This is a genomic window from Clavibacter michiganensis subsp. tessellarius (assembly GCF_021922985.1).
GTDB lineage: Bacteria > Actinomycetota > Actinomycetes > Actinomycetales > Microbacteriaceae > Clavibacter > Clavibacter tessellarius.
Genome location: NZ_CP040788.1, coordinates 3,090,584 through 3,203,759 on the forward strand (window position 1 = coordinate 3,090,584; position 113,176 = coordinate 3,203,759).

The 113,176-nt window shown below is 74.2% G+C and carries 102 protein-coding genes and 1 pseudogene (2 of these 103 cut by a window edge); 50 read left to right on the forward strand and 53 right to left on the reverse strand.

Annotation, left to right across the window (positions count from 1 at the left end):
- From FGG90_RS14770 to FGG90_RS14780, 3 genes are all read right to left on the reverse strand, one after another.
- Window positions 1-931, reverse strand: partial view of a sugar transferase gene (locus FGG90_RS14770; RefSeq protein WP_094126306.1) — the 5' portion only. It extends 545 nt beyond the left edge of the window; only the first 931 of its 1,476 coding nucleotides appear in the window; the start codon lies at window positions 929-931; its stop codon lies off the left edge, out of view.
- Window positions 932-1,019: 88 nt separating this feature from the next.
- The gene (locus tag FGG90_RS14775; RefSeq protein ID WP_094126305.1) at window positions 1,020-1,739 is read right to left on the reverse strand and encodes an arsenate reductase/protein-tyrosine-phosphatase family protein; all 720 of its coding nucleotides are present in this window, start codon (window positions 1,737-1,739) and stop codon (window positions 1,020-1,022) included.
- 9 nt (window positions 1,740-1,748) lie between these two features.
- On the reverse strand, window positions 1,749-3,119 hold the full coding sequence (locus FGG90_RS14780) for a tyrosine-protein kinase domain-containing protein (protein WP_237583455.1): 1,371 nt from the start codon (window positions 3,117-3,119) through the stop codon (window positions 1,749-1,751).
- 367 nt (window positions 3,120-3,486) lie between these two features.
- Between FGG90_RS14780 and FGG90_RS14785 the strand changes: the two genes are divergently transcribed.
- Window positions 3,487-5,649: an acyltransferase family protein gene (locus FGG90_RS14785; protein ID WP_237583456.1), complete on the forward strand. Its 2,163-nt coding sequence runs from the start codon at window positions 3,487-3,489 to the stop codon at window positions 5,647-5,649.
- Between the two features lie 304 nt (window positions 5,650-5,953).
- Here the strand turns inward: FGG90_RS14785 and FGG90_RS14790 are convergent, their stop codons facing one another.
- From FGG90_RS14790 to FGG90_RS14825, 8 genes and pseudogenes are all read right to left on the reverse strand, one after another.
- Window positions 5,954-6,988 carry an acyltransferase family protein gene (locus FGG90_RS14790; RefSeq protein ID WP_094126302.1) on the reverse strand — a complete coding sequence of 345 codons (1,035 nt, stop codon included), beginning with the start codon at window positions 6,986-6,988 and terminating at the stop codon, window positions 5,954-5,956.
- 91 nt (window positions 6,989-7,079) lie between these two features.
- On the reverse strand, window positions 7,080-7,778 hold the full coding sequence (locus tag FGG90_RS14795; protein WP_237583457.1) for an SGNH/GDSL hydrolase family protein: 699 nt from the start codon (window positions 7,776-7,778) through the stop codon (window positions 7,080-7,082).
- 250 nt (window positions 7,779-8,028) lie between these two features.
- Window positions 8,029-9,081: an endonuclease/exonuclease/phosphatase family protein gene (locus FGG90_RS14800; protein ID WP_094126300.1), complete on the reverse strand. Its 1,053-nt coding sequence runs from the start codon at window positions 9,079-9,081 to the stop codon at window positions 8,029-8,031.
- 250 nt (window positions 9,082-9,331) lie between these two features.
- Window positions 9,332-10,129 carry a dienelactone hydrolase family protein gene (locus FGG90_RS14805; protein ID WP_237583458.1) on the reverse strand — a complete coding sequence of 266 codons (798 nt, stop codon included), beginning with the start codon at window positions 10,127-10,129 and terminating at the stop codon, window positions 9,332-9,334.
- Window positions 10,130-10,131: 2 nt separating this feature from the next.
- The gene (gene purL / locus FGG90_RS14810) at window positions 10,132-12,492 is read right to left on the reverse strand and encodes a phosphoribosylformylglycinamidine synthase subunit PurL (RefSeq protein WP_094126298.1); all 2,361 of its coding nucleotides are present in this window, start codon (window positions 12,490-12,492) and stop codon (window positions 10,132-10,134) included.
- Window positions 12,489-13,184, reverse strand: coding sequence for a phosphoribosylformylglycinamidine synthase subunit PurQ (gene purQ, locus FGG90_RS14815; protein WP_094126297.1), 696 nt, complete (start codon window positions 13,182-13,184; stop codon window positions 12,489-12,491). The genes purL and purQ overlap by 4 nt, the downstream gene beginning before the upstream one ends.
- Before the next feature lie 152 nt (window positions 13,185-13,336).
- Window positions 13,337-13,576: pseudogene (purS, locus tag FGG90_RS16185) on the reverse strand (phosphoribosylformylglycinamidine synthase subunit PurS); the annotation flags it as partial.
- 125 nt (window positions 13,577-13,701) lie between these two features.
- Entirely contained in the window at window positions 13,702-14,385 is a 684-nt protein-coding gene (locus FGG90_RS14825) for a DUF2848 domain-containing protein (RefSeq protein WP_094126295.1), read from the reverse strand.
- A gap of 172 nt (window positions 14,386-14,557) precedes the next feature.
- Between FGG90_RS14825 and FGG90_RS14830 the strand changes: the two genes are divergently transcribed.
- Complete coding sequence (locus FGG90_RS14830) at window positions 14,558-15,961, forward strand: MFS transporter (RefSeq protein WP_094126294.1); 1,404 nt, start codon at window positions 14,558-14,560, stop codon at window positions 15,959-15,961.
- Between the two features lie 87 nt (window positions 15,962-16,048).
- Here FGG90_RS14830 and FGG90_RS14835 read toward each other — a convergent pair whose 3' ends face one another.
- Entirely contained in the window at window positions 16,049-16,723 is a 675-nt protein-coding gene (locus FGG90_RS14835) for a GntR family transcriptional regulator (protein ID WP_094126293.1), read from the reverse strand.
- Between the two features lie 27 nt (window positions 16,724-16,750).
- On the opposite strand from FGG90_RS14835, the gene FGG90_RS14840 reads away from it, so the two are divergent.
- Window positions 16,751-17,590 carry a carbon-nitrogen hydrolase family protein gene (locus FGG90_RS14840; protein WP_094126292.1) on the forward strand — a complete coding sequence of 280 codons (840 nt, stop codon included), beginning with the start codon at window positions 16,751-16,753 and terminating at the stop codon, window positions 17,588-17,590.
- Window positions 17,591-17,662: 72 nt separating this feature from the next.
- On the opposite strand, the gene FGG90_RS14845 is transcribed toward FGG90_RS14840, so the two are convergent.
- From FGG90_RS14845 to FGG90_RS14875, 7 genes are all read right to left on the reverse strand, one after another.
- Entirely contained in the window at window positions 17,663-18,859 is a 1,197-nt protein-coding gene (locus FGG90_RS14845) for an MFS transporter (protein ID WP_094126291.1), read from the reverse strand.
- Window positions 18,856-20,115 carry a class I tRNA ligase family protein gene (locus tag FGG90_RS14850; protein ID WP_094126290.1) on the reverse strand — a complete coding sequence of 420 codons (1,260 nt, stop codon included), beginning with the start codon at window positions 20,113-20,115 and terminating at the stop codon, window positions 18,856-18,858. Before FGG90_RS14850 ends, FGG90_RS14845 begins: the two co-directional genes overlap by 4 nt.
- Window positions 20,115-21,377, reverse strand: a complete 1,263-nt coding sequence (locus FGG90_RS14855) for a B12-binding domain-containing radical SAM protein (protein WP_094126289.1) — start codon at window positions 21,375-21,377, stop codon at window positions 20,115-20,117. The genes FGG90_RS14850 and FGG90_RS14855 overlap by 1 nt, the downstream gene beginning before the upstream one ends.
- 13 nt (window positions 21,378-21,390) lie before the next feature.
- Window positions 21,391-22,401: a Gfo/Idh/MocA family protein gene (locus FGG90_RS14860; protein ID WP_094126288.1), complete on the reverse strand. Its 1,011-nt coding sequence runs from the start codon at window positions 22,399-22,401 to the stop codon at window positions 21,391-21,393.
- Window positions 22,398-23,438, reverse strand: coding sequence for a Gfo/Idh/MocA family oxidoreductase (locus tag FGG90_RS14865; protein ID WP_237583459.1), 1,041 nt, complete (start codon window positions 23,436-23,438; stop codon window positions 22,398-22,400). The genes FGG90_RS14860 and FGG90_RS14865 overlap by 4 nt, the downstream gene beginning before the upstream one ends.
- Entirely contained in the window at window positions 23,435-24,979 is a 1,545-nt protein-coding gene (locus FGG90_RS14870) for a Rossmann-fold NAD(P)-binding domain-containing protein (RefSeq protein WP_094131187.1), read from the reverse strand. The genes FGG90_RS14865 and FGG90_RS14870 overlap by 4 nt, the downstream gene beginning before the upstream one ends.
- Before the next feature lie 136 nt (window positions 24,980-25,115).
- Window positions 25,116-26,105, reverse strand: coding sequence for an aldo/keto reductase (locus tag FGG90_RS14875; RefSeq protein WP_094126287.1), 990 nt, complete (start codon window positions 26,103-26,105; stop codon window positions 25,116-25,118).
- 124 nt (window positions 26,106-26,229) lie between these two features.
- Here FGG90_RS14875 and FGG90_RS14880 point away from each other — a divergent pair, with 124 nt between their 5' ends.
- From FGG90_RS14880 to FGG90_RS16215, 3 genes are all read left to right on the forward strand, one after another.
- Window positions 26,230-26,715, forward strand: coding sequence for a Fur family transcriptional regulator (locus tag FGG90_RS14880; RefSeq protein WP_094126286.1), 486 nt, complete (start codon window positions 26,230-26,232; stop codon window positions 26,713-26,715).
- 78 nt (window positions 26,716-26,793) lie between these two features.
- Entirely contained in the window at window positions 26,794-28,323 is a 1,530-nt protein-coding gene (locus FGG90_RS14885) for a catalase (RefSeq protein WP_094126285.1), read from the forward strand.
- Window positions 28,324-28,588: 265 nt separating this feature from the next.
- Window positions 28,589-28,864: a DUF3892 domain-containing protein gene (locus FGG90_RS16215; protein WP_094126284.1), complete on the forward strand. Its 276-nt coding sequence runs from the start codon at window positions 28,589-28,591 to the stop codon at window positions 28,862-28,864.
- Between the two features lie 40 nt (window positions 28,865-28,904).
- Here FGG90_RS16215 and FGG90_RS14890 read toward each other — a convergent pair whose 3' ends face one another.
- On the reverse strand, window positions 28,905-29,417 hold the full coding sequence (locus FGG90_RS14890; RefSeq protein WP_378143316.1) for a GNAT family N-acetyltransferase: 513 nt from the start codon (window positions 29,415-29,417) through the stop codon (window positions 28,905-28,907).
- A 4-nt stretch (window positions 29,418-29,421) separates the two neighbouring features.
- The gene (locus FGG90_RS14895) at window positions 29,422-29,997 is read right to left on the reverse strand and encodes a GNAT family protein (protein WP_094126283.1); all 576 of its coding nucleotides are present in this window, start codon (window positions 29,995-29,997) and stop codon (window positions 29,422-29,424) included.
- A gap of 87 nt (window positions 29,998-30,084) precedes the next feature.
- On the opposite strand from FGG90_RS14895, the gene FGG90_RS14900 reads away from it, so the two are divergent.
- From FGG90_RS14900 to FGG90_RS14910, 3 genes are read left to right on the forward strand one after another with little or no spacing between them, the layout of a single operon-like run.
- A complete protein-coding gene (locus FGG90_RS14900; RefSeq protein ID WP_094126282.1) occupies window positions 30,085-31,257 on the forward strand; it encodes an AI-2E family transporter in 1,173 nt (390 codons plus the stop codon).
- Window positions 31,254-32,054, forward strand: a complete 801-nt coding sequence (locus FGG90_RS14905) for a DUF1206 domain-containing protein (RefSeq protein WP_094126281.1) — start codon at window positions 31,254-31,256, stop codon at window positions 32,052-32,054. The genes FGG90_RS14900 and FGG90_RS14905 overlap by 4 nt, the downstream gene beginning before the upstream one ends.
- 2 nt (window positions 32,055-32,056) lie before the next feature.
- A complete protein-coding gene (locus tag FGG90_RS14910; RefSeq protein WP_345702411.1) occupies window positions 32,057-32,791 on the forward strand; it encodes a PhzF family phenazine biosynthesis protein in 735 nt (244 codons plus the stop codon).
- A 46-nt stretch (window positions 32,792-32,837) separates the two neighbouring features.
- Here the strand turns inward: FGG90_RS14910 and FGG90_RS14915 are convergent, their stop codons facing one another.
- On the reverse strand, window positions 32,838-34,169 hold the full coding sequence (locus FGG90_RS14915) for a hemolysin family protein (protein ID WP_094126279.1): 1,332 nt from the start codon (window positions 34,167-34,169) through the stop codon (window positions 32,838-32,840).
- A complete protein-coding gene (locus FGG90_RS14920; RefSeq protein ID WP_165771347.1) occupies window positions 34,166-34,309 on the reverse strand; it encodes a hypothetical protein in 144 nt (47 codons plus the stop codon). The genes FGG90_RS14915 and FGG90_RS14920 overlap by 4 nt, the downstream gene beginning before the upstream one ends.
- A gap of 67 nt (window positions 34,310-34,376) precedes the next feature.
- Between FGG90_RS14920 and FGG90_RS14925 the strand changes: the two genes are divergently transcribed.
- A complete protein-coding gene (locus tag FGG90_RS14925) occupies window positions 34,377-34,820 on the forward strand; it encodes a hypothetical protein (RefSeq protein WP_094126278.1) in 444 nt (147 codons plus the stop codon).
- 12 nt (window positions 34,821-34,832) lie between these two features.
- On the opposite strand, the gene FGG90_RS14930 is transcribed toward FGG90_RS14925, so the two are convergent.
- Together FGG90_RS14930 and FGG90_RS14935 are read right to left on the reverse strand one after the other, a co-directional pair.
- Window positions 34,833-35,429, reverse strand: a complete 597-nt coding sequence (locus FGG90_RS14930) for a uridine kinase family protein (protein WP_237583460.1) — start codon at window positions 35,427-35,429, stop codon at window positions 34,833-34,835.
- Window positions 35,430-35,545: 116 nt separating this feature from the next.
- Window positions 35,546-36,775 carry an FAD-dependent monooxygenase gene (locus tag FGG90_RS14935; RefSeq protein ID WP_094126277.1) on the reverse strand — a complete coding sequence of 410 codons (1,230 nt, stop codon included), beginning with the start codon at window positions 36,773-36,775 and terminating at the stop codon, window positions 35,546-35,548.
- A 110-nt stretch (window positions 36,776-36,885) separates the two neighbouring features.
- Here FGG90_RS14935 and FGG90_RS14940 point away from each other — a divergent pair, with 110 nt between their 5' ends.
- The gene (locus FGG90_RS14940; RefSeq protein ID WP_094126276.1) at window positions 36,886-37,380 is read left to right on the forward strand and encodes a MarR family winged helix-turn-helix transcriptional regulator; all 495 of its coding nucleotides are present in this window, start codon (window positions 36,886-36,888) and stop codon (window positions 37,378-37,380) included.
- Between the two features lie 15 nt (window positions 37,381-37,395).
- On the opposite strand, the gene FGG90_RS14945 is transcribed toward FGG90_RS14940, so the two are convergent.
- Window positions 37,396-38,211 carry a glycosyltransferase family 2 protein gene (locus FGG90_RS14945; RefSeq protein ID WP_094126275.1) on the reverse strand — a complete coding sequence of 272 codons (816 nt, stop codon included), beginning with the start codon at window positions 38,209-38,211 and terminating at the stop codon, window positions 37,396-37,398.
- Window positions 38,208-40,871, reverse strand: coding sequence for a PIG-L family deacetylase (locus FGG90_RS14950; RefSeq protein WP_237583461.1), 2,664 nt, complete (start codon window positions 40,869-40,871; stop codon window positions 38,208-38,210). Before FGG90_RS14950 ends, FGG90_RS14945 begins: the two co-directional genes overlap by 4 nt.
- 213 nt (window positions 40,872-41,084) lie before the next feature.
- Between FGG90_RS14950 and FGG90_RS14955 the strand changes: the two genes are divergently transcribed.
- Window positions 41,085-41,309, forward strand: a complete 225-nt coding sequence (locus FGG90_RS14955) for a hypothetical protein (protein WP_094126274.1) — start codon at window positions 41,085-41,087, stop codon at window positions 41,307-41,309.
- 77 nt (window positions 41,310-41,386) lie between these two features.
- Here the strand turns inward: FGG90_RS14955 and FGG90_RS14960 are convergent, their stop codons facing one another.
- Window positions 41,387-42,322, reverse strand: coding sequence for a phosphoribosylaminoimidazolesuccinocarboxamide synthase (locus FGG90_RS14960; RefSeq protein WP_094126273.1), 936 nt, complete (start codon window positions 42,320-42,322; stop codon window positions 41,387-41,389).
- Entirely contained in the window at window positions 42,319-43,569 is a 1,251-nt protein-coding gene (gene purD, locus FGG90_RS14965; RefSeq protein ID WP_094126272.1) for a phosphoribosylamine--glycine ligase, read from the reverse strand. Before purD ends, FGG90_RS14960 begins: the two co-directional genes overlap by 4 nt.
- Window positions 43,570-43,991: 422 nt before the next feature.
- On the opposite strand from purD, the gene FGG90_RS14970 reads away from it, so the two are divergent.
- Together FGG90_RS14970 and FGG90_RS14975 are read left to right on the forward strand one after the other, a co-directional pair.
- Window positions 43,992-44,372, forward strand: a complete 381-nt coding sequence (locus tag FGG90_RS14970; RefSeq protein ID WP_063070181.1) for a sterol carrier family protein — start codon at window positions 43,992-43,994, stop codon at window positions 44,370-44,372.
- A gap of 90 nt (window positions 44,373-44,462) precedes the next feature.
- Window positions 44,463-44,771 (forward strand): hypothetical protein, encoded by a 309-nt coding sequence (locus FGG90_RS14975; RefSeq protein ID WP_094126271.1) that lies wholly within the window; start codon window positions 44,463-44,465, stop codon window positions 44,769-44,771.
- Between the two features lie 66 nt (window positions 44,772-44,837).
- On the opposite strand, the gene purF is transcribed toward FGG90_RS14975, so the two are convergent.
- Complete coding sequence (gene purF / locus FGG90_RS14980) at window positions 44,838-46,298, reverse strand: amidophosphoribosyltransferase (protein ID WP_086518666.1); 1,461 nt, start codon at window positions 46,296-46,298, stop codon at window positions 44,838-44,840.
- Window positions 46,299-46,388: 90 nt separating this feature from the next.
- Between purF and purM the strand changes: the two genes are divergently transcribed.
- Window positions 46,389-47,498 carry a phosphoribosylformylglycinamidine cyclo-ligase gene (gene purM, locus FGG90_RS14985; RefSeq protein ID WP_094126270.1) on the forward strand — a complete coding sequence of 370 codons (1,110 nt, stop codon included), beginning with the start codon at window positions 46,389-46,391 and terminating at the stop codon, window positions 47,496-47,498.
- 206 nt (window positions 47,499-47,704) lie between these two features.
- On the opposite strand, the gene FGG90_RS14990 is transcribed toward purM, so the two are convergent.
- A complete protein-coding gene (locus tag FGG90_RS14990; protein ID WP_012037444.1) occupies window positions 47,705-47,914 on the reverse strand; it encodes a DUF3073 domain-containing protein in 210 nt (69 codons plus the stop codon).
- Window positions 47,915-48,120: 206 nt separating this feature from the next.
- Between FGG90_RS14990 and FGG90_RS14995 the strand changes: the two genes are divergently transcribed.
- Window positions 48,121-49,251 carry an FAD-dependent oxidoreductase gene (locus FGG90_RS14995; protein WP_094126269.1) on the forward strand — a complete coding sequence of 377 codons (1,131 nt, stop codon included), beginning with the start codon at window positions 48,121-48,123 and terminating at the stop codon, window positions 49,249-49,251.
- 343 nt (window positions 49,252-49,594) lie between these two features.
- Here FGG90_RS14995 and FGG90_RS15000 read toward each other — a convergent pair whose 3' ends face one another.
- The 5 genes from FGG90_RS15000 to yczE form a co-directional block, all read right to left on the reverse strand.
- The gene (locus FGG90_RS15000) at window positions 49,595-50,146 is read right to left on the reverse strand and encodes a DUF3618 domain-containing protein (protein WP_094126268.1); all 552 of its coding nucleotides are present in this window, start codon (window positions 50,144-50,146) and stop codon (window positions 49,595-49,597) included.
- Window positions 50,143-50,562: a phage holin family protein gene (locus tag FGG90_RS15005; RefSeq protein ID WP_094126267.1), complete on the reverse strand. Its 420-nt coding sequence runs from the start codon at window positions 50,560-50,562 to the stop codon at window positions 50,143-50,145. Before FGG90_RS15005 ends, FGG90_RS15000 begins: the two co-directional genes overlap by 4 nt.
- A complete protein-coding gene (locus tag FGG90_RS15010; RefSeq protein WP_094126266.1) occupies window positions 50,559-51,470 on the reverse strand; it encodes a hypothetical protein in 912 nt (303 codons plus the stop codon). Before FGG90_RS15010 ends, FGG90_RS15005 begins: the two co-directional genes overlap by 4 nt.
- A gap of 158 nt (window positions 51,471-51,628) precedes the next feature.
- Window positions 51,629-53,689, reverse strand: coding sequence for an APC family permease (locus FGG90_RS15015; protein ID WP_094126265.1), 2,061 nt, complete (start codon window positions 53,687-53,689; stop codon window positions 51,629-51,631).
- Between the two features lie 88 nt (window positions 53,690-53,777).
- Window positions 53,778-54,443, reverse strand: coding sequence for a membrane protein YczE (yczE, locus tag FGG90_RS15020; protein ID WP_094126264.1), 666 nt, complete (start codon window positions 54,441-54,443; stop codon window positions 53,778-53,780).
- 62 nt (window positions 54,444-54,505) lie between these two features.
- On the opposite strand from yczE, the gene yczR reads away from it, so the two are divergent.
- The 4 genes from yczR to FGG90_RS15040 all read left to right on the forward strand — a co-directional run bounded on the left by yczR (window position 54,506) and on the right by FGG90_RS15040 (window position 60,562).
- On the forward strand, window positions 54,506-55,954 hold the full coding sequence (gene yczR / locus FGG90_RS15025) for a MocR-like transcription factor YczR (protein WP_094126263.1): 1,449 nt from the start codon (window positions 54,506-54,508) through the stop codon (window positions 55,952-55,954).
- 194 nt (window positions 55,955-56,148) lie between these two features.
- Window positions 56,149-57,141 (forward strand): trypsin-like serine peptidase, encoded by a 993-nt coding sequence (locus tag FGG90_RS15030; protein ID WP_094126262.1) that lies wholly within the window; start codon window positions 56,149-56,151, stop codon window positions 57,139-57,141.
- A 112-nt stretch (window positions 57,142-57,253) separates the two neighbouring features.
- Window positions 57,254-59,335, forward strand: a complete 2,082-nt coding sequence (gene glgX / locus FGG90_RS15035) for a glycogen debranching protein GlgX (protein ID WP_094126261.1) — start codon at window positions 57,254-57,256, stop codon at window positions 59,333-59,335.
- A gap of 165 nt (window positions 59,336-59,500) precedes the next feature.
- Window positions 59,501-60,562, forward strand: a complete 1,062-nt coding sequence (locus FGG90_RS15040; protein WP_094126260.1) for an FUSC family protein — start codon at window positions 59,501-59,503, stop codon at window positions 60,560-60,562.
- On the opposite strand, the gene FGG90_RS15045 is transcribed toward FGG90_RS15040, so the two are convergent.
- Genes FGG90_RS15045 through FGG90_RS15055 form a run of 3 tightly spaced genes read right to left on the reverse strand, consistent with a single transcriptional unit; the run spans window position 60,535 to window position 61,655 of the window.
- Entirely contained in the window at window positions 60,535-60,828 is a 294-nt protein-coding gene (locus tag FGG90_RS15045) for a hypothetical protein (protein ID WP_094126259.1), read from the reverse strand. The genes FGG90_RS15040 and FGG90_RS15045 overlap by 28 nt on opposite strands.
- Window positions 60,829-60,840: 12 nt before the next feature.
- The gene (locus FGG90_RS15050) at window positions 60,841-61,239 is read right to left on the reverse strand and encodes a hypothetical protein (RefSeq protein ID WP_094126258.1); all 399 of its coding nucleotides are present in this window, start codon (window positions 61,237-61,239) and stop codon (window positions 60,841-60,843) included.
- Window positions 61,240-61,256: 17 nt separating this feature from the next.
- Entirely contained in the window at window positions 61,257-61,655 is a 399-nt protein-coding gene (locus FGG90_RS15055) for a DUF2256 and DUF3253 domain-containing protein (RefSeq protein WP_094131182.1), read from the reverse strand.
- A 190-nt stretch (window positions 61,656-61,845) separates the two neighbouring features.
- Here FGG90_RS15055 and FGG90_RS15060 point away from each other — a divergent pair, with 190 nt between their 5' ends.
- The 3 genes from FGG90_RS15060 (at window position 61,846) to FGG90_RS15070 (ending at window position 68,292) form a co-directional block, all read left to right on the forward strand.
- On the forward strand, window positions 61,846-65,109 hold the full coding sequence (locus FGG90_RS15060; RefSeq protein ID WP_237583585.1) for an efflux RND transporter permease subunit: 3,264 nt from the start codon (window positions 61,846-61,848) through the stop codon (window positions 65,107-65,109).
- Window positions 65,110-65,440: 331 nt separating this feature from the next.
- Window positions 65,441-67,666, forward strand: a complete 2,226-nt coding sequence (locus tag FGG90_RS15065) for a DEAD/DEAH box helicase (protein ID WP_094126257.1) — start codon at window positions 65,441-65,443, stop codon at window positions 67,664-67,666.
- Window positions 67,667-67,761: 95 nt separating this feature from the next.
- Entirely contained in the window at window positions 67,762-68,292 is a 531-nt protein-coding gene (locus FGG90_RS15070) for a GNAT family N-acetyltransferase (protein ID WP_165771346.1), read from the forward strand.
- A gap of 14 nt (window positions 68,293-68,306) precedes the next feature.
- On the opposite strand, the gene FGG90_RS15075 is transcribed toward FGG90_RS15070, so the two are convergent.
- On the reverse strand, window positions 68,307-69,029 hold the full coding sequence (locus FGG90_RS15075) for an SDR family oxidoreductase (protein ID WP_094126256.1): 723 nt from the start codon (window positions 69,027-69,029) through the stop codon (window positions 68,307-68,309).
- Between the two features lie 90 nt (window positions 69,030-69,119).
- Here FGG90_RS15075 and FGG90_RS15080 point away from each other — a divergent pair, with 90 nt between their 5' ends.
- The 9 genes from FGG90_RS15080 to FGG90_RS15120 all read left to right on the forward strand — a co-directional run bounded on the left by FGG90_RS15080 (window position 69,120) and on the right by FGG90_RS15120 (window position 78,770).
- Window positions 69,120-69,734: a TetR/AcrR family transcriptional regulator gene (locus FGG90_RS15080; protein WP_094126255.1), complete on the forward strand. Its 615-nt coding sequence runs from the start codon at window positions 69,120-69,122 to the stop codon at window positions 69,732-69,734.
- A 24-nt stretch (window positions 69,735-69,758) separates the two neighbouring features.
- Window positions 69,759-70,250: a GNAT family N-acetyltransferase gene (locus tag FGG90_RS15085; RefSeq protein WP_094126254.1), complete on the forward strand. Its 492-nt coding sequence runs from the start codon at window positions 69,759-69,761 to the stop codon at window positions 70,248-70,250.
- A 112-nt stretch (window positions 70,251-70,362) separates the two neighbouring features.
- Window positions 70,363-71,340 carry a 5-dehydro-2-deoxygluconokinase gene (iolC, locus tag FGG90_RS15090; protein WP_094126253.1) on the forward strand — a complete coding sequence of 326 codons (978 nt, stop codon included), beginning with the start codon at window positions 70,363-70,365 and terminating at the stop codon, window positions 71,338-71,340.
- Window positions 71,337-72,278: a Cgl0159 family (beta/alpha)8-fold protein gene (locus tag FGG90_RS15095; protein WP_094126252.1), complete on the forward strand. Its 942-nt coding sequence runs from the start codon at window positions 71,337-71,339 to the stop codon at window positions 72,276-72,278. Before iolC ends, FGG90_RS15095 begins: the two co-directional genes overlap by 4 nt.
- Before the next feature lie 51 nt (window positions 72,279-72,329).
- On the forward strand, window positions 72,330-73,835 hold the full coding sequence (locus FGG90_RS15100; RefSeq protein WP_094126251.1) for a CoA-acylating methylmalonate-semialdehyde dehydrogenase: 1,506 nt from the start codon (window positions 72,330-72,332) through the stop codon (window positions 73,833-73,835).
- 47 nt (window positions 73,836-73,882) lie between these two features.
- Window positions 73,883-74,821, forward strand: a complete 939-nt coding sequence (gene iolB / locus FGG90_RS15105) for a 5-deoxy-glucuronate isomerase (RefSeq protein ID WP_094131178.1) — start codon at window positions 73,883-73,885, stop codon at window positions 74,819-74,821.
- Window positions 74,818-76,734, forward strand: coding sequence for a 3D-(3,5/4)-trihydroxycyclohexane-1,2-dione acylhydrolase (decyclizing) (gene iolD, locus FGG90_RS15110; protein ID WP_094126250.1), 1,917 nt, complete (start codon window positions 74,818-74,820; stop codon window positions 76,732-76,734). Before iolB ends, iolD begins: the two co-directional genes overlap by 4 nt.
- Window positions 76,735-76,833: 99 nt before the next feature.
- Window positions 76,834-77,808: a sugar phosphate isomerase/epimerase family protein gene (locus FGG90_RS15115; RefSeq protein ID WP_094126249.1), complete on the forward strand. Its 975-nt coding sequence runs from the start codon at window positions 76,834-76,836 to the stop codon at window positions 77,806-77,808.
- On the forward strand, window positions 77,805-78,770 hold the full coding sequence (locus FGG90_RS15120; protein ID WP_094126248.1) for a 3-hydroxyacyl-CoA dehydrogenase family protein: 966 nt from the start codon (window positions 77,805-77,807) through the stop codon (window positions 78,768-78,770). Before FGG90_RS15115 ends, FGG90_RS15120 begins: the two co-directional genes overlap by 4 nt.
- A 60-nt stretch (window positions 78,771-78,830) precedes the next feature.
- On the opposite strand, the gene FGG90_RS15125 is transcribed toward FGG90_RS15120, so the two are convergent.
- The 11 genes from FGG90_RS15125 to FGG90_RS15175 all read right to left on the reverse strand — a co-directional run bounded on the left by FGG90_RS15125 (window position 78,831) and on the right by FGG90_RS15175 (window position 88,466).
- Window positions 78,831-79,553, reverse strand: a complete 723-nt coding sequence (locus FGG90_RS15125) for a GntR family transcriptional regulator (RefSeq protein WP_237583462.1) — start codon at window positions 79,551-79,553, stop codon at window positions 78,831-78,833.
- A gap of 15 nt (window positions 79,554-79,568) precedes the next feature.
- Window positions 79,569-80,327, reverse strand: a complete 759-nt coding sequence (locus FGG90_RS15130) for a triose-phosphate isomerase family protein (RefSeq protein ID WP_210433079.1) — start codon at window positions 80,325-80,327, stop codon at window positions 79,569-79,571.
- A gap of 55 nt (window positions 80,328-80,382) precedes the next feature.
- Window positions 80,383-80,844, reverse strand: a complete 462-nt coding sequence (locus tag FGG90_RS15135) for a ribose-5-phosphate isomerase (RefSeq protein ID WP_094126246.1) — start codon at window positions 80,842-80,844, stop codon at window positions 80,383-80,385.
- A gap of 74 nt (window positions 80,845-80,918) precedes the next feature.
- Window positions 80,919-82,655, reverse strand: coding sequence for a dihydroxyacetone kinase family protein (locus tag FGG90_RS15140; RefSeq protein WP_094126245.1), 1,737 nt, complete (start codon window positions 82,653-82,655; stop codon window positions 80,919-80,921).
- A gap of 78 nt (window positions 82,656-82,733) precedes the next feature.
- Window positions 82,734-83,429: a GAF and ANTAR domain-containing protein gene (locus FGG90_RS15145; protein ID WP_133065118.1), complete on the reverse strand. Its 696-nt coding sequence runs from the start codon at window positions 83,427-83,429 to the stop codon at window positions 82,734-82,736.
- Between the two features lie 48 nt (window positions 83,430-83,477).
- Window positions 83,478-83,753 (reverse strand): hypothetical protein, encoded by a 276-nt coding sequence (locus tag FGG90_RS15150; RefSeq protein WP_210433007.1) that lies wholly within the window; start codon window positions 83,751-83,753, stop codon window positions 83,478-83,480.
- 44 nt (window positions 83,754-83,797) lie between these two features.
- The gene (locus tag FGG90_RS15155; protein WP_094126243.1) at window positions 83,798-84,121 is read right to left on the reverse strand and encodes a DUF7882 family protein; all 324 of its coding nucleotides are present in this window, start codon (window positions 84,119-84,121) and stop codon (window positions 83,798-83,800) included.
- 502 nt (window positions 84,122-84,623) lie between these two features.
- Complete coding sequence (locus tag FGG90_RS15160) at window positions 84,624-85,385, reverse strand: GntR family transcriptional regulator (RefSeq protein WP_094126242.1); 762 nt, start codon at window positions 85,383-85,385, stop codon at window positions 84,624-84,626.
- 52 nt (window positions 85,386-85,437) lie between these two features.
- The gene (locus FGG90_RS15165) at window positions 85,438-86,355 is read right to left on the reverse strand and encodes an ATP-binding cassette domain-containing protein (RefSeq protein WP_094126241.1); all 918 of its coding nucleotides are present in this window, start codon (window positions 86,353-86,355) and stop codon (window positions 85,438-85,440) included.
- Window positions 86,352-87,395, reverse strand: a complete 1,044-nt coding sequence (locus FGG90_RS15170; RefSeq protein WP_094126240.1) for an ABC transporter permease — start codon at window positions 87,393-87,395, stop codon at window positions 86,352-86,354. The genes FGG90_RS15165 and FGG90_RS15170 overlap by 4 nt, the downstream gene beginning before the upstream one ends.
- A 93-nt stretch (window positions 87,396-87,488) precedes the next feature.
- The gene (locus FGG90_RS15175) at window positions 87,489-88,466 is read right to left on the reverse strand and encodes a sugar ABC transporter substrate-binding protein (RefSeq protein ID WP_094126239.1); all 978 of its coding nucleotides are present in this window, start codon (window positions 88,464-88,466) and stop codon (window positions 87,489-87,491) included.
- 270 nt (window positions 88,467-88,736) lie between these two features.
- Between FGG90_RS15175 and FGG90_RS15180 the strand changes: the two genes are divergently transcribed.
- The gene (locus FGG90_RS15180) at window positions 88,737-89,873 is read left to right on the forward strand and encodes a Gfo/Idh/MocA family protein (protein ID WP_237583586.1); all 1,137 of its coding nucleotides are present in this window, start codon (window positions 88,737-88,739) and stop codon (window positions 89,871-89,873) included.
- Window positions 89,874-89,940: 67 nt separating this feature from the next.
- On the opposite strand, the gene iolG is transcribed toward FGG90_RS15180, so the two are convergent.
- Window positions 89,941-90,948, reverse strand: a complete 1,008-nt coding sequence (iolG, locus tag FGG90_RS15185) for an inositol 2-dehydrogenase (RefSeq protein WP_094126237.1) — start codon at window positions 90,946-90,948, stop codon at window positions 89,941-89,943.
- 65 nt (window positions 90,949-91,013) lie between these two features.
- Window positions 91,014-91,904 (reverse strand): sugar phosphate isomerase/epimerase family protein, encoded by an 891-nt coding sequence (locus tag FGG90_RS15190; RefSeq protein ID WP_237583463.1) that lies wholly within the window; start codon window positions 91,902-91,904, stop codon window positions 91,014-91,016.
- Window positions 91,905-92,226: 322 nt separating this feature from the next.
- Between FGG90_RS15190 and FGG90_RS15195 the strand changes: the two genes are divergently transcribed.
- The 17 genes from FGG90_RS15195 to FGG90_RS15275 all read left to right on the forward strand — a co-directional run.
- Window positions 92,227-94,404 carry an ExeM/NucH family extracellular endonuclease gene (locus FGG90_RS15195; RefSeq protein WP_237583464.1) on the forward strand — a complete coding sequence of 726 codons (2,178 nt, stop codon included), beginning with the start codon at window positions 92,227-92,229 and terminating at the stop codon, window positions 94,402-94,404.
- 93 nt (window positions 94,405-94,497) lie between these two features.
- The gene (trxA, locus tag FGG90_RS15200; RefSeq protein ID WP_012037481.1) at window positions 94,498-94,899 is read left to right on the forward strand and encodes a thioredoxin; all 402 of its coding nucleotides are present in this window, start codon (window positions 94,498-94,500) and stop codon (window positions 94,897-94,899) included.
- A 110-nt stretch (window positions 94,900-95,009) separates the two neighbouring features.
- The gene (recQ, locus tag FGG90_RS15205; protein ID WP_094126235.1) at window positions 95,010-96,896 is read left to right on the forward strand and encodes a DNA helicase RecQ; all 1,887 of its coding nucleotides are present in this window, start codon (window positions 95,010-95,012) and stop codon (window positions 96,894-96,896) included.
- A gap of 446 nt (window positions 96,897-97,342) precedes the next feature.
- Window positions 97,343-99,418, forward strand: coding sequence for a glycoside hydrolase family 127 protein (locus FGG90_RS15210; RefSeq protein WP_094126234.1), 2,076 nt, complete (start codon window positions 97,343-97,345; stop codon window positions 99,416-99,418).
- A gap of 133 nt (window positions 99,419-99,551) precedes the next feature.
- Window positions 99,552-101,231 (forward strand): ABC transporter substrate-binding protein, encoded by a 1,680-nt coding sequence (locus FGG90_RS15215; RefSeq protein WP_094126233.1) that lies wholly within the window; start codon window positions 99,552-99,554, stop codon window positions 101,229-101,231.
- Between the two features lie 3 nt (window positions 101,232-101,234).
- Window positions 101,235-102,197 carry an ABC transporter permease gene (locus FGG90_RS15220; protein WP_094126232.1) on the forward strand — a complete coding sequence of 321 codons (963 nt, stop codon included), beginning with the start codon at window positions 101,235-101,237 and terminating at the stop codon, window positions 102,195-102,197.
- Entirely contained in the window at window positions 102,194-103,186 is a 993-nt protein-coding gene (locus FGG90_RS15225) for an ABC transporter permease (RefSeq protein ID WP_094126231.1), read from the forward strand. Before FGG90_RS15220 ends, FGG90_RS15225 begins: the two co-directional genes overlap by 4 nt.
- Window positions 103,183-104,049 carry an ABC transporter ATP-binding protein gene (locus FGG90_RS15230; RefSeq protein WP_094126230.1) on the forward strand — a complete coding sequence of 289 codons (867 nt, stop codon included), beginning with the start codon at window positions 103,183-103,185 and terminating at the stop codon, window positions 104,047-104,049. Before FGG90_RS15225 ends, FGG90_RS15230 begins: the two co-directional genes overlap by 4 nt.
- Window positions 104,046-104,945, forward strand: a complete 900-nt coding sequence (locus FGG90_RS15235) for an ATP-binding cassette domain-containing protein (RefSeq protein ID WP_094126229.1) — start codon at window positions 104,046-104,048, stop codon at window positions 104,943-104,945. The genes FGG90_RS15230 and FGG90_RS15235 overlap by 4 nt, the downstream gene beginning before the upstream one ends.
- Window positions 104,942-106,249: an alpha/beta fold hydrolase gene (locus FGG90_RS15240; protein WP_094126228.1), complete on the forward strand. Its 1,308-nt coding sequence runs from the start codon at window positions 104,942-104,944 to the stop codon at window positions 106,247-106,249. The genes FGG90_RS15235 and FGG90_RS15240 overlap by 4 nt, the downstream gene beginning before the upstream one ends.
- Entirely contained in the window at window positions 106,246-107,691 is a 1,446-nt protein-coding gene (locus FGG90_RS15245; protein WP_094126227.1) for an aminopeptidase P family protein, read from the forward strand. The genes FGG90_RS15240 and FGG90_RS15245 overlap by 4 nt, the downstream gene beginning before the upstream one ends.
- Before the next feature lie 19 nt (window positions 107,692-107,710).
- Window positions 107,711-108,520, forward strand: a complete 810-nt coding sequence (locus FGG90_RS15250) for a GntR family transcriptional regulator (protein ID WP_237583465.1) — start codon at window positions 107,711-107,713, stop codon at window positions 108,518-108,520.
- Window positions 108,521-108,636: 116 nt separating this feature from the next.
- On the forward strand, window positions 108,637-109,893 hold the full coding sequence (locus tag FGG90_RS15255) for an NAD(P)/FAD-dependent oxidoreductase (protein ID WP_094126226.1): 1,257 nt from the start codon (window positions 108,637-108,639) through the stop codon (window positions 109,891-109,893).
- Window positions 109,890-110,306 (forward strand): (2Fe-2S)-binding protein, encoded by a 417-nt coding sequence (locus FGG90_RS15260; RefSeq protein WP_237583466.1) that lies wholly within the window; start codon window positions 109,890-109,892, stop codon window positions 110,304-110,306. The genes FGG90_RS15255 and FGG90_RS15260 overlap by 4 nt, the downstream gene beginning before the upstream one ends.
- Window positions 110,303-111,970: an NAD(P)/FAD-dependent oxidoreductase gene (locus tag FGG90_RS15265; RefSeq protein ID WP_094126225.1), complete on the forward strand. Its 1,668-nt coding sequence runs from the start codon at window positions 110,303-110,305 to the stop codon at window positions 111,968-111,970. Before FGG90_RS15260 ends, FGG90_RS15265 begins: the two co-directional genes overlap by 4 nt.
- The gene (locus FGG90_RS15270) at window positions 111,967-112,884 is read left to right on the forward strand and encodes a dihydrodipicolinate synthase family protein (protein ID WP_094126224.1); all 918 of its coding nucleotides are present in this window, start codon (window positions 111,967-111,969) and stop codon (window positions 112,882-112,884) included. Before FGG90_RS15265 ends, FGG90_RS15270 begins: the two co-directional genes overlap by 4 nt.
- Window positions 112,885-112,906: 22 nt before the next feature.
- Window positions 112,907-113,176: the beginning of a proline racemase family protein gene (locus FGG90_RS15275; protein WP_094126223.1), read on the forward strand. The gene runs 732 nt beyond the window's last position; the window shows 270 of its 1,002 coding nt (coding positions 1-270); it begins with the start codon at window positions 112,907-112,909; its stop codon lies beyond the right edge, outside the window.

Here is a 113,176-nt window from a genome sequence, read left to right on the forward strand (position 1 = left end):
CGATGAGCGTGATGCCGGAGACGACGATGTCGAACAGCCGCTTCGACAGCAGCTTCCGGCCCTCGAAGCGCGGCGTCTCCACGTGGATCAGCGGCAGGCCGGCCACCGGGCGGGTGTGGATGCGCGGGCCGCCGATGTCGGTGAGGCCGGGCGCCATGACGAGGTGGTGGCGGCCGGGCTCGAGCGACCAGCTGAGCTCGCGGATCCGCTCGGGCGGCAGCTCGTCGCTCGAGGTGAGCACGAGCGTGTCGGCGCCGAGCCGGTCGAGGGTCGCGAGCGCGTCGTCGGCGTCGCCGAGCACGGGCACGTCGAGTCCCGGGAGCCGCGACGGCCGCGCGTCGCCCGTGAGGCAGGCGCCCACCACGCGGTACCCGGCGGAGGGCGCGCGGGCGAGCGTGGTCGCGGTGTGCGTGGCGCTCTCCAGCGAGCCGACCAGGAGGATCAGCGAGGAGAACTCCCCGCGGCGGCGCTGCGCCGACAGCCACACGCGCCAGAGCGCGCGGGACAGCAGCAGGAGCACGAGGCCGAGCGGCAGGCCGGTGACGATGTAGCCGCGCGCCAGGTCGATCTTCACGAGGAAGGCGACGATGGCGATGATCCCGAAGAGCCGCAGCGTCGCGTCCGCGACCTGCTTGTACTCCTGCGTGCCCGTGCCGACGATGCGGTAGTCGCGCGTGCTGTAGACGGTGAGCACGAAGAGCCAGGCGGCGATCAGCACGACGGAGACCATCGTGTAGGTCACGGCGACGCCCTGCGCGTTGGCGCCGAGGTCGACCGTGCCCGCCGTCGTGCCGAACCACAGGAACTGCACGCCGAAGGTCGTCAGGACGATGACGATCGCGTCGCTCAGCGCGAGGCGCCGGGCGTAGACGACGCGCCAGCGCGAGCCCTCCTGGGCCTCGTCCGTGCGTCGTGTCTGGTGCGTGTCCACAGTTCCCCCGGGTGAGGCGGCTCCCGACAGGGGGCCGATGGCGGCTGGAGGGAGCGGCGGGCGCTCCCGTGGGCGATGGGCGGTCGGGTCAGCCCCGGAGGCGCGGCGCGGCGGTGCGGGTGACGGCGCGCACCGACTCGAGGATCGACTCGATGGCCCCGCCGGCCTGCTCGCCCGAGGCGTCGTAGGTGGCCTGGGAACGGCGGTACGGGTCGACCACGTCGTAGTCGTCCTCGTGCGCGGGCGGCAGGGTCACGCCCCGCTGCGCCGCGACGAGCGGGATGAGGTCCCGCAGCTGCGCCGGCACGTCCCCGTCGCAGGCGATGTGCTTCTCGTCGCCCGAGACCTCCACGAGGTGCTCGAACAGCGCCGCGAACTCGCGGATCGTGAACGTGAAGCGGTTGGCGCGGGGCACCGCGCGCACGACGGCGCTCCGGTGCTCGCGCGCCATCGTCAGCACGAGGTCGACGCCCTGGATGATGCCGGGCGTGAGGAACCGCGCCTGGTGCTCGCTCGGGTCGCCGCCGTAGCGGACGGAGAGCTCGGCCGCCTGCTCGGGCATCCGCTGGCCCTCGGCCGCGATGGTGCCGGCGCTGGAGAAGCGGACGACCGAGTCGGCCTCGGCGGCGTGGCCGCCGAAGATGGCCCGGACGCGCGCCCGGAGCACCTGCTCGGCGAGCGCGGATCGGCAGATGTTGCCCGAGCAGACGAACAGGACGCGGAACGAGCCGTCGTCGACGCCCTCGGAGGATGCGTCGCCGAGGGCCGCGCGTGCGGCCCTGCGGCTCGTGGGGGGGAGTTCCGACATGGAGGGGAGCTACGCCTTGATCTTCTCGATGGGCGCCTTGGTCTTCGTGCCGTCCTCGTCCTCCGTGTACCCGTACCCGTAGCCGTAGTGGCCGTAGCCGTACGCGTCCGGGCCCTTGGTGGGGAGCATGGTGATGACGAGGCCGAGCACGTCCGCGCCCACGTTCGTGAGGTTGGCGATGGCGCTCTTCAGCTGGGTGCGGTGCGTGCGGCCCGCGGCGACGACGACGATGGCGCCGCCGGCGTTCTTGGACAGGATCGCGGCGTCCGTGACGGGCAGGAGCGGCGGGGCATCGATGAGCACCACGTCGTAGCGCGCCTCGAGGTCCTGCAGCAGGCGGGCCATGCCCTGCGAGCCGAGGAGCTCGGAGGGGTTCGGCGGGATCTGGCCGGCGGGGAGGATCGAGAGCATGCCCGAGCCCCAGGGCTGGATGACGTCCTCGATCTCGGCGCGGCCGATGAGGATGTCGGTGAGGCCCACGGCGCCCTCGAGGCCCATGTAGGAGGCCAGGCGCGGGCGGCGGAGGTCGGCGTCGATGAGGACGACCTTGATGCCGGAGTCGGCCAGGGCCAGCGCGAGGTTCGAGCTGGTGGTCGACTTGCCCTCGCCCTGGATGGAGGAGGTGATGACGAAGCTGCGCGAGCGGCCGCCGAACTCCAGGAACTGGAGGTTCGTGCGGAGGCTGCGGAAGGACTCGGCGCGGGGGCTCCGCGGGTCGTCCTGCACGATGAGCGGGCGCTCGGTGGCCTTCGGGTCGTACGCGATGCCGCCGAGGATGGGCTTGGTCGTGACGAGCTCGACGTCGCGCTCCCCGCGGATGCGGTTGTCGAGCGTCTCGCGGAGGAGGCTGACGCCCACGCCGATGAGGAGGCCGATGATCGCGCCGACGATGATGTTGACGGGCAGGTTCGGCGACGACGGCGACTCGGGGATCTCCGCCTGCTCGAGCTGCGTGATCTGCACCTGCGGGGTGCCCTCGATCGTCTCGGGCACGAGCTGGCCGACGACGGTGGTGAGGCTCGCGCCGATGGCGTCGGCCAGCGTGGCCGCGTCCTGGCGGGACTCGTTCTTCACCGTGATGTCGATGATCGTCGTGTCGAGCGGGGCCGCGGCGCGGACCGTCTCGGCCAGCTCGCGCGACGTCATGTCGAGGTCGAACTGGTCGATGACCGGCTGGAGCACGGCGCGGGTCGTGACGACGTCGGCGTAGCTCTTCACCGCCTGGGTGATGAAGTTGTTGCCCTGCTGGAGGTCCTGCACGCTGCCCGAGCTGCTCTGGGCGACGTACATCTTCGTCGAGGCCTCGTACTCGGGGGTCTGGAGGAGGGAGAAGGCCGCGGCTGCGCCGACGCCCACCAGGAGCGTCAGGATGATCAGCACCGCGCCCCTCCGCAGCATCCGAATGAAGTCACGGAGCGCCATGATGTAGAACCCTTCCCCAAAAACTGCCAGGCGCGGAGTGTCCGCATACGTGGGATATCCACAGCCTCGGCTGTCTATCATCACACAGCTCACGAGGGCCGCAGGCAGCTCGGAACGCCCCCGTCCGGGGCATGGTAGGCCTCTTGACGCCCTGTTATGGTCGCAGCTACAGCAGTGCTGCACGGCGGTACACGAGTGAGTAGGGACCTGGGCCATGAGCTCGCAGACATTTCGCCGGGGTACGCCCGCGCTCCCAGACCCGTCGGAGCTCCGCTCCGCTCCGAGTGACAAGAACCCGCCACCTGAGGGGGATTCGCCCGCCACGGTGAACCGCGGATTCCGCCCGGACGTCGAGGGCCTGCGCGCCCTCGCGGTCGTCGCCGTCATCGTCGACCACCTCTTCGACTGGCCCTCCGGCGGCTTCGTCGGCGTCGACGTCTTCTTCGTCATCAGCGGATTCCTCATCACCGGGCTCCTGCTGAAGGAGTACGAGCGCACCAAGAGCATCTCGTTCCTCGACTTCTACAAGCGCCGCGTCCGCCGCATCATGCCGGCCGCGCTCCTCGTGCTCGTGGTGACGACCGCCGCGTCGTTCCTCGTCTTCAACGTGATCCGCGCGCAGGCCAGCCTCTGGGACGCCGTCTGGTCCGCCCTCTTCGTCTCCAACTGGCACTTCGCGAGCGCCGGCACCGACTACTTCGCGTCCGACGGCCCCATCTCGCCGTTCCGCCACTACTGGTCGCTCTCGGTCGAGGAGCAGTTCTACCTCGTGTGGCCGGTGCTGATCTTCCTGGTGATCGCGTTCGCCCGGCGCCGCACGCCCAAGAACCGCGTCAAGCGCGCCCGCCTCTTCACACGGACGATCGGCATCACCGTCGGCGTCCTCATCGTCGCCTCGCTGGCATGGGGCTTCTACGAGACCTCGGCCCGCCCGACGGTCGCGTACTTCTCCACCTTCTCCCGTGCGTGGGAGCTCGGCATCGGCGCGCTGCTCGCGATCTTCGCGGCCCGCATCGCGACCATGCCGGCCTCCATCCGCCCGGTGCTCGGCTACGTCGGCCTCGCCGGCATCGTCGTCTCGTTCTTCGTCATCGCGGGCGACCTCGCCTTCCCGGTGCCGTCCGGCCTGCTGCCGGTCGTCGCGACGGCCCTCGTCATCGCCTCGGGCATCGGCGGGGTGTCGAAGGCCATGGCGCCCATCACGAACCCGGTCACCACCTACATCGGCCGGCTGTCGTTCTCGCTGTACCTCTGGCACTTCCCGGCGATCATCCTGCTCGACTCCGTGATCCGCGACCGCACCGTCTACTACGCGGCCGCGATCGGCGCGACGCTCGTGCTCGCCGTCGCCTCCTTCCACCTCGTCGAGGACCCGATCCGCCGCTCCAGCTGGCTCGACCCGAAGAAGGCCGGACGCCGCTCCTCGGCCGTGCAGCTGAAGATGACCGTCGCGGCCCTGTCCGTCGTCGCGGTCGCCGTGGTCGGCGTCGTGGCGGTCGCGGTCGTCCGCGACGAGCCCGCCGGCCAGAGCCAGCTCGGCAGCGGAACGCCCAGCACGGGCGGCACCGCCGCCCCCGTCGAGGCCACCGGCACCGCGCTCGCGACCCGCGCCGAGCAGATCACGGCGGCCCTCGCGGCCGACGAGTGGCCGGCGCTGGATCCCGCCGTCGAGTCGTTCGGCAACTTCGGCCGCGACGTCATCGCGCCCGAGTGGGCGAAGGACGGCTGCCTGGGCGGCGACCTCGCGAAGGACAAGGACGCGATCAAGAACGCCGAGCACTGCGTCTACGGCAACGCCGCGGCGGGTCCCGACAAGACGGCCGTCATCTTCGGCGACTCGCTCGCCGTCAGCTACGCGCCCATGCTCCGCACCACGCTCGGCGACGAGTGGAAGGTGCGCGTGCTCACGATGGCCCGCTGCCCTGCCTCCACCGTCACGAGCACCGACACCGACGGATCCGAGTACACCGAGTGCGGCGACTTCCGCACCTGGGCGCTCGGCGAGATGAACGCCACGAAGCCGGCGCTCGTCCTCATGAGCGAGTCGGTCGACAACTCCTACCTGTCGAGCAAGGCCACGGGCGGCGCCGCCGACCGGGAGTGGCAGGCCGGCGCGCTCACCACCATGAACGCGCTGAAGACGGCCGCGACGAACGTCATCGTCCTGTCCCGCCCGCCGGCAGCCACGGCCCTCGTCGAGTGCAAGACGCCGACGAGCTCGCCGAACGACTGCCGCTCCGAGGTCTCGCCGTCCTTCGTCAGCCACGCCCGCACCATGGCGGCGGCGGCCGAGGAGGTCGGGGCGCCCGTGCAGTTCATCAACACGCAGGGCTGGTTCTGCAGCCAGGGCAGCTGCCCGGCGTTCGTGGACGGGATCCCCGTGCGCGGCGACACGTCGCACCTCACGGCCCGCCAGTCGCAGGCGCTCGCGCCGATCATGTCGGACGTGCTCTCGCAGCTCGCCGCCCCGGCCCCCGCGGCCGGCTGACCGGCACCCGCCCCACCGCACGCCACGACGGGCGCTCCTCCTCCGGGAGGGGCGCCCGTCGTCGTGCGCGCGGGCGCTCGTCGGTGATCGGCCGCCGGGACCCCCGCCAGGCCCCCCGGCGGCCCGGGCGAGCCGCGGTCGTCGCCTGCTCCGGCGGGCGGGCGGGAGCGCACGACCGCCGGCGGGCACGCGCTCATGCGGGCTGGCGAGCGGAGCCGCGACCGCGGCGGCGTCCGCGCCCGCGGGTGCGCCCCGGTCGGCCGGCGGAGGCCCACGCCGACCCGTCAGGCAGGCCGGCCGGGGATCAGTGCCGCGGCCCCTTCGCGGCCGAGCGCCTCGTCAAGCGCCGGGCGACGCCGATGAAGGGCACCTCCACGAAGCGGTGCACGAGCCAGGAGGCCACGAGCGTGAGCGCGATGGCGGCGACGACGCGGACGATGCCCTCGGGGACGTCGACCGCGCGCATCACCCGGTAGGCGAGCGGGTGCAGGAGGTACGCGGCGTAGGAGATCGCGCCGAGCCAGATCAGCACGCGCGAGTGCGCCGCCTGCCGCGAGGCGTAGAACGCGAAGAACAGGCCGAGGCCGAGGAGGAACGAGACGGCGTAGTCGAAGGGCGGCCACGTGGCGTCCTGCCCGCCATTGAGGTACGTGAAGAGGGGCACGCCCACGACGCCGGCGACGAGGAGGCCCTTCCAGGCGGTGGACCCGTCGCGGTCGCGCAGGTGGATCGCGTGTCCGAGCGAGGCCGTGTACAGCAGCAGCGGCAGCGTCCACGGCAGCTCGCGCTCGAGCACCCGACCGGCGACCGCGGCCGCGACGAAGCCCGCGAGCCAGACGTAGCCCATCACGACGCTGCGGTCGAGGCGGCCGACGAGCTTCGCGACGAGGCTCTGCCCGTAGAAGATCAGCTCGATGCCGAGGGTCCAGGCCGTCGGCACGATCGTCATGATGCCCACGGCGCCCTGCACCATGAGCACGTTCGCCATGATGGTGAGGGGCCCGCCGAGCTCGCCCTCGCCCGTGGTCGCGACCCACAGCATCATCAGCCCGAGCACGAGCCAGTAGAGCGGGAAGAGCCGGTAGACGCGGCGCACGAGGAACGTGCGGGTGTCCTGGCGCTGGAGGCTGAGCGGGATCACGTAGCCGCTGACGAGGAAGAACGCGACGACGCCCACGCGCCCGGCGTCCACCCACTCGCGGCTGAACGTCTCGAACGCCGGGTACTCCGCGGCGATGAGGTGCTGCAGCACCACGATGAACGACGCGACGCCGCGGACCGCCTCGAGGAACTCGATCTTGCGACCGGTCTCGCTCTTCACTGTCACGGTGCTGGTCACGCGGGCTCTCCTCTGGTGCGGGCACGACGCGTCGGACGCACCGGTTCGACCCTAACGGCCGCCCCGGCGGCGGGCGGGCCCGGGGATGCCCCTACTTCTGGGCGGCGGGGTCGTCGAGGACCTCGACGCGCACGAACCGGCGCACCTCCGCGCCCATCAGCTTGTAGCCCGTCATGTTCGTGTGGATCCCGTCGCGGAAGAACTCGCTCCGCCACTTCATGTCCTTGTTCGTGAGGTTCTTCCACGGGTTGAAGAAGTGGTACCCCTGCGCGTCGGCGAACTGCTCCAGGTGCGCGTTGACCTCGGGCGGCGTCTCGGGCGAGGCGTTCTGCGGCGGGATGCCGAGGATCACGGTCTCCTTCGGCGCGAGCTTCTCGACCGTCTGGATGATGTCGGCGTCGAGCTGCGTGTCCGGCACCCCGGCGATGCGGTTGTTCGTGCCGATCATGATGAGCGCCACGTCGACGTCCTCGACGGTCGGCGTGTTCGCGGCCATGACCGTGCTCGTGGCGCCGTCGGTGCCCCAGCCGCCCGCGTACGTCAGCGGGTCGCCCACGACGTAGTCGACGTAGGCCATGCCCTGGTCGATGCCCTGCGGCAGCGTGCCGACGAAGCCGTTGGTGTTCGAGTCGCCCATGACGACGATGCGGGTCATGTCCTCGGGCGCCGTCGTGGCGGACGCGTCGGGGGCGGGCGCCCCGTCGGTGCCGGTGGGCGCGGGCTGCGGGCCGCTGGTGCACCCGGCGAGCAGGAGGACGGCGGCGAGGGCGCCGACTGCGCCCCGGGCCATGCGACGTGCGGGCATAGGTGTTCATCCGATCGTGGAGGGGTCCGCGGCAGCGGCGAGCCGGTGACCCCGTCAGCCGCTGCGATCACGGGGCCGCTCGGAAACCATTGTGGCATGGGGTTTCCGGAGCCCCGGCGGCGCGGCGGCGAGCGGCGGAGCGGCGACGCGCGAGGGCGGCGCGGCGTGCGGCGGAGCGGGGACGCGCGAGGGCCCCGCCGCGTGCGTCACGCGGCGGGGCCCGGGGGCGTGCGGGTCAGGCGGTCTGCGCGAGCCGGACCAGCGCCTGCACGGCGGCGTGGTCGGAGGGGGAGCGACCCTCGTACGTGTACGGGTTGATGGCCGAGTCGACCACCTCGACGCCGCGACCCGCGAGGATCCAGTCGATGCGCTCGCCCTCGGGCACGGGAGCGCCGTACGCCGTGAAGGTGCCGATGCCGGGCGTCGCGTGGTGCGCCGCGGTGGTCCACGTGTCGGCGAGGCCGGCGTCGCGCGTGAGGATGTCGTACGCCGCGGACTCCTCGGCCGGCGCGTTGAAGTCGCCCGTGACGACGACCGGGGCGCCCGAGGCGACCTCCTGCAGCCGCTCGGTGATGAGGTCGGCGCTCTTCACGCGGGCGAGCTCCGACTCGTGGTCGAGGTGCGTGTTGAGGTGCACGAACTCGGCGCCGCTGCGGCGGTCGCGGAAGCGCGCCCACGTCGCGATGCGGGTGGTGCTGCAGCCCCACGAGCGCGAGCCGATGAGCTCGGGCAGGTCGGACAGCCAGAACTGGTCCCACGCGACGACGTCGAGGCGGCGCTCGTCGTAGAAGATCGCGCTGTACTCGCCGCCGGATCCGCCGTCGCGGCCGTAGCCCAGCATGCGGTGGTGGGGGAGCGCCCGGGCGATGGCGGGCAGCTGGGCCGAGAGGGCCTCCTGCACGCCGAGGACGGTGGGCTGCTCGAGCTGGAGGAAGCGGGCGAGCACGGGCTCGCGGTCGGCCCAGTGGTCGGGATCGCCGGGCTCGGTGGAGGGGCGGGCCAGGCGGATGTTGCAGGTCATGACGTGCACGAGGTCGCCCTCGGCCGAGCCGATGGTCGCCTGCTGGGGCGGGGCGGGAGCGACGGGAGCCGCTGCCGCCGGGCGAGACGGAGGGGGGTCGGCCTCCGCGGTGCCGTCCGGGCCGTCCGTGGTGGTGGTCGTCTCGTCCGCGCGCGGCCGCTCGAGGAGCGCCGTGCCGGAACCGCGGGTGGGGCGTCCGATGCCCGGATCCGATGATCCGGCGCCGTCGAACAGGTCGCGTCGGCTGGATCCGCCGCTGGCCATCATGGAGATCTCCTCGGGTCGCACGTGTCTCGCATGATCAGCCTGCGCGTGCGCGCCCCTGCGGGGCACCAACGGCACATGGCGGATGCGTGAACTGCACGGACAGGTCTACGCGAGGGGTGCGGGGATGGCAACCCGGATGCGGCGTGTCGGTCCGGCGCGGAGGGTTCCGCCAGGCGGCGCATGGTCCGCTGGCAGACGCGCGCGCCGCCGGCGGGTGCCGGCGGCGCGCGGATCGACGCGGGGAGGCGGGTCAGCCCAGGTGCTCCGCGAGGAAGTCCGTGAGCGCGCGCCACGAGCGGCGCTCGGCGCGATCCTGGTACTGCGCGCCGTGCTCGGGCGAGTCGACGCCGGGCACGGAGAACGCGTGCATCGCGCCGCTGTAGCTGACGACCTGCCAGTCGATCGCGGGACGCGTGCGCATCTCGTCCTGGAACGCGGCGACCTTCTCGTCGGGGACCAGCGGGTCGTCCGCGCCGGTGAGGACGAGGATCGCGGCCTTCACGTCGGCGACGTCGGCCGGGTCGTGCACCACGAGGCTGCCGTGCAGGGAGATGGCGGCCTTGATCTCGGCGCCCGCGCGGGCGACCTCGAGCGAGGCGCTGCCGCCGAAGCAGTAGCCCATGACGGCGATGCGCGACGGGTCGACGTCGGGCTCGGCGGCGAGCCGGTCGATGCCGGCCTGCACGCGGGCGCGCATGAGCGGCAGGTCGGCGTAGTAGGACCCGGCGACCTGGCCGGCCTCCTCGGGGCCGGGGCGCACGTCGCGGCCGTAGACGTCGGCCGCGAAGGCGACGTAGCCGAGGCGCGCGAGCATCTGGATCCTGGCGGCCACGTGCCCGCCGACGCCGAACCAGTCGTGGATCACGAGCACGGCCGGGCGGCGGCCGCCCTGCGACGCGTCGCGGGCGAGCAGGCCCTCGAGCTCGGTGCCCGCGTGCTCGTACAGCACCGGGCCCATCTGGATGTCGGCGCCCGCGGGCAGCGGCACGCGCTCGGTGAGCTCGGCGAGGGACGGCGACCAGACGGGGGTCGATGCGGGATCGGTCATGCTCATGCCTCCACGGCGGTGCCGAAGCGGGCGGGGAGCGTGGCGCGGTGGATCCCGCGCAGCTCCTCGACCGACAGGGTGAACAGGCCCTGCAGCTCGAGGCCGGGCGCCTGCGCGTCCGTCACCCCGATGCGGAGCACGGGGTAGCCGCGCCCCTCGCAGAGACCCTGGAACTTGACGTCGTCCTCGCGGGGGACCGTGACGAGCATCCGGCCGGTGGACTCCGAGAAGAGGGCGGTCGCCGCATCGACGCCGTCGCGCTGGACGATGCCGTCGAGCCAGACGCGGGCGCCGACGCCGAAGCGCATGACGGACTCCGCGAGCGCCTGGCCGAGGCCGCCGTCCGAGAGGTCGTGCGCGCTCGCGACGAGCGACTGCGTGGCGCCGGCGGCGATGAGGGAGGCGAGCTCCCTCTCGGCGCGGAGGTCGACCACGGGCGGGACGCCGCCGAGGTGGTCGTGCACGGTGCCGGCCCAGGCGGATCCATCGAGCTCCTCGCGCGTGACGCCGAGGAGGTAGATGTTGTCGCCCTCGTCCTGCCAGCCGGACGGGATGCGGCGCGCGACGTCGTCGATCACGCCGAGCACGCCCACGACGGGCGTGGGGTGGATGGCCTGCGTGCCCGTCTGGTTGTAGAGGGAGACGTTGCCGCCCGTGACGGGGATCTCGAGCTCCAGGCAGCCGTCGGCGAGGCCCTCGACCGTGCGGCTGAACTGCCACATGACCTCGGGGTCCTCGGGGCTGCCGAAGTTGAGGCAGTCGCTCACGGCGACGGGCGTGGCGCCGGACGCGGCGACGTTGCGGTACGCCTCCGCGAGGGCGAGCTGCGCGCCCTGGTACGGGTCGAGCTGGCAGAAGCGGCCGTTCGCGTCGGTCGCGACCGAGAAGCCGAGGCCGCTCTCCTCGTCGACGCGGACCATGCCGGCGTCGTCGGGGAACGACAGGGCCGTGTTGCCCATGACGTAGCGGTCGTACTGGTCGGTGATCCACGACGCGTCGGCCAGGTTCGGGCTGCCGAGGAGCTGCAGGAACTGGTCGCGGATGTCGTCGGGCGCGGTGGGGCGCGCGAGGCGCGACGCGGAGTCGGCCTGGAGGGCGTCGATCCACGTGGGGTAGGAGACGGGGCGGTCGTAGACGGGGCCGTCGACCGCGACCGTGCGCGGCTCGACGTCGACGATGCGCTCGCCGTGGTGGTCGATGACGAGGCGGCCGGTGTCGGTGACCTCGCCGAGCACGCTCGTCTCGACGTCCCACTTGCGGACCACGGCGAGGAAGCCCTCGAGCTTCTCCGGCTTGACCACCGCCATCATGCGCTCCTGGCTCTCCGACATGAGGATCTCCTCGGCCGTGAGCGACGGGTCGCGCAGCAGCACCTCCTCGAGCCGGATGTGCATGCCGCCGTCGCCGTTGGACGCGAGCTCGCTCGTGGCGCAGGAGATGCCGGCGGCGCCCAGGTCCTGGATGCCCTCGACGAGGTCCTCCCGGAAGAGCTCGAGGCAGCACTCGATGAGCACCTTCTCGGCGAACGGGTCGCCCACCTGCACCGCGGGGCGCTTGGTGGGGCCGCCGTCGGCGAAGGTGTCGCTCGCGAGGATGGAGGCGCCGCCGATGCCGTCGCCGCCCGTGCGGGCGCCGAACAGCACGACCTTGTTGCCGACGCCGCGCGCGTTGGCGAGGTGGAGGTCCTCGTGGCGGAGCACGCCGACCGCGAGCGCGTTGACGAGCGGGTTGCCCTGGTACACGCGGTCGAAGTAGGTCTCGCCGCCGATGTTCGGCAGCCCCAGGCAGTTGCCGTAGAAGCTGATGCCGGAGACCACGCCGTGCACGACGCGCGCGGTGTCGGGGTCGTCGATGTCGCCGAAGCGCAGCGCGTCCATGACGGCGACGGGGCGGGCGCCCATCGAGATGATGTCGCGGACGATGCCGCCGACGCCCGTGGCCGCGCCCTGGAACGGCTCGATGTAGGAGGGGTGGTTGTGGCTCTCGATCTTGAAGGTGACGGCCCAGCCCTCGCCCACGTCGACGACGCCGGCGTTCTCGCCCATGCCGACCATGAGGTCCTTCTTCATGGACTCGGACACCTTCTGCCCGAACTGGCGCAGGTACTTCTTCGAGGACTTGTAGGAGCAGTGCTCGCTCCACATGACCGAGTACATGGCGAGCTCGCCGCTCGTGGGTCGGCGGCCGAGGATCTCCCTGATCTTCAGGTACTCGCCCTCGGTGAGCCCGAGCGCCGCGTAGGGCTGCTCCTTCTCGGGGGTGCGCTCGGCCATCTCGACGGTGTCGGCGACGTGGCGGCGGATGCTGCGTCCCTCTCCCGCGGGGTCGGTGGGGACGGAGGCGGGATCGGGGTGGACGCTCACTGCGCGAGGACTCCTTCGAGGACGGACGTGAAGAGACGGAGGCCGTCGACACCGGAGCGCATGGCGGCCGGGGTGTCCGGTCCGAAGCCCTCCTCGACGGCGTGCTCGGGGTGGGGCATGAGGCCGACGACGTTGCCGCGGGCGTTGGTGATCCCGGCGATGTCGCGCAGGGATCCGTTCGGGTTGCCGCCCAGGTAGCGGAAGGCCACGCGGCCCTCGCCCTCGAGGCGGTCGAGGGTGTCGGCGTCGGCGATGAAGCCGCCCTCGCCGTTCTTGAGCGGGATGGTGATCTCCTCGCCCGCGGTGAAGGCGTTCGTCCACGCGGTGCCGGTGGCCTCGACGCGGAGGCGCTGGTCGCGGCAGACGAAGTTGCCGGCCTCGTTGCGGATCAGCCCGCCGGGCAGCAGGTGCGCCTCGGTGAGCATCTGGAAGCCGTTGCAGATGCCGAGCACGGGCACGCCGCGCTCGGCGGCGTCCACCACCTCGCGCATGATCGGCGCGAAGGCCGCGATGGCGCCGGCGCGCATGTAGTCGCCGTAGCTGAAGCCGCCGGGGAGCACGACCGCGTCGACGCCCTGGAGGTCGTGGTCGCCGTGCCACAGCGCTACTGGCGTGGCGCCCGCGAGGCGGACGGCGCGCTGGGCGTCGCGGTCGTCGAGGGATCCCGGGAAGGTGATGACCCCGACGCGCATCAGCGCTGCTCCGCCGCGGCCGAGCCGTGGGGGAGCGGGTGCGCGGCGACGTCGGTTTCGGCCGTGCCGCCGTCGGCGACCGTGTGGTCGTCGGTGACGTTGCCGGTGGCCATGTCGGCCTCGGCCGAGATGCCGAACCCGTCGAGCCCGGCGACGTGGACGCTGATGACGTCCTCGATGACGGAGTTGGAGAGCATGTCGGCGGCGAGCGACTGGACGTCGGCGAGCAGCGCGTCGTCCACCTCGCCCTCGACGGTGAGCTCGAAGCGCTTGCCGATGCGGACGCCGGTGAAGCGGTCCTTGCCGAGGCGGGCGAGGGCGCCGGCCACGGCCTTCCCCTGGGGGTCGAGCAGCTCGGCCTTGGGCATCACTTCGACGACGATCGTGGGCACGATGGGACTCCGGATTCCTGGAGGCGGGTGGATGCGCTCAGCGTACCGGACCGCCGCGGCCCGCCGGGCGGCTCCCCGGGCGGGCAGCGGTGGGCGGCGGGCCGACGGCGATGTCGCGGCCGGGATCAGCCGATCGCCTCGGGCAGCAGCTCCACCCGGTAGGCGGCGTCGATGGTCTCGCCCGTGGCGGGGTCCTCGAGCTGCACGCGCCAGCGCGAGGCGAACTGGTCGACGCCCGGGACCATCGCGACCGTGCCCGAGATCAGCACCGTGCCGGGGACGCGCAGGCCGCGCCGCTCGAGCACCTCGAGCCAGTGGTCGGGCGTGAGGAGCGCGCCGAGCGTGGAGTCCTGGATGAGCTCCTCGGCGCCCTCCTCGCCGACCCAGCCGCGCAGGCGGATCGCGTCGAGGCGGTCGCGCACGTCGGCGAGGCGCCAGGCCTTGCGTCCCAGCACGTCCGGGCCCGCGTTCTTGCTCCACGCGACGCCGTGCACCTCGAGGGCGCGGTCGGTGTGGTCGCAGGCGACCGTGAGCAGCACGTCGTCGTCGGTGATCACGAGCGCCCACTCGGCCTCGCCGGAGGTGCGGCCGTGCTGCGCGGGCACCGCGTCCGCCTGCGACGCGAGGTAGGGCGCGACCGGGTAGAGCGCAGGCGTCACCTCGGGGCCGGGCACGCCGAGCTCGGCGAGCTCCGCGATGTGCGCCTGGACCTCGGCCTGGTCGCGGCCCGCGTAGCCGGCGTTGAGGAGCGACACGACCTCGACGCTCGTGGTGGATCCGTCGGGCAGCTGGAAGCGCAGGGTGGTCATCGGTCCTCCGGTGGTGTTTCGAGCGTGTGAAGAAATGCGGATCCGGTCGCCCTGGCCATGGTCACCGGCATCCGGTATGCCTACTGTATACAGCACACCGACCGGACGCCCGGCGGGTCCGACAGCCGGATCCGCGGCGACTCCCCACCCGGTCCCGCACCCGAGGAGACCCATGGCCGACGACCCCACCGCCGCTGCGGCGACCACCGCATCCGCAGCCGGCGCGCCCGCGAACGGCGCGCCCCACGACACCCCGAGGCCGTCGCGCCGCGAGCTCGTGAAGGCCTTCACCGCGAGCCTCACCGGCACGTCGCTCGAGTGGTACGACTTCGCCGTCTACTCGGCGGCCAGCGCCGTCGTGTTCCCCGTCGTGTTCTTCCCCGCGTCCGACCCCTACACGGCGACGATCCTCGCGTTCTCGACCTACGCGGTCGGCTACGTGTCGCGCCCCGTCGGCGGGTTCGTGTTCGGGCGGCTCGGCGACAAGATCGGACGGAAGCCCGTCCTCGTGCTCACGCTGCTGCTCATCGGCATCGCGACGTTCCTCATCGGCGTGCTGCCGGGCTACGCGACCATCGGGCTCGCGGCGCCGATCATCCTCGTGCTCCTCCGCTTCGCGCAGGGCGTGGGCGTCGGCGGCGAGTGGGGCGGCGCGGTGCTGCTCTCGAGCGAGTTCGGCGATCCGCGGAAGAGGGGCTTCTGGTCCTCGGCCGCGCAGGTCGGCCCGCCCGCCGGCAACCTGCTCGCCAACGGCGCGCTCGCGCTGCTCACCGTGCTGCTCACCGAGGACGACTTCCTCGACTGGGGCTGGCGCGTGGCCTTCCTCCTCTCCGCGCTGCTCGTGGCGTTCGGCCTCTGGATCCGCCTGAAGCTCGAGGACACCCCCGTGTTCAAGGCGCTGCAGGAGCGCGGCGACCGGCCGAGCGCGCCCATCTCGGAGATCTTCCGCACGCAGGCCCGTCCGCTCGTGGCCGCGATCCTCAGCCGCGTCGGCCCCGACGTGCTCTACGCGCTCTTCACCGTCTTCACCCTCACCTACGGCGTGAACTCGCTCGGCTTCGAGCGCAGCCAGGTGCTCGTGGCGGTGCTCGTCGGATCCGCGGTGCAGCTGTTCACCATCCCGTTCGCGGGCGCCGTGAGCGACCGGATCAACCGCCGGGCGCTGTACGCGGCCGCCGCGGTGGGCGCGGCCGTCTGGGCGTACGTGTTCTTCGCGATCACCGACGGCTCGTCGACCTTCGTGCTCGGCGTGGGCATGGTGCTCGGCCTGTTCTTCCACTCCTTTATGTACGGGCCGCAGGCGGCGTACATCATCGAGCAGTTCTCGCCCCGGCTCCGCTACACGGGCGCCTCGCTCGCGTACACGATCGCCGGCGTGATCGGCGGGGCCATCGCGCCGCTGATGTTCACGATCATCTACGAGGAGACCGGCAGCTGGGTCGGCATCGCGCTGTACCTCACCGCCGCGGTCGTGCTCACGCTCGTGGGCCTCGCGATGGGCCGCGACTCCGACGTGGCCGAGGACGAGGAGTACGTGCGCACGGGCGCCGAGGGCGTCGCGGCGCCGCGGGTCTGACGCACGCCCTGTTCGGCCGACGCCCGGATCCCCGCCGCGGGGTCCGGGCGTCGGCGCGTGCGGGGCGGTCGCGCGTGCGGGACCGCGTCAGGCGCGCAGCAGCACGTCGAGCGTGACGGCGAGGTGCCGGTCGATCGCCCCGCGCGCGGCCTCGGCGTCGCCCGCGGCCAGCGCGTCGACGATGCCGGCGTGCTCCTCGCAGACCCGGTCCTGCCGGTCGGTCGCGCGGTAGAGCGCCTCGACGCCCACGAGGATCTGCCGGGCGCGGAGCTTCGCGTAGGTGCGGCTCATCAGCTCGCTGCCCGCCGCGTCGACGAGGAGCTGGTGGAAGCGGCGGTCGTGCTCGATGAACTCCCGGCCGCTCTCGCGCGGCGGGCTCGCCACCATCGCGCGCTGCTGCTCGAGCACCTCGCGCATCGCGTCGAGCGGCGTGCGGTCGTGCTCCACGGCGCTCGTGGCGGCATGCCGCTCGAGCACCCCGCGCAGCTCCATCAGCTCGGCGATCTGGCGTCCGGTGATGACGGGGATGCGGGCGCCGCGCTTCGGGATCATCTCCACCAGGTCGTCGGCGGCGAGCAGCAGCAGGGCCTCGCGGACGGGCGTGCGGGAGACGCCGATGCGCTCGGCCAGCTCCTGCTCGTTGAGGAACGCGCCCTGCTGGTCCGGGTCGGTGAGGACGTGCGCGTGGAGGAACTCGTAGGCCCGCTCGCGGCCGGAGAGGGCGCTCGCCGGTGACCCTGGATCGCCCGCCCGTTCTCGCATACGCTATGTATACATCACAGGAGGACCATGAGAATCGCGCTCGCCCAGATCATCAGCTCCCCGGATCCCGCGGACAACCTCGCACGGATCGAGCGCTTCGCGGAGGACGCCGCTCGGCAGGGCGCCGAGCTCGTGGTGTTCCCGGAGGCGGCGCAGCGCGCGTTCGGCAACCCGCTGCCGGAGGTCGCGGAGCCGCTCGACGGGCCGTGGGCCTCCGGCGTGCGGGCGGTCGCCGACCGGCTCGGGGTCGTGATCGTCGCGGGCATGTTCACGCCCGGCGCCGACGGCCGCGTACGCAACACCCTGCTGGTCGCGCGGCCCTCGGGTGCGGAGGCGGCGGGCGCCGGCTCCTACGACAAGATCCACCTGTTCGACGCGTTCGGCTTCCGCGAGTCCGACGCCGTGGACCCGGGCGACGAGGTCGCCGTGATCGAGGTCGGCGGCACGCGCGCCTCCCTCGCCACCTGCTACGACGTGCGCTTCCCGGCCCTCTTCCTCGCGGGCGCCGACCGGGGCGCGGCCGTCAGCGTCGTGTGCGCGAGCTGGGGCGCCGGCCCCGGCAAGGCCGACCAGTGGGACCTCCTGCTGCGGGCCCGCGCGCTCGACTCCACGACCTTCGTCGTCGCGGTCGGCCAGGGCGACCCCGCGACGCTGCCGGCCGGATCCCGCGGCCACGACCCCGCGAGCGGCGCGCCCACGGGCATCGGCCGGAGCGCGGTGGTCTCCCCGCTCGGCGAGGTGCTGCACCGGCTCGGCGGCGAGGAGGAGCTGCTCGTCGTGGACGTCGACCCGTCGGCCGTCGAGACCGCGCGCGGCACGCTGCCCGTGCTCGCGAACCGGCGCCGGGGGCTCGAGCAGCAGGGCTGAGCCCCACGGCGGAACGGATCCCGGAGCCGCGACCGCTCCGCCTCCCGCTCCGCCTCCCGCTCCGCCTCCCGCTCAGCCCGGCGCGGGACCGGCCGGCGCTCCGCGTCCGCGCACGCGAGATTCCCGTGACTCCCGTGACTCCCGTGACGCCCGCAGCGCCGCCGCGGCGGGCAGGCCGACGGCGCCCAGCGCGCCGACGAGCGCGAGGACGCCCCAGCTGCCGGCCGTGCCGACCGCGGCGACCGCGGCCCCGGACACCGCGGGCGTGATCGCCGCCGTGAGGCCCCAGGACGAGCCCACCATCCCGAGCGCCGCCACGTGGTCGGCGGCGGGCACGCGGGCGAGGATGGTCGGCACCATGCCCGCCGTCACGAGCAGCTCGCACGCCGTCCAGCCGACGCCGAACGCGAGCCAGCTGTCGGTCGCGGCCGTCGCGACCGCGGTGAGCGCGCCCGCGGTGAAGCCGGCCACGAGGTAGGCCGGCGCCCGCTCGTCGCGCACCACGCGGAGCACGAGCGGCTGCAGGCCGATGAGCAGCACGACGTTGGTCAGCGCGGCGTACACGTACGACCCCGGCGTGGCGGTCGTCAGCGCGAACTGGATCCCGAGCCCCTGCATCAGCGCCGTCCCGGCGAGGGCGACGAGGAGCGGCGAGCCCAGGCGACGGACCGCGGACGCCGACCGGACGCCCGCCGCGTCGGTGCTCGGCTCGGGGCCCCCCGCCGCACCCGGGGCGGGCCGCGGCACCAGGAGCGCGGCGACGAGGAGCAGCGTGCCCTCGACGAGCATCAGGGGCGCGTAGCCGATCCCGGCCGCCGTGACGAGGCCGGCCACGCCCGTCGCGACGACGCCGCCGACGTTCGCCGTCCACGAGATCGCGGACTGCGTGCGCGCCTGCCGATCCCCCTCCACCTGCACCGTGATGAGCGTGCCGATGAGCGAGCGCGCCAGTCCCGCCGCCCCGCCGACGACGAGCATGACCGCCGCCAGCAGGAGAGCGGATCCCCCCACCGCGGCGGGCAGGACGAGGAGCGCGGCCCCGTCGAGCGCCAGCGTGCCGATCAGCAGGGGACGCAGCGCGCGGCGCGGCGCGAGGAGCCCGGCCGCGGCGGGGAGCACGACGGATCCGACGCCGGCCGCCGTGAGGATCAGCGCGACCTCGCTCGTCGTGTGGAGCTCGCGGAACCACACGACCGCGACGATCGACGTGAAGCCCGCCGCCCGCACGAGGACGAGGAGCGCGAGGAGACGGCGCGGCAGCCGCGTCACGGGCGGGCCCCCGCGCCGACGACCCAGGCGACGAGGGAGTCGAGCCGCGCGCGGTCGGTCCCCGTCGCGACGGCGTCGAGCCCGCCGCGGTCCGGCGCGGCCAGCAGCGACCGGGTGAGCCCGCCGAGGTCGAGGGCCGCGAGCTGCGCCGCCGTCCGCCGCCCGGCCGCGGGGTCCCCGTGCGGACCGGGCGTCGCGGACGCGTCCGTCCCCGCGCCCGCAGCCCCGGACCCGGACCCGGCGAGCGCGGCGACGCGCGGCGCCTCCCGCGACCCGAGCGCCGCGAGGTCGCGGAGCAGCAGCGACGCGTCGCGACGGGCCAGCGCGAGGCGCAGGATCCCCCAGCGCACCGCGGTCGGCCCGTGCCGCTCGACGAGCGCCGAGGCGGTGATCCCCGCGGCCGCCGCCTCCCGCGGCGACCGCCCCTCCACCCGCAGGTGGTGGTGCACGTGCAGCACGTCGGCGGTCGGCGCGTCGAGCGCCTGGCACAGGAGCGGCACGAGGGTGAGGTGCAGGTTGAGCAGGCCCTTGCCGAGCACCTGGATCCGCGTCGCCGACTCCGCCCACCCCGCGTCGGGCCGCGGCGCCAGGTAGCTCGCCGCCGCCACGAACCCCGAGTGGATCACCTGGCCGGGGTCGCCCGGCACGGGCACGCCGTGCCCGCCCGTGCGGGACGCCGGCCGCGAGACGCTCAGCGTCGCGGGCGGCGCCGCGCTCGCGCGCCCGAGGGCCGCGGCCGGCCCCCGGAGGGCGACGCGCTCGCGGAACGCGGCGATCCCGTCGGCGAACGGCGCGACGCGGAGGAACCAGTTCGGCTCGCCGTCGCCCGGGGAGGCCGGGCTCCCGCACCCCTCGCAGGCGGAGGTCGCGGTGGTGTCCGGCAGCGCCCCGCACCGGGAGCACCGCGGTCGCGCGTGCACCCCGCGCTCGAGCGCGCCCTGCGCCGCGAGCGCATCCCACGCGGTGCGCGCGTGGTCGGCGACCGCGGGCTGCGCCGTGGATCCGACGACGACGTCCCCGCCGGCCACGGACCGCGCGAGGGCCGCCAGGTGCGCGAGCGGCGGAGGGGGTCCGGCCGCGAGCGCGGGGATGCTGTGCTCGTCGCGCGTGGCGACGACCGCCGGTGCCCGGCCGCCGACGCCCGCGCCGAGGATCGCCCCCAGCGCCCCGGCCACGACGAGGTCCGTGGCCCAGCCCGCGTGGTCGTAGGAGTGCGCGGACGCGGGCGGGACGGTGATGACGGCGCCCGGCCCCATCAGTACAGCGCGTTGCCGATGTAGTTGGGCAGCGCCTGCAGCCGGCGCTCGAGGTCGTCGAGGTCGGCCGGGTACTCCTTTCTATAGCGCTGCGTGATGCGGTCGACGCCGTGCCAGTCCCGCGGCGGGCCGTCGGGCGAGTAGCGGTCGGCGACCTCGGAGTAGAGGGGCGTGCCCGGCCGGAGGAACAGCTGGTTGAGGCCGAAGTAGCCGGGGATGGTCGCCGCCCAGTCGACGATCTCGCCCGACCGGCACGTCGGGTCGTCGGGCAGCCCGAGCAGCACGAAGGCGAACGGCGTGATCCCGGCGTCCGCCAGCTTCTCGACGGCGAGCTGGATCTTCTCCGCCGGGATCCGCTTGCCCACGCCCGTCTCGCTCACCGCCGGCGACTCGGCGCCGAGCCACATGCCGCGGCACCCGGCCTCCGCCCACGCCTCGACGTCGGTGCGGAGCACCACCTCCGTGCGGGTCTGGCCGGTCCAGCTCACCCCGCGGCCGGTCAGCCGCTCGCAGAGCTCGGTGTAGAAGGTCTTGTGCAGGCCGAAGACGTAGTCGAGGAAGAACACGTCCGAGACGCCGCGCGCGGTCTGCTGCTCGATGGAGGCGAGCGTGGTCTCGACCGGCTCGGCGCGCATCCGCGTCCCGAAGGGCAGGTGGCAGAACGTGCACCCGTAGGTGCAGCCGCGCACCCCGAGGGCGATGCCGCACGTGCTGCGGTGCAGGGATCCGTCGGTGAAGGTCTCGGCCGTGTAGAGGGAGGGGTCGATGAGCTCGTAGTCGGGCACGGGCATCTCCTCGGGCCCGAGCGGCGGGAAGACGCCGGAGAAGGGGAGCACGCGCGACAGCGGGGTGCCGCCGGCCTCGAGCAGGCGGACGGCGCCGATCGCGGCGGCGTCGGACTCCCCGCGGGCGACGAAGTCCACCCCCAGGTCGTCGAGGGTGGCCTGCGGCAGCTGCGTGCCGTGCGGGCCGACGGCGATCACGTCGGCCGCGGGCCAGCGTTCGCGGAGGCCGGCGACGCAGGCCCGGACGGGCGACAGGTCGAGCGGGTAGCACTGGGCGCGGTCGGCGATGGCGGTGACGACCACGACGTGGTCCGGGTCGGTCCCGGCGGGCGGCTCGGCGGCGACGCGCTGGTCCCAGATGACCACGTCGTGCCCGGACCGCCCCAGCACGGTGGCGGCGATCAGGGCGTCGAGGGGGTGCTGGAGGAAGTCGCGGGAGAACTCGTCCTCGACGATGGCGAAGGCGGTGGACGGCATGGTGGATCCCTTCCTAGAGAGGTGCGTTCGTGTCATGGAGGTGCTGCTGGAGGCGGTCGATCAGGTCGACGGTGCGGAGGGAGGCGGCGTCGAGGCGCGGGGGCGACGCCGCCCGGGGGTCGGCGAGGAACGCGCGGAGCTGCACCACGTGCGGGGCGAGCCAGTCCGACGGCGCGGTCGTCGCGGATCGCTCGCGGGCGTACAGGCCCGCGTCGGGGACCTCGTCGGGCGGCGGCGCGAGGTCGAGCACGGTCGTCTCCGACTCCAGCACGACCGAGCCGGCCGTGCCGTCGAACGCCAGCCGGGGCGCGCGCCCCGGGAAGGCCTCCGTCGTGTACCGCACCGTGGTGAGGCAGCCCGACGCGTGCTCGAGCGCCGCGGTGAACGCGCCCTGCCGCGCGCCGGGCCCGCGGCGGGGCGCCCGGGAGGCCGTGACGGAGATCCGGTCGACGGGTCCCAGGCACCAGACCGCGAGGTCCAGCTGGTGGTACGCGAGGTTCCACAGCTCGTGGCTCCTGCGGGCGGCCGACGCCCGGAAGTAGGCGTCGGACCGCCAGAGGGGGAGCTCGACGAGGGCCGTGCGGATCCGGCCGAGGTCGCCGGCGCGGATCCTCTCCCGGACGCGCCGCACCTCGTCGACCCGGCGCAGCTGGCTGACCACCTGGAGGGTGCGACCGGCGGACGCCGCGTGCCGGTCGAGCGCCCGCGCGCCCGCGGCCGTGAGCGCGGCCGGCTTCTCGACGAGCACGTGCATGCCCCGGTCGAGGGCGCGGTGGGCGAGCTCCTCGTGGCTGTCGGGCGGGGTCGCGATGAGGACGGCCTCGAGCGAGGCGTCGTCGAGCACGGCGTCGGGGGACGCCGCCTCGTCACGCGGGTCGAGGGGCCGCCAGCCCGGCGGGAGGCGGCGCGCGCCGATCCGCAGCCGGCCCACGAGGGGCGCGAGCGCGGGATCCGTGCGGAGGAGCCGATGGTACGTCGCGCCCATCGCCCCGAGGCCGACGAGCCCGACGTCCCGGGCCGTCACGCGCGGGACCCGGCGTCGCCGCCTACGACCGGCACGGCGCGCGAGCCGAGCAGCAGGCGCGTGTGCTCGATCATGTCGAGGTCGACGTCGATGCGCCGCGGGCGCCGTGTGACCAGGCGCAGCAGCGCGTCCCGCATCGACACCCGCAAGGGGTCGTCCGGGATCGTCCGCACGCGCCGGCCGTCGGGCGTCTCGTGCACGAGCAGCGCGGTCCGCGCGCGCGGGAAGGTCCGCTCGTCCGCGTACGAGGGCGCGAGCCACAGCGTGATCCGCTCCCGCCCGTCCGACAATCGGACCACCCGGTGGTTGGCCGGGTCGCACGCGGGGTCGTCGTCGGGCTCGAGCGGGACCGAGGGGGATGCCCCCGCGATGCGGCTGTGGAGCACGAGGTCCCGTCCGTCGGCGCACACGGCGGCGAACCGCGCCTCGACGAGGGACCCGCCCTCGTCGACGAGCTCGAGGCGCCGGGCGTCCGGATCGGTCGGCACGAGGTCGTCCCCGGTCGCGCCCAGCGCCCGGGCGATGGCGTAGAGGTGCGGCCACTCGTAGCCGAGCACACCGGCGATCCGGTCGGTGAAGCGCCCGCGGGCCTCGTCGGGCCGCCGGTCCTTGACGAAGCTCACGGTGAGCGCGTGCCGTGGCCGGATCCGCGCCTCGTGCCCGAGGGCCCGGATCGCGATGCTGTCCTGGTACTGCGACGCCACCTCGAGCACGACCCCGGGGTGCTCCGCGATCAGCGCCCGCAGCGCGTCCAGCTGCTCGGGCGAGCAGACGGGCTTCTCCACGAGCACGGCCGCGTCCGGGCACCGCGCGACGATCTCCCGCAGCCGGTCGAGGTGCGTCGCGGTCGGCGTCGCGATGATCCAGACGGCCGGGTCCGCGGGGGCTCCCGCGAGGTCGGGGGAGGTCGGCCAGGGCACGGCGCGCGGGTCGAGGTGCGGATCCACGATCGTGACCTCGTGCCCCATGCGGGCGAGGAGGGAGGCGCGCAGCAGGCCGATCCGCCCGCCGCCCACCACGGTGACGCGCACGCTCACGCGCCCCGACGGAAGTGGTGCTCGTAGTACCTCTCGTAGACGCCGGAGGTGCGCACCCACCCGTCGACGTCCGCGAGCGGCACGGGCGCGCCGGGCCGGGCCTCGACGCGCTCCATGAGGCGGCCGAGGACGATCCACGTCGCCGCGCGGTACATGTCGTACCCGCCGTTCGGGATCCCCTCGAACCGGTGCAGGTTGAACGACCGCCCGTCGCCGAGCACGACGGGCCCGTCGTCCGGCCCGTCCGCGAGCGCCGACAGGTCGGCGGTCGCGAACGCGGTCACGTAGGACGTCCGCGGCAGCGCCCGGAGCGTCGCCGCGTCGGCGATGGGCTCGCCCGTGCTCGAGACGAGCAGCGTGGGCGCCATGGCGACGGCCTCGCCGATCGACGGGGTCGTCTCGAAGCCGTCCTCGGCCGCGGCGATGAGCTGGAGGTGGTCGGTGTCGACCACGACCACGCGGCAGCCGAGGGCCCGGAGCCCACGGGCGATGCGCGCGCCGAGCGAGCCGAAGCCGACGCTCACGACGCGCATCCCGATGAGCTTCTCGCCGCGGAGGGCCTCGCGCAGCCGGCGGATGCAGGAGTCGGCGATCTCGTTGTAGCCGATGCGCTGCTTCACCTCGGACCGCGCCATGTTCGCGACCGGCAGGTCGCGCGCGAGCGGGCTGCGGGCGAGGCGCTTGAGCCCGCTCACGGTCAGCTCGACCGCGGCGTCCGGGCGCTGCTGGAGCACGGACCGCCCGTCGGCGCCGGTGAGGCCGAGCAGCCCGCCGTCGTCGATCATCGCGACCCGCTGGCCGCATCCGTGCGCGTCGGCGACGAACCGGTCGACGGCGCGGGCGGACTCCTCCGCGCGCGCGGCCTCGGCGCCCGACGCCGTGCGGTCGACGGCGGCGTTGTCGAGCTTCCGCACGTCCACGCCGTGGGCGCGCAGGGTCGCGGCGATGCGCGCCCGGTTGAGCGTGCGGTCGCCCTTGTCGAGCACCATCACCTCCTCCGGCGCGATGCCTGCGGCGAGCAGCGCGCGCACGAAGCCGAGCGAGTTCTCCACGAGGTGGTCGCGGAAGACGATCCGCCAGCCGCCCGGCGCGATGGGGTGGGTGCGCGCGGCCCAGTCGAGGATCGGCATGGCGGCGGAGAGCGTGGCCTGCTCCTCCTCGGACAGGCGCCGGTCGTGCCGCTCGACGGCGTCGCGGAGGAGCTCCGCGACCTCCGGGTCGTCGGCCCGGACGATCCCGTGGAACGCCCGGCTCCGCGGGTTCGCCGGGAGGAGGGAGCGCGGGGCGACGCCGCCGAGGTGGATCCCGACGTGGGCGCGACCGCCCGTCGGATCGGTCCACGATCGCTCGCGGAGGTCGGCGTCGGCGTCGCCGTCGCCGTCGTCCGGCGCGGCCGGACGGTCGGGGTCGGGGAGCAGGCCCAGCTGACGTGCCGTCGCGTCGAGCGCGGCCATCAGGGGGCGGGGATCGGCGACGCCGGCGATGCTGCGATCGCGGGCCGTCGCGGGAGCGGTTCCTGCGGGTGACGTGGTCGAGAGCATGTTCACGTCACGTGAGGTTAGGTACGCGTCCGGCCCGGCGGAACCGGCCCGACGAGATTTGCGCGAACTCTTCGTGGGCCCTATGATCCGCGGGCCCGGCTGCCGAGGCGACCGGGCCCGCGCTCATGCGAGCGGATCAGCGCCCGACGGGACCCATGTCCGCGTAGCGGTCGCCGACCGGGGTGGGCAGCGACGAGAGGTGCGCGAGCTGGTCGGCGGAGAGCGTCACGGCGTCGGCCGCCACGTTCTCGTCGAGGCGGCTGACGCGCTTCGTGCCGGGGATCACGGCGATGTCGTCGCCCTGCGCCAGGATCCACGCGAGCGCCACCTGCGCGGGCGTCGCGTCGAGCTCGCCCGCCACGTCCTTCACGGCGTCGACGATGCGCATGTTCTGCGCGAAGGCCTCCTCCGCGAAGCGCGGGGACGAGGAGCGGTAGTCGGCCTCGGAGAGGTCGGCGACGCTCGTGATCGCGCCGGTGAGGAAGCCGCGGCCGAGCGGCGAGTACGCGACGAGCCCGATGCCGAGCTCGCGCAGCACCTCGAGCACGCCGGCCTCGGGGTCGCGGGTCCAGATGGAGTACTCGCTCTGCAGCACCGAGATCGGGTGCACGGCGTGCGCCCGGCGGATGGTGTCGGGCCCGGCCTCGGAGAGCCCCAGGTGCAGGACCTTGCCCTCGTCGACGAGCTCCTTCATCGCGCCGACGGTCTCCTCGATCGGCACGGCCGGGTCGACGCGGTGCTGGTACAGGACGTCGATGCGGTCGGTCCCGAGGCGCTGCAGCGAGGCCTCGACGGCGATGCGGATGCCCGCGGGCGAGCTGTCCATTCCGCGCTCGTAGTCCTCCGCGTCCTTGCCCGGGGCGTGCTTCAGCAGGCCGAACTTGGTGGCGATGACGACGTCGTCGCGGCGGCCCGCGAGCGCGGATCCGACCAGGCGCTCGTTGGTGAACGGCCCGTACGCCTCGGCCGTGTCGAAGAGGGTGACGCCCTGGTCGACCGCGCGATGCAGGGTGCGGATCGACTCCGCCTCGTCCTGGCCGGCGCCGTCGTAGAAGGCGCTCATGCCCATGCAGCCGAGGCCGATGCGGCCGACGTCGAGGCCCGTGCCGGTGTGGATGTGCTTCATGCGGTGCTCCGTTCTCCTGCGGCCGGATGGGCCGCCTCTCGAGCCTAGGCACGTCCCGCGACCGCGACGCGCCGCCGGTCCGCTTTTTTTGAACCATTCAAGGGAAGTGTGCTTGACTGCGGCCATGCCCGCCGACCACGCGCACCACCACGCGCCGCCCCTGGATGCCGACGCCCTGCGCGCCGCGCTCCGGGAGGCGGGCCTCCGCGTGACCCGGCCGCGCGTGGCCGTCCTCGAGGCGGTCGACGCCCGGCCGCACTCGGACGCCGACGAGGTGCTCCAGACGGTGAAGCGCGAGCTGCCCGGCACGAGCATCCAGGCGGTCTACGGCGTGCTCGGCGCGCTCGCGGCCGCGGGGCTCGTGCGGCGCATCGAGCCCGCGGGATCGTCCGCGCGCTACGAGCGCCGGACGGGCGACAATCACCATCACCTCGTATGCACAGGTTGCAGGACCATCGTCGACGTGGACTGCGCGGTGGGGGAGTCCCCCTGCCTCGCGCCGTCCGACTCGGCGGGGTTCCTCGTGGCGAGCGCCGAGGTGACGTACTGGGGCCTGTGCCCCGCCTGCCGGACCGCATCCGCGGATCCCGGTGCCACCGTCGCGACCTAGCGGTCGCCACCGGCCCGCCCCTCGGCCGGATGACCCGAGCCAGCACCTCCCCGTTCCACCGCTGACAGGAGAAACACCATGACCGACCAGAAGTACACGACCACCGACTCCGGCGCCCCGGTCGCCAGCGACGAGCACTCGCTCTCCGTCGGCCCCGACGGCGCCATCCCCCTCCACGACCACTACCTCGTCGAGAAGCTCGCCCAGTTCAACCGCGAGCGCATCCCGGAGCGCGTCGTGCACGCCAAGGGCGGCGGCGCGTTCGGCACCTTCCGCGTCACGGGCGACGTGAGCGCGTACACCCGCGCCTCCCTCTTCCAGCCCGGCGCCGAGGTCGAGATGCTCGCGCGCTTCTCCACCGTCGCCGGCGAGCAGGGCAGCCCCGACACGTGGCGCGACCCGCGCGGCTTCGCGCTGAAGTTCTACACGGACGAGGGCAACTACGACCTCGTCGGCAACAACACCCCCGTCTTCTTCATCCGCGACGGGATCAAGTTCCCCGACTTCATCCGCTCGCAGAAGCGCCTGCCGGGCTCGCACCTCCGCGACCACGACATGCAGTGGGACTTCTGGACGCTCTCGCCCGAGTCCGCCCACCAGGTCACCTGGCTCATGGGCGACCGCGGCCTCCCGAGCTCGTGGCGCCACATGGACGGCTTCGGCTCGCACACCTACCAGTGGATCAACGCGGCCGGCGAGCGCTTCTGGGTGAAGTACCACTTCAAGACCCAGCAGGGCATCGAGATCCTCAAGCAGGAGCAGGCCGACCAGATCGCGGGAGAGGACGCCGACTTCCACATCCGCGACCTCACCGAGGCCATCGACCGCGGCGACTACCCGGAGTGGAAGCTCGAGGTGCAGATCATGCCCTACGAGGAGGCGAAGTCGTACCGGTTCAACCCGTTCGACCTCACCAAGGTCTGGTCGCAGAAGGACTACCCGCGCATCGAGGTCGGCACCATGACCCTGAACCGCAACCCGGAGAACTACTTCGCGCAGATCGAGCAGGCCGCGTTCGCGCCCTCGAACTTCGTCCCCGGGATCCAGACCAGCCCCGACAAGATGCTCCTCGCGCGCATCTTCAGCTACGCCGACGCGCACCGCTACCGCGTGGGCACGAACCACGCGCAGCTGCCGGTCAACGCGCCGAAGTCGCCCGTGCACAGCTACTCGAAGGACGGCCAGGGGCGATACACGTTCCAGGACGCGGGCACGCCCGTCTACGCGCCCAACTCGCACGGCGGCGCGCACGCCGACCCGGCTCGCGCCGCGGAGAGCGCCGGCTGGGAGCAGGACGGAGAGCTCGTCCGCGCGGCCGCCACGCTGCACCCCGAGGACGACGACTTCGTCCAGGCCCGGATGCTCGTCAACGAGTCGATGGACGACGCCCAGCGCGAGCGCCTCGTCGGCAACATCGTCGGCCACGTGAGCAAGGTCACCACGGCCGAGCTGCGCGCCCGCGTCATCCAGTACTGGACGAACGTCGACGCATGGCTCGGTGCGGCCGTCGCCGCCGGCCTGCCGCCGCTCGCCGGATCCGCGCCCGTCGCCGAGGCCACCCCCGGCCCGACGCGCGACGCCGAGGAGGTCGGTGTCGCGGCCCACTGAGCCGCGGCGGTGATCCGCTGATCGCGTGACACGACGCCCGTCCCCTCGGTGAGGGGGCGGGCGTCGTCGTGTGCGTCGCTGGGTATGCGTCTTGGGTAACGAGATTTGCAATCCTGACCGACGACAAGACTTTGAACACTGCGTCTATGTGCACACTAAATGGCAGCAGGCGACTTATGCGCCCTTTTTTGGGGGATTGCCGCTGTCCTTCCTTAGTGCGAGATTCGTTAAAAGTCAGGGCATCAATCGACCCAGGAGTCCATTCATGAGTGCTGTGATCACGGCCATTCACCTCAGTGCCGGAGAACGTCGGTACGATCGTATCGAGAGCGTCCGGTGGCGCATGTCCGATACTGGCCAGACCGGCCAGCACTCTGTCGCAGTCATGGTCACGTATATTGACCAAGGAAATGAAGTTTACGTCGAGTCTCCGACACGAGTCCGCGTTCGCGTGGCACGTCCCATGTATGGCTCGGCTTACATTCGAACCGAAGCGGACGGACGAGAAACGAACAACCTCTTGGCGCTACCAACTTACTGAACGCCCGCATGCGATCCTGACGCTGCCCAGTGGTCATCGGTCACACCAGTGGCAGCTCCATCTCCAGGTCCTTCTGCGAGCGATCCAGCGCGTACGGCACGCTGCGACCCGTCAGCACGAAGCCGCGGCGCTCGTAGTAGGCGCGGGCGCGCGGGTTGTCCTCGTGGACCTCGAGCCGCACGGCGCGGGCCGTCGGCCGGTCGCGGGCCCAGGCGATCACGGCGTCGAGGAGGAGGTCGGTGACGCCCGCCGCGCGACCCCGGGCGTCGGGCGTGATGTAGACGCTCACGAGCATCACGCGCGTGGGATCCGCGGCCACGAACGCGTTCATCGCGCCGAGCCAGCGGCCGGTCGCGCGCTCCACGGCGACGTAGGCGGTGCTGCCCGGCTGCTCGGCGCGAGCGGTGCGGGCGCGCCAGTCCGACTCCGGCTGGGCGAGCGCGTGCTCGAGCGTCTCGAGGTACGCGAGCGGGGTGTCCTCGAGCATCTCGAGGCGGAGGGCGCGGTACTCGCGCCAGTCCTCGGCGCGGAGGCGGTGGATCACGGCGTCCATCGGATCAGACCAGCTGGCCGTTCACGTGGAGGTCGCCGGCGGGGAGGGCGTCGGCGGGCGCCGTGACCGGCAGCGCCATCCAGCCGTGGTCCTGGTGCACGACGCCCGCGGCGCCGAGGAGCGTGAAGCCGTTGTAGTGGCCGGTGCGGCCGTCGAGCGGCAGCCAGCCGTGGTGGGCGTAGTAGCCGGTGGTCTCGGCGCCGGTCTCGAGCAGGCCGAACGGGACGGCGAGGCGCGCGAGGGCACCGCGGATCCCGTCGGCGAGCAGCGTGCCGAGGCCCGCGCCCTGCCGGTCCGGATGCACGGCGACCATGCCCGTGGATCCCATGAGCAGGTCGTCGGCCGGGTCGCCCCGGCCGTCGCCCACCTCGACGAACACGCGCCGGATGCCGGCGTGCGCCACGAGCGCGTCGCCGTCGTGCACGAGGATCCGCAGCTCCGGCTGCGCGCCCGCCCAGCTGCACGCACCCGCGTAGCCCGCGGCGAAGTCGGGGAAGGCGAGCGCCAGGAGCGCCGCGATCCGCTCGTGGTCGGCGACGTCGAGCGCGCCCTCGCGGACGACGGAGAGGCGGGGTCCCATGGGTCGAGGCTAGCGGCCGGTCACGCGGGTGTCCGGGCCCGGCCCGCGGCCCGGTCGCGCGGCCCGCCCGCCCGTAGGGTGGAGCGCATGACCACCCCGCAGTCCGTCTGGCAGGACAAGCTCGGCCGCCTCTCCATCCGCTGCGTGCAGATCCTGGCGGTCCTCGTGGTCGCCATCGCGATCGTGTACGCCGCCATCTCGCTCAAGCTCGTCGTGATCCCGGTGATCATCGCGCTGATCCTCGCCTGCGCCGTGCGCCCCCTCGTGCTCTGGATGGAGCGCCGCGGCGTCCCGGACGCGCTCGCCGCGGCCATCGCGCTCCTCACGGGCCTCGTGCTCTTCGGCGGCGCGATCACGCTCGTCGTCTTCGGCGTGCAGAGCCAGTGGCCGACCCTCGTGAAGGCCACCAGCGAGGGCGTCGACCGGCTGCAGGCGGTCGTCGAGGAGGGCGGCCTGCCCATCGACACCGCGCAGATCGACTCGTTCCGCCAGTCCGCGGTCGACTTCCTCACGAGCAGCCAGTTCGGATCCGGCGCCATAGCGGGCGTCTCCGCCGCGGCCGAGGTCGTCACCGGAGCGGTGCTCGGGCTCGTGGTCTTCTTCTACTTCGTCAAGGACGGGCCGCGGATCTGGGCCTTCCTCATCCGCCCGTTCCGCGGCCGCGGTCGCAAGCGCGCCGTGCGCGTGGGCCACGAGGGCGCGAAGGTGCTGGGCGGCTACATCCGCGGCACCGCGACGGTCGCGCTCGTCGACACCGTGTTCATCGGTGCCGGCCTCCTCATCCTCGGCGTGCCGCTGGCGCTGCCGCTCGCGCTCGTGGTGTTCATCGGCGCCTTCGTGCCGATCGTCGGCGCCACCGTCGCGGGCATCCTCGCGGCGCTCGTCGCGCTGGTCACGAACGACCTGACGACAGCGCTCGTCGTGGTCGGCATCGTGGTCCTCGTGAACCAGCTCGAGGGCAACCTGCTGCAGCCGGTGGTGCTCGGCAACGCGCTCAAGCTGCACGGGCTCGTCGTGCTGCTGGCCCTGACCGCCGGCACGATCCTCGGCGGCATCGTCGGCGCGATCCTCTCGGTGCCGCTCACGGCCGTCGCCTGGACCGCATGGAAGATCGTGATGGAGCCCGATGAGGAGGAGCCGGCCGACGCCAGCCCGCGGTCGGCGGAGGCGCCCCCGGGGAAGCGCGGCGTGCGCGGCCTCACCTCGCTGCTCACGGGCCGCCCCTCGGCTCCCGCGACCACGACGCACGCCGACCGATGAGCGCCGCCGGCGCCGCGTCCCGTCTCCAGCGCAAGCCCGGCTTCGCGGTCGCGGCCCGCCTCGGGCACGCGGTCAACGGCCTGCTCCACCTCCTCATCGGCGTCGTCGCGTTCCGCCTCGCGACGGGCACGGGCGGCGGCGGGGCCGACCAGTCCGGCGCGCTCGGCTCCATCGCCCAGACGCCGGGCGGCCGCGTGCTGCTCTGGATCATCGTGGCGGGCCTCGTCGGCCTCGGCCTCTGGCAGCTCGTGGAGACCGTGCTCGCGCGCGGCGACGACGCGAAGGGCACCTGGGCGGCGCGCGCGAAGGAGCTCGGCAAGGCCGTGGCCTACCTCGTCATCGCGTCCACCGCCCTGCGCTTCGCGACCGGCGGATCCAGCGACTCGTCCGAGCAGACCCAGTCGCTCAGCGCGCGCGTCCTCGCGGCGCCCGGCGGCGTCGTGATGCTCGTGCTCGTGGGGCTCGGCGTCATCGCGGTGGGCGTCTACTTCGCCTACAAGGGCGGCACGAAGCGCTTCCAGGAGGACATCTCGGTGCCCGCGGGCTCGCTCGCCCGCGGGATCACCGCGCTCGGCGTGGCCGGGTACATCGCCAAGGGCGTGGCGCTCGTCGCGGTCGGCGTGCTGTTCGTCGTCGGCGCCGTGACGGCCGACCCGAGTCGCGCCACGGGGCTCGACGGCGCGCTCCAGTCGCTCGCGCAGCTGCCGGCCGGCGTCGCCGTCCTCGCGATCACGGGCCTCGGCCTCATCGCGTACGGCCTCTACTGCGGCGCCCGCGCGCGCTACGCGACCCTGTGACCGTGCGTCCGGTCGTCGCCCTCGACGGCGTACGGCCGGACGAGGTGCACGTCGTGCGCGTGTTCGCGGACGCCGACGGGCGGCACGGCAACGAGCTCGGGATCGTCCTCGCGTCGGCGCGCACGGAGGGGCGGGAGCTCACGATCGCCGCGACGCTCGGCTTCAGCGAGACCGTGTTCGTGGACGCGGTCGACGGCCCGGACGCGGATCCGCGCGGCGCGGCCGTCCGCATCCTCACACCCGCCCGCGAGCTGCCCTTCGCCGGGCACCCGACCGTCGGCACCGCCTGGTGGCTGGCCTCGCGCGGCGTGCCGGTCGATCACCTGCGCGTGCCCGCCGGGGTCGTCGCCGTGACGCACGGCAACGACGTCGTGCGCGTCGCCGCCGATCCCGCGTGGGGCCCCAAGTTCGCCTGGCGCGAGCTGCCGTCCGTCGCGGACCTCACCGCGCTCGACCTGCAGGCCGCCGTCGCGGACGCGACCGCCGACCACCTCTACGCGTGGGCGTGGATCGACGAGGCCGCGGGCGCGATCCGCTCGCGCATGGCCGCTCCCGCGCTCGGGGTCCCCGAGGACGAGGCGACCGGATCCGCCGCCCTCCGCATCACCGCGCACCTCGGCCGCGACCTCCGCATCACGCAGGGCCGCGGCAGCGAGCTGGTGACGCGGCTGCTACCGGACGGCCGGGCCGAGGTCGGCGGGCGCACGGTCGCGGACCGCGTGATCCCGCTGCCCTGACGCCTGACGCCTGACGCCTGACGCCTGACGCCCGACGCCCGCGCCGCTACGCCGTCGTGCGCTCGGCCGGCCCTGATGCCTCGGCGTCGCCGTCCGTCGGCTCCTCGCGTGGCACGACGAGGATCTCCGAGATCCGTCGCCGGTCGAGCGCGGTCACCTGGAGGGTCACGCCGTCGACCTCGACCGAGTCGCCGACCTGCGCGAGCCGCCCGAGGTTCTCGATGACGAAGCCCGCCACCGTGTCGGACGCCGAGTCGGGCAGCTTCACGCCCGTGGCCTCCTCGAAGTCCTGGAAGTTGAGGCGGCCGTCGATCGTGCCGCCGTCCTCCGCGAGGTCGCGCGCGGCGGAGTCGGTGTCGTACTCGTCGAAGATCTCGCCCACGACCTCCTCCACGAGGTCCTCGAGCGTGACGATGCCGTCGGTGCCGCCGTACTCGTCCACGATCACGGCGATCTGGTGGCCCTCGGCGCGCATCATCGTGAGCGTCGGCAGCACGCGTGCGGTCGCCGGCAGGTACGGGATCGGGCGAAGGATCTCGGACACGGGCCGCTCCGGATCCGCCGCGATGGCCTGGTACAGGTCGCGCACGTGCACGAAGCCGATGACGTCGTCGATGCTCTTGTCCATCACCGGATATCGCGAGTACGGCCGGTCCTGCACGTCGAGCCCGGCGTCGCGGACGGTGCCGGCGCCGTCGAGCGCGGCGATCTCGGGCCGCGGCTTCATCACCTCGCTGAGCTGGCGGTGGCGGAGGGAGAGCACGTCGTCGAGGATCCGGCGCTCGTCGTCCGGGAGGCCCTCGTGGCTGGAGACGATGTCGCGGAGCTCCTCCTCGCTCATCTCCTCGCCCGTCTTGTGCGGGTCGCCGCCGAGGAGGCGGACGACGAGGTCGGTCGAGACGGAGAGCAGCCAGATCACGGGGCGCATGAGGATCGCGAACCCGTTGAGCACGGGCGCGACGCCGTACGCGAAGCCCGCGTTGCGCTGGATCGCGAGGCGCTTGGGCGCGAGCTCGCCGAGGACGAGCGAGAGGTACGCGATCACCAGGGTGAGGAGGAGCGTGGCGACCGTGGACGCGAGCCCGGACTCCAGGCCCCACGACTCCAGGAGCGGGACGACGGACGGCGCGATGGACGAGGCGCCGTACGCGGCGGACGCGAACCCGGCGACGGTCACGCCGATCTGCACCGCCGCGAGGAAGGTGTTGGGGTTCCGGGCGAGCGCGGCGACCTTCTCACCGCGGCGGCCGCGGGCGGCGAGGGCGTTGAGCTGGCCCTCGCGGAGGGTGACGAGCGCCATCTCCGTGGCGGCGAAGACGCCGCCGACGAGCACGAACACCACGACCAGGACGATGTTGAGGAGGAGGTCGCCGTTCACGAGCGGGTGCCGCTCGGGCGGGCGCCGCTCGAGCGGCTCGTGGCGAGGAGGGCGGCGCGGAGGGTGCGGGGCGTGCCCGGGGTCGTCCGGGCGCCGGGACTGTGGCTGTCGGGAGCGGGCTCCCGCGCGGTTCTGTGCATGGATCGAGGGTAGTGGAGCGGGTGGGGAAATAGCCGGGGCGGGTGCTCGTGCCCTAGCGTCGACGGCATGCAGCAGCAGTGGATCGGATCATCGGGCTGGCTCGTCCTCGCGCTCGTCAACGCGGGCCTCGCGGAGCAGAAGGGCCGGTCGAGGTGGACCTGGTTCCTCGTCTCGCTGCTCCTCGGGCCCATCGCGACGTTCTTCATCGTGACGTGGGAGCGGGCCCCGGCGCGTCCCGTCGGCGCCCCGCAGGAGGGCCCGACCAACGGGCTCCTCGCGGTGGGCGTGGGGCTCGCGGCCCTGGCGGTGGTCAGCGCGGTGGTGGCGGCGGTCGGCGGCGCCACCGGGACGCAGGTGCTCGGGGGCGGGATCGGCGGCGACACCGGCCTGTGGCTCCTGGCCGCCGCGCTCGCGGTGGTGGCCGTGGTCTCCCTGGTGCTGCACGTGCTCGCGCACCGGCGGTGGGCGGCGCTGCGGTCGGCCCAGGCGGAGGCCGACAGGTCGCGCTGACGCGTCAGGCCGTCAGGCCGTCGGCTCCCCGGCGACCGGTCGGGCGTCGAGCAGAATGTCCGCCGCCGCACGCGGCGCGAAGCGGGCGTCGAAGTCGCGCTCGTTCGGGATCCAGACGTCCTGCCAGAGCGCGACGTGGTCGCGGCCGAGCCGGGCATCACGGACCATGCCGCGGGCGGACGCCGTCGCGAGGTCCACGTCGCACCAGACTGCGAGGTCGATCCACGGCCGGGCCTCCGGGTGCAGCAGCCCGATGACGTCGACCACCAGGAGGTCCGTCGCGGGCAGCGGCTCGGGAACGCCGAGGGCGCGGCGGCTCCAGTCGTATCGGCGGAAGGATCCGTGTCGGCCGGAGCGCAGCGGATCCAGCACCTCCTCCACGAGCCGCGTCCGCTCGACGCCGTCCCAATCGGACGACCTGCGATGCGACCGCGCCGGATCGAGGAAGTCGTCGCCCCGCAGCCGCACGGCACCGGGCAGGGCGGCCGCCAGCCGCCGGGCGAGCGTCGACTTCCCGGATCCGCCGTAGCCGGAGACCCCGACGACGAGAGGGCGGTCCGCCGCCGCGCGCAGGTCCCGCATCCACCGGGCGAGCTCGGATGCGTCCATGTCGCGAGCGTAGGGGGGACGGTCGGCGATGCGCCATCGCGTCGGCACGGGCGGCCCGCCCGACCGGCCCGGGCGATCCGACGTGCCGGCCGAGGATCGGCGCCCGGCTCCGCTCCTCAGCCGCGCAGCCGCGGATAGGCGGCGAGCGTCGGCGCGTGGCGCGCGCTCGTGAGGAGGAAGCGGTCGGCCAGCCCGCGCACCGGCCGGCTCGCGGCCACCCGCACGGCCCCGCGCAGCGCCCTCTGCCCGAGCGCCGACGACGGATGGGTGAGCCGCGCGCCTCCCGGCGGGAGCCCCTGCGCGCTGTCGGCGTACCGCCGCAGCTGCGCCTCGTAGCGCGCGAAGGCGGCCTCGAAGGTGTCGGCGGGATCGGCGAGCACGCCTCCCAGCTCGCCCGCGAGCACGTGGGCGGCGACGAGCGAGAGGGTCGTGCCCATGCCCGTGGGGCCGGATCCCCAGGCCGCGTCGCCCAGGAGCGCGATGCGCCCCTTCGACCACGTCGAGACGATCACCTGCTCCATGCGCTGCGTGTAGAACTCGTCCGGTCGCGCCTGGAACCCGTCGAGGATCCGCTCGACCTGCCAGCCCGTGCCGCGGAAGCGCGCGCGGAGCACGGTCATCTGCGCGTCGAACGGCAGCTGCTCGAACCCGGACGGCTCCGACTCGAACGACAGGCTCGCGCGGATCGTGCCCTCGTCGTCGGGCCGGATGGTGGCGTTCCGCGCGCCGCGTCCCGTGAGGAAGTCCCAGTAGCCGGTGTCGCCGGCGATGCGGTCGATCGTCCCGTAGGCGATGCTCACGCCGTGGTCGCGGAGCGTGGTCTCCTCGGCGAAGGCCAGCCGGCGCGTGCGGGAGCTGCGTCCCTCGGCGACGAGCAGGAGGTCGTAGCGCTCGCGGGATCCGCTCGCGAGCTCCACGTCGACCCCGGTGGCGTCCTGGCGCACCCCCGTCACGAAGTCGCCGTAGCGGAGTTCGACGTCGTCCCGCACGAGGTCGACGAGGATCCCCGCGAACCTGCCGCGCAGGATCTCCACCTCCGCCGTCGGCCCGTCCTCGCCCTCGGCGCGCGGGAACGTCGCGAGGACGCGCCCCTCCTCGTCGACGAAGCGCGTCCCGTCCTCGCCCGTGAGGTTCGCCATGACGACGTCCTCGATGCCCATGCGCCGGAGGACGTCACGGCCGAGACCGCGCACGTCGATGTTCTGCCCCGCCTGGCGCGGCTCGACCGAGCGCTCGAGCAGGGTCACGTCGAAGCCCTCGCGGTGCAGGCCCCAGGCGAGAGCGGGTCCGGCGATGCTGGCTCCCGTCACGAGGACCCTCGGGCGGTGGTGGGTGATGTCGGCCATGCGGTGATCTCCTCTTGCCGTCGAGCGGACCCGGGATCCCGGGTCCGAGTAGACTCTATGGCGGAGATGCTTCACCGTGAAGCGTTCGAGATGCTTCGGAGGATCACGTCATGTCGGACACCATCGCCGTCCCCGGGGACCGCTCCGAGGTGCTCGAGCGGCTGCGGGACCACACGACCGCGTTCGACGAGTCGGTGCGGCAGCTGGCCGCGGCGCTCGGGCTGCCGACGACGGACACGACGGCGCTCGCCGAGGTCATCTGGGCGGAGACCGCCGGCCGCGCGCTGTCGCCGGCCCGCCTGTCGGAACGGCTCCACCTGACCTCGGGGGCCACGACCGCGCTCGTCAACCGGCTCGAGGGCGGTGGTCACCTCGAGCGGAGTCGGGAGAGCGCCGACCGGCGGGTGGTGACGTTGCGACCGACCGCCGCGTCCCGGGCGCGCGTGACGGCTCTCCTCCAGGGTGCGCAGGTCGAGGTCGACCGGGCGCTCGACGGGTTCACCCCCGATCAGCTCCGCACGGCGGCGGCGGTCGTGCGGGCGGTCGCGGAGGGGACCGCGGCGGGCACGCGCGCGATGGCCGGCGACGGCGCGACCGGGGGCTGAGGGGCGGTCGTCCGGTCAGCCCGCGGGGACGCAGGGGCTGTCGCAGCCCGCGCGCGCCGCCCGCGTCTCCGCCGCCCGCGCCGCCGCCCGCTCCAGCAGCGACACGTGCAGGTACCCCGCGTAGCCGCCGGGCGTCCGGCCGTCGCGCCGGCTCGAGGTGAGCACCTCGCCCGCGGCCGACGCCGTGATCCGCGCGCCGAGGGACCGGAGCCGGGCGACCAGGTCCACGTCCTCGTGCTCGACGACCGCGGGGAAGCCGCCGGCCGCGGCGTACGCGTCCGCGCGCACGCCGAGGTTCGCGCCGTGCACGTGCCCGTTCGCCTCGCCGGGCACGCGCGTCGCCCGCCAGGCCGCGACCTGCGCCGGGCTGAGCGCCTCCAGCTCCGGCCGGACGGTGCCCACGACCACGTCGGATCCGGCGTCCGCGAGCGCCAGCTGGCTGGTGATCCACGCGGCCGGCACCTCCGAGTCGGCGTCGGTGCACGCGATCCAGAGCTCGGCGTCCGCGCCGTCCCAGCTCGCGCGCGCGGCGTCGACGCCCCGCGCCCGCGCGGCGCCGACCCGGCCGGCCGAGCTCTCGATGACCTCGACGCCCGCCGACCGGGCGATCTCCGCGGTGCGGTCGCGGCAGTCGTCGGCGACGAGGATCACGCGCACGTCGACGCCCGCGGCCCGGGCGCCCGCGGCGGCGACCTCGACCGAGGCCAGGCAGCGCCCGACCAGCGCCTCCTCGTCGCGCGCGGGGATGACCACGGCGACCGCGCGGATCCGCGGTGCCCGCTCCTCGGCGGCGCCGGCGGCCGTCGCGGACGCGCCCTCGCGCCCCGTCACCGCAGCCCCGTCCGGGCGGCGACCGAACGCGGATCCGCCGACAGCACCTCCAGCAGGAAGTCGTCCTCCTCGTGCCGGAGGATGCGCGTGAGCCCCGGCACGTCGGCCAGCCGCGCGTGCACCTCGTCGCCCGAGCGGCGGAAGTCGCCCTCGGGGTGGCGCCAGTGGCAGGCGACCAGCGTGCCCGTGGCGCCGAGCGCGCCGGGCAGCGCAGTGAGGACCCGGTCGAGCGCGGCGTCGTCGAGGTAGTAGCCGACCTCGCTCATCACGACGAGGTCGAAGGCGCCCGCGGGCCAGTCGGCGCCCACGTCGCGCACCTCGACGCGCACGTGCGGTGCGTCGGCGAGCCGGGCCCGCGCGCGCTCGACGGCGGTCGGCGCGACGTCCACCGCGAGCAGCTCGTCGACGCGCTCGGCCAGGCCCGCGCTCGTGACGCCGATGGAGCAGCCGATCTCGAGGGCGCGCCCGTAGCGCTCGTCGGGCAGCGCCGCGAGGGTCGCGAGGCGCTTGCGGCGCTCGTACCAGCGGGTGGTGACGCGCCATGGATCCTCGTCGCGCGCGTACGCGGCGTCGAAGCGCTCGGCGGCGCTGGGCGACGCGGCGGGCGGCGTCGCGGACGCGGGGGACGGGTCCGGCACGATGAGCACCTCGCGGTCGCGCCCCGCGTGCCGCAGGAACGCCGGCAGCAGCACCGCGCGGTCCTCGGGGGCGTCGGAGAGCGGCCGCACCTGGCTGGCGTGCGCGGCGATCGCCCGGCGCTTGGCCTGCTGCGCGGCCGGATCCAGCGGGAGCGCGCGCAGGCCGGCCCACGGCACGCGCGGGTCGTCGGGCGTCGCCCAGTGCCACATCCAGACGGGGTACTCGACGAGCCGGATGCCGCGCTCGTCCGCCTGCGCCGCCACCAGCTCGGCGACGACCTCGCCCGTCACGCGGTGGTCGCGGTGCCCGTCGCCGCGCCAGGGGGCGGCGACCCAGGTGCCGGGTGCGGCCTCGGCGACGAGCGCCTCGAGGTCCGCGCGCACGGCGTCGCGCGCCTCGCGGACGCCGCCGTCGGGGTGCCCGAGCAGCACCAGGCGCGCGCCGGGGGCGACCGCGTCGAGCGCGGCGCGCGCCTCGTCCCGGCGGATCGCGGCGAGCTCGGCGGGCGTGACCGTCGGCGATCCCGGGTGCGAGGCGGCGCCGTCGGTGACGATCGCGAGGGTCACCGGCAGCCCGCGCGCGGCGGCCGCCGCGATCAGCCCGCCGGCGCCGACCGACTCGTCGTCCGCGTGCGCGGACACCACGAGCAGGGCGGGCATGTCGTCGAGCCGCAGCTCGGGGAGCGCGTCGAAGCGCGGATCCGCGGGCCACACGTCGGCGTCGACGCCCGGCTCGCGCGCGTCGAACGCGACGCCGGCCGCGGGCGGGTCGCCGGCGGACGTGGTCCCCGGCTCGGCGGACGCGGACGCGGGCGCGGACGCGGGCGCGGGCTCGGGCTCGGGCTCGGGCGCCGAGACCTCCCGCGCCGCCGCCTCGACGAGCGCGCCGCCGAGCGACGCGTCGTCCCGCTCGGCGTGGTGCTGCCGCACGTAGAGCTCGAGGTCGGCGACGCGCTTGGCGTGCACCGGATCCTGTGCGAGCGGCGCGGGGCCGAGCGCGTGCGCGACGTGCATCAGCGTCTCCTCGGCGGCCCGGGCGGCGATGCCGCGCACCCGCTTGGCGAGCAGCCGCCCCTCCTCGCCCTCCGCGAGCCCCCGGTCGACCAGCCGCGCGGCCTCGTCGAGGGCGCTCCGCGACGCGGCGAGGGCCGCGTCCACGGCGCCCAGGTGCATCAGGGTCAGCCGGTCGGCGCCGGGTCGCGCGGCCGCGGCCTGCAGCGTGCGCGCCAGCCCGACCGCGCCGCCGTGCCAGCAGGCGGCCACGCCGATCGCGCCCCAGTGGAAGCCGGCGCGCTCGAGGTACCAGCCGGGGGCGCCGACCCGGCGCGCGGGCACGCCGGTCATCCGCAGCGGACCGCTCGGCACCTCGACGAGCCCCCGCGCCGCCCAGGCGCCGGGCACGACCTCCACGCCGGGGTGGTCGAGGCGCACCGCGTAGAGCGCGCGCGTGCCGTCGGCGGAGGCCGCGGTGATGAGCGCGTGGGAGAGCGACCCCGCGAGCGAGCACCACGGCTTCGTCCCGGTCAGCGCGGCGTCGCCGGATGCGGCGGGGGAGCCGGCGTCGTCCGCCGGCACGGCCTGCAGCGGGTCCCCGCCGCCCTCCGCCGCGAAGACCCCCCACGTGCCGGGGATCGGATCCGCGTCCGCGGCAGCGCGCGCGCGGCCCGCCCCGTCGCCCGCGACCTGCTCCTGGTCGAGGATCGCGAGCGCGTCGAGGTGCGGCTCCACGGCCCGGGCGATCCCGAGGTCCGCGGCCGCGAGCGTGGCGAGCGCCTCCCACAGGTCGCGCGTGCGTCCGCCGCCGGGCAGCGCGCCGTCGACGCCCAGCTCGACGGCGAGCTCGAGCGCGCGCGCCGTCGGCCACTCGTGCGGCAGCGCGTCCGCCGCGGCGAGCGCGTCCACGACCCGCCTCGTCGCCGCCCCCGGCGCGTCCTCCGCGAGCGGCACCGCCGTCGACGTGAGCCGGACCCGGGTGGCGGGGAGGGCGGGGATGGCGCGGTCGCGGGGGGAGCCGGAGGTCACAGGGGGTGGATCCACTTCGTCGGATGGTCGACCGGTCGTCGACCGGCGTCTCCCGTCGAACCTACAAGCGTCCCGCCCGCGGTGACGCGGTGCCGGGTCGCGGGAGTCCGCCCCGGCCGCGCTCCGGGCGGCGGACGCCCGAGGGGATGTGGGAACCTGACGGCAGGGAACGGGCGCGATCCGCCCGCCCACGCACGACTGGAGGGGACCACCATGACCGAGCACACCACCGAGCCGTCCGAGCCGATCGACCGGAGCGCGCCCGCGTCCGCCGAGCAGCCCACCCCCGAGGCGGTCGAGGAGTTCGAGCGCCTCGCCGTCCTCCGCATGGGCGGCGAGGACATCGAGGGCGCCATCGACGCGCTCGCGGACGAGGAGGCCCGCGACGTCGCCGAGGTCGCCATCGACCGCGTCGTCCGGAACTACGAGAACCTCTAGCCGCAGCCGCAGCCGCGCGCCCGCTGGTCGGGCGGATCCGTGGACCCGCCGCCGCACGGGCGCGCGGCGTGCGCGCCCTAGATCCCGGTGAGCCGCGCGATCAGCTCGCGATACCGCGCCGCCGTCCGCTCCACGATCTCCGGCGGCAGCACGGGCGGGGTGCCCGCCCGGTCCCAGTTCGCCGTGAGCCAGTCGCGCACGATCTGCTTGTCGAAGCTGTCGGTGCGGTTGCCCGTCGCGTACGCCTCGGCGTCCCAGTACCTGGACGAGTCGCTCGTGAGCACCTCGTCCGCCAGCGTCGTGATGCCCGTGCGCGGGTCGATGCCGAACTCGAACTTGGTGTCCGCGAGGATCACGCCGCGCTCCTCCGCGATGGCGGACGCGCGCCGGTACACGTCGAGCGAGAGGTCGCGCAGGCGCGCCGCCTCCTCGTGCCCCACGAGCTCCTCGGTGCGCGCGAACGTGATGTTCTCGTCGTGCTCGCCCTGCGGAGCCTTCCAGGCCGGCGTGTAGATGGGCTCGGGCAGCCGGTCGCCCTGCTGCAGGCCGGCGGGCAGCGGGATGCCGCACACGGTGCCGTGCTCGCGGTACTCCTCCCAGCCGGATCCGGCGAGGTAGCCGCGCACGACGCACTCGATGGGCAGCATCTCGAGCACGCGGCAGAGCATCGCCCGGCCGCGGACGGGCTCGGGCACGCCGATGCGCGCGAGGGTCGCGGCGTCCACGAGGTGGTTGGGCACGTCGAGCCGGTCGAACCACCACAGGCTCAGCTGCGTGAGCAGCTCGCCCTTGCCGGGGATGCCCGGCTCGAGCGCGAAGTCGTACGCGCTCACGCGGTCGGTCGCCACCACGAGCACGTGCGGCTCGCCCTCGAGCGCGCGGTCCTCGGTGTCGTCCATGGCGGGGCTGAAGAGCTCGCGCACCTTGCCCGAGTAGGCGTGCTCCCAGCCCGGCAGCTCCCACTCGGAGGCGTGCCCGGCCGGTACGGCGCCAGTGGGGGTCGCGCCGCTCATCGGATGACCTGCGCGGCGATGTCGCTGCGGTGCTGCGCGCCGTCGAGCGATATCCGCCCCACCGCCTCGTAGACCCGCGACCGCGCCTCCTCGAAGCCCGCGCCCGTCGCGACCACGCTGAGCACGCGGCCGCCGGTGGCGACGAGCCCGGCGTCGGACTCGGCGGTGGCGGCGTGCGCGATGCTCACGCCCTCGACCCGTCCCGCCTCGTCGAGGCCCGTGATGACGCGGCCGGTGCGCGGCGACTCGGGGTAGCCCTCGCTCGCGAGGACGACGGTGACGGCGACGTCGTCCGAGAACTCCGGTCGGGCCACGCCGCCGAGCTCCCCGGACGCGGCCGCCAGCAGCAGCAGCGAGAGCGGGGTGACGAGGCGGGGCAGCACGACCTGCGTCTCCGGATCCCCGAACCGCGCGTTGAACTCGATGACCCGGATGCCGTCCGAGGTGAGGATGAGCCCGCAGTAGAGGAGGCCGATGAAGGGCGTCTGCTCCGCGGCGAGCTTCCGCACGGTGGGGAGCGCGATGGTGTCGATGACCTCGTCGACGAAGCCCTCCGGCAGCCACGGCAGCGGCGAGTAGGCGCCCATGCCGCCCGTGTTCGGCCCGGCGTCGCCGTCGCCCAGGCGCTTGTAGTCCTGCGCGGGGGAGAGCGGCAGCACGTCGTGACCGTCGGAGAGGAGGAACAGCGACACCTCCTGGCCGGCGAGGAACTCCTCGACGAGCACCGTGCCCTGCCTGAGGTAGTGGCGCGCGTGCTCGAGCGCGCGCGAGCGGTCGGCGGTGACGAGCACGCCCTTGCCCGCCGCGAGCCCGTCGGCCTTGATGACGTAGGGGGCGCCGTACTCGTCGAGCGCGGCCTCGACCTCGTCGACGGTGCCGGCCTGGGAGGCGCGGCCGGTGGGGACGCCCGCCTCCTCCATGATGCGCTTGGCGAAGGTCTTGGACCCCTCGAGCGCGGCGGCGGCGCGGCCCGGCCCGAACACCGGCACGCCGCGCGTGCGGAGCGCGTCGGCGACGCCCGCGACGAGCGGCGCCTCGGGCCCCACGACGACCAGCTCGAAGCCCTCGGCGAGCGCGTGCTCGGCGACGACGACCGGGTCGTCGATGTCCATCTTCACGACGGGCACGTCCCGGGCGATGCCCGCGTTGCCGGGGGCGGCGACGATCTCGTGCCCCGCGTCCTCCCGGAGCAGGGCCGTGACGATGGCGTGCTCGCGCGCACCGGAACCGAGTACCAGGATCTTCACGCCCCCACCCTATCGACGCCGTGCCCGGCGGACGGGGCCCGCGCGGGGCCCTGCGGAGACGCGCCGCCGCGCCCCGGGTGCACGGGGCGCGGCGGGCGGGAGGCCGACCCGCCGCGGGTACGGTCCGGGTCGGCTCCCTGCCCCTCCCGGCGTCGTTCGGGTCCGTCGGGAGGCGCATCGTCCGGCCAGCCGACGCCCGGGGAGGCGGCGGCGGGGGGACGCCGTGCCGTGCCCCGCGGGTCGTGTTCACCGCCGGGCACTTCCATACACGGTAATGGATGTCCCCCTAAATGCGGACACGTCCGGGAGCCCCACTTGGAGGGGTGCGCAAAGCGGATGGGCGCGCGCCGGGAGCGGACCGCCGCGGCCCCGCGCCACGCGCCCCGGCCGTCGGCGCGCGGCGGCTCTGGCATCCTGAGGCCATGGCCAAGGCGCGCATCCACCCCACCGTCGGACAGCCCGCCGTGCGGGCCGCGCTCGCCGCGGGGGCGGACGCCGACCGCGAGACGCGCGCCACCGCCGTGCGCTTCCTGCTCCAGTCGCTGGCGGACCTCGCGCCCGGCGGCACGGTCGAGGTGCGCGTGCCGCCGTTCGGCGCCGTGCAGTGCATCGAGGGGCCGGGCCACACGCGCGGGACGCCGCCCAACGTCATCGAGACGGACCCCGCCACCTGGATCGCGCTCGCCACCGGCGGCCTCGCCTGGGACGCGGGCGTGGAGGCGGGAGCCGTGCGCGCCTCGGGGCTGCGGGCGGACCTCCGCGGGCTCCTGCCCGTGCCGTGGCAGCTGCCGGCCGACCGCTGAGCGGGTCCGCCGCCGTCCGCGGGGCGCCCGGTCCGTGCGGACGGGCCATCCGGTTCGCCGGGTGTCCGGGGCGCAGGGGATGATGGACCCATGACCGACGCCCGACCCCAGCCCGACGACGAGCGCCGCACCGAGGTCCTCGTCCGGCGATCGCCCCGCTACTTCCGCTTCATGGGCGTCGGCGCCGTGCTCGGCATCGTCGTGGCCATGGTCCTCACGCTCACGTTCCCCGCGAACGCCGAGTTCTCCGAGGCGCAGGTGCTCGCGTTCCTCGCGCTGTTCGGGGTCGTGCTCTTCGGCGGGCTGGCGGCGCTGCTCGCGCTGCTGCTCGATCGCGCGGCGTCGCGCCGCTCCCGCGTCCTCACGGCCGAGCGGGAGCCGGGCGAGCCGGGCGCCTGACCCGCGTCGCGGATCCGCCCGGCCGTCCCGGCCGTCCCGGTCGTCCCGGCCGCACGAGCCAGCCGATCAACTGAGCTGCGTGCGCTCCAGCCACGACAGGTACTCCGGCGTCACGTTGCCGGTGATGTACTCGCCTGTGAAGCAGCTCATCTCGAGGTCCTCGACGCCCGTCGACCCCTCGAGGATGGCGTCGCGCATGTCCGCGACCTCCTGGTAGATGAGGTGGTCGGCGCCGAGCTCCTGCGCGATCTCGGGGATCTTCCGCCCGTGCGCGATGAGCTCCTGCCGCGACGGCATGTTGATGCCGTACACGTGCGGGTACCGCACCGGCGGCGCCGCCGACGTGAACGTGACCTTGTTGGCGCCCGCCTGGCGCGCCATGGTGACGATCTCGCGGCTCGTCGTGCCGCGCACGATGGAGTCGTCGACGATGAGGATGTTCTTGCCCTTGAACTCCGAGCTCATGGCGTTGAGCTTCTGCCGCACCGACTTCTTGCGCTGCGCCTGCCCCGGCATGATGAAGGTCCGGCCCACGTAGCGGTTCTTGTAGAAGCCCTCGCGGTACTCGATGCCGAGCGTCTGCGCGACCTGCATGGCCGACGGACGCGACGAGTCGGGGATCGGCATGACCACGTCGATGTCGCCCGCCGGGCTGTGCTCGGCGATGGTCGCGGCGAGCCGGTTGCCCATGCGCAGGCGCGCGTCGTAGACGCCGATGCCGGACATGACGGAGTCGGGCCGCGCGAGGTAGACGAACTCGAACGCGCAGGGGATGAGGCGCGGCGTCGGGTGGCACTGGCGCGCGTGCATCTCGCCGTCCATGGTGATGAAGACGGCCTCGCCGGGCGCGACGTCGCGCACGATCTCGTAGCCGAGCGACTCCATGACGAGCGACTCGCTCGCGACGACCCACTCCATCCGTCCGCCCTCGAGCTCGCGGCGGCCGAGGGTGAGCGGGCGGATCCCGAACGGGTCGCGGAACGCGAGCATCCCGTGGCCGGCGATCATCGCGATGGACGCGTAGGAGCCCTGGACGCGCTCGTGCACCCGCTCGACCGCGGTGAACACCTGGTCGGGGTCGAGCGCGAGGCCCGAGACCTGCGACTGCAGCTCGTGCGCGAGGACGTTGACGAGCAGCTCGGTGTCGGAGCTCGTGTTGGTGTGGCGGCGATCCACGTGGAAGAGCTCCTGCGCGAGCTCCCGCGTGTTGGTGAGGTTGCCGTTGTGCACCAGGACGATGCCGTAGGGCGCGTTCACGTAGAACGGCTGCGCCTCGTCCTCGTCGGCGGCGCTGCCGCGGGTGGCGTAGCGCACGTGGCCGAGGCCCATCGTGCCGAGCAGCGACCGCATGTCGCGGGTGCGGAAGGCCTCGCGGACCTGGCCGCTGAGCTTCTTCACGTGGAAGGTGTTGCCCTCGGCGGTGGCGATGCCGGTGGAGTCCTGACCGCGGTGCTGCAGGAGCAGGAGGCTGTCGTAGACGAGTTGGTTGACGGGTTCGGACGATACGACGCCGACGATGCCGCACATGCTTCGGCTGACTCCTGAAGAGTAGAAGAGGTGGGGGAGCCGCCAGTCTCCCACACGGGAGCGACGCGCCCGGCCGGTACTCTGTCTGTCGTGACCACCAAGAGCTCGTATGCAGAGGCCGGCGTCGACACGGAGGCCGGCGATCTCGCGGTCCAGCTGATGAAGGAGGCCGTCTCCCGCACGCACGGCCCCGAGGTGGTCGGCGGGTTCGGCGGCTTCGCGGGCCTGTTCGACGCGAGCGCCCTCACGCGCTTCCGCCACCCGCTCCTCGCGACCTCCACGGACGGCGTCGGCACCAAGGTCGCCATCGCGCAGGCCATCGACAAGCACGACACCATCGGCCAGGACCTCGTCGGGATGGTCGTCGACGACATCGTCGTGGTCGGCGCGCGCCCCCTCTTCATGACGGACTACATCGCCTGCGGCAAGGTCGTGCCCGCGCGCATCGCCGACATCGTCGCCGGCATCGCCCGCGCCTGCTCCGACACCGGCACCGCCCTCGTCGGCGGCGAGACGGCCGAGCACCCGGGCCTCCTCGGACCGGACGACTACGACGTCGCGGGTGCCGCGGTCGGCGCGGTCGAGGCAGACGACGTGCTCGGCGCGGAGCGCGTGCGCGACGGCGACGTCGTGCTGGCCATGGCCTCCAGCGGCCTGCACAGCAACGGCTTCTCGCTCGTGCGCCACATCCTGGCCACCGCGGGCATCGGGTTCGGTGACGCGTCCGCCGAGCTCGGCGGCGTGGTCGGCGAGGTGCTCCTCGAGCCGACCCGCCTCTACACGACGCCGCTGCTCGACGTGCTCGCGCAGCCGGACCTCGGCCCGGCCGTCCACTCCATCAGCCACGTCACGGGCGGGGGCATCGCGGCCAACCTCGCGCGCGTGCTGCCCCGCGGGTCCTTCAGCGAGGTCGAGCGCTCCACGTGGTCGCCGCCCGCCGTGTTCCGCGCGCTGTCGGGCATCGCCGGGTCGACGCTCGAGAGCGCCGAGGGCACGTGGAACCTCGGGGTCGGCATGTTCGTGGTCGTCGACGCCTCCGCCGCGGAGGGCATCGCCGCCGCCCTGACGCGCGCCGGCATCCCCACGTGGGAGGCCGGGCGCGTGGCGATGGGCGAGGCGCCCGCGGGCGCCGGGTTCGAGCAGGGCGCGAAGGGCGTCGACGGCGGCGCCGTGCGCCTCACCGGCCGCTACCGCGACTGATCTCCGGACGCGCGCCGGTCTCGGCGCGCGACGGCGCGAGCGAGGGTGCTCGCCCGCCCGCGACGGCCCGGACGACGCCGATCGGGAACGGACGGCGCCGGACGGACGACGTCGATCGGGACCAGGCCGGCCCCGGGCGCACGTGAACGGACCCGCCTCGCGAGGAGACGGGTCCGGTGCTCACCCGGCTGGCGCCGGGGACGGGATCAGGCGCGCTTCTGCTCGTCGCCCGGGACGTAGGCGTCCGGCTCGTCGGCGTACTCGTCCCACTTCGCGGCCTCGGCCGCGTACTGCTCGTCGACCGCCCCGTGGGTGGTCAGCTCGCGCTCCAGCTGCGTGTAGTCCACATTGGGACTGAACGACTTCAGCTCTCGCGCGATCTTGGTGTGCTTAGCTTTTTGACGGCCGCGCCCCATGCGAGACCCCCTCACGACTCAGGCCCCGACGGGCGGTGACAACGCTGGAAACAGCGGACAGGGATTGGAGAAAACCTAGGGGCTACCCTAACATGTGGCCTCCGGCGTCCCGGGCGTGTCCCCCCCGCCGGGCCTCCTGTCCGCATCGTACGGGTTCGCCCTCCGCTCGGGATCCGCAGGGGAGCGGGCGCTAGCCTGGCAGTCCCATGAGCCGCGTACCCGCCGAGTCCCAGGTCGTGGTCATCGGTGCCGGACAGGCCGGCCTCTCCGTGGCGTACCACCTGCAGCGGCTCGGGCTGCGCATGGGCACCGACGCCGTCGTGCTCGACCGCGGTCCCTCCACCGGAGGCGCGTGGCAGCACCGCTGGTCCGCCCTCCGTCTCGGATCCGCGCATCGCGTCGCCGACCTCCCCGGCATGTCGCAGCTGGGCCTGTCGTTCGCCACGGCCGACCGGATGCGGCCCGCGCGGGATGTCGTCCGCGAGCACTACGCGCGGTACGAGGAGGCGTTCGACCTGCGCGTCGCCCGCCCGGTCGAGGTGCGGGCCGTGCTCGACGCCGAGATCCCCGCGCCGGTCGCCTCGCGTCGCCGCGCCGCGCATCCGTCGGACGCGGTGCGGCCGCTCCTCGTCCGCGCCTCGGACGGCGACCGCGTCACCCGGCTGGTCGTCAACGCCACGGGCACCTGGGGCGCGCCCTTCGTCCCCTCCTACCCCGGCCTCTCCACGTTCCGCGGACGGCAGGTGCACACCTCCGGCTACCGGTCGGCGGCGGACCTCCGCGGCCTCCGCGTGCTCGTCGTGGGCGGCGGCACGTCGGCCATCGGGTTCCTGCTGGAGCTCGAGGGCGTGGCGGCCCGCACCATGTGGTCGACGCGGCGCCCGGTCGACTTCCTCGAGGCCGGCGAGCTCGACGTGGAGGCGGCCGTGCGCGCCGTCGAGCTGCAGGATCGGGCGGCCCGGGCGGGGGAGGCGCTGCCCAGCATCGTCAGCGGCACCGGCGTGCCGCGCACGCGGCGCATCGTCGCCGGGATCCAGCGGGGCCTGCTCGCGAGCCGCGGGCCGGTAGACCGGTTCGAGGAGCGCGGCGTGGTCTGGGCCGACGGCGAGCGCGACGAGGTCGACGCCGTCATCTGGGCGACGGGCTTCCGTCCGGAGATCCGCCACCTCGCGCCGCTGGGCCTGCGGGAGAAGGAGGGCGGCGTGCGCGTCGAGTCCGGCGTCTCCGAGCGGGATCCGCGGGTCCACCTCGCGGGCTACGGGCCGCAGGCGTCGACGATCGGCGCCAACCGCGCGGGCCGGCGCATCGCCCGGCAGGTCGTCGCCGCGCTGGGCTGAGCATCGGCGCAGGCGGTCTGCCGGAACCGGCAGGGCGGGGAGTCGCGGGGGCCCGTGCCGTCAGCGGGAACTCGCGGCGCGGGCCCCCGCAGTGGATCCGGGCCTCACGGGTCGGCCCGGACGTCGACCGGCCGGCTCGGTGCGCATCGGCGTCGATGCGTCCGTCGTCCGGTCGGGCTCGCACGACCTCTCGGGGGAAGAGTTCGTGCACCAACGATCCTACATCCGTGTCCTCCATTTCGAGGACACGGATCCCTGCGGCGTGGTCGGGCGATGCGGGAGGGGGGGCACGCGAGAGGGGAGCCGGGTCCCGCGACCCGGCTCCCCTCGTGATGCGCGCGGATCAGCCGCGAGCGTCGTCCTGCACGGTGCGCGTCGCGTCCTGCGCGCTGTCCTTCACGTCCTGCGCGGTCGACTGCGCCTCCGAACGGACCGTCTCGGCCGAGTCGCGGGCGGTGCCCGCGACCTGCTGCGCGGCCTCCTGCGCGGGCTCCTTCAGCTCGGACGCCACGTCCTTGGCGGCGTCGGCCGCCTTCTCCACGAGGGGCTGGGCCTTGTCCTTGACGGTCGAGGCCAGCTCCTTCTCCTTGTCGCTCGCGGGGATCAGCGAGGCGATGAGGAGGCCCGCGCCGAACGCGACGAGGCCGAGGCCGACGGGGTTCCCCTTCGCCTTCGCCTTCGCGCCCCCGGCGGCGTCGCCCGCGCGCGACTGCGCGTCGCTCGCGGATCCGAGGACGCTGTCCTTCACGTTCGACAGGGCGCCGCGCACCTTGTCGGTCTGGCGCTGCGCCACCTTCGCGGGCGTGACCTTGTCGGCCACCGCGTCCACGTCGATGCTCAGCTCGTTCCGCGTGCGCTCGATCTCCGCACGGATCTGCTCCGGGTTGTCGCTCATCGGTCTGCCTCGTTCCTCTTCATCGCTTCGGGGATCTTCTTCACGCTCTCGGCCGTGCGGGGCGCGCCCTGCACGGTCCTGAGCTGCTTGCGGCCCTGCAGGTACATCACGAGGCCTATGACGGCCCAGATGACGGCCACGACGACCGCACCCCAGGCCTGGTCGTCGAACAGGTAGCCCAGTCCGACCATGAGGGCGACGGAGAGGAAGAACACGGCCATGAGGCCGGCGTATCCCGCGCCGCCCAGGAGGCCGGCGCCCTTCCCGGCCTTCTTGGCCGAGTCGCTGATCTCCGCCTTGGCGAGGGCGATCTCCTGGCGCATCAGCGTGGAGACGTCCTTCGTGACGTTGCCGAGGAGGTCGCCGAGGCTGGTGGTCGCGGCCTTCTCCTCGGAGGGGGTGCGTCCGTCGGTCATGCGCGCGATCCGTCGGTGCGGTCGCCCGCGCCGAAGGTCTCCGTGAGCGGGTCGACGGGGCGCGTCTGGTCGTAGAGCGGGGTCGGGGCGACGGCCGCGGCGTCGTCGGCGTCGTCGTACGGTCCGACGCCGATCGGGTCGTCCGCGCCGAGCTGCGTCGACGGCAGGTCGGAGGTCGCGGCGGCGGGCGCGCCGGGAGCGACGTACCCGGGCGCGGTGGCGCCCGCGGTCGTCGCGGTCGACGTGCCGGTCGTCGTGGTCGTGGCCTCCTCCGCCTGCTTCGCGTCGTGCGCCTCGCTCGTGAGCGAGCGCGTGAGGCGACCGGCGGCGACGCCGGCGACGACGGCCAGGCCGACGAACAGGCCCGGGCGGCGGCGCGCGAAGTCGGTGACGTCCTGGAGGAGCGTCCCCGGGTCGCGGCCCTCGAGGTACGAGGCGACGCTGCCCGCGCGCTGCGAGGCCTGCGCGACGAGCTCGCTCGCGAGGCCGGTGCTCTCGGATCGGTCGCCCATGTCGCGGAGCTCGTCGCTGAGCGTGCGGAGGCTGCCGGCGGCACGCTCCTGCTGGACGCCGGTCTGCTCCCGGAGCTGGTCGCGCGTCTGGGCGAGGAGGTCCTGCGCCTGCGCCTTGGCCTCGGACGCGACCTTGCGGGTCTCGTCCTTCGTGACGCCGGCCACGTGCTGCGTGCCGGCCTTTGCGTCGTCGGCGACGCCCGCGGCCTGCTCCTTCGCGGTGTCCGTGGTGCTGCCGCTCCCGGTGCTCCCGGTGGTGCTGCCGGATCCGGTCGTCCCGGTGGTGCCGGTCGCGCCGGTGGTGCCCAGGGTGGAGGCCGGGACGACGGCCGCGTACGGGTCCTGGGAGGCGGGTCCGCCGCTCGCGGGCGACGCCGGTGTGAGGTCGTTCGACATGTGGTTCCCTCTCGGTGCTCGTGGTGTTCGAGGTGCCGCAGGGCTCGGGCCCTGCTGTCTGCAACAGAACTCCGGGGAGAGGGGGAGTGCATAGGGGGTTGCCACCCCAAAGGCGGCCCACTAATGATTCGTGCGCGTCGGCGCCCGATGACGCGGTGCTAGGGGGTCTCGCGGCCGCTCGTGTGCTTGACCGGCGTGGTCGGCGGCGGGCCGGGGCGACGGCTGACGGGACGCACGGGCTCGCCGCGCCGGTCCTGTCCGGGGACCGGCCGCGAGCGGCGGCCGTAGATGAGCTCGGACGAGTCGAGCAGCCACGGCACGAGGGCGAGCGTCACGCCGTGCACCAAGAGCAGCTTCTGGCGGATCCGCCGGGCCTTGTGGTTGTGCAGCAGCGTCTCCCACCAGTGGCCGACGATGTAGACGGGCGTGTAGACCGTGATGATCTCGCTGCCGTGCTCCGCGCGACGCGACTTCAGGTACTTGATGAGCGGGAAGCTGATGTCGCGGTACGGCGAGGCGACGATGCGCAGCGGCATCTCGATCTCCATCTCGACCCACTGCCGCTCGAGGAGCCTGGTCGCCTCGTCGTCGACGGACACGTGCACCGCCTCGATGCTGTCGTGGTTCGCGGCGATGGCGTAGTCGAGGGCCTTGAGCACGGGCTTCTGCATCCGGCCGACGAGCACGACCGCGTGGTCGCCCGTGGAGCCGAAGACCGTGACGGGGTCGACCTCGATCTCCTTCTCCACGTCGCGGTAGTAGCGGTTGACGCCGAGCATGAGGAGGAACAGCACCGGCATGATCGCGAAGACGAGCCAGGCGCCGTGCGTGAACTTCGTGATGGTCACGACGATGAGGACGAGCGCCGTGAGCAGGGCGCCGAACGCGTTGATGGCGAGCCCGCGGATCACCTCGCCGCGGTTCGCGCAGCCCTCGCGGAGCATGCGGGTCCAGTGCACGACCATGCCCGTCTGCCCGAGGGTGAACGAGACGAAGACGCCGATGATGTACAGCTGGATGAGCTGCGTGAGGTTGGCCTGGTAGACGACGAGGATCAGCGTCGCGCCGAGCGCCAGCAGCAGCATGCCGTTGCTGTAGACGAGGCGGTCGCCACGCGTGAGCAGCGACTTGGGCGCGTACGCGTCCTTCGCGAGCACGGAGCCGAGCAGCGGGAAGCCGTTGAACGCGGTGTTGGCGGCCAGCAGCAGCACGGCCGCCGTCGTGGCCTGCAGCAGGTAGAACATGATGCTGCCGTCGCCGAACGTGGCCCCCGCCACCTGCGCCATGAGGCTCTTCTGCGGCTCGGTGGCGCACTCGGCCCAGCCGATGAGGTCGCACGGGTGCTCGCCGTAGTGCACGCGCGCGATGAGCGCGAGCGTGGTGAGGCCCACGAACAGGACGATGGCGGTGCCGCCCATGATCACGAGCGTGGCCTGCGCGTTCTTGACCTTGGGGGTGCGGAACGCCGGCACGCCGTTGGAGATGGCCTCGACGCCCGTGAGCGCCGAGCAGCCGCTCGAGAACGCGCGCAGCAGCAGCAGGATGAACGCCACCTGCGACAGGCTCGGCGTGTCCACCGTGTAGGCCGCGGACTCGGCGACGGGCGGGTCGCCGAGCGCGGTGCGGGCGAGGCCCACCACGATCATGAGGCCGACGCTGCCGATGAAGAGGTACGTCGGCACGGCGAAGGCCTTGCTCGACTCGCGCACGCCGCGGAGGTTCACGGCCGCGAGGAGCGCGACGAAGAAGACCGCGATCTCGACGCGGAACGGCGCGATCTCCGGGACCGCGCTGATGATGTTGTCGACGCCGGACGCCACGGACACGGCCACGGTGAGGATGTAGTCCACGAGGAGGGCCGACGCGACGACGAGCCCGGCCTTCTCGCCGAGGTTCCGGTGGGCGACCTCGTAGTCGCCGCCGCCGGACGGGTAGGCCTTAATGAGCTGGCGGTAGCTGAGCACCACGACGACCAGCAGGATCACGACGCAGGCCGCGACCCACGGCGCGAAGCTGAGGAACGCGAGCCCGCCGAGCGTGAGGATGAGGAGCAGCTCCTGCGGCGCGTAGGCCACCGAGCTGAGCGGGTCGCTCGCGAAGATGGGGAGCGCCAGGTGCTTGGGGAGCAGCTGGCCCTCGAGCTTGTCGCTGGCGAGCTTCTCGCCGATGAGCAGCCGCTTGGCGGGACTGCTCTCGGGAGCCTGGGGGTCCGGAGTCACGAGCGGCCACGATACCCTGCGGCGCGCCGGGGACGCGACGGTCCCGGGAGCGGGCCGAGAGGCCGCTGGATCCGCGTCGCCCCGCGGACTACCCGACGGTCGCGACGGGTCCCGTGGGCACGGTCCCGGCGGGGTCCGCGGGGGTCCCGTCCCGGTCGCGACGGCGGCGCGCCCGCACCGGCGCGGGCAGGTCGAACAGGGGCAGCGTGCGCTGCACGATCGGACCGATCAGCAGGGCGAAGGCGAGCGTGCCGAATCCCACGTTCCCGCCGAGGGCCCAGCCGACGACGAGCACGGCCAGCTCGATCCCGACGCGCACGCGCCAGACCGGCCAGCCGGTGCGGCGGTGGATCCCCGTCATCAGCCCGTCGCGCGGGCCGGGCCCGAAGTGCGCGCCGATGTAGAGGCCCGTCGCGAGGCCGAGCAGCACGAGGCCGGCGGCGAAGAGCGGGATGCGGATCGCGAGGGCGTCGACGGCGGGGACGACCGCGAGCGCGAACTGCGCGCTGTACCCCACGAAGACCACGTTGAGGACGGTGCCCCAGCCGGGCCGCTGCCGGATGGGGATCCAGAGGAGCAGCACGAGCGCGCCGATGATGTTCGTCACGACGCCGAACGGCAGGCCGGTGCGGAGCGTGACGCCCTGGGAGAGGACGTCCCAGGGGGAGACGCCGATGCCGGCCTGGAGCATCATCCCGATGGCGAAGCCGTAGAGGAAGATGCCGACGGCGAACTGGACTGAGCGACGGAGCATGAGGGAGATCCAATCGTCCCGGGGGTTGTGGGACAAGAGGCCAATCGACAGGCTGTGGCCTCATGACCCTCGCTGGATCCGCGCCCTCCGCCGTCCTCGGCCCCGCCGCCCTCACGACGCTGCTGGGCGAGTGGACCCGACCGGTCACGCCCGCCTACGCGGCGCTCGCCGACGGGATCCGCCGCCTCGTGCTCGACGGCCGCGTCCCCGTCGGCGCGCGCCTGCCCGCCGAGCGGGAGCTCGCCGCGGCGCTCGGCCTCAGCCGCACGACGGTCGCGGCCGCCTACGCGGCGCTGCGGGGGACCGGCCACCTCGCGAGCCGGCGCGGCTCGGGGAGCGTGACGCGGATCCCGTCACGCGAGCGCGACGCGGGGGAGGCGGGCGTCGAGGTGGCCGACATGAGCCGCGCGGCCGTGCCCGCCGCCCCCGCCCTCGCCGACGCCGTGATGCGCGCGGCCGCCCGGCTCCCGGCCCACCTCGACGGCCACGGCTACGACGTCGAGGGGATCCCGGAGCTGCGCGAGGCGGTCGCCGCCCGCTACCGCGCACGCGGGCTGCCGACCGAGCCCGAGGACGTGATGATCACGGTCGGCGCGCAGCACGCCATCGGCCTCCTCGCCTCCGTGCTCGTGCACCGCGGCGACCGCGCGCTCGTGGAGCAGCCGAGCTACCCGCACGCGATCCAGGCCCTGCGCGACGCGGGCGCCCGGCTCGTCGGGGTGGGCGTCGGCGCGGACGGCTGGGACGAGGACGTGCTGGAGCAGGGCATCCGCCGCACCCGTCCCGCCCTCGCCTACCTCATGCCCGACTTCCACAACCCGACCGGCCGCACGATGCCCGAGGCCCAGCGCGCGCGGGTCGTCGCGCTCGCCGAGGCGCACGGCGTCACGGTGGTGGCGGACGAGACCACGGCCGAGCTCGACGTCGACCGGCCGGAGGCGCATCCGCCGCTCGCCGTGCACGGGTCGCCCGGCGCCGTCGTGCTGGTGGGGTCGGTGGGCAAGACGGTGTGGGGCGGGCTCCGGGTGGGGTGGATCCGCGCCGGCCGGCCGCTCCTCCGCGAGCTCGCCCGCGCGCGCTCCGCCCGCGACCTCGGCACGCCGGTGCTCGAGCAGCTCGTGGTCGCCGAGGTGCTGGGCGGGATGGACGGGATCCTCGCCGAGCGCCGCGCGCGCCTCCGCGAGACCAGGGACCACGTGGAGGCCGAGCTCGCGCGGCGGTTCCCCGGCTGGGAGGTGCCGCACGTGGACGGCGGGCTGGCTGTCTGGGTCGGGATCGGCGCGCCCGTGAGCACGGAGCTGGCGCTCGCCGCCCGGGCGCGCGGCCTGTCGATCACGGGCGGGAGCCGGTTCGGGCACGACGGCGCGTTCGAGCGGTTCCTCCGGATCCCGATCACGGCGCCGCCCGCCGCGACCGACCGCGCGCTCGACATCCTCGAGGACGCGTGGCGCGGGCTGGCGCCGGCGGCGGGGCTCGAGCACGACGTGGAGGACCGCTCGATCCTGGTGTGAGGCGGCGGCCCGCACGGGCGCCCGGCCGCCCGGCCGCCGGCCTGGGGACGCCCCCGACGTGGGGCGCCCGGCGACGGGTAGCGTGCGGGGATCCGCGCGACCTCCGGCGAGCGGCATGCGTCCCGATGTCCCGTGTCGACGGGTGCCGCTCCGGCGGAGCGTCGCGAGCCGCCCGATCCTGGAGGAAGAACACCATGCGCATCCGCCCGCGATCCACCCCCGCCCCGACCCCGTCGGCCGCCGCCGGCCGCTCCCGTCACGCGTTCGCCGCGCTGGCGCTCGCCGGGGGCCTCGCCGCCGCCGGTCTGGCGGTGCCGTCGTCCGCGTCCGCCGCGTCCGCCGCGTCCGCCGCCGCGTCGACCGGCGCGTCCGTCGTCGTCCCCGCGTCCGTCGACCGGGACGCCGCCGCCGCGCACTGGACGGCCGACGCCCGTGCCGCCGCCCTCGCCGCCGACGCGCCCTCGGTCGCCGGATCGGCCTCGGCGTCCGCGTCCGCAACCCTCTCCACGTCCGACGACGCGGGCGCCGCGGGCTCCGCGCCGGTCCCGCACCCCGACCAACCGTTCGTGGGCGTCCTCTTCTACGTGTCGGGCGGGCGCAACCACGCGTGCACCGCCAGCGTCGTCGACACCCCGGACGGCGACGCGATCGCGACCGCCGCCCACTGCCTCGTCGACCGGCGCACGGGCGCGGCGACCACCTTGGCCACCTTCATCCCCGGAGCACAGGGCGCCACCGCTCCCCACGGCATCTGGCCCGTGCGCGTCGCGGCCGTCTCCTCCTCGTGGGCGACGACGGGCCGCGCGTCGGACGACGCCGGGTTCGCGCGCGTGAGCGGCCCCGCGGGCGTCGTGCTCGCGGCCCAGGTGGGCGCCGCCGAGCCCGTCTTCGGATCGCCCCTCGTGCCGGCGACCGGCCAGGCGCCGCGCCTCGCGATCCTCGGCTACCCGACCGCCGGATCCACCACGGCGACGCTCGAGGCGTGCGCCGGCCGCCCGCAGCACGACACCGGCGGACAGACCTCCCTGCCGTGCGCGCTCGGGAAGGGCGCGGCCGGATCCCCGGTGATCACGGCGGCCGGCGACCAGCTCTCCGTCGTCGCGCGCCCCTCCGCGGGCCGCGGCGTGCTCCTCGCGACGTGGGGCGCCGAGGCGCAGCGCGCCTTCTCCTCCCTCCAGGGGCGGTAGCCGATCCCCGGGCGGCGGTCCGCCGTAGCCGCCGAGCGCCGGTCTCGGACCGCTGCCTGGGGAATCCCCTTCGTGCACGAACGGGTTGGGTCGGCGCGAGCATACTGAAGCCGTGACCATCGACCTGCCTCCCATCAGCCGCTCCTACATCAGCCGCCCGTATCCGCTCGGGGCGACCGTCGTCGCCCGCGACGGGGGACTGCCCAGCGGCCTCAACGTCGCCGTGTACTCCGAGACCGCGGAGGCCGTCGAGGTCTGCGTCTTCGACGAGTCCGGCGCCGAGACCCGCACGCGCCTCTCCGAGCGCACCGGCCACGTGTTCCACGGCCTCGTCGAGGGCGCCGGCATCGGCACCCGCTACGGCCTCCGCGTGCACGGCGAGTGGGATCCGGCCCGCGGCCTCCGCCACAACCCCGCCAAGCTCCTGCTCGACCCGTACGCCATCGCCATCGAGGGCCACCCCACGTGGGGCGAGGACGTCTTCGCGCACACCTTCGACGACCCGAACGCCATCAACGACGCCGACTCCGCCGCCTCCATGCCCCGCTCCGTCGTCGCGGACCGCCGCTTCGACTGGGAGGACGACGAGGCGCCCCGCACGCCGCTCGACGAGACCGTCGTCTACGAGGTGCACGTGAAGGGCTTCACCGAGAAGCTCGAGTCGGTGCCCGAGGAGATCCGCGGCACGTACGCGGGCCTCGCGCACCCGTCGGCCATCGAGTACCTCACCGACCTCGGCGTCACCAGCGTCGAGCTCCTGCCGGTGCACCACTTCATGCAGGACTCGCACCTCGAGGAGAAGGGCCTCCGCAACTACTGGGGCTACAACTCCATCGGCTTCCTCGCGCCGTACTCCGACTACAGCTCCGCGGGCGACGGCGGCCAGCAGGTCGCCGAGTTCAAGGAGATGGTCAAGGCCCTGCACGCCGCCGGCCTCGAGGTCATCCTCGACGTGGTCTACAACCACACCGCCGAGGGCAACCACATGGGCCCGTCGCTGTCGCTCAAGGGCATCGACAACGCCTCCTACTACCGGCTCGTGGAGGGCGACGAGGCGTCGTACTTCGACACCACCGGCACCGGCAACAGCCTCAACGTCGGGCACCCGGCGGCGCTCGCGCTGATCATGGACTCGCTCCGCTACTGGGTCACCGAGATGCACGTCGACGGCTTCCGCTTCGACCTCGCCACGACGCTCACGCGCCAGGACGGCGACGCCGAGCTGCACAGCGCGTTCCTCACCCTCATCCACCAGGACCCGGTGCTCGCGCCCGTGAAGATGATCGCGGAGCCGTGGGACACCGCCGGCTACCAGGTCGGCGGCTTCCCCGCGGACTGGTCGGAGTGGAACGGGAAGTTCCGCGACGACGTGCGCGACTTCTGGCACAGCGGGCAGAACGTGCTCGGCGCGCTCGCCCAGCGGATCACCGGCAGCCCCGACGTGTACGAGTCCGGCCGCCGCTCGCCGCTGTGCAGCGTGAACTTCATCACGGCGCACGACGGCTTCACGCTCGCCGACCTCACGTCCTACGACGAGAAGCACAACGACGCCAACGGCGAGGACAACAACGACGGCGAGAGCGACAACCGCTCCTCCAACGCCGGCGTGGAGGGCGCGACCGACGACGCCGAGGTGAACGCGATCCGCGACCGCCAGCGCCGCAACATGCTCGGCACGCTCCTGCTCTCCTCGGGCGTCCCGATGGTGCTCGGCGGCGACGAGATCGCCCGCACGCAGGGCGGCAACAACAACGCCTACTGCCAGGACAACGAGATCTCCTGGTTCGACTGGGAGAACGCGGACCGCGAGCTGCAGGACTTCACGCGGAAGCTGATCCGCCTGCGCCGCGGCAACCGGGCGCTGCGTCCCATCTGGTTCCGCGGCGACGACGTCGAGGGCGCCGAGGAGGCCGTGCGCTTCATCCGCGCCGACGGCCAGACGCTGAACCCGGAGGACTGGGAGGACCCGAACGCCTTCAGCATCGGCGTGATCATGAAGGGCAAGGACAGCGACGCGTTCTTCGTCGCGTTCAACGCGGCCGAGGGCCCCGTCGAGTTCCAGCTGCCCGAGGGGCTCGGCGTCTCGTGGCACCTCGCCATCTCGTCCGACTCCGAGCAGAACACGGACGAGGACGCGACCAGCATCCTCGTGCGCGACCGCTCCTTCACCGTGCTGCGGGCCGCGCGCTCCTAGCCGCGCCGCCCGTCGCACGGGCCGACCGACGACGCGCCCCCGGGGAACCGGGGGCGCGTCGTCGTGCGCGGACGGTGCGCCGACCGGGCGCGCGTCCGGGACCGCCGCGCGACGGGCGTACCGTGGACTGCCCCGTTTCCTCTCCCGGGGAGAACGGATGGCCGCGTGCCCGCATCACCCGCCCCGCGGCCGCCGTCGACCCGGACGCTCGACCTCGAGGCGGCGATGCGCGCGAGCGTCGGCCTCCTCGTGCCGCTCGTGGTGCTCCTCGCGATCGACCGGCTCGACCTCGCGCTCTACGCGTCGTTCGGCGCGTTCACCGGGCTGTACGGCCGCAACGAGCGGTACCGGCTGCGGCTCGCGAGCGTCGGCGCGGGGGCCGCGATGATGCTCGTCGCCATCGCCACGGGCGTGCTCCTGTCGCTCGCCGACGCGCCGCTCGCGCTCGAGGCGGCGGGACTCGTCGTCGTGCTCGGCGGGGCGTCGCTCGTGTCGACGGCGATGAGCCTGGTGCCGCCGCATCCGCTGTTCCCCGTGTTCGGGCTGGTCGTGTGCGCCGCCGTGCCGGTGGATCCGGCGCAGGCGCGCGACGCGCTCGTGACGGCCGTGGCCGCGATCGCGTTCTCCGCGGGCGTCTGCATGTCCGGCTGGCTGCTCCGCCGCTGGGCGCCCGACGCGCACGCCCACCGCTTCCGCGCGCTGCCGCGGATCCCCGTGCGCGACGCCGCCGTGCACCGCGACCCCGCCGCCTGGACCGCCGTGGCCGCCAACGTCGTCGGCGCGCTCGTCGCGGGCGGGATCGCCGTGGCGCTCGGGCTCGGGCACCACTACTGGGCGGTCGTGACCCTGGTGGCGGTGCTCCCGGTGGTGCGCGGGCCGCTGTCGTTCGCGCGCGTGGCGCACCGGGTGCTGGGGACGCTGGCCGGGTCGGTGGTGGCCGCGGGGATCCTCGCGCTGCACCTCCCGGCGCCGGCCGTGATCGCGGTGGCGGTGGCCTGCCAGTTCGCGGCCGAGCTCGCGGTGGGGCGGCACTACGGGCTGGCGCTCGTCTTCATCACGCCGCTCGCGCTCGTGATGGGCGGCCTCGGCCGGACGCTCCCGGTGCTGCCGCTCGTGGCGGACCGGGTGGTCGACACGGTCGTGGGTGCCGCCGTCGGCGTGGTCGTGATCCTGGTGCTGCGGGCGCTCGCCGCCCGGCGTCAGCGGCGGGCGGCGGGAGCGGTGTAGCGGCGGAGGATGCAGACGACCGCCCCGGCCAGCGCGAGCGCGGCGACCGCGCCGGCGACGACGGCCCGGCGGACGAGGGCCTCGTGCTCGGGCGAGGTCGGCGATCCGAGGTCCGGTGCAGGCAGCTCGTCCACCAGGACCGCGCCCTGGAGGAGGGCGACGAGGGCCGTGGGCGCCGCGACCGCGAAGGCGACGAGGCAGAGGATCGCCCCCGCGACCAGCAGGCGATCGCGGAGGCGACGCGGGCGGGAGGATGCGGCGGGCACGGCGCGACGGGCCTAGGGGAGGACCGTGGTGCTCCAGCCGTAGAGCCGGCCGTTCGCGCCGAAGACGTTCCAGCCGCCGGCGCAGGTGACGGTGGCCGGGTCGATCGTCGGCGGCCACCAGGTGTCCTCGATGGTCGACATCTGCAGGTCGGTGCAGCCGCCGGGCGCGGGCGCGGCCTGCCCGGTCTGGACGGCGACGATGGTGCCGACCTTCGCCTCGGACTTGGTGCGCATGAGGGTGCCGTCGGCCGGGATCCACGAGGGCAGGGCCCCGCCGAGCGCGGTCTGGGCGTCGGCGGTGGTGGCGTAGATCTCGGTGGTGGGCGCGTCGAACTGCGCGCTGGCCCCGCATCCGGACAGGAGCGCCGCGCTCGCGACGGCGGCCAGGACGGTGAGGGTCGGTCGATGCATCCCCCTAGTGTGCCTGGTCAGCGGCGACGGCGGATGCGGATGGGCCCCTTGGCCGTGGAGGGATCGACGACGGACCCCTTCTGGGTGATCTCGACCTCGCCCGCGTCCACCAGGCGGCGGGCCGCGCGGCGGGCCGGCTCCATCAGGTCGCGCCAGTCGTCGGGCGACTCCGCGCGCGCGGCCTCCGAGGGGCAGATGGTGGCGCCGCCGGCGCGGTGCGCGAGCAGGTCGAGGATCCGCCGCTCCAGCCGCTCGTCGACGTCGGAGACCCCGCGGCGACGGCACGCGTCGCTGCAGTAGCGCACCTCGTCCCAGTCGCGCTCCCACTTCCTGCGCCACTCGATCGTGCGACCGCACGAGGCGCAGGTCTTCGGCGCCGGGACCGCGTCCCGCTTCGTCGATGCCCGATGCGCCATCCCCCCAGCATGCTCCGCGCGACGGGGGATCGGCTGGGCCGGACGCCCCGCGTTCGAAAACCCGTCGCGAACGGGGGATCTCCCCGTCGCGGGTGCGATACTCCAGGGGACGGGGCGGGTTCCCGGTGCGGGCGGTCAGCGGCTCGAGCGACCGCCGCACCCGCGGCCCGCATCGCACAAGGAGCACCCCCTGCATCTCCTCTCCGTCTTCAGCCTCCGCAACCGCGCGCTGATCGCGCTCGTCACCATCGTCATCGGGGTCTTCGGCGGCATCGCGCTGACGACGCTCAAGCAGGAGCTCATCCCGTCGGTGTCGTTCCCGCAGCTCGCGGTCGTCACGGCGTACCCGGGTGCGTCGCCCGCGGTCGTGGACACCGACGTGTCGACGCCCATCGAGCGTGCGATTCAAGCGGTGCCGGGCCTCGAGTCCTCCACCGCGACCTCGCGCACCGACTCGTCCGTCATCTCGGCGTCGTTCACCTACGGCACCGACCTCGCGACGGCCGAGCAGAAGATCGACCAGGCCATCAACCGGATCCGCACGACGCTGCCGGACGGGATCGACCCGGTGGTCATCGCGGGCAGCATCGACGACCTCCCGGTGATCCAGATCGCCGTGACGAGCGACCTCAGCCCGCAGGACCTCACGGCGGCGCTCGAGCGCTCGACCCTGTCGGACATCCGCAAGCTCGAGGGCGTCCGCGACGCGAGCCTCCTCGGCACGGTCGGCCAGCGCGTGGTCATCACGCCGGACCCCGCGAAGGTGCAGGCCGCCGGCCTCACGAACCAGGCCATCCGCGACGCGCTCGACGCCAACGGGAAGCTCCTGCCCGCGGGCTCCGTGACGGAGGACGGCACCACGCTGTCGGTCCAGTCCGGCGCGCGCCTCGCCTCCACCCAGGACCTGTCGTCCCTGCCGCTGCTCGGCGCGGCGAGCGGCCGCGAGCTCACGGTCGGCGACGTCGCCACGGTCGAGCTCGGCCAGGATCCGACCACCGGCATCTCGCGCGTGGACGGCCAGCCGTCGCTCACCATCGCCGTCACGAAGACGCCCGCGGGCAACACGGTCGACGTCTCGCACCTGGTCACCGAGCTCCTGCCGCAACTCGCGGACGACCTGGGGAGCAACACGGAGTTCACGGTCGTGTTCGACCAGGCGCCCTTCATCGAGCAGTCGATCTCGAGCCTCACCACGGAGGGCCTGCTCGGCCTCGTGTTCGCGGTGCTCGTGATCCTCGTGTTCCTGCTGTCGATCCGGTCGACCATCGTCACCGCGATCTCCATCCCGGCGTCGGTGCTCATCACCTTCATCGGCATGCTCGCGTCGGGCTACACGCTCAACATCATCACGCTCGGCGCGCTGACGATCGCGGTCGGGCGCGTGGTGGACGACTCGATCGTGGTGATCGAGAACATCAAGCGGCACCTCTCCTTCACGCCCGACCGGCTCGACGCGATCCGCGCGGCCGTGCGCGAGGTCGCGGGCGCGGTCACGGCGTCCACCGCCACGACCGTCGCGGTGTTCCTGCCGATCGCGCTCGTGGGCGACATCACGGGCGAGCTGTTCCGGCCGTTCGCTCTCACGGTGACGATCGCGCTCGCCGCGTCGCTGTTCGTCGCGCTGACGATCGTGCCCGTGCTCGCGTACTGGTTCCTGCGGCCCGAGGGGGAGTCGCGCCGGGCGCGCCGGAAGGCCGCCGCTGCCGCCGCATCCGCCCCGGCCGCGGAGGGCGCCGTCCGCACGGGCGCGCACGCCGCCGTCGCCGGCCCCGTGGACGACCGCGAGCTCGCCGACCGGCCGGCCCGCGGATCCCACGCCGCGCACGACGAGGGCGAGGGGATGGGGAAGCCCACGCGCCTCCAGCGCGGCTACCTGCCCATCCTCGCCTGGACCCTCAAGCACTCCGCGGTGACGCTCGTGCTCGCGATCCTCGTGCTCGGCGGGACGGTCGCGCTCATCCCGAGCATGAAGACCAACTTCCTCGGCGACAGCGGGCAGAACACCCTCACGGTCTCGCAGGAGCTGCCGAGCGACACGAGCCTCGAGGCGCAGGACACCGCGGCCACGAAGGTCGAGCAGGCGCTCATCGGCGTCTCCGGCGTCGACACCGTGCAGACCTCGATCGGCTCGGACAGCACCTCGCTCACCGCGGCCTTCGGGGGCGGTGGCGGCATCACGTTCGCGCTCACGACCGACGCGGACGCCGACCAGGACGCGATCCGCGAGCGCGTGCGCACCGCGGTCGACGGCCTCACCGACGTGGGCGACGTGTCGCTCGCGGCCGCGTCCGGCGGGTTCTCGTCGAGCGACATCGCGGTGGAGATCACGGCGAACGACGGCGACGACCTCAAGGCCTCGGCCGACGCGGTCCTCGCCGCTGTGAAGGACCTGCCGTCCATCGAGCAGGCCACGAGCAACCTGTCGGAGACGCAGCCGTACATCGCCGTGAACGTGGACCGGGCCAAGGCCGCGGCCGCCGGGCTCAGCGAGCAGGCCGTGGGCGGCATCGTGACCGCGAGCCGGCTGCCGGCCGCGGTCGGCCAGGTCGTCATCGACGAGAAGACGCTCTCCATCTACATCCAGGACCCGGACGCCGCGCAGAGCCTGCAGGGGCTGCGCGACTTCCGGATCCCGACCGCCCGCGGCCTCGTGCCGCTCAGCGACCTCGCGACCGTCGAGGTCACCGACGGCCCCGCCAGCGTCACGACCACCGGCGGCTTCCGCAGCGCGACCGTGAGCGCGACGCCCGGCAGCGACGACGTGGGCTTCGCCTCGTCCGAGGTGTCGCGGGCGATCGCCGACGTGCAGCTGCCGGCCGGCGCGCAGGCGTCCCTCGGCGGCGTCGCGTCGCAGCAGTCGGACGCGTTCGGGCAGCTCGGGCTCGCGGTGCTGGCGGCGATCCTGATCGTCTACATCATCATGGTCGCGACGTTCCGGAGCCTCGTGCAGCCGCTCGTGCTGCTCGTCTCGGTGCCGTTCGCGGCGACCGGCGCGGTGCTGCTGCAGGTGGTGACGGGGATCCCGCTGGGCGTCGCGTCGATCATCGGCCTGCTGATGCTCGTGGGCATCGTGGTGACCAACGCGATCGTGCTCATCGACCTCGTGAACCAGTACCGGACGCGCGGGCTCGAGCTCCGGGAGGCGATCCTGCAGGGGGCGTCGCGGAGGCTCCGGCCCATCCTCATGACGGCGCTCGCGACGATCTTCGCGCTGCTGCCGCTCGCGATCGGGCTCACCGGGCACGGCGGGTTCATCTCGCAGCCGCTCGCGATCGTCGTGATCGGCGGCCTGCTGTCGTCGACCGTGCTGACGCTGCTCGTGCTGCCGTCGCTGTACTCGCTCGTGGAGCGGGCGGGGCTGCGGATCCGGGCGCGCGGCGAGCGGCGTCGGGCCGAGCGCGGGCTGCCGGTCGGCGGATCCGCGGCGCCGGCTGCCTCCGACGCGACGAGCTGATCCGGAGGCGACGACCCCGCCCGGGGGCGCCTGCAGCGGGAGGCGGGGCGCGCCCGGGCGGGGCTGTGCCCTGGTGCAGGGTGGCCTGATCGGGTAGTGTCGTCCAGTCGGCTCTTGACACCGCTACCGGACCATCCATCCGGGCGGATGGATTTGTCAGTCAGGTGGGCCGGTTTCCCCCTCTCGTTCCGCAGAGGGGTACGTCACGCGATGACACGGCCCCCGGTCGACGACTGCCCGGGTTGAGAGCAGCTCTGCGCACCCTGATCCTGTAGCGCGCTGCTTCGCACATGCGCATTGTCATGCATCCGAGCAGAACGAGGAATCCCTCATGACCTACAACAACGACTCCCCGCGCGGCGCCAAGCGCGCCCCGGCGGGATCCCGCAGCCCGAACCACCGCGGCTACAACTCCGATCCCGCGCCCAAGAAGCAGCGCTGGAACGCCGACGAGCGCGCGCAGCGCTCCGGCCAGGACGACCGTCCCCAGCGCGGCGGCGCCGCCCGCCCCGCGCGCGGCGGCGACCGCCCCAACTGGGAGCCCCGCGCCGAGCGTCCCGCGGGTCGCGGCGAGCGTCCCGCGTACGGCGACCGCCCCAACCGCGCCGGCCAGCGCCCCGAGCGCGGCGACGCCCGCCCGCAGCGCGGCGAGCGCCCCTCGTACGGCGGCGGGAACGACCGCGGCCAGCGCAGCGAGCGCCCCTCGTACGGCGCCGAGCGCGGCCAGCGCTCCGAGCGTCCGTCCTACGGCAACTCGCGTCCCGACCGTGGCGGCGAGCGCTCCGAGCGTCCCGCCTACAGCGACCGCGCGCCGCGCAACGAGCGTCCGTCGTACGGGAACGACCGGCCGCAGCGATCCGAGCGTCCGTCGTACACCGACCGGAACGCCCGCACGGAGCGTCCGTCGTACAACGGCCGGAACGCCCGCACGGAGCGACCCGCGTACAACGACCGTCCGGCTCGTTCGGAGCGTCCCGCGTACAACGACCGCGCCGAGCGTCCCTCCTACGGCGACCGCGCCCAGCGCAGCGAGCGTCCGTCGTACGACGACCGCCCCGCCCGCACCGAGCGTCCGTCCTACAACGACTCCCGCCCGGCTCGCACCGAGCGTCCCTCCTACAACGACCGCCCGGCTCGCACGGAGCGCCCCTCCTACGGCGACCGCGCCGAGCGATCCGAACGTCCGTCGTACAACGACCGTCCGGCCCGCACGGAGCGCCCGTCCTACGGCGACCGCCCCCAGCGGAGCGAGCGCCCGTCCTACGACGACGCCCGCCCCAAGCGCGACAGCGACTTCTACCCGAGCAAGGAGGGCGCCCCGCGTCACGCGCCGTCCGAGGACGTCGTGCTCGAGCGCCTCGAGGCCCAGGCCACGACGGCCAAGGACGTCGACGGCGTGACCTTCGCGGCGCTCGGCCTCGGCCAGAACATCGTCCGCGTGCTCGAGGAGCTGGGCGCGTCCAGCCCGTTCCCGATCCAGGCCGCCACGATCCCCGACGTGCTCGAGGGTCGCGACGTGCTCGGCCGCGGCCGCACGGGATCCGGCAAGACCATCGCGTTCGGCGCGCCCCTCGTGGAGCGCCTGCTCGAGAACGACGGCGCGAAGAACCGCAAGATGGGCCGCAAGCCCCGCGCGCTGATCCTCGCCCCGACGCGCGAGCTCGCCATGCAGATCGACCGCACGGTGCAGCCCATCGCCCGCTCGGTGGGCCTGTTCACCACCACGATCTTCGGCGGCGTGCCGCAGTTCAAGCAGGTGGGTGCGCTGCAGCGCGGCGTCGACATCCTCATCGCGACCCCCGGCCGCCTCGAGGACCTCATCGACCAGGGCCGCCTCGACCTCTCCGAGATCGTCGTCACCGTCCTCGACGAGGCCGACCACATGTGCGACCTCGGCTTCCTCGAGCCCGTGCAGCGGATCCTCCGCCAGGTGAAGAAGGGCGGCCAGCGGCTGCTCTTCTCCGCCACGCTCGACAAGGGCGTCGCGACGCTCGTCAACGAGTTCCTGCCGTCGCCGAGCGTCCACGAGGTCGCGGGCGAGGACCAGGCGTCGTCGACCATCGACCACCGCGTGCTCCTCATCGAGCAGCGCGACAAGGCCGCGATCATCGAGCAGCTCAGCTCGGGCGAGGGCAAGACGCTGATCTTCGCCCGCACCCGCGCGTTCGCCGAGCAGCTCGCCGACCAGCTCGAGGACGCCGGCATCCCGGCCACGTCGCTGCACGGCGACCTCAACCAGGCGCGCCGCACGCGCAACCTGCAGCTCCTCACGAGCGGCAAGGTCCGCGTGCTCGTCGCGACCGACGTCGCCGCCCGCGGCATCCACGTGGACGACATCGGGCTGGTCATCCAGGCCGACGCGCCGGACGAGTACAAGAGCTACCTCCACCGCGCCGGCCGCACGGGCCGCGCGGGCAAGCAGGGCACCGTCGTGACGCTGATCACGAAGGCCCGCCGCCGTCGCATGGACGACCTGCTGGGTCGCGCCGAGATCAAGGCGACGACGGTCATGGCCGCCGCCGGGGACCGCGTCATCGCGGACCTCGCGCGCGTCTAGCGCCCACGCACGACCACGACGGCCGTCCCACCCCTCGCGGGTGGGGCGGCCGTCGTCGTGGGTGCGCGCTCCGGCGGTCTGGCATCCTCGATGCCGTGCCCGACCGGATCCGCCTGCTCACGCCCTACGACGCCCCCGCGCTCTCCCAGCTGCGCCTGCGCAGCCGCGCGTTCCTCGCGCCGTGGGAGCCGATCCGGCAGCCGGACCACGACACCCCCGCCGGGCAGCGCGCCGACCTCGAGGCGGCTCTCGCGCAGCACACGCGCGGGCAGGGCGTGCCGCTCGCGATCCTGGACGACGACGGAGCGGTGGCCGGCCGGATCAGCCTGAACACGATCGTGCGCGGCGCGTTCGAGTCGTGCGCGATCGGGTACTGGCTGGCGGCGGACCGCACCGGCCGCGGGCTCGCGACCGAGGCGGTGCGCGCCGCCGTCGCGCTCGCGTTCGGAGAGCTCGGGCTGCATCGCGTGGAGGCCGGCACGCTCGTGCACAACGCCGCGTCGCAGGCCGTGCTCGCCCGCTGCGGCTTCACGCGCTACGGCCTCGCGCCGCGCTACCTCCGCATCGCGGGGGAGTGGCAGGACCACGTGCTGTTCCAGCGGCTGGCGGACGACCCGCAGGCCTGATCCGGGTCAGCGGCTCAGCGCGACCCGCCGTACGCCGCCGGCACCAGGTCCATGCGCGCGTCGCCGCTCTCGACGAGCGCGAGCACCGCGTCGGCGACCGTCTCGGGGGTGTCGAAGGTCGCGCCCGCCGTCATGGCCTCCGCCTCGGCGCGGCCCGCGCGGATCGAGGCCATGAACTCGGTCTCGGTGGCGAACGGGATGAGCGTCGAGACCACGACGCCCGTGCCCGCGAGCTCCGCGCGCGCGATGGCCGACAGGCGCTCCAGCGCGACCTTCGACGCGACGTAGCCGCCCGTGCCCGGCACGTCGGCGAACGTGGTGCCGGAGCTGACGTTGACGATCGCGCCGGCGCCCTGCGCGCGCATGGCGGGCAGCACCGCCTGCATCGCGGCGAGGGGTGCCACGAGGTTGAGCTCGAGGACGGCGCGGAGGTCGTCGAGCGCGAGGTCCTCGATCGACGACTGGAGGCCCTGGCCCGCGTTGTTCACGAGCACGTCGACGCGGCCGAATGCGTCGAGGGCGGCGCGGGCGAGCGCGTCCACCTGGGCGCGGTCCGTGACGTCGCAACGCACCGCGATCGCCCCGCCGCCGATCTCGGCCGCCAGGTCCCGGATCCGCTCCTCCCGCCGGGCCGCGAGCACGACCCGCGCACCGGCACGGGCGGCAGCGCGCGCCGTGGCGGCACCGATCCCCGACGACGCTCCCGTGATGACGACGACCGCGTCCTGGATCCGCATGGCTCCTCCTCCTGCGACCGCGACGCGGTCTGCGGGAGATGACGATACTCCCGAGTAGCGGAATGACGCGACGGGCCTATCCTGGTCGGGATGGACACGCCGGACGCCGCACCCCGACCCCGCGTCGGCCGTCCCGTCGACCGCTCGGGCGACGCCGCGATCCTCGCCGCCGCCCTCGACCTCGTCGCCGAGCGCGACTACGAGCGCACGACCCTCGACGAGGTCGCCGCGCGCACCGGCCGCGCGAAGACGACGATCTACCGGCGCTGGGCGACGAAGGAGGACCTCGTGCTCGCCGCCCTCCGCGCGGCCGGCCCGCCGCCCGAGGCCGCGCTCCTGCCCGACACCGGGTCGCTCCGCGGCGACCTGCTCGCCGTGGTCGACTCGCCGTGGCTCGGCGGATCCGCCCGGCGGCTCGCGGTCTTCGCGGGGCTCGCGCCTGCGCTGCGCGGCTCGGCGCGGATGGCGGCGGTGATCCGCGCGGAGGTCACCGACCCGTACGCCGACGCGTACCGGCGGATCCTCCGGCGCGCCGTCGACCGCGGCGAGGTGCCGACCGAGGCCGCCGCGCGCGTCGACCTGCTGGCCGAGGTGATCCCGGCGATGAGCACGCACCGGCTGGTGGCGGCCGGCGCCCCAGTGCGCCGCGAGCTCTTCGTGCGGGTGGTCGACGACGTGGTGCTGCCCGCGCTCGGTCTCGAGTAGCCGGCGCCGGATACCCTCGACCGCATGCAGATCCGCCCCGCCACGGACGCCGACTGGCCCCTGATCCACCCCTTCTACCGGGCCATCGTCGACGCCGGCCGCACCTACGCGCTGCCCGCCGGGCAGTCGCTCGAGGAGGCGCGGCCGCACTGGATGGCCGCGGCGCCGTGGCGCACCTTCGTGGCGGTGGACGACGACGGCGCGGTCCTCGGATCCGCCAAGGCCGGCCCGAACCGGCCGGGCCGCGGCGCGCATGTCGCCACCGGGTCGTTCCTCGTGGATCCCGCGCACGGCGGCCGCGGCGTCGGACGGGCGCTCGGCGAGCACGTGATCGCGTGGGCGCGCGCGGAGGGCTATCGCGCGATCCAGTTCAACGCGGTGGTCGACACGAACCGCGCCGCCGTGCACCTGTGGGAGTCGCTCGGCTTCCGGATCGTCGGCACCGTCCCGGAGGCGTTCGACCATGCGGAGGACGGGCTCGTCGGCCTGCACGTGATGCACCTGCCGCTCGACTGATCCGGCGACGCCCTGGGTGCCCGCCCATGTGCACATGTCAGAACATGCGCTACGTTGGAGGGACCGCAGCATCCGCCCCTCGCCCTCCCTCGCCGGAGAGGAAGCAGCCGCCATGAGCCGTGCCGAGACCGCCGTCCCCGCCGCTTCGCCGATCAACGACGTGATCACCATCGGCCGCGTCGGCGTCGACCTCTACCCGCTGCAGGACGGCGTGGGCCTCGAGGACGTCGAGACCTTCGGCAAGTACCTCGGCGGGAGCGCGGCCAACGTGGCCGTCGCGGCCGCCCGGCACGGCAGGTCCGCCGCGCTCATCTCGCGCGTGGGCGACGACCCGTTCGGCCGCTACGTCACGCGGGAGCTCGAGCGGCTCGGCGTCTCCGCCGCCTTCGTGCCCCCGGTCGACGACCTGCCCACGCCCGTCACCTTCTGCGAGATCTTCCCGCCGGACGACTTCCCCCTCTACTTCTACCGTCGGCCGAAGGCGCCCGACCTCTGCATCGAGGCCGACGCGCTCGACCGGGCGGCGATACGGGACGCGCGCGTCTACTGGTCCACCGTCACCGGCCTCAGCGAGGAGCCGAGCCGCTCCGCGCACCACGCCGCGTGGGCCGCCCGCGCGCGACGCCCGCTCACGGTGCTCGACCTCGACTACCGGCCCATGTTCTGGGCATCGCCCGCCGACGCCACCCGCGAGGTCGGCCGCGCGCTGGAGCACGTGACGGTCGCCGTCGGCAACCGCGAGGAGTGCGAGATCGCGGTGGGGGAGACGGATCCGCTCCGTGCCGCCGACGCGCTGCTCGACCGCGGCGTCGAGCTCGCCATCGTCAAGCAGGGCCCGAAGGGCGTGCTCGCGAGGACCCGCGACGAGACCGTCGAGGTGCCGCCGTACCCGGTCGAGGTCGTCAACGGGCTCGGCGCGGGCGACGGCTTCGGCGGCGCGCTCGTGCACGGGCTGCTCGCCGGGTGGGACCTGGAGCGGATCCTGCGCTTCGCGAACGTGGCGGGCGCCCTCGTCGCGTCGCGGCGCGAGTGCTCGACCGCCATGCCCACGACGGCCGAGGTCGAGGCCGTGCTGGAGCGGATCCGATGACCGCGGCCGACGCGTCCCGGGCGCCCGCCGAGGCGCTCCGCGCGGGCGACCTCCCCGGCGCGTTCCAGGCCCTCCGCGACCTGCGCGCCACGGATCCGGACGCCGTCGCCCGGGCGCTCGCCGGCCGCGTCCGCCGCCCGCTGATCCGCGACGACGGCCGCCTGCTCATCGTCGCCGCCGACCACCCCGCCCGCGGCGCCCTCGGCGTGGGCGACGACCCGATGGCCCTCGCCGACCGCTACGAGCTGCTCGCGGGCCTCGCCACCGCCCTCACGCGCGACGGCGTCGACGGCGTGCTCGGCACGCCCGACATCGTCGACGACCTCGCGCTCCTCGGCCTCCTCGACGACAAGATCGTGGTCGGATCCATGAACCGCGGCGGCCTGCGCGGCGCCGTCTTCGAGATGGACGACCGGTTCACGGCCTACGACGTCGACGGGATCGTGCGCGACGGCCTCGACTTCGCCAAGACGCTCGTGCGCATCGCCCTCGGCGACGCCGGCACGGCCGCGACCCTCGAGGCCAACGCCCGCGCGGTCGACGCCGCCGTGCGCGCCGGCCTGCCGATCATGCTCGAGCCCTTCCTGAGCGCGTGGCACGACGGCCGCATCGTCAACGACCTGTCGGCCGACGCCGTCATCACGTCCATCGCCATCGCCTCGGGCCTCGGCTCCTCGTCCGCCCGCACGTGGATGAAGCTGCCGGTCGTCGACGACATGGCCCGCGTCATGGCCGCCACGACCCTGCCCACGCTCCTGCTCGGCGGCGACCCGCAAGGCGCGAGCGAGGACACCTGGGCCGGCTGGGAGCACGCGCTCGACCTCCCGGGCGTCCGCGGCCTCGTCGTCGGCCGCACGCTGATCCACCCGGCCGACGGCGACGTCGCCCGCGCGGTCGACCAGGCCGTCGACCTCGTGCACGGCCGCGCCCGCTCCTGACCCGAAGACCGATCCGACCCGCTCGCCCCACGCCGACCGCCAGAGGACACCATGACCGACACCGCCCCGCTCCCCGTCGTCCCGCACTGGATCGACGGCGCCCGCTCGCCCTCGACCTCCGGCCGCACCGCCCCTGTCTACGACCCCGCGCGCGGCGTCGTCACGAAGGAGGTCGCCCTCGCGGACGCCGCCGAGATCGAGCGCGCCGTCGCGTCGGCGCACGCCGCGTTCCCCGCCTGGCGCGACCTCTCGCTCGCGAAGCGGCAGGCGATCCTCTTCCGCTTCCGCGAGCTGCTGGAGGCGGAGAAGGGGGAGCTGGCGGAGATCATCACGTCGGAGCACGGCAAGGTCGTGAGCGACGCGCTCGGCGAGATCACGCGCGGCCAGGAGGTCGTGGAGTTCGCGACCGGCCTCGCGCACCACCTCAAGGGCGAGTACTCGGAGCAGGTCTCCACGGGCGTCGACGTGTACTCCACGAAGCAGCCGCTCGGCGTCGTCGGGATCATCTCGCCGTTCAACTTCCCGGCCATGGTGCCGATGTGGTTCTTCCCCATCGCGATCGCGGCCGGCAACACGGTGATCCTGAAGCCCAGCGAGAAGGACCCGAGCGCCGCGATCTGGATCGCCGAGCTCTGGAAGCGCGCCGGCCTCCCCGACGGCGTCTTCACGGTGCTGAACGGCGACAAGGAGGCGGTGGACGGGCTGCTCACGCACCCGGACGTGCGCGCGATCTCGTTCGTCGGATCCACGCCCATCGCCCAGTACGTCTACGAGACGGGCACGAAGCACGGCAAGCGCGTGCAGGCCCTCGGCGGCGCCAAGAACCACATGCTCGTGCTGCCCGACGCCGACCTCGACCTCGTCGCCGACTCCGCCGTCAACGCGGGCTTCGGCTCGGCGGGCGAGCGCTGCATGGCGATCTCCGTGGTCGTCGCGGTCGAGCCCGTCGCCGACGCGCTCATCGAGCGGATCGCGTCGCGCATGTCCGGCCTCCGGGTGGGCGACGGCCGCCGGGGCTGCGACATGGGCCCGCTCGTGACCGAGGCGCACCGCGACAAGGTCGCCTCCTACGTCGCGATCGCGGAGGAGGACGGCGCGCGGATCGTCGTCGACGGCCGCGGCATCGAGGTCGACGGCGAGGCCGACGGCTTCTGGCTCGGCCCGACCCTCATCGACGAGCTGCCCACGAGCTCGCGCGCGTACACCGAGGAGATCTTCGGACCCGTGCTCGGCGTCGTGCGCGTGCGCTCCTACGAGGAGGGGGTCGCGCTGATCAACGCGGGCGCGTTCGGCAACGGCACGGCGATCTTCACGAACGACGGCGGGGCAGCGCGCCGCTTCCAGAACGAGGTGCAGGTCGGCATGATCGGCATCAACGTGCCCATCCCGGTGCCCGTCGCCACGTTCTCGTTCGGCGGCTGGCGCTCCAGCCTCTTCGGCGACACCAAGGCCCACGGGGCAGAGGGCGTGCGCTTCTTCACGCAGGCCAAGGCCATCACCAGCCGGTGGCTCGACCCGTCGCACGGCGGCGTCGACCTCGGCTTCCCGCAGAACTGATCCACGACCCGCACCACCCGGCACCCATGACGACGACGGAGACGAGCATGACGACGAACGAGTGGCTGCACCCCCGCGGGAGCCTCGGCCGGGACGGCTGGGAGACGGTGGTCGACGGATCCCTGCCGGCGTGGGAGCACACGGGCCTCCGGGTCGCGGTGCTCGCCGACGGCGAGGAGCTGGCGCTGCCCGCCGCGGGCGTCGAGCGCATGGTCGTGCCGCTCGCGGGATCCTTCGCCGTGCGGCACCGCGAGGGCGACGGCGAGGAGCGCGTCACCGACCTCGCCGGCCGCGCCTCGGTCTTCGCCGGGCCGACGGACGTGCTCTACCTGTCGTGCGACGCGAGCGCGGTCCTCACCGGATCCGGCCGCGTGGCCGTCGCCGAGTCACCCGCCACCCGGCACGTGCCGAGCCGCCGGATCGCCCGCGAGGACGTGCCCGTCGAGCTCCGCGGCGCCGGCCGGTCGAGCCGCCAGGTGCACAACTTCGGCACGCCCGGCACGCCCGGATCCCTCGACGCCGAGCGCCTCATCGTCTGCGAGGTCGTGACCCCGGCCGAGAACTGGTCGAGCTATCCCGCGCACAAGCACGACGAGGAGAGGCCGGGGGAGGAGTCGGAGCTGGAGGAGGTCTACTACTTCGAGACCGCCGTCGGGAAGGGCCTCCAGGCGCCGGCCGACGCGGATCCGTTCGGCCTGTTCCACACGTCCTCGTCGCCCGCGGGCGAGATCGCCATCGACGCGGTCGTGCGCACGGGCGACGTCGCGCTCGTGCCCTACGGCTACCACGGGCCCGCGGTGGCGGCGCCGGGCTACGACCTCTACTACCTCAACGTGATGGCGGGGCCGGGCGCCGACCGCGCCTGGCTCATCAGCGACCACCCCGCCCACGGCTGGATCCGCGGCACCTGGGCCGGGCAGGAGATCGACCCGCGCCTGCCGTTCACCGCCGACGACGCGCCCCACCCGGAGGACCCCACCCCATGACCGAGCCCACCACCCGCATGACCGTCAGCCAGGCGCTCGTCGCGTTCCTCGCCAACCAATGGACGGTCGACGGCGACCACCGCGAGCGCACCATCCCCGGCGTCTTCGGGATCTTCGGCCACGGCAACGTCGCCGGGATCGGCCAGGCGCTCATGCAGGCCAATGCGCAGGACCCCGACCTCATGCCGTACCACCAGGCCCGCAACGAGCAGGCGATGGTGCACCAGTCGGTCGGCTTCGCGCGCATGCACCGGCGGCTCGCGACGTACGCGAGCGCCGCGTCGGTCGGGCCCGGAGCCGCCAACATGCTCACGGGCGCGGCCCTCGCGACGGCGAACCGGCTGCCGGCGCTGCTCCTGCCAAGCGACACCTTCGCGACCCGGGTGGCGGATCCGGTGCTGCAGCAGCTCGAGCACCCGCACGACACCGGGATCAGCGTGAACGACGCGTTCCGCCCGCTGTCCCGCTTCTTCGACCGCGTGCAGCGGCCCGAGCAGCTGTACTCGATCGCGCTCGCGGCCATGCGCGTGCTCATCGACCCGGCCGAGACCGGCGCCGTGACCATCGCGCTGCCCGAGGACGTGCAGGCGGAGGCGCTCGACGTGCCGCTCGCGTTCCTCGCGCCGCGCGAGTGGCACCTGCGCCGGCCGCTGCCCGAGCGCGGGCCGCTCTCCCGCGCGGTGCAGGCGATCCGCGACGCGCGCACGCCGCTCATCGTGGCGGGCGGCGGCGTGATCTACTCCGGCGCCGAGCAGGCGCTGCTCCGCTTCGCCGAGTCCACCGGGATCCCCGTCGGCACGACGCAGGCCGGCGGCGGCGCGCTCGTCTGGGACCACCCGCAGTACCTGGGCGGCATCGGCGCCACCGGATCCACCGCCGCGAACCGCCTCGCCGCCGAGGCGGACGTGGTGATCGGCATCGGCACGCGCTACTCCGACTTCACGACCGCGAGCCGCACGGCGTTCCAGCGGCCGGACGTGACCTTCGTGAACGTCAACGTCGCCGCGTTCGACGCCTACAAGCACGGCACGCAGCTGCCCGTGGTCGCCGACGCGCGCGAGACCCTCGAGGCGCTGACCGACGCGCTCGCCGGCACGCGCGTCGACGCCGCGTACGCGGACCGCATCGCCCGCGAGAAGCGCGAGTGGGACGCGCTCGTCGACCGCGCGCTCGCGCCCACGGGCGGCGCGCTGCCCGGGCAGCCCGAGATCATCGGCGCGGTGCAGGCCGCGAGCGACCCGCGCGACGTCGTCGTGCAGGCGGCCGGATCCCTGCCCGGCGACCTCCACAAGCTCTGGCGCGTGCGCGACGCGCTCGGGTACCACGTGGAGTACGCGTTCTCGTGCATGGGATACGAGATCCCCGGCGGTCTCGGCGTGAAGCGCGGGGCGGAGGCGCTCGGCGACGACCGCGACGTGATCGTCATGGTCGGCGACGGCTCGTACCTCATGCTGCACACGGAGCTCGTGACCGCGGTGGCCGAGGGGATCAAGATCATCGTCGTGGTGATCCAGAACCACGGCTACGCGTCCATCGGCCACCTCTCCGAGACGGTCGGCACCGAGCGCTTCGGCACGCGCTACCGCCAGCTCGACCCGGCGACGCGGGCCTTCGAGGGCCGCGAGCCGCTGCCCGTCGACCTCGCGGCGAACGCGCGCAGCTACGGCGTCGACGTGATCGAGGTCCCGCCCGGACCCGACGCCGCGCGCGACCTCGGCGATGCCGTGCGCCGCGCGAAGGCGTCCGACCGCACCACCGTGATCCACGTGGAGAGCGACCCGCTCGTCTACGGCCCCGACGGCGAGGGCTGGTGGGACGTGCCCGTGCCCGGCGTCTCCGAGATGCCGTCGACGCAGGCGGCGCACGCCGACTACGTGGACCGGAAGAGGGCGCAGCGGCCGCTGCTCGGCTGACGCGGGATCGGGCTCCGGAGCGACCCGGGCGCCAGGATGCTATTTCCTATAGGATCTTGACCCCGGGCATCCGGGACCCGACGACCGCGATGGAGCAGCATGCCGGACACACCCGCGACGACACCCGAGCCGGCGTTCACCGCCGCGGACTGGCCCATCGCCACCTGCCTGCACGGCTTCGCGACGGTCGGCCGCGACGGCGTCGCCCTGCACGACGCCGACACCGCGGTGTGGGACCGCATGTTCGCCGACATCGCGCGCGAGGGCTTCACCCTCGCGGAGCTCGCCGACAGCCACATCCGGCCCGCGGACCTCGACCCGTCCCGCCGCGACGAGCTCGTCGCCGTCGCCCGAGGCCACGGCGTCGGCATCCCGTCCGTGCACCTGCAGCGGCAGAGCGTGATCATGCCCGGACACGAGGAGCGCAACCTCGCCTACGCGCATCGGACCATCGACGCGATCGCCGAGATGGGCATGGAGGTCTTCTCGACCGGGCTGCACCAGCCGTTCAGCGACGCCCAGCGGAAGGCGCTGTGGTTCTGGACCGCCGAGGGCCCGAAGGACCCCGACGATCCGGAGGTGTGGGACGCCGCCGTCACGCGGCTCCGGGAGCTCGGTCGGCACGCCGCCGACCTCGGCCTCCGGATGGCGCTCGAGATGTACGAGGACACCTACCTCGGCACGGCCGACAGCGCCGTGCGGCTCGTGGAGGAGATCGGCCTCGACAACGTCGGCCTCAACCCCGACGTCGCGAACCTCATCCGCCTCCACCGCCCGGTCGAGAGCTGGCGCGAGCTGTACGCGAAGACGCTGCCGTACGCGAACTACTGGCACGTGAAGAACTACATGCGCGACGAGGCGGCCGACGGCAGCTGGGCCACGAGCGTGCCCACGACCATGAGGGCCGGCCTCATCGACTACCGGCAGGTCATCCGCGACGCCGTCGAGCTCGGCTTCGACGGGATCATCCTCACCGAGCAGTACGGCGGCGACAGCCTCGGCGTCTGCGCGGAGAACCGCGACTACATCCGCACCCTGCTCCCGCAGGGCGCACGAGGGGAAGGGGCGTCATGAGCGACGCGCAGAGCACGCCGAAGGACATCGCCATCGTCGGATCCGGCTACATGGGCGGCGGCATCGCGCAGGTGCTCGCGCTCGCGGGCGCCCGCGTGCGCATCGCCGACATCTCGGAGGAGATCGCGGTCGCGAACCACGCGCGCCTCATCGCGGAGGCGGAGCGGTTCGTCGCGGACGGCCTGTTCCCGGCGGACGCCGTGGAGCGGATCCGGGCGGCCGTGACGCCCGCCGCGTCCATCGAGGAGGCCGTCGCCGACGCCGACCTCATCGAGGAGGCCGTGCCGGAGAAGCTCGAGATCAAGCACGCGACGCTCGCGCGGATCTCGGCGGCCGCGCGGCCCGACGCGATCATCGGGTCCAACACCTCGAGCATCCTCATCGGCTCGCTCGCCGAGGCCGTCACGAACCCGGAGCGGTTCCTCGGCGTGCACTTCTCGAACCCGGCGCCGTTCATCCCGGGCGTCGAGCTGATCCCGCACGCGGGCACCGACGAGTCCGCGATCCGGGCCGCCGAGGCGCTCGTCGCGTCGACCGGCAAGGAGACCGCGCGCGTCACGGACTCCACGGGCTTCGTGCTCAACCGCCTCCAGTACGCGCTCTTCCACGAGGCGACGCAGATCGTGGAGGAGGGCATCGCGACCCCGGAGGACATCGACACGATCGTCCGCACGACCTTCGGCTTCCGCCTGCCGGTCTTCGGCCCGTTCGCGATCGCGGACATGGCCGGCCTCGACGTGTACGCGTTCTGCTACGCGTCGCTCCAGACCCGCTGGCCCGAGCGCTTCGCGACGCCGGCGTCGCTGCAGGCGCATGTCGACGCGGGCGAGTACGGCACCAAGACCGGATCCGGCTACCTGGACGTGCCGGCCGAGCGCACCGAGGCGCTCGTCGCATACCGGAACAAGGCGTACGTGGCGATCAAGCAGCTGATGGACGAGCTGGGGCCGGCGCCGATCTAGGCGCCGGGGCCGGCGGTGCGGCCGCGCCTGCCGCGCGAGCCGTGCCAGGCGACGCGGACGTCAGCTCGCGGGTGCGTCGTCCGCGTCCCGCCGCGACCGCTCCCGCACCCGCTCGATGTGCGCGCGCATCGCGGCGGCCGCGGCCTCCGGGCCGTCGGCGACCGCGTCGATGATCGCGCGGTGCTCGTGCACGGCGTCGTCGGCGTCGTGCACGCCCGTGCGGAGGTTCTGCCGCATGCGGTGGACCCGCGTGGAGATCGCCTCGGACATGTCGAGGAGGAACGGGTTCGCCGTCGCCTCGAAGATGCGGTGGTGGAAGTCCCAGTCCACGACGAAGTACTCGCGGATGAGGCCCACCGGCATGTCCGCGGCGTCGTCGGAGGCGCGGATCCGCCGGGTCGTCTCCTCGTGCGCGGCGAGGGCCTCCTCGAGCGCGGGCACGAGGCGCGCGGGATCCGCGGCCGCCAGCGCCGTCGCCCCGCCCTCGAGCACGATCCGCGCGTCGAACAGCGCCTCGAGCTGCTCGCCCGCGATGGGCGGCGCCACGCGGTAGCCCTTGTGCGCCTCGCGCGCGACGAGCCCGGTGCGCTCCAGCTGCACCAGCGCCTCGCGGACGGGCGTCGGCGAGACGTGCAGGTCGCGCGCGATCTGGTCGATGGCGAGGCGGGCGCCGGGTTCGATCTCGGATCCGAGGAGCATGTCGAGCACGAGGTCGTAGACGCGGTCGCGGAGGCCCCGACGCGCGTGCATCGAGGAGGCGTCGAGCGGGAGGCCGGTGGTCACCAGGACAGTCTGCCGTCAGCGGGAGGCGCCGGGCGCCGGCCGGGCGGCGGCGCGGGCGTGCACCTCGTCGAGGATCGCCCGGACCGCCCGCGGGTCGTGCGCGAACCGGCCGAGGAACAGGCCGTCGACGCCGTCCCCGATGCGGGTGAGGAGCCCCGGCCCCGCGCTGCCGCCGTAGACGACCGCGGATCCCGGGTTCGCGTCGAGCGTCCGGACGTGCGCGCGCAGCTCCCGGCACACGGCCCGGATGTGCGCGTCCGACGCCGGCTCGGCCGCGCCGATGGCCCAGTACGGCTCGTACGCGACGACGATCCGCCCGCCGTGCCCCGCCTCCGCCGCGCGGGCGAGCGCGTCGTCGAGCTGCCGGACGCACTCGCGGGCTGCGTCGGCAGGGTCTCCGCGCCCCTCCTCGCCCACGCAGATCAGCGGCACGAGCCCGTTGCGGAGGGCCGCGTCCGCCTTCCGCCGCACGACCTCGTCCGTCTCGCCGAACAGGCGCCGCCGCTCGGCGTGCCCGACCTCGACGAACGCGCCGCCGAGCTCCCGGATCTGCCCGCCCGACACCTCGCCCGTGAAGGCGCCGGAGTCCTCGTCGGCGAGGTCCTGCGCGCCGACGGCGGCGACCCCGTCGAGGATCCCGAGGGCCGCCGGCACCGAGAGGTACGACGGCAGCACCACGAGCTCCGCCTCGCCGCCGGCGATCGCCGGGTGGGCGCGCGCCACGTCCGCGACGGCCTCGCACCACGCGACGGTCTCCGCGTGCCCGAGGTGCATCTTCAGGCTCACGCCGACGAGCGTCGACCGCGCGGCCGGCTGCGCGGGCACGGCCCTACTTCGCCTCGTACGCGCGGATCTCGTCGACCTTGTCGTTCGAGGCGCTCGCGGTGTCGAACTCGTACGTCAGCCACTCGCGCACGTTCCGGCGCGCGAGCTCCAGGCCCACGACGCGCTGGCCCATGCAGAGCACCTGCGCGTCGTTGGAGAGCACGCTGCGCTCCACCGAGTACGAGTCGTGCGCCGTGACGGCGCGGATCCCGGCGACCTTGTTCGCCGCGATCGCGACGCCGAGGCCCGTGCCGCACACGAGGACGGCCCGGTCGGCCTCGCCGCGCGCGATCATCTCCGCGGCCGTGGTCGCGACCGTCGGGTAGTTGGCGTGGCCGTCCGCGTCGACGCCCACGTCGACGACCGACGCCACGAGGTCGCTCGCCTCGAGGTCCGCCTTGATGGCCTCCTTGTGGTCGTAGCCCGCGTCGTCCGATCCAACGACGATCCGCCATGTCCTGCTCATGCGCTCCTCCTCCTGGTGGTCCTGCTGTTGTCGGTGGTCCTGCTGCGGTGCCGGCGACGACCGGATCCGGCCGCTCAGCCGTCGGCGAGCACGCGGCGGACCGCGGCCGCGATCAGCGCGAGCGAGATCGCGCCGGGGTCCGGCGTGCCGACCGAGCGCTCGCCGTGGGAGCGCGCGCGGCCGATGCCGGGCCTCATCGCGGCCGTCGCGTCCGCCGCCTCCCGGGCCGCGGCGCTCGCGGCGGCCCACGCGTCGTCGAGCGCCGCGCCGGATCCGACCCGCTCGGCGAGCGCGTCGGCGAACGGCACGAGCGCGTCGACCATGGTCTTGTCGCCGAGGGCCGCCTTGCCGTGGCCCATGACCGCGTCGCGGGCGGCGCCGATCCCGGCGCTCACCGCCTCCGCGGTCGCGGGGGCCTCGCCGTCGTCCTCGAGCGCGTCGCCGACGGCCCGGAGGATCAGTCCCCAGAGCGCGCCGGACGTGCCGCCGCCCTTGTCCGACCAGGCGTCGCCCGCGATCCGGAGCGCGGTGCGCGCGCCGGCGCCCGCCTCGACGGCCGCGGTCGCCCGGGCGGAGGCCGCGCGGGCCCCGCGGAGCATGCCGATGCCGTGGTCGCCGTCGCCCGCGACCGCGTCGAGGCGGCCGAGCTCGTCGGCGTGCTCCTCCACGGTGGCGCGCACGGCGTCGAGCGCGCCGGCGATCCGCGCGGCCGCCCGCCGCGACGCCGCGGACGCGTCCGGGATGGCGTCCTCCGCCTCGTCGGCCTCCCGCGCGTCCACCGTCTTGAGCGCGGATCCGTCGAACGCGCCGCTGCGGAACGCCGGGGTGTCGGCGGGCGCCGTCCACAGCCGCTCGAGCTCCTCGTCGAGCCAGAACAGGGTGAGGGAGGCGCCGGCCATGTCGAAGCTGGTGCAGAACTCGCCGACCTGCGGATCCACGAGCACGACGCCCGCCTCCTCCAGCAGGTCGGCGACGCGCGTGTAGACGACGAAGAGCTCCTCGGTCTTCACCGAGCCGAGGCCGTTGAGCACGGGCACGACGCGGGCGCCGCGCACCTCCACGCCCTCCGGGACCTCGGCCGCGGCGAGCAGGTGCTCGACGAACAGCTCGGCCAGGCCGTCGGCTGACGGGATGTCGGTCTCGTCGATGCCGGGCTCGCCGTGGATCCCGAGGCCGACCGCCATGCGCCCCTCGGGCACCGAGAACAGCGGCTCGTCGGCGCCGGGCAGCGTGCATCCGGTGAAGGCGACGCCCATGGACCGGGTGCGCGCGTTGGCGAGGCGGGCGACGCGCTCGGCGTCGTCGAGGTCGTAGCCCGCGGCGGCCGCGGCGCCCGCGGCCTTGAACACCGTGAGGTCGCCCGCGATGCCGCGGCGCTTGGCCTGCTCGTCGGGGGAGGCGCTGAAGATGTCGTCCGTCACGACGACCGTGCGGCAGTCGATCCCGTCACCACGCACGCGCTCCTGCGCCTCGTCGAAGTGCAGCACGTCGCCCGCGTAGTTGCCGTAGAGGAGGAGCGCGCCGCGGCCCTGCTCGCTGGAGCGGATCACCGACTCCACCTGGTGCGACGACGGCGACGCGAACAGGTTGCCCATCGCGGCGCCGTGCGCGAGGCCCGGGCCGACGAGGCCGCCGAACGCGGGGTAGTGCCCGGATCCGCCGCCGATGACCACGGCCACCTCGGCCTCGGCCGAGCGCGTCGAGCGGGAGACGCCGCCGTGCACGCGGCGCACCCAGCGGCCGTTGGCGCGGACGAAGCCGTCCGTCATGTCGTCCGCGAACTCCGCGGGTTCGTTCCACAGTCGGGTCATCCGTGCAGTCCTCCTCGTCGAGCACGCGAACGTTCCGAGGAGATCCTATAGGATATTGGATCCGGCGAGGAGGGTGGATCAGCCGCCCGACGTGCTCGTGCGCAGCGCCTCGGCCGCCACCTCGCGGAGGCGGCGCGAGGTCCGCCGGGCCTCGCCGCGCAGGACCGCGAAGGCCTCGTCGACGGAGATGCCCATCCGCTGCGCCACCGCGCCCTTCGCCTGCTCGATCACGACGCGGCTGTCGAGCGCGTGCTGCAGCTGGTCGCTGAGGAGCTGGCTGCGGTCGAGCGCGTGGTGCTGCAGCACGCTGAGGGTCGCGAGGTCGGCCAGCGTCTGGACGAGGGCCGCCTCCCGATCGCTGAGCGCGCCCGGCTCGGTGGAGAAGAGGCAGAGCGATCCGAGGGTGCGGCCGCGCAGCCGCATCGGCGTCGCGTGCACGGCGCGGAACCCGCGCGCCTCGGCGATGCGGGAGAAGCGCGGCCACTCCTCGAGGCGGTCGTCGAGGTCCGCGACCTCGACCGCCTCGCCGTGGCGCACGCAGTCGAGGCAGGGGCCCTCGTCGGTGCCGAGCTGCGCCTCCTCGACGTCGGCCGCGCGCTCGCTCGTCGAGGCGACGACGTGCAGCTGCCCTGCCGCGTCCGCGAGGACGATGCCGGCCTCCACCGCAGAGGTGTGCCGGATGCTGGCGCTGACGAGGTCGGCCAGGGCATCCAGGATGTCGGACTCGGCGAGGCTGTCGGCCAGCGCGCGGAAGACGTCGTCGGGGTCGCTCACCCCGTCCACGTTAGGCCGGGAGCGCGGCGATGGGGAGGGGGCGATGCGTCACGACGCCTCGTCGCAGGCGGCGAGGATCGCGTTCGGACCGGCGGAGGCCGCGTCGTCGTCCTCCTGCAGGCGCGCCGCGTCGAGGATCCGGACCGCCTCCGCCGCCGTGACGGTCCACGTGAGCGTGGCCGTGACGGTCGCCGTGTCCTCCGGGCCCACGCCCGTGCCCGTGAAGTCGACGCGCACGTCGCGGGTCTCGCGGCTGAGCACGTGCGCCTCGCCGACCTCGTCGAGGATCCGGTCGTCGTCGTAGGGCAGGTTGGTGATGGCCATGGCGGCCCTTCCGATCGGGGTGCGGGTCTGCCGGACGCGGCGCGTCAGGAGGCGGGGGAGTGGTCCGGGGTCGGTCCGGGCTCGCGGACGAGGTGCAGGCCGGCGGACGTGTTCGCCGCGAGCATCATCGCCTCCACCCACGCCATGTTGATGGAGGGCGCGCGGCCTCCCAGGTAGACGAACTCCAACGGGATCTCGGGGGCGATCCAGACCGTGCGGCGGCCGTCGCCCTCGGAGGCCGGGTTCTTCCAGGAGAACGCGAACGCCTCCTTCCGCCGGAGCTTGTTGAGGATCACGATCTGCAGGTGGGCGAGCGCGCGGTCGTCCATCTCGGTGCGGGTGTGGGAGTCGTAGACGAGGTGTCCCATGTCCGGCTCTCCTTCGGGTGCGGAGCAGCGGGCCCGTCCCGCGTGCGCGCCGTCCGTGTGCCGGGCATCGGGCGGGAGCCGTCGGGACCGGGTGCGCGGCGAGCGCACGTGGAGCGGCTCGAAGGCGTGGATCGAGCCTAGCGACGCGCCGCGCGCGCGGCTGCATCCGGTTCGGGCCCGTGACTTCGCGCCGTCCGATCCGGGCGCCCGGGGAGTCCGGGACGACGCGGGGGCGGCGTCGTCCCGGACTCGGACCGCGGCGTCATCCGGGTACGCCGCGGGCCGGTGCGCGCGACCGTCGGCCCTCCGAGGAGGGGCGGTCGCGTCCACCGATTCGGGTTCGTGCGGGTCCACGATCCTGATGCCGACGGTAGTGCGATGTCACGTGCTCCTGCCGGCTCCGACCTGACCCTTGACTCGCGGATTCCGGATCTGCTAGCTCGATCCGTCCGCTGCCGCCGGGCGACCCGGGGACCGGATGCGGCCTCGGCCGCGGTCGCGCCTACCGGTCGACGAGCGTGATCTCGAACGCGTAGAGGTCCGGCCGGTAGCAGTGCTGGCCGTGCTCGACCGCGCGGCCCGAGCTGTCGAACGCCGTGCGCGACATGGTGAGCACGGCGCCGCCGCGGGGCAGGTCGAGCAGGCGGCCCTCGGAGGCGGTGGCCGCGCGGGCGCCGATGCGCTGCTTGGCGACGCGCATGATCACGCCGCGGCCGCGCAGCAGCTGGTACAGGCCGTGGGTGGCGAGCTCCGCGGGATCCAGGTCGATGAACGGCTCGGGGAGCACGTTGTCGAGGATCGCGAGCGGCACGCCGTCGGCCGTGCGCAGCCGCGTGAGGTGCAGCACGGGGCTGCCGACCGCGACGCCCAGCGCCTCCGCGACGCGCTCGTCGGCCTCGCCGCGCGAGGAGGACAGCAGCTGGGTGGCGGGCGCCTGGCCCTGCCGCTCGAGGTCCTCGTAGAGGCTCGTGAGCTCGACGTTGCGGGTGACGCGGCCGTGCACGACCTGCGTGCCGATGCCGCGGCGTCGGACGAGGAGGCCCTTGTCGACGAGGTCCTGGATGGCCCGGCGGATGGTCGGCCGCGAGAGCCCGAGCCGGGCCCCGAGCGCGATCTCGTTCTCGAGCCGGGCGCCCGCGGGGAGCGTGCCGTCGTGGATCGCCGTCTCCAGCAGGTTGGCCACCTGGTAGTAGAGGGGGACCGGACCCGCGCGGTCGAGCGCCAGGAACAGGTCGGGGGGCAGGATCTGCTCCGGTTGCGTCATCCGGATCGCTCCCTCGGTGTCAGGTCAACGCCTCATCCTGGCATGCGCCCGCTCAGGCGTCCGCCGGGGTCCGGCCCCCGTCCGGGTCGCCGTCGCGCGCCAGCTCGTGCGCCAGGGAGTCGAGCTCGGCGCCGCCGGCCATGAGGCTCGTGAGCTCGCCGAGCGTGATCTCGTCCTTCTCGAACGTGCCCAGGCTGGATCCGCGGTTGAGCAGCAGGAACCGGTCGCCCACCGGGAACGCGTGGTGCGGGTTGTGCGTGATGAAGACCACGCCGAGCCCGCGGTCGCGCGACCGGGCGATGTAGCGGAGCACCACGCCCGACTGCTTGACGCCGAGGGCCGCGGTCGGCTCGTCGAGGATCAGCACCCGGGCGCCGAAGTGCACGGCCCGGGCGATGGCGACGCACTGGCGCTCGCCGCCCGACAGGGTGCCGATGGGCTGGTCGACGTCCCGGAGGTCGATGCCCATCTGCGCGAGCTGCTCGTGCGTGATCGCCTTCATGGCCGCCACGTCGAGACGGCGGAACGGCCCCTTCCCCTTCGTGATCTCGGAGCCGAGGAAGAAGTTCCGCCACACCGGCATGAGCGGCACGACCGCGAGGTCCTGGTAGACGGTCGCGATGCCGGCCTGCAGCGCCTGCCGCGGGGATCCGAGCACGACCGGCTCGCCGTCGAGGAGCATCGTGCCCTCGCTGGGGGTGTGCACGCCCGCGAGCATCTTGATGAAGGTCGACTTGCCGGCGCCGTTGTCGCCGAGCACGCACGTGACCTGGCCGGCCGCGACGATCGTGGAGACGCCCGTGAGCGCGTTGACGGCGCCGTACGACTTGCCGATGTCGCGGACCTCGAGGATGGTCGTGCCGACGGGCGGCAGCGGGGGAGTCGGGCGTCCGCCGGCCTCCTCGGCGGCTCCGGGGACCGCGCCGGCGCGGGGCTCGGCGCCTGCCGTGGGGCTCGTCTCCGTCGTCATCGTCCGCCTCCCGCCCGCGTGCGCACCAGGTTGTTCAGGAGCACGGCCGCGAGGAGCATCACGCCGAGGATCGTGCGGAGCCAGTTCGTGTCCCACTGGGCGAACGTGATGCCCTGGAAGACCATGCCGTAGATGAGCGCGCCGAGCGCCGCGCCGATGGCCGAGCCGAAGCCGCCCGTGAGCAGGCACCCGCCGACGACCGCGCAGATGATGTAGATGAACTCCTGGCCGACGCCCGTGTTCGCCTGCACCGTGGAGGTGCGGAACAGCGAGATCATGCCGACGAGCCAGGCCGCGCCCGCCGTCCCCATGAAGAGGCCGACCTTGGTCTTGAGCACCGGGACGCCCACCTGGCGGGCGGACTCCTTGGCGCCGCCGACCGCGAAGATCCAGTTGCCGGCGCGCGTGCGCAGCAGGATCCAGGTGGCGACCGCCGCGACGAGGAACCACCACAGCACCGAGACGTAGAAGTTGCCGCCGCCGATCTCGAGCGACGAGCCGAAGATCGGCTGGATCTGCTCGTACGACGGCACCTTCGTCATGCCCTGGATCGCGACCTGGCCGGTGATCAGCTTGGTCACCGCGAGGTCGACGCCCGCGAGCGCGAAGAACGTGCCGAGCGTGACGATGAAGCTCGGCAGCCCCGTCTTCATGACGAGGAAGCCGTTGAGCGCGCCGATCGCGAGGGCCGCCGCGAGCGAGACGACGACCGCGACCCAGATGCTCAGGCCGTAGTGCGAGGTGAGGATGCCGACCACGAGGGCCGAGAACCCCGTCATGACGCCGGCGGAGAGGTCGAACTCGCCGCCGATCATGAGCATCGCGACGGCGACCGCCATGATCCCGAAGGTCGAGGCCGACTCGAGCCACACGCCCGCGCCGGCGAGGGTGAGGAACTGCGGCGTGTAGAGGGAGAAGAACACGAGCACGGCGAGGGCGGCGACGAGGGCGCCGATCTCGGGTCGGGCGAGGATCTTCCGGATGGGCCTGTCCTCGAGGCGCGGCCTCGTGGCGATCGTCACGATGTCCGTCGTGGTCAACGCGTGCTCCTTCGGTGAGGGGTGCGGTGCGGGGGTGCGGGGGAGGGGCGGATGCGGCGGGCCGGACGCGTCGGGTGCGCCCGGCCCGGCCGCCTAGCGGGTGCCGTTCTTCGCGAACTCGGCGACCTGCGCCGCGTTGTCCTTCGTCACGAACGCGGGACCCGAGTACACGGGCTGGCCGCCGCCGATGACGTTGCCGTTCGTGGCGTAGAGGTCGAGCGCCGTGACGCCGAGGAAGCCCTGCACGTACGGCTGCTGGTCGACCGCGAAGAGGACCGAGCCGGACTCGACCGCGCTCACGACGTCCTCCGACAGGTCGAACGTGCCGATCTGGGCCTTCGAGCCCGACTCGTCGACGGCGCCCACCGCGTCGATCGCGTACTGGCCGCCGAGCGTGAGCACGCCGTCGATGGACGGATCCGCCTGGAGCTTCGACTTGATGGTCGCCTTCACGTCGGCGTCGTTCGTGCCGTCCACCTGGAGGTTCGCCATCTGCCCGGGGAAGGCGCTCGCCGCGGACGCGCAGCGCTCCTCGAGGCCCACGTTGCCGGCCTCCTGGATCACGCAGAGCACGTTCGCGAGGCCCGCGTCGCCGAGCCGCTTGCCGACCGCCTCGCCCGCGACCGTCTCGCTCTGGCCGACGTGCGTGAGGGCGCCGAACTCGGCCGAGCGCTCGATGCCGGAGTTGATCGTGACGACGGGGATGCCGGCGGCGACGGCCTTCTCGACGCTGTCCTTCACGCCGTCGGGGTTCGCCATGGACACGACGAGCCCGTCCACCTTCTGCGCGACGGCGTTGTCGATGAGCTGGGACTGCTTGGCGGGATCCGGGTCGGCGTTGTAGGTGATGGTCGCGCCGTCGTCCGCGCCCGCCTTCTCGGCGCCGGACTTGACGCGGTCCCAGAAGGCGTCGCCCGGGCCGGAGTGCGTGACGACCGCGAAGGTGAGGTCCCCGCCGCCGCTGCCGCCGCCCGCGGTGGGCGCGGGGTCCTGGCCGGTGCCCGCGCACGAGGTGAGGAGGAGGCCCGCCGCGACCGCGAGGCCGAGGGGGGCGAGGAATCGGTTCTTCATCGAATGCTCCTTGTCGGGCGGACGCCCGGCGAGGCGGGGTCCTGGACGTCGTCGTCGGGGCGATCCTCGACCCGCGTGACGCCGTTTGTCAACACATGCTGACAAGACGTACGCTCGGGAGCGCCCGCCATCGTCGTCAGGAGCCGCATGACCGACCCGACCCTTCAGTCTGCCCTCTCCTCGGCGTCGTCCCCCGCGCCGGGGGCGCCCCCGACGCCCGCGGCGCCCCCGCGGAGGCGCGTCGGCGTCGGCCTCGTGTCCGTCGGCTGGATGGGCCGACTGCACACCCGCGCGTACCGCGCCGTCCGCGAGCACTATCCGGAGCTGCCCGTGGACGTGCGCCTGGTCGCGGCCGCGGACCCCGACGACGGGGTCCGCGCGCACGCCCGCGACGTGCTCGGCTACGCGCGCACGAGCCCCGCGTACCGCGACGTGATCGGGGATCCCGAGGTCGACGTCGTCTCCATCTGCGCGCCCAACGCGCTCCACCGGGAGGTCGCGCTCGCCGCGGCGGAGGCGGGCAAGCCCTTCTGGATCGAGAAGCCCATGGGCCGCTCGGCCGCGGAGTCGCGCGACATCGCGCGCGCGGCCGCCGACGCCGGGCTCGTCACCGCCGTGGGCTTCAACTACCGGCACGCGCCCGCCGTGTCCCGGGCCCGTGAGCTCGTCCGCGGCGGCGCGATCGGGCGGGTCACGAACGTGCGCGTGCGGCTCCTCGCGGACTACTCCGCGGATCCGCTCGGCGCGCTCACCTGGCGCTTCCGGCGCGACCGGGCCGGATCGGGGGTCCTGGGAGACCTGCTCTCGCACGGCGCCGACCTGGCGCAGCTCGTGGCCGGGCGGATCGCGTCGGTCACGGGCCTCACCGAGACGGTGATCCGCGAGCGGCCGCTCCCCACCTCGGCAGCGGCCGGGCACTTCTCCACGGGCTCGGCCGACCAGCCGCGCGGACGGGTCGAGAACGAGGACATCGCGGCGGTGATCGGCCGGTTCGCGTCCGGCGCGGTCGTCACGCTCGAGGCCAGCCGCGTCGCCGTGGGACCGCGCGCCGAGTACGCCCTCGAGGTCCACGGCACCACGGGCTCGCTCCGCTGGGACTTCGCGCGCCTCAACGAGCTGCAGCTCGCGGACGACCCCAGCGGCTACCGCACCGTGATGGCCGGACCCGGCTTCGGCGACTTCGCGCGCTTCCAGCCGGGCGCCGGCACGGGCATGGGCTTCGACGACCTGAAGACCATCGAGGCGCAGCTGTTCCTCCGCTCGGTGCTCGAGGGGCGGCAGCTCGCGCCGTCGGCGGCCGACGCCTGGGCGGCCGCGGAGATCGTCGACGCGGTCGAGCGCAGCGACGCGAGCGGATCCTGGGAGGCCGTCGCCGAGGTCGAGGGGGCCACGACCTACGACGCGTGACGCGGTGCCCGCCGCGCGCTGCCGGCCGCGCCCGGGTCAGGCCGCGCCCGGTCAGAGCGCGCCGGGATCAGAGCGCGACCGGCACCGCCACCCGCTCGACGGCCGAGCGCTGCGCGGCGTCGGCGAGCACGAGCGCCGCGCGGCCGTCCTCGAACGTGGGGCTGTCGGACTCCTCGCCGCGGGCCAGGCGGATGAAGGCGCGCAGCTCCGCGACGTACGCGGCGGCGTAGCGCTCGAGGAAGAAGTCCTGGTAGGGCGGCTTGCCTTCGACGCTCGTCGCGGTCGAGACGCTGACGAGGCTCGTGAGCGCGTTCGCGACCTGGAGGGATCCGCGCGAGCCGAACGCCTCGATCCGCTGGTCGTAGCCGACCGCGCTGTGCCGCGAGTTCGTGATGACCACGAGCGCGCCGGTGGAGGCCCGGAGCGTCACGACGGCCGTGTCGAAGTCGCCGTGCTCGCGGGCGCCGGGGTCGAAGGTCGTGGATCCCGTCGCCTGCACCTCGACGATGTCCGGCAGGAAGAAGCGCGCCATGTCGAGGTCGTGGATGGTCATGTCGCGGAAGATCCCGCCCGAGACGCCCACGTACGCGGCGGGCGGCGCGGACGGGTCGCGGCTCACGATCGAGAGCTGCTCCAGCTCGCCGACCTCGCCGGCCGCCACGCGGGCGCGCGCCTCCGCGAAGGCCGGGTCGAACCGCCGGTTGAAGCCGAGCGCGACGGGCACGCCGGCGGAGCGCACGCGGGGGAGGAGCGCGTCGACCCGGGCGATGTCGAGGTCGATGGGCTTCTCGCAGAGCACGGGCAGGCCGTGGTCGATCGCCGCGGCGATGAGGTCGACGTGCGTGGGCGTGGGCGACGCGATGAGCACGGCGTCGACGCCGCCGGACGCCATCATCTCGGCCGCGTCCGCGGTGACCCGGCCGCCGAGGCGCGCGGAGAGCGCGTGGGCGCCGTCGACGAAGGGGTCGCAGATCCAGGAGAGCTCGGCATCCGGGTCCGCGGCGATGTTCGCGGCGTGGACCTGGCCGATGCGGCCGGTGCCGATCAGGCCGAAGCGCAGGGGGGTCGTGGTCATGGCGGCGTCCTCGTGTCTCGTGGTGGTCGTGCGCGCGGGGGCGCGGGGCGGATCGGGCGGGCGGCTCAGGCCCAGGTGCGGAGCGCCTCGCGGTTGACCCGCTGGTCCTCCGTGCGCTCGGCCCGGAAGCGGCGGATGTCGGCGTCGGGGGCGTTGAGCACGTCCTGCTCCACGACGATCCAGCCGTCGTAGCCCTGCGCCTCGATCGCGGTCATGACGCTCGCGAGGTCGACGTCGCCGCGGCCGAACGCCGCGAACGCGCCCGAGGACCAGACCTCGCGCATGCCGCCGCCGGCCGCGAGCACGCGCCGGAGCTCGGTGCCGTCGACGTCCTTGAGGTGCAGGTGGGTGATCCGCGACCCCCAGCGCGCGACGGCCGCGACCGGGTCGCCGCCCGCGATGACGAGGTGGCCGGTGTCGAGCGTGAGGCCCACGTCGACCGCGTCGAGGAAGCGGTCGACCTCGGCGGGCGACTCCACGAACGTGCCGGCGTGGTGGTGGAAGGTCGGCTCGAAGCCCGCGGCGCGCGTGATCCCGGCGGCGCGCGCGGTGTTGCGGACGAGCCGCGACCAGGCCGCGTCGTCGAGCGGGTCGGCCTCGGCGCCACGGCCCGGGGCGGCGGCGCGCACCGCGGATCCGGCGTCGGCGAGCGTGGGCAGCGGCAGGCGCGCCGGTCCCGCCTCGGACGCCTCCTGGAAGACGCGGAGCGAGGCGTGCAGCTCCGGGAGGGACGCCTCGAACGCGTCGTCGTCGGAGAGGGGGAGCTGGATCCAGCCGCCCGCGAGCTCGAGGCCGGCGCCCGCGAGCCGGTCGCGGAGCTCGCGTCCGCGGCCGAGGTAGCCGACGGGGCCGAGGTCGATGCCCGAGTACCCGGTCTCCGCGAGCGCCTCCACCATGTCGTCGGGCGTCACGACCTCGGCGCCCTCGGGCGTCAGCTCGAACACTCCGAAGCTCACGGGCGCGCCGGCGACGGTCGCCCTCACTCCGCGGATCCCGCGGGTCGGGTCGGGGAGGTCGGGGAGGCCGCGGGTGCGGCGGGGGTGGTGCGGGTCTGGACCATGCGTCGTCGCACTGCTCCTCGGGCCGTCGAGCGCGGATGTTTGTCCTGACGATAGTACGTGGTGCGGCGGCTCCGCCATCGTCCGATCCGCACCGCGCGCGTGCCCCGCGGCTGGCGTCCGGGCGCCCTGCGTGACGGGCGCATGACGACCGGGTGACGATCCGGTCGCGGCCTCCCGCCCGGCCCGCGGCCCGCCTACGCTCGCAGGAGGATCCCCCATGTGGGGGAACCGCGACGCCGAGGGGGACGACGCCATGACCTGCACCGACACCGCACCCGCATCCGGATCCCGGGAGCGCCGATCGGGGCCGGCCCGCCGCATCGCCCGCCCGCTCGCCGTCGCGACGGCGCTGGCGCTCGGCCTCTCCGCGCTCGTCGCGGCGCCGGCCCAGGCCGCGACCGTCTCCATCGCCGACGTGCAGGGCACCGGCAGCGCGACCCCGTTCGCGGGGAAGGCCGTCACCGTCGAGGGCGTCGTGACGGCCGACTACCGCGGGGCGAGCGGCTACGCGGGGCTCGTGATCCAGACCCGCGGCTCCGGCGGGCCCGCCGACGCGACGCCCGGCGCCTCCGACGGGATCTTCGTCTACCTCGCGAGCGCGGACCCGTCCGTCGCGATCGGCGACCTCGTGCGCGTCACGGGCACCGCGTCCGAGCGCCAGGGCCAGACGCAGATCGCCGCGACCGCCACCGACCTCGTCGAGGCCGCCGTCGGCGTCCCGGCCGCGACCGCCCTGCCGGACACGCTCCGCGGCGCCGACCGCGAGTCGCTCGAGAGCATGCTCGTGACGCCCACGGGCGACTACCGCGTCGGATCCGCGCACCAGCTCGACACCTACGGCACCCTCTGGCTGAGCGCCGGCGCCGACCTGCCCGTCAAGGCCACCGATGTCGTGCGCCCGGGCGCCGAGGCCGACCGGATCGCCGCCGACAACCGCGCGCGCCGGCTCCTCCTCGACGACGGCTACAACATCCAGCTCACGAACGCGGCCTACCCCGCGGGCGCGACGCAGCCGTACTACTCGGCCGACCGCGTCGTGCGGAACGGCGACGTCCCGGTCTTCCCGGCGACGCCCTACGTGCTCGCCTACGGCTTCGACGACTGGCGCCTCCAGCCCACGACGCCCCTCACCTCGCTCGACGCGGCCGGCCGCGTGCCGACCTTCACGAGCGCGGACCCGCGGCCCGCGTCCTCGCCCGAGGTGGGCGGCGACGTCCGCATCGCCGGGTTCAACGTCCTCAACTACTTCACGACGCTCGGCCAGCGCGGCGCCGCGACCGCGGAGGAGTTCCAGCGGCAGCGCGCCAAGATCGTCACGGCCATCACCGCCCTCGACGCGCAGGTCGTGACCCTGATGGAGATCGAGAACAGCACCCGCTTCGGCGAGCCGGCCGACACCGCCACGGCCGACCTCGTGCGCGGCCTCAACGACGCGGTCGGGAAGCCGGTGTGGGACTACGTGCGCACGCCCGCCGCGCTGCAGTCGACGCCGACCGACGAGATCCAGAACGCGATCATCTACCGCACGGACGCCGTGACGCCCGTGGGCGCGGCCGCCACGCAGATCGACGAGACCGTGTGGGGCAACGCCCGCGAGCCGATCGCGCAGTCGTTCCGCGGCGGCGACCAGACCTTCACGGTGGTCGCGAACCACCTCAAGTCGAAGTCGGGCTCGGGCACGCAGCCGGCCGACGGCCAGGGCTTCTTCAACGCCGACCGGGTCGCGCAGGCGAAGGCCGTCGCGCGCTTCGCCGCCGAGCTGCAGGCGTCCAGCGGATCCGACCTCCTCTACCTCCTCGGCGACTTCAACGCCTACTCGGAGGAGGACCCGATCCAGGTCCTCCGCGACGCGGGCTTCGTCGACCTGGTGCCCGCGAAGGCCCCCGGGGAGCGCACGTACTCGTTCGACGGCGAGGTCGGATCCCTCGACCACGTGCTCGCGACGCGCACCGGCGCCGACCGCGTCACGGGAGTGGGCGTCTGGGACGTGAACGCGCCCGAGTGGGCCGCGCGCGAGTACGGCGGCGCCGCCACCGACGGATCCAGCGCCTTCCGCTCGAGCGACCACGACCCCGTGAAGGTCGGCCTCGACACCGTGCGCGACGCGTCGACCCTGGTCGGGTACGCCGACCGCCTCCTCGCCCGGAGCGGGCAGCCGGTGCGGTACTCCGTGGCGCTCGCCGCGGGCGCGACCGCGCCGACCGGCCGCGTGCAGGTCCTCGACCGGGGCCGCGCCATCGCCTCCGTCGACCTGACCGCCGCCGACGCGGGACGCGCCACCGTGACCCTGCCGCGCCTGTCCCGCGGCATCCACCTGCTCACCGCGTCGTACGCCGGCGACTCCGCGGCGAAGGGCGCCAGCACGGTCTGGCCGTCGATCGTCCTCGTCTGGTAGACCGTCGGCCGGGCGGGACCCGCGTGGAATGCGCGCGGGTCCCGCCCGGTTGGACCCCCTGACCGCACGAGCGACACGAGAAGAGGACGCACCATGGCCACCACCGAGCTCACCGCAGAGAACTTCGAGAGCATCGTCGACTCCAACGGCATCGTCGTCGTCGACTTCTGGGCCGACTGGTGCGGCCCCTGCAAGCAGTTCGCCCCCGTCTTCGACAAGTCGAGCGAGAAGCACGCCGACATCGTCCACGGCAAGGTCGACACCGAGGCGCAGCAGTTCCTCGCGCAGCAGGCGAACATCTCCGCCATCCCCACGCTCATGATCTTCAAGGACCAGACCCTCATCTTCAGCCAGGCCGGCGCGCTGCCCGCCCCCGCGCTCGAGTCCCTCATCGAGGAGGTGCGCGCCGTCGACGTGGCCGCCCTCAAGGAGCAGGCCGCCGCCGAGGCCGCGCAGGCGACGCCCGGCGCGAGCGCGGACCCGACCGCCATCTGATCCCGCCCGATCCGCTCCGACGGCCCCTCCCCACCCGGGAGGGGCCGTCGTCGTCCCGAGCCCCCGCACCGCCCCCGTCCGCACCGGGGGCCCCGGATACGATTGCCCCGATGACCTCCACCCCTCCCGCTCCTGCCGACGCCGCGCCGTCGTCCCCCGCGCTGGCCCCCGCCCTCGAGCGCCTCGGCACGGTCTTCGGGTACGACGCGTTCCGCGGCGACCAGCAGGAGATCGTCGAGCACGTCATCGGCGGCGGCGACGCCCTGGTGCTCATGCCCACGGGCGGCGGCAAGTCGCTCTGCTACCAGATCCCGAGCCTCGTGCGGGCGGGCACGGGCGTCGTCATCTCGCCGCTCATCGCGCTCATGCAGGACCAGGTCGACGCGCTCCGGGCGGTCGGCGTCAAGGCCGCGTTCCTCAACTCCACGCAGGACCTCGAGACCAGCCGCGAGGTCGAGCGCGCGCTCCTCGCGGGCGACCTCGACCTGCTCTACCTCGCGCCCGAGCGCCTCATCCTCGACCGGATGGGGCGCCTGCTCGACGAGGCGCCCATCGCCCTCTTCGCCATCGATGAGGCGCACTGCGTCTCCCAATGGGGCCACGACTTCCGCAAGGACTACCTCGCGCTCTCCATGCTCCAGGAGCGCTGGCCCGACGTGCCGCGCATCGCGCTCACCGCGACGGCCAACGAGGCCACGCACGCCGACATCACTGCGCGCCTGGGCCTCCAGGACGCGCGCCACTTCGTCTCCTCGTTCGACCGGCCGAACATCCGCTACCGCATCGTGCCCAAGGCGGAACCGCGCAAGCAGCTGGTCGACCTCATCCGGAACGAGCACGCGGGCGACGCGGGCATCGTCTACTGCCTGTCGCGGAAGACCGTGGAGCAGACCGCGGAGGCGCTGAACAAGCAGGGCATCACGGCGCTGCCGTACCACGCGGGCCTCGACGCGGCCGTCCGCCAGCGCAACCAGGCGCGCTTCCTCCGCGAGGACGGCATCGTCATGTGCGCCACCATCGCGTTCGGCATGGGCATCGACAAGCCCGACGTGCGCTTCGTCGCCCACATCGACCTGCCGAAGTCCATCGAGGGCTACTACCAGGAGACCGGGCGCGCGGGCCGCGACGGGCTGCCGTCCACCGCGTGGCTCGCCTACGGCCTGCAGGACGTGGTGCAGCAGCGCCGCATGATCGACCAGTCCGAGGGCGACGCGCAGCACCGCCGGCGGCTCTCCCAGCACCTCGACGCGATGCTCGCCCTCTGCGAGACCGTCGGCTGCCGCCGCGTGCAGCTCCTCCGCTACTTCGGCGAGGAGACGGGTCCGTGCGGCAACTGCGACACGTGCCTCGAGCCCGTCGAGACGTGGGACGCCACGGTGCCGTCGCAGAAGCTGCTGTCCACCATCGTGCGGCTGCAGCGCGAGCGGAACCAGCGCTTCGGGGCCGCGCACCTCATCGACATCCTGCTCGGCAACGAGACCGACCGCGTGCGCCAGCAGGGCCACGACCAGCTCACCACGTTCGGCATCGGCGGCGAGCTCACCGACGTGCAGTGGCGCGGCGTCGTCCGCCAGCTGCTCGCCCAGGGCCTCCTCGGCGTGAGCGACGACGGCTACGGCACCCTCGTCATCACGGCGGGCAGCGGCGACGTGCTCACGGGCGCCCGGAAGGTGCCCATGCGGCAGGAGCCCGAGCGCATCGTGCGCGGCCGCGGCACCCGCACCACCCGGGCCAAGGGCGGCCAGGTGGTCGACCTGCCGGAGGAGGCGCAGGGGCTCTTCGAGGCCCTCCGCGCCTGGCGCTCGGAGCAGGCGAAGGAGCAGGGCGTGCCCGCGTACGTGGTGTTCGCCGACGTCACCCTGCGCGAGGTCGCCACGGTGCGCCCGCAGGACCTCGGGCAGCTCGCCGGCATCACGGGCGTGGGCCAGAAGAAGCTCGACACCTACGGCGAGGGGCTCCTCGCGGTGGTGCGTGCGGAGGGCACCGCGGCCGACTGAGCCGCGGGATCGGCCGCCCGCGGGTCGCCTCGCCGACGGTGACGCACCGCCCCCGATCCGCATGAGGCCGGGGATCGGGCCGCGCGGCCGGGGAGGCGCCCGGGGGAGAGTGACCCGGTCCCGAGCCTCGAGGGCTGCGGGACCGAGCCGCGCACACGACCGACTTTTACCCGAAGACCGGTCCGGCGCTGGCGGGACAGCTCACCCGAAGAGCTGTCGCCGTTGCCCACGATCGTACTGGTCCGTCCGCGGGGCCCGGCGCGGGTTGTGGGGAGTCGACGATGGCGCTAGCGGAGCGTGCAAGCGCCGGCCGGCGCTCGGTCGCGCTCGTGTAAACAGCGTGTAACAGGAGGCCGCAGACGCTTCATCCCCATTGCCAACACCTGCTGGCGTATTTGTAATATGTCACCTACCACCGGCTGCCCGAGGCCGGGCGAGGGAGCGAGATGGCAGTGACAGGAGCTCGAGCGCACGCGACCGGCGACATCGCCGGCCGTCCCGCGGTGGATCCCACCACGGGCCGCCGCCGCCCGCTCGGATCCTCCGCCGTCACCCTCGAGGCCGGCCTCCTCGCCAGCTGGCAGGAGCGCAACCGCACGCGCACCATCCCGCACGCCATCGCGTCCATGACCGCGGCCGGCAACCTCGACGACCTCCGCGCCGCGGTCGACGGCCCGGGGGAGCGGCCCGTCCCGCGGTACCCGTTCCTCGACACCGACGTCTACAAGACCCTCGAGGGCATCGCCTACGAGGTGGGCCGCGGCACGGCGGACGCCGCGTCCCGCGCCTTCCTCGCCGAGGCGGTCGACGTGCTCGAGCGCGTGCAGGCGGACGACGGGTACGTCGGCTCCTTCGTGCAGCGTCCCGAATCCGACCGCGAGCCCTGGACCGACCTGGCCTGGGGCCACGAGCTCTACAACCTCGGGCACCTCATCCAGGCCGCCGTCGCCGACTCCCGCCAGGGCGGCGACGGCCGGCTCCTCGCCGTCGCCCGCCGGTTCGCCGACGCCGCGGTCCGCGAGTTCGGCGACGGCGGCCGCGCCGAGGTGTGCGGGCATCCCGAGGTCGAGATGGCGCTCGTCGAGCTGTACCGCGAGACGGGGGAGTGCACGTACCTCGACCTCGCGTCCGCCTTCGTGGACCGCCGCGGGCACGGCACGGTCGCCACCCGGATCTTCCCGGCCGAGTACTTCCAGGACGCGCACCCGTTCCGCGAGATGCCGGCCGTCACGGGCCACGCCGTGCGGATGGCCTACCTCGCGGCCGGCGCCACCGACGTGGCGACGGAGACGGGCGACGCGGAGCTGCTCGCCGCGTCCGTCCGCCTCTTCGACGACGCGGTGCGCACGCGCCTCTACGTGACCGGCGGCCTCGGCAGCCGCCACTCGGACGAGGCCATCGGCGACGCCTACGAGCTGCCGAGCGAGCGCTCCTACAGCGAGACGTGCGCCGCGATCGCCGTGATGCAGTGGGCCTGGCGCCTCTTCCTCGCGACGGGCGAGCCGCGCTTCCTCGACGCGCACGAGACCGTGCTGCTCAACGCCTACGCGGTCGGCCTCTCCGCCGACGGCACGGCCTTCTTCTACGACAACCCGCTCCAGCGCCGCCCCGACCACCACGCGCAGTCCGGCGCCGAGACCGAGGGCGAGCTGATGCGCCGCCCGTGGTTCACCTGCCCGTGCTGCCCGCCGAACATCGTGCGCTGGATGAGCGAGCTGCAGGACCACGTGGCGGTGCGCGACGGGGACGACCTCGTGATCGCGCATCCCACGGCGTGCGTCATCCGCACCGACGCGGTCGACGTCCGCGTGACGACCGCGTACCCGTGGGACGGCGCCGTGCGCGTCGAGGTGCTGCGCGCATCCGGCGCCGAGAGCGGCATCGTGATCCGCCGCCCGGGCTGGTGCCGGTCCGCGACCGCGGTCGTGCAGGGCGCCGACGGGTCCACCGCCGAGGTCGACGCGGAGGCCGACGACCGGTGGATCCGCGCCACCCGCGCCTGGGCCGTCGGCGACGCGATCGTGGTCGAGCTCGACATGCCGGTGCGCGCCCTCGGATCCCACCCGCACCTCGACGCCACGCGCGGGAGCCTCGCGGTCGCCCGCGGACCCGTGGTCTACGCCGTCGAGCAGGAGGACGCGGGCGCGCCCGTCGACGACCTGCTCCTCGACCCGCGCGACCTGGCGGGGGCGCGGACCGTTCCACTGCCGATCGCCGCGCCGTGGGGTCCTGTCGCCGACACCCCTGCCGCCGACGCGGCTGCCGCCGACGCGGCTGCCGCCGACGCGGCTGCCGCCGACGCGGCTGCCGCCGATCCCGCCGCGCCCGGCCTCGCGCTCGCCGTGCGCCTCCGACGTTCCGCCCCCGCCCCGGACGAGCTCTACCCCGAGGTCGTCCCCGGCACCCCCGCCCCCGCCGCATCGGCCGACCCCGTCGACGCGGTCCTCGTGCCCTACGCCCTCTGGGGCAACCGGGCGCCGGGGGCCATGCGGGTCTGGATCCGCGCGGCCGACCCCGGCTGACCCGCCTCCCGCGCGCCGCCCGGATCCACCCGACCCGGGACGGTCACGCGCACCCCCTCCCTCCCATCGCACGACCCCGTCCGTCACTCCCCACCCGGCGCGCTCCGGCCGCCATCCACGAAACGAGAGTCCGATGAACAGACGAATCACCGCCGTCGGGCTGGCCGTCGCCGCCAGCCTCGCCCTCAGCTCCTGCGCCGGCGCCGGCGGCAAGGCCGCCGCCGACATCACCGGCCCCGCCGACACCGGCGGCACCATGCACGTCCTGCAGGTCTCGGACTTCCCGCACCTGGATCCCGCGATGGGCTACGAGACCGACCTCGCGGACGTCTACCGGCTCATCTACCGCACGCTCACCACGACCACCGGCAAGGACGGCGCGACCATCGCGCCCGACCTCGCGACCGACACCGGCACCCCCAACGACGACGACACCGTCTGGACCTTCACGCTCAAGGACGGCCTGAAGTTCGAGGACGGCTCCCCGATCACGAGCCAGTCCATGAAGTTCGGCGTGGAGCGGTCGTTCGACAAGGCGCTGGCCATCGGCTCGCCCTACGCCCGCATGTACCTCCAGGGCGGCGACAGCTACGAGGGCCCGTACGTCTCGGGCGACCTGCCCTCCATCGAGACCCCCGACGAGAAGACGATCGTCTTCCACCTGAACCGCTCCGTGCCGGAGTTCGCGAGCGTCACCGCGCAGAGCACGTTCGTGCCGTTCCCGGTGGACAAGGACCGCGTCACCGTCACGAGCGTGGACCAGCAGCCCATCTCCTCCGGCCCGTACAAGGTGAGCAGCCGGACGCCCGGCCAGTCCCTCACGCTCGTGCGCAACCCCGAGTGGGACGCGTCCACCGACGAGGTCAGGACCGCCAAGCCGGACGAGTGGGACTTCACGATGGGGCTCGACCAGGCCACCATCGACGAGCGCATGATCGCCGGACAGGGCGACGACGCGAACGCCATCGCCTACGGGATCACCGCGGCGTCGGTCTCCCGCATCCAGACGCCGCAGATCAAGGCGCGCACCGTCTCGGGCGACAGCGGCTGCACCACGTACCTCGCGCTCAACACGACGAAGCCGCACCTCGGCGACGTGCGCGTGCGCCAGGCCATCGCCTACGCCGTGGACAAGAAGTCGCTCGCCGACGTGGCCGGCGGCCCCATGATCGCGGAGCCCGCGTCGACGATCCTCACCCGCAGCGTGCCGGGTCACAAGGACTTCGACCTCTACCCCAGCACCGACAGCTCGGGCGACGTCGACAAGGCGAAGGCGCTCCTCGCCGAGGCGGGCCTCGCGGACGGCTTCTCGATCACGCTCGACGTGGCCAGCGTGCCCACCTCGCAGAAGGCGGCGGAGGCGCTCCAGCAGTCCCTCGCCCGTGTCGGCATCACCGTCGCGATCAACCTCCTCGACACGGCGACCTACAACGAGACCATCGCCACCACCTCGCAGCAGCACGACGCGGCCGAGGCCGGCTGGTGCCCCGACTGGAACTCCGCCAGCACGGTGCTCCCCATCCTCTTCGACGGACGCCAGATCCCCGAGAAGGGCAACAGCAACCTGTCGCAGATCAACGATCCCGCGATCAACGCGAAGATCGACGAGGTCTCGGCCATGACCGACCTCCAGGCCGCGGACGCCGCGTGGGGCGACCTCGACGAGCAGGTGCAGCAGCTGGCACCCGTGGTGCCGCTCCTCTACGGCCAGGCCGTCCTCGTGCTGGGGCAGAACGTGCGGAACGCGTACTCGAGCCCCATCTACAACGGAGGCCCGGACTTCGCCACCATCGGCCTCCACACGGGGAAGTAGGCGGTGACCGCCACCCTGCAGGGCGCCTCGGCGCCCGACTCGGCCCCCGCCTACCCGACGGGACGGCCGCCCGCCGTCACGCCGGCCAAGCGCGTGGTCGCGGCCCTCCGGTCGAAGCCCTCCGTCGTCGCCAGCGTCGTGTTCGTGGTGCTGGTCACGGTGCTCGCGGTGTTCGCGCCGCTCCTATCCGGGATCACCGGCTGGGGCCCGACGACCTTCGACGCCGACGCCGTCGACCCGGCCCTCGGCGGCCTCCCCATCGGCCCGTTCGGCGGCGTGAGCGCCTCGCACTGGTTCGGCGTCGAGCCGCAGAACGGGCGCGACATCTTCGCCCGCATCGCGTACGGCGCCCGGGTGTCCCTGCTCATCGCGGTCTCCGCCACGGTCGTCACCACGACGATCGGCGTGATCGCGGGCATGGTCGCCGGCTACTTCGGCGGGATCGTCGACCAGGTCGTGTCCCGGGTCATGGACCTCCTCATGGCCTTCCCGGCGCTGATCTTCATGATCGCCATCCTCTCGGCGCTGCCCGCGGGCAACCGGCCGGCGCTGCTCGTCCTCACGCTCAGCATCTTCGGCTGGCCGTACACGGCGCGACTCGTGCGCGGCCAGACCATGACGATCCGCACGCGCGAGTTCGTGGAGGCGGCCCGGGCGTCCGGCGCCTCCTCGATGGGCGTGATCTTCCGGGAGGTGCTGCCGAACCTGCGCGGCACCATCATCGTGCTGGCCACGCTCTCGGTGCCGGGCTACATCGGCACCGAGGCGGGCCTCTCCTTCCTCGGCGTCGGCGTGCTGCCCCCGACGCCGTCGTGGGGCCAGATGATCGCCGACTCGGTGAACTGGTACACGGTCGACCCGGCGTACTTCATCGTGCCGGGCTCGTTCCTCTTCCTCACGGTGCTGGCGTTCACGGTCTTCGGCGACCACCTCCGCACCGCGCTCGAGCAGGGGGAGGCGGCATGATCGGCTACCTCGTCCGCCGCGCCGGAGCGGCCCTGGTGGTGCTCGCGCTCATCAGCCTGTTCACCTACATGATCTTCTTCCTGCTCCAGCCGGACCCCGCCGTCACCATCTGCGGCAAGACCTGCACGCCGGACAAGATCGACTCCATCCGCCAGCTCCTCGGCCTCGACCGGCCGTTCTGGGCGCAGTACGGCGACTTCATCGCGGGCGTCTTCACTGGGCGCACCTACGGCGACGGCCCCACGGCGATCCAGTGCTCCGCGCCCTGCCTGGGCTTCAGCTTCCAGACGCAGCAGTCCGTGCTCGACCTGATGCTGTCCCGCCTCCCCGTGAGCATCACGATCGCGGTCGGCGCGGCGGTCCTCTGGATCGTGTTCGGCGTCGCCGGCGGCCTCGTCAGCGCCATCCGGCAGGGCAGCGTGTGGGACCGGACCGCGATGGGGGCGGCGCTCACCGGGATCAGCGTGCCGATCACCTTCGCGGCGCTGCTCCTGCAGTACGTGCTCGTCGTGCAGCTGCAGGTGCTGCCGTTCCCGCAGTCCGTCGCGTTCTCCGACGACCCCGTCATGTGGTTCGACTCGTACCTCATGCCGTGGATGGTGCTCGCGCTCGGCTACGCGGCGATCTACGCGCGCATCGTCCGGGCCAACGTGATCGACACCCTGCAGGAGGACTACCTGCGGACCGCGCGCGCCAAGGGCCTGTCGGCGGCGCTCGTGATCCGCCGCCACGCCCTCCGGCCGTCGCTCACGCCCGTCGTGACGCTGTTCGGCATGGACTTCGCCGGGCTGCTCGGCGGGGCCGTGATCGCCGAGAAGATCTTCGGCCTCAACGGCGTCGGCAAGCTCGCCGCCGACTCCATCGCCAAGAACGACCAGCCCGTCATCATGGGCGTCACGCTCCTCGCCGCGGCCTTCGTGGTCGTCGGGAACGTGGTCGTCGACGTGCTGTACACCGTGCTCGACCCCCGAGTGAGGATCACCGCGTGACCGCCACCGCACCGCACCAGCCGCCCGCCCGGGCCGTCCCCGGGACGCCGCTCCTCGAGGTCCGGGACCTCACGATCGCGTTCCCCACCTCGCGGGGGCCGGTGGAGGTCGTGAAGGACCTCTCCTTCCGGGTGGAGCCGGACAGCACCCTCGGCATCGTGGGGGAGTCGGGATCGGGCAAGTCGATGACCTCGCTCGCCGTGATGGGCCTCGTGCCCCGCGGCGGCACGGTGACCGGCAGCATCAAGCTCGCGGGCGAGGAGCTCGTGGGCCGGCCCGACGCCGAGCTCCGCCGCTTCCGCGGCGACCGCATGGCGATGGTCTTCCAGGACCCGCTGTCGTCGCTGAACCCCTATTACACGGTGGGGCTCCAGATCGAGGAGGCCTACCGGGCGCACCGCGGCGGATCCCGCCGGGCCGTGCGGCAGGTGGTGGTGGAGGCGCTCGAGCGCGTCCGGATCCGCGAGGCCGGCACCCGCGTCGACCACTACCCGCACCAGTTCTCGGGCGGCATGCGGCAGCGCATCATGATCGCGATGGCGCTCTGCCTCGAGCCCGAGCTGCTCATCGCGGACGAGCCGACCACCGCGCTCGACGTGACGGTGCAGGCGCAGATCCTCGACCTGCTGCGCGAGATCCGGCGCGACACGGGGATGGGCATGCTCGTCATCACCCACGACCTCGCCGTGGTCTCCTCCCTCGCCGACGAGGTGCTCGTCATGCAGGGCGGACACCGCGTCGAGAGCGGCACCACGGAGCGCGTGTTCACCGCGCCCGAGGACCCGTACACGCACGCGCTGCTCGAGGCGATCCCCCGCATCGACGCCGCCTACGACCGACCGACGACGGGATCCGCCTCATGAGCACCCCCTCCACCGCGCCCGAGCCGTTCCTCTCGGCCCGCGGCCTCACCAAGGAGTACACGACGCGCGGCGGCCCCGGCCTCCGCCCGCCGGTGCGCCGGTTCCTCGCCGTCGACCACGTGGACCTCGACGTGCCGACCGGGCAGACCCTCTCGATCGTGGGCGAGTCCGGATCCGGCAAGTCGACGACGGCGCGCATGGTCGCGCACCTGCTCCAGCCGACGTACGGCTCGTTCTCGCTGAGGGGCGAGGACATGACGCGGGCGTCCGGCGCGCGCCTCCGCGAGTTCCGGCGGCAGGTGCAGGTGGTGTTCCAGGATCCGGCGTCGTCGCTCAACCCGCGGCACACGGTGGAGCAGATCATCAGCGCGCCGCTGCGGTACCAGGGGATCCGGACGCCGGGCGGGCACGGGCAGCTCGTGCGCGACCTGCTCGACCGGGTGGGCCTGAACCCCGACCACGCGCAGCGCTACCCCGCGCAGTTCTCCGGCGGCCAGTGCCAGCGCATCGGCATCGCGCGGGCGCTCGCCGTGCAGCCGGGCCTCATCGTGTGCGACGAGGCGGTGTCCGCGCTCGACGTGACGGTGCAGGCGCGCGTCATCGCGCTGCTCCGCGACCTCCAGCGCGAGCGCGGCCTCAGCTACGTCTTCATCGCGCACGACCTCGCCGTCGTGCGGCAGCTCTCCGACCGCGTCGCCGTGATGAGCGCCGGGAAGGTCGTGGAGGAGGGCACGCGCGACGACGTGTTCGAGCGGCCGCAGCACCCGTACACGCGGTCGCTGCTCGACGCGGTGCCGCGCATCGACCCCGAGTGGGACCGGAAGCGGCTCGCCTCGCGGCGCGCGGCCGGGCTCGACACGACCGCCATCGAGACGGCGGGCGGGTCGGCCGCGTGATCGTCGGATCCGCGACCGTCCCCGGCGTGCACGTCACCGACCACGAGATCGAGGTGCCGCTCGACTGGGCGGCGGCCCGCGCGGGGGAGCCGACCCCGACGATCACCGTGTTCGCGCGCGAGCTCGTCGCGCCCGAGCGCCGGGCGGACGACCTGCCCGCGCTCCTCTACCTCCAGGGCGGGCCGGGCGGGAAGTCGCCGCGCGTGCTCGACGACGGCGGCTGGATCGGCCACGCCCTCCGCACGCATCGCGTCGTGCTGCTCGACCAGCGCGGCACCGGGCGGAGCACGCCCGTCACGGCCCGCACCATGCTGCGGTTCGGCGACGACCACGCATCCGCCGCCCGGTACCTCGCACTGTTCCGGGCCGACGCGATCGTGCAGGACGCGGAGGCGCTCCGGCAGCACCTCGAGGGCGGCCGCCGCTGGTCGACGCTCGGCCAGAGCTACGGCGGGTTCCTCACGCTCACGTACCTGTCGCACGCGCCCGAGGCGCTGTCGGCCTGCTACGTGACGGGCGGGCTCGCCTCGCTCGACCCCTCCGCGGAGGAGGTGTACCGGCGCACCTACCCGCGCACGGCCGCCAAGAACGCGGGCTACCACGCGCGCTACCCGGGCGACGTGGCGATCCTGTCCCGCCTCGCCGACCGCCTCGCCGCCGGCGACGTGACGCTGCCCGACGGCGACGCGCTCACGGTCCGGCGCCTGCAGACGATCGGCATCGACCTCGGCATGGGGCCCGGGCGGGAGCGGATCCACGCCCTCCTCGACGAGGCCATCGACGACCGCGGCGAGCCCACCGACGTGCTGCTCGCGGAGGTGCTCCGCCTCACCTCGTACGCGGCGAACCCGCTGTTCGCAGGCTTGCAGGAGAGCATCTACGCCTCCGGCACCCGGCCCGCGACGGCGTGGGCGGCCGAGCGGGAGCGCGACCGGCACCCGGCATTCGCGCCCGGCGCCCGGCCCCTGCTGCTCACCGGCGAGATGATGTACCCCTGGATGTTCGAGGAGATCCGGCTGCTGCGCCCGTTCCGCCCGGCGGTCGAGCTGCTCGCCCGGCGCGACGACTGGCCGGAGCTCTACGACCCCGCGCGGCTCGCCGCCAACGAGGTGCCGCTGGCCGCCGCGATCTACCACGACGACATGTACGTGGACGCGGGCCTGCAGCAGGAGACGGTCGCGCGCGTGGGCAACGCCCGCGCCTGGATCACGAACGAGCACGAGCACGACGGCCTCGGCGCGCCCGGCGTGCTGGGACGGCTGATGGACACGATCGCCCGCGATGGAGGAGGGATCCCCCGATGACCGACACGACCCACGAGACCGCCCCGGGCGTCACCGCCGAGGAGCGCCGCCCGCCGCGGCTCGCCCAGGTGCCCGCGTTCCGCGACCTGATGGCGGGCGGCTGGATCGCCCCCGACCGCACGCCGTCGACCGTGCCCGGCGCCGTCGAGGCGTCCGCCGCGCACCGCGACCGCCTCAGCGCGGCGATGCCCGGCGTGACGCTGGCCGTCGTCAGCGGCTACGCGCCCACGCGCAACGACGACTGCCGCTACGCCTTCCGCGCGGACAGCGACTTCGTGTGGCTCACGGGGGTGCAGGTCGAGGGCGCCGTGCTCGTGATGCACGCGGTGCCGGGCGGCCACGACGCCGTCCTGCACGTGCCCGCGCCCGCGCATCCGGGCGACCCGCGCTTCTTCTCCGACGCCGACCACGGCGAGCTCTGGGTGGGGCCCGCGCCCGCGCACGCCGACTGGCAGCGCGCGCTGGGCATCCCGGTGCGCGACCCCGACCGCCTCGCGGGCGACCTCGCCGGCGTCCGCGACGTGCGCCGGGCCGGAGCCGTGACGGGCGTCCCGTCCGCGCTCGCCGACGTGCCGCGGGACGGCGCGCTCGTGGCGGCGCTCGGCGAGCTGCGCGTGATCAAGGACGCGTGGGAGATCGAGGAGCTGCGCCGCGCGGTCGACGACACGGTCGAGGGCTTCGCCGAGGTCGTGCGGGCGATCCCGCGGGCGCAGGCGGCCGGCGGCGAGCGCTGGCTGCAGGGCACGTTCGACCGGCACGCGCGCACGGTCGGCAACGGCCCCGGGTACGCCACCATCGTGGGCGGCGGCGGCCACGCGACGATCCTGCACTGGGTGCGCTGCGACGGCCCGCTCCGCGACGGCGAGCTCGTGCTGCTCGACATGGGCGTGGAGGCCCGCAGCCTCTACACGGCCGACGTCACCCGCACGATCCCCGTCTCCGGGTCGTTCTCGCCCGAGCAGCGGCTCGTGCACGACGTCGTCGAGCGCGCCCACCGCGCCGGCCTCGACGCCGTCGCGCCCGGGCGCCCGCTCGTCGACTTCCACCACGCCTCGATGGAGGTGGTGGCCCAGGGCCTCCACGACCTCGGGCTGCTGCCGGTGTCGGTCGACGAGGCGCTCTCGCCCGCGGGACAGCACCACCGGCGCTGGCTCGTCTGCGGGATCGGGCACCACCTCGGCCTCGACGTGCACGACTGCTCCGGCGCCGGCACCGCCGGGTACGACCGCGCCGTGGAGCCGGGCATGGTGCTGACGGTGGAGCCGGGCCTCTACTTCCAGCCGGACGACGCGATGGTGCCGCCGGAGCTCCGGGGCATCGGCGTGCGGATCGAAGACGATATCGTGGTGACGCAGACGGGGTCCGACGTGCTGTCGGATGCGCTGCCGATCGACGCCCGGGGCCTGGAGTCCTGGATGCGGGAGCAGCGGTCCCCGTCCTGACACCCCGAGGAGGACACGCGTGAGCCTCTCGGCCCTGCGTCCCGCACCCCCGCGCGCGAGCCTGCGCGAGCACGTCCACCAGGCCCTGTCGGCCGCCATCGTCTCCGGCGAGCTCGAGCCCGGCACGCTCATCACGGTGCCGACGCTCGCGGTGCGCTTCGACGTCTCGGCGACGCCCGTGCGCGAGGCCGTGCTGGAGCTGGAGAAGCGCGGCTTCGTCGAGACCGTGCGCAACAAGGGCTTCCGGGTCACGGCCGTGAGCGACGAGGAGCTCGGGCACCTGGTGCAGGTGCGCCAGCTGCTCGAGGCGCCCGCCATGGAGCGGCTCGCGGGCCGCGTGCCGGACGACGCGCTGCCCGCGCTCGAGGGGCTCGCCGACCGCATCGAGCGGGGCGCGCGCGACGGCGACCTGCGCGCGTACCTCGAGGCCGACCAGGAGTTCCACCTCTCCCTCACGCGGATGCTCGGCAACCCCGTGCTCACCGACTCCATCGCCGACCTCCGGTCGCGCACGCGCCTCGTCGGGCTGGCGTCGATGAAGGAGAGCCGCCACCTCGACGACTCGGCCGCGGAGCACCACGAGCTGCTGCGCGCGCTCGTGCGCGGCGACGGCCGGGAGGCGCACGCGGTGATGGTGCGGCACATCCGGCACGCCACCGGCTGGTGGGCCGGGCACGGCGAGGAGGACGGGGACGCGCGGGGGGACGAAGCCGCCGCGGCTTCCGCCGCGGGATCCGCCGGTGCCTCCGCTGCTGCCTCCGCCGCGGCCGGAGCGCGGGGTGCGGAGGCGGCCGCCGAGCCCGTCGCCGAGCCGGCCGCGCGACGCTGATCGCCCTCCCCGGGAGGCGGACTTCCCCTCTCGGCTGATGTGTGACATATTACTGACACCGCCGCCCGCCCCGCCGCCCCACATCGGGCGCCCCGACCCGTGAGAGCAGGGACCGCATGACGCGACACGTGGTGGTCGTCGGGGGAGGCATCGTCGGCGCGGCCTGCGCCCGGTCGCTCGCGCGGGCCGGGATCCGCGTCACGGTCGTCGAGCGCGCCGCGGTCGCGTCCGGCACGAGCGCGCAGGGCGAGGGCAACATCCTCGTGTCCGACAAGGGCCCGGGCGCCGAGCTGGAGCTCGCGCAGCTTGCCGCCCGCCGCTGGCCCGAGGTGGCCGCCGAGCTCGCCGACGAGCTGGGCGACGCGCTGCCGTCGATCGAGTACGAGCCCAAGGGCGGGCTCGTCGTCACGACCACGGCCGAGGGCGCGGATCCGCTCCTCGCCTTCGCCGCCACCCAGCGCGCCGCAGGTGTCGAGGCGATCCCCGTCGACGTGCGCCGCGCGCTCGAGCTCGAGCCGTGGCTGAACCCGGGCATCACGGCGGCCGTGCACTATCCCGAGGACGCGCAGGTGCAGCCCGCCATCGCGACCGAGGCGCTCGCGGCCTCGGCCCGTCGCGCCGGCGCGGTCGTGCGGACGGGCGTCGAGGTGATCGGGCCGCTGCTCGACGCCGACGGCGCGCTCCGCGGCGTGCGGACGACCGCGGGCGACATCGCGGCCGACGACGTGCTCGTGGCCGCCGGCCCCTGGTCGGGCGAGGTGGCGCGCGCCCTCGGCGTCGAGCTGCCCGTGCTCCCGCGCCGCGGCGTCGTGCTCGTGACGACGCGCATGCCGCACCGCATCCTCCACAAGGTCTACGACGGCGACTACGTGGGCGCGGTCGGATCCGGGGACGGCGCCCTGCAGACCTCGGGCGTCGTGGAGTCGACGCCGTCGGGGACCGTGCTCATCGGATCCAGCCGCGAGCGCGTGGGCTTCGACGCGTCGCTGCGCGTGGCCGTGCTCGAGGAGCTCGCCGCCAAGGCCGTGCGGCTCTTCCCCTTCCTCGCCGACGCGAACGCGATGCGCTCCTACGGCGGCTTCCGGCCGTACCTGCCCGACCACCTGCCGGTCGTGGGTCCGGATCCGCGGCTGCCGGGGCTCTGGCACGCGAGCGGGCACGAGGGCGCCGGCATCGGGCTGTCGGTCGCGACGGCCGACCTGATCGCCGCGCTGATGACCGGGGCCGCGACGCCGCTCGACGTGACGCCGTTCTCGGTCGCGCGGGCGTCGCTCGGGCTGGACGTGCCGGGCGCCCGCGCGTCCGGGGCCGCGTCCGCCGCTGCCGCCGCCGCGTCCGCTGCCGCCTCCGCCTCGTCGGGGGTGCGCGCGTGACGCCGCGGCGCGTGGATCCGTCGCGCGACCCGATCCGCCCCGCGGCCGCGGAGGCCGTGCGCTTCACCGTGGACGGGGACCCGGTCGAGGGCCTGCGCGGCCAGACCATCGCGGGCGCGCTGCTCGCGTCCGGCACGCTCGCCTGGCGCACGACCGCGAGCGCCGGCCGCCCGCGCGGCGTCTTCTGCGGGATCGGCGTGTGCTTCGACTGCACCGTGACCGTCAACGGGCTGCCCGACGTGCGCGCCTGCCAGCGACGCGCGGTCGACGGCGACGTGGTGGAGACGGGACCGGGGCCGACGGTGCCGGATGCCGGCGCGGCTTCCGCGTCTGCTGCCGCCTCGCCGGGCGCTGCCGCCGCTTCCGCTTCGCCGCCCGCCGCCGCGCCGGCCGCCGACGGGGACGCGTCGTGAGCGCCGCGGACGAGCGGCGGCACGTGGTCGTCGTCGGCGCCGGGCCCGCGGGGCTCGCCGCCGCGGTCGCCGCGCGCGGACGCGGCGCGCGGGTCACGCTGCTCGACGCGTCCGACGAGCTGGGCGGCCAGTACTGGCGGCACCTGCCGGACGCGCGGCCGGCGGCGCGGGAGCGGATCCTGCACCACGGCTGGGACGCCTTCACCGGCATGCGGGCGCGGCTCGCGGCCGACGACGGCTGCGACATCGTGACGGGCGCGCAGGTGTGGGCGATCGAGCGGCCGGCGGCGCCCGGCGGCGATGCCGCGGCAGGGCAGGCCGACGCGACGGCACCCGGCGGCGATGCCGGGGCGGGCCAGGCGGACGCGGCACGGCCCGCCGCGGTCGTCCACGTCCTCGTCGGCGCGGTCGACGGATCCGGCCGCGCGCCCCTGACCCTCCGCCCCGACGCCCTCGTGCTCGCGACCGGCGCGCACGACCGCACGCTGCCGTTCCCCGGCTGGGACCTGCCGGGCGTCTTCACCGCGGGCGCCGCGCAGGCCCTCGCCAAGGGCGAGCGCGTGCGCGTAGGCGACCGCGTGATCGTCGCGGGCGCCGGGCCCTTCCTCCTCCCCGTCGCGGTGTCGCTCGTGCAGGCCGGGGCGCGCGTCGTCGGGATCCACGAGGCCGCGCGCGTGCCGTCGCTCGCCCGCGGCTGGCTGCGGGACCCGCTCGGCCTCGCCCGCGCGCCGCACAAGGCCGCCGAGCTGGCCGGATACGTGTCCGTGCTGGCGCGCGAGCGGATCGGGTACTCCACCGGCAGCGCGGTCGTCGCCGCGCACGGGACCGACCGCGTCGAGGCCGTCACCGTGCAGCGCCTCGACGCGACGTGGGCGCCCATCCCCGGCACCGAGCGGCGGATCCAGGTGGACGCCGTGTGCGTCGGCCACGGCTTCACGCCCCGGCTCGAGCTGCCCATCGCGGCGGGCTGCCGCATCGGGTCCGACCGCTTCGTCGAGGTCGACGCCGACCAGGGAGCAGGACCCGCGGGCGTCTTCGCCGCGGGCGAGATCACCGGCATCGGGGGAGTCGACCAGGCGCTCGCGGAGGGCGAGGTCGCGGGGCACTGCGCCGCGGGCGGATCCCCGTCCGACGCCGCCGTCGCGCCCGCCGTCCGCCGCCGGGCCGTCGCGCACGACGTGGCCGGCCGCATCGAGGCCGCGCACGGCATCCGCCCCGGCTGGACCGGCTGGCTCCGCGACGACACGCTCGCGTGCCGCTGCGAGGAGGTGCCCGTCGGCCGGATCCGCGCCACCGCCCGCGCCGCGCGCTCCACCGACCTGCGCTCCATGAAGCTCGCCACGCGCGCCGGCCTCGGCATCTGCCAGGGCCGCGTGTGCGGGCGCACCGTCGAGGAGCTGCTCGCGGGGGAGGCGCCGCCCGCCGGATGCGCGCCGGACGGAGCCGCGCCCGCCGGATCCGCGCCGGCCGGCCCCGGCTCCGACCGCCGCCCGATCGCCTCGCCCGTGCGCCTCGGCGAGCTCGCCGCCGCGTACGACCTCCGCGACGCCGGACCCCCGTCCCTCGCCGCCGCCGCGCCCGGCGTCGACGACGACCCGCGCGATCCCGCGCCCCCGACCACCCCCGCACCAGCTCGCACCACCGACCGGAAGGACCTGCCATGACCGCACCCGCCCTGGACCTCGGAGGCGTCGTCGTCGCCACCACGCTGCCGTTCCGCGAGGACGCATCGGCGCCCGCCGGCCTCGCCGTCGACTACGACGCGTACGCCGCCCACTGCGACTGGCTCATCTCCAACGGCTGCCGCGGCGTCGGCCCGAACGGCTCCCTTGGCGAGTACTCCTCGCTCACGGACGAGGAGCGCCGGAAGGTCGTGCAGGTCGCGGTCGAGGCGGTCGGCGGGCGCGGCGTCGTCGTGGCGGGCGTGCACGGCGTCGGCTGGCACCAGGCCAGGAAGTGGGCCGAGATCGCGGCCGAGGACGGCGCCGACGGCGTGCTGCTCCTGCCGCCCACCATCTACCGGGCGAGCGACGACGAGGTCGTCGAGCACTACGCGCGCGTCGACGAGGTCGGCCTGCCGATCATGGCCTACAACAACCCCTTCGACACCAAGGTCGACCTCACGCCGCAGCTCCTCCAGCGCCTCGACGCCCTCGAGAACGTCGTGGCGATCAAGGAGTTCTCGGGCGACATCCGCCGCGTGACGGAGATCCAGGACCTCACGGGCCTGGACGTCATCGCGGGCGCCGACGACCTGCTGCTCGAGTCGCTCATCATGGGCGCCGTCGGCTGGTTCGCGGGCTACCCGAACGCCTTCCCGCGCGAGGCCGTGGAGCTCTACGGCCTCGCGACCGCCGGTCGCATCGAGGAGGCGAAGGCGCTGTACCAGCACCTCGTGCCGGTGTTCCGCTGGGACTCGCGCACCGAGTTCGTGCAGGCCATCAAGCTCTCGATCGACGTGGCCGGCGAGAGCACGGGCGGCCCCACGCGTCCGCCGCGCGCGCCCCTGCCCGCCGCGGTCGCCGAGCAGGTCACGCGCGACACGCGCCGCGCGCTCGACCACCTCGCCGGGCGATGACGTTCCCTGCGAGGCTGGCAGGATGAGGTCCTCCCGCGTCTTCCACGCCGTCGACTCGCACACCGAGGGCATGCCGACCCGCGTCGTCACGAGCGGGTTCGGCGTGATCCCCGGCTCCACCATGAACGAGCGGCGCCTGCACCTCATCGAGCACCTCGACCACCTGCGGCTGCTGCTCATGACCGAGCCGCGCGGCCACGCGGCGATGAGCGGCGCGATCCTGCAGCCGCCCACGCGCGACGACTGCGACTGGGGCGTCCTCTACATCGAGGTCTCCGGCTGCCTGCCGATG

What these genes read in the sequence shown, in the direction of transcription:
- FGG90_RS14775 (WP_094126305.1), bottom strand. Translation starts at nt 1,739, where the DNA reads ATGTCGGAACTCCCCCCCACGAGCCGCAGGGCCGCACGCGCGGCCCTC.
- FGG90_RS14795 (WP_237583457.1), bottom strand. Translation starts at nt 7,778, where the DNA reads ATGGCCCGGGGCGCAGTCGGCGCCCTCGCCGCCGTCCTCCTGCTCGCC.
- FGG90_RS14800 (WP_094126300.1), bottom strand. Translation starts at nt 9,081, where the DNA reads ATGATGGCCAGCGGCGGATCCAGCCGACGCGACCTGTTCGACGGCGCC.
- FGG90_RS14805 (WP_237583458.1), bottom strand. Translation starts at nt 10,129, where the DNA reads ATGACCGATCCCGCATCGACCCCCGTCTGGTCGCCGTCCCTCGCCGAG.
- purQ (WP_094126297.1), bottom strand. Translation starts at nt 13,184, where the DNA reads ATGCGCGTCGGGGTCATCACCTTCCCGGGATCCCTCGACGACCGCGAC.
- FGG90_RS14825 (WP_094126295.1), bottom strand. Translation starts at nt 14,385, where the DNA reads ATGACCACCCTGCGCTTCCAGCTGCCCGACGGATCCACCACGAGCGTC.
- FGG90_RS14830 (WP_094126294.1), top strand. Translation starts at nt 14,558, where the DNA reads ATGGCCGACGACCCCACCGCCGCTGCGGCGACCACCGCATCCGCAGCC.
- FGG90_RS14835 (WP_094126293.1), bottom strand. Translation starts at nt 16,723, where the DNA reads ATGCGAGAACGGGCGGGCGATCCAGGGTCACCGGCGAGCGCCCTCTCC.
- FGG90_RS14840 (WP_094126292.1), top strand. Translation starts at nt 16,751, where the DNA reads ATGAGAATCGCGCTCGCCCAGATCATCAGCTCCCCGGATCCCGCGGAC.
- FGG90_RS14850 (WP_094126290.1), bottom strand. Translation starts at nt 20,115, where the DNA reads ATGGGGCCGGGCGCCGTCATCACCGTCCCGCCCGCGTCCGCGCACTCC.
- FGG90_RS14855 (WP_094126289.1), bottom strand. Translation starts at nt 21,377, where the DNA reads ATGCCGTCCACCGCCTTCGCCATCGTCGAGGACGAGTTCTCCCGCGAC.
- FGG90_RS14870 (WP_094131187.1), bottom strand. Translation starts at nt 24,979, where the DNA reads ATGCTCTCGACCACGTCACCCGCAGGAACCGCTCCCGCGACGGCCCGC.
- FGG90_RS14875 (WP_094126287.1), bottom strand. Translation starts at nt 26,105, where the DNA reads ATGAAGCACATCCACACCGGCACGGGCCTCGACGTCGGCCGCATCGGC.
- FGG90_RS14880 (WP_094126286.1), top strand. Translation starts at nt 26,230, where the DNA reads ATGCCCGCCGACCACGCGCACCACCACGCGCCGCCCCTGGATGCCGAC.
- FGG90_RS14885 (WP_094126285.1), top strand. Translation starts at nt 26,794, where the DNA reads ATGACCGACCAGAAGTACACGACCACCGACTCCGGCGCCCCGGTCGCC.
- FGG90_RS16215 (WP_094126284.1), top strand. Translation starts at nt 28,589, where the DNA reads ATGAGTGCTGTGATCACGGCCATTCACCTCAGTGCCGGAGAACGTCGG.
- FGG90_RS14890 (WP_378143316.1), bottom strand. Translation starts at nt 29,417, where the DNA reads ATGGACGCCGTGATCCACCGCCTCCGCGCCGAGGACTGGCGCGAGTAC.
- FGG90_RS14895 (WP_094126283.1), bottom strand. Translation starts at nt 29,997, where the DNA reads ATGGGACCCCGCCTCTCCGTCGTCCGCGAGGGCGCGCTCGACGTCGCC.
- FGG90_RS14900 (WP_094126282.1), top strand. Translation starts at nt 30,085, where the DNA reads ATGACCACCCCGCAGTCCGTCTGGCAGGACAAGCTCGGCCGCCTCTCC.
- FGG90_RS14905 (WP_094126281.1), top strand. Translation starts at nt 31,254, where the DNA reads ATGAGCGCCGCCGGCGCCGCGTCCCGTCTCCAGCGCAAGCCCGGCTTC.
- FGG90_RS14920 (WP_165771347.1), bottom strand. Translation starts at nt 34,309, where the DNA reads ATGCACAGAACCGCGCGGGAGCCCGCTCCCGACAGCCACAGTCCCGGC.
- FGG90_RS14925 (WP_094126278.1), top strand. Translation starts at nt 34,377, where the DNA reads ATGCAGCAGCAGTGGATCGGATCATCGGGCTGGCTCGTCCTCGCGCTC.
- FGG90_RS14930 (WP_237583460.1), bottom strand. Translation starts at nt 35,429, where the DNA reads ATGGACGCATCCGAGCTCGCCCGGTGGATGCGGGACCTGCGCGCGGCG.
- FGG90_RS14935 (WP_094126277.1), bottom strand. Translation starts at nt 36,775, where the DNA reads ATGGCCGACATCACCCACCACCGCCCGAGGGTCCTCGTGACGGGAGCC.
- FGG90_RS14940 (WP_094126276.1), top strand. Translation starts at nt 36,886, where the DNA reads ATGTCGGACACCATCGCCGTCCCCGGGGACCGCTCCGAGGTGCTCGAG.
- FGG90_RS14955 (WP_094126274.1), top strand. Translation starts at nt 41,085, where the DNA reads ATGACCGAGCACACCACCGAGCCGTCCGAGCCGATCGACCGGAGCGCG.
- FGG90_RS14960 (WP_094126273.1), bottom strand. Translation starts at nt 42,322, where the DNA reads ATGAGCGGCGCGACCCCCACTGGCGCCGTACCGGCCGGGCACGCCTCC.
- FGG90_RS14970 (WP_063070181.1), top strand. Translation starts at nt 43,992, where the DNA reads ATGGCCAAGGCGCGCATCCACCCCACCGTCGGACAGCCCGCCGTGCGG.
- FGG90_RS14975 (WP_094126271.1), top strand. Translation starts at nt 44,463, where the DNA reads ATGACCGACGCCCGACCCCAGCCCGACGACGAGCGCCGCACCGAGGTC.
- purF (WP_086518666.1), bottom strand. Translation starts at nt 46,298, where the DNA reads ATGTGCGGCATCGTCGGCGTCGTATCGTCCGAACCCGTCAACCAACTC.
- FGG90_RS14990 (WP_012037444.1), bottom strand. Translation starts at nt 47,914, where the DNA reads ATGGGGCGCGGCCGTCAAAAAGCTAAGCACACCAAGATCGCGCGAGAG.
- FGG90_RS14995 (WP_094126269.1), top strand. Translation starts at nt 48,121, where the DNA reads ATGAGCCGCGTACCCGCCGAGTCCCAGGTCGTGGTCATCGGTGCCGGA.
- FGG90_RS15000 (WP_094126268.1), bottom strand. Translation starts at nt 50,146, where the DNA reads ATGAGCGACAACCCGGAGCAGATCCGTGCGGAGATCGAGCGCACGCGG.
- FGG90_RS15005 (WP_094126267.1), bottom strand. Translation starts at nt 50,562, where the DNA reads ATGACCGACGGACGCACCCCCTCCGAGGAGAAGGCCGCGACCACCAGC.
- FGG90_RS15010 (WP_094126266.1), bottom strand. Translation starts at nt 51,470, where the DNA reads ATGTCGAACGACCTCACACCGGCGTCGCCCGCGAGCGGCGGACCCGCC.
- yczE (WP_094126264.1), bottom strand. Translation starts at nt 54,443, where the DNA reads ATGCTCCGTCGCTCAGTCCAGTTCGCCGTCGGCATCTTCCTCTACGGC.
- yczR (WP_094126263.1), top strand. Translation starts at nt 54,506, where the DNA reads ATGACCCTCGCTGGATCCGCGCCCTCCGCCGTCCTCGGCCCCGCCGCC.
- FGG90_RS15030 (WP_094126262.1), top strand. Translation starts at nt 56,149, where the DNA reads ATGCGCATCCGCCCGCGATCCACCCCCGCCCCGACCCCGTCGGCCGCC.
- FGG90_RS15050 (WP_094126258.1), bottom strand. Translation starts at nt 61,239, where the DNA reads ATGCATCGACCGACCCTCACCGTCCTGGCCGCCGTCGCGAGCGCGGCG.
- FGG90_RS15055 (WP_094131182.1), bottom strand. Translation starts at nt 61,655, where the DNA reads ATGGCGCATCGGGCATCGACGAAGCGGGACGCGGTCCCGGCGCCGAAG.
- FGG90_RS15065 (WP_094126257.1), top strand. Translation starts at nt 65,441, where the DNA reads ATGACCTACAACAACGACTCCCCGCGCGGCGCCAAGCGCGCCCCGGCG.
- FGG90_RS15075 (WP_094126256.1), bottom strand. Translation starts at nt 69,029, where the DNA reads ATGCGGATCCAGGACGCGGTCGTCGTCATCACGGGAGCGTCGTCGGGG.
- FGG90_RS15080 (WP_094126255.1), top strand. Translation starts at nt 69,120, where the DNA reads ATGGACACGCCGGACGCCGCACCCCGACCCCGCGTCGGCCGTCCCGTC.
- FGG90_RS15085 (WP_094126254.1), top strand. Translation starts at nt 69,759, where the DNA reads ATGCAGATCCGCCCCGCCACGGACGCCGACTGGCCCCTGATCCACCCC.
- iolC (WP_094126253.1), top strand. Translation starts at nt 70,363, where the DNA reads ATGAGCCGTGCCGAGACCGCCGTCCCCGCCGCTTCGCCGATCAACGAC.
- FGG90_RS15095 (WP_094126252.1), top strand. Translation starts at nt 71,337, where the DNA reads ATGACCGCGGCCGACGCGTCCCGGGCGCCCGCCGAGGCGCTCCGCGCG.
- FGG90_RS15100 (WP_094126251.1), top strand. Translation starts at nt 72,330, where the DNA reads ATGACCGACACCGCCCCGCTCCCCGTCGTCCCGCACTGGATCGACGGC.
- iolB (WP_094131178.1), top strand. Translation starts at nt 73,883, where the DNA reads ATGACGACGAACGAGTGGCTGCACCCCCGCGGGAGCCTCGGCCGGGAC.
- iolD (WP_094126250.1), top strand. Translation starts at nt 74,818, where the DNA reads ATGACCGAGCCCACCACCCGCATGACCGTCAGCCAGGCGCTCGTCGCG.
- FGG90_RS15115 (WP_094126249.1), top strand. Translation starts at nt 76,834, where the DNA reads ATGCCGGACACACCCGCGACGACACCCGAGCCGGCGTTCACCGCCGCG.
- FGG90_RS15120 (WP_094126248.1), top strand. Translation starts at nt 77,805, where the DNA reads ATGAGCGACGCGCAGAGCACGCCGAAGGACATCGCCATCGTCGGATCC.
- FGG90_RS15130 (WP_210433079.1), bottom strand. Translation starts at nt 80,327, where the DNA reads ATGCACCTCGGGCACGCGGAGACCGTCGCGTGGTGCGAGGCCGTCGCG.
- FGG90_RS15135 (WP_094126246.1), bottom strand. Translation starts at nt 80,844, where the DNA reads ATGAGCAGGACATGGCGGATCGTCGTTGGATCGGACGACGCGGGCTAC.
- FGG90_RS15140 (WP_094126245.1), bottom strand. Translation starts at nt 82,655, where the DNA reads ATGACCCGACTGTGGAACGAACCCGCGGAGTTCGCGGACGACATGACG.
- FGG90_RS15150 (WP_210433007.1), bottom strand. Translation starts at nt 83,753, where the DNA reads ATGGCCATCACCAACCTGCCCTACGACGACGACCGGATCCTCGACGAG.
- FGG90_RS15155 (WP_094126243.1), bottom strand. Translation starts at nt 84,121, where the DNA reads ATGGGACACCTCGTCTACGACTCCCACACCCGCACCGAGATGGACGAC.
- FGG90_RS15160 (WP_094126242.1), bottom strand. Translation starts at nt 85,385, where the DNA reads ATGACGCAACCGGAGCAGATCCTGCCCCCCGACCTGTTCCTGGCGCTC.
- FGG90_RS15165 (WP_094126241.1), bottom strand. Translation starts at nt 86,355, where the DNA reads ATGACGACGGAGACGAGCCCCACGGCAGGCGCCGAGCCCCGCGCCGGC.
- FGG90_RS15175 (WP_094126239.1), bottom strand. Translation starts at nt 88,466, where the DNA reads ATGAAGAACCGATTCCTCGCCCCCCTCGGCCTCGCGGTCGCGGCGGGC.
- FGG90_RS15180 (WP_237583586.1), top strand. Translation starts at nt 88,737, where the DNA reads ATGGGCCGACTGCACACCCGCGCGTACCGCGCCGTCCGCGAGCACTAT.
- iolG (WP_094126237.1), bottom strand. Translation starts at nt 90,948, where the DNA reads ATGACCACGACCCCCCTGCGCTTCGGCCTGATCGGCACCGGCCGCATC.
- FGG90_RS15195 (WP_237583464.1), top strand. Translation starts at nt 92,227, where the DNA reads ATGTGGGGGAACCGCGACGCCGAGGGGGACGACGCCATGACCTGCACC.
- trxA (WP_012037481.1), top strand. Translation starts at nt 94,498, where the DNA reads ATGGCCACCACCGAGCTCACCGCAGAGAACTTCGAGAGCATCGTCGAC.
- recQ (WP_094126235.1), top strand. Translation starts at nt 95,010, where the DNA reads ATGACCTCCACCCCTCCCGCTCCTGCCGACGCCGCGCCGTCGTCCCCC.
- FGG90_RS15210 (WP_094126234.1), top strand. Translation starts at nt 97,343, where the DNA reads ATGGCAGTGACAGGAGCTCGAGCGCACGCGACCGGCGACATCGCCGGC.
- FGG90_RS15215 (WP_094126233.1), top strand. Translation starts at nt 99,552, where the DNA reads ATGAACAGACGAATCACCGCCGTCGGGCTGGCCGTCGCCGCCAGCCTC.
- FGG90_RS15225 (WP_094126231.1), top strand. Translation starts at nt 102,194, where the DNA reads ATGATCGGCTACCTCGTCCGCCGCGCCGGAGCGGCCCTGGTGGTGCTC.
- FGG90_RS15235 (WP_094126229.1), top strand. Translation starts at nt 104,046, where the DNA reads ATGAGCACCCCCTCCACCGCGCCCGAGCCGTTCCTCTCGGCCCGCGGC.
- FGG90_RS15245 (WP_094126227.1), top strand. Translation starts at nt 106,246, where the DNA reads ATGACCGACACGACCCACGAGACCGCCCCGGGCGTCACCGCCGAGGAG.
- FGG90_RS15255 (WP_094126226.1), top strand. Translation starts at nt 108,637, where the DNA reads ATGACGCGACACGTGGTGGTCGTCGGGGGAGGCATCGTCGGCGCGGCC.
- FGG90_RS15270 (WP_094126224.1), top strand. Translation starts at nt 111,967, where the DNA reads ATGACCGCACCCGCCCTGGACCTCGGAGGCGTCGTCGTCGCCACCACG.